We start from the raw sequence: 112,981 nt of genomic DNA, 5'->3' as shown, positions 1-112,981 counted from the left end.
GCCGTCGGCACCAATCTTTTCGTCGCCAACGGCGTCGGCGTCATTTACCTCGGCTATGTGACGGGGGAAACGTATCGCGGACGAAATCTCGGAATCAGCTACGTCCTGCCCCTTGGCGACAACTGGCGCCTGGAAGGCAACGCCCGCTATTACGGACAATCCGGCGACGACGGCAGCCGCCTGCAGCAGTATTCCCCCAGCCTCAAGCTGACCCGCCAACTCGGGGATTTCTCGATCGAAAGCGAATTGGGTTACAGCGATTCGCGCACGACCGGTCCGGCGCCCGGCAAGTATCGCCGTCAATATCTATATCTCGGCGTACGCTGGGATCTTCGCTGATTCCCGCTGATAGGTAAAAAAACGATGTCACAGGCCTACTATTTCGTTCTCGCTGCAACACTGCTTTCCCTGCTGTTCTGGGGAGGCTGGAAATATCTGTCGCGCCAGAAACCTCTGGCCGAATTGCGCGCCTTGCTGAACGCGAAGGCCGCCGGAACGATCGACGCCGACGAGTTCGCCCGCCGCCAGGAAGCCTTGCATGCGGCACTGATCGCCCAGGCCGCCCCGGCCTCGAAAGGCAGGCTGACCTGGTGGCTGCTGGCGGCTGGCGTCGTCGCGCTCGCCGTAACGTTCGGCATCCAGAAACTGGGCGAGAAACCCGTCAGCGAGGTCAAGGCTGCCCCCGAGTGGTGGGCCGATGTTGCCGCCAAGGTGGGAGAACCGCCAGTAAAGGCTGCTGCGATGCCCTCCATGGGACAGGCCAACTCGGGAGGCGACCTGGAAACGATGGCCAAGCGACTGGCCGACAAGCTGGCGGCGGACCCGGAGAATGGAGAAGGCTGGGCCTTGCTCGGCAAGACCTACAGCGAGTTGCGGCGATACCCCGAGGCGGCCGCCGCCTATGCCAAAGCCGACCGGCTGCTTTCGTCGGATGCGCAGTTGCTCGCCGACTGGGCCGATGCACAGGTGATGGCCAAGGCTGGCAAATGGGATGACGACGCACGCAACCTGGTGAAACGTGCCGTCGCCAAGGATGCGAAACACCTCAAGGCGCTCGCCTTGTCGGGCAGCGAAGCCTTCGATCGCAAGGATTACGGGGCGGCGATCGCCTTCTGGAAGCGTCTCAAGACAGCGGCCGAGGTCAACTCGATGGAGGCCCGACTCGCCGAAGCGAATATCGCCGAAGCGGAAGCCCTTCGCGCGGGCAAGAGCCCGATACCAGGCGCCGCGGCGGCGCCAAGCGCTCACGTGGCCGGCATCGTCAGTCTGGCACCGAAATTCGCCGCTCGTGTCGCGCCGGGAGATACCGTCTTCGTGGTTGCCAAGTCGCCGGAAGGTGGCGCTCCACTGGCCGTCTGGCGTTACCAGGGCAACGATTTCCCGATCGAATTCCGCCTCGACGACTCGCACGCCGTAGTCCCCGGCAAACGCATCTCCCAATACAGCGAAGTCACGATCAGTGCGCGAGTCTCGCGCAGCGGCAACGCCGAGCCGGCCAAGGGCGATCTGTTATCGCCGCCGGTCAAAGCCGCTTTGGGCAACACCACACTCGCCCTGAGCATCGACTCCGAACGCTAGGCAGGACCGCTTCTTGAAGAAGCGCCGTTTCGGACTTCGCCGGAATTGCGGTGACATATGACTAAGTCACTGTATCGCACCCCAAAATGAACTCGCGCACAGGCGAAGCATGATCGCCTGGAGAGCAACAAACGGGATTCACCAGAGCGCAAACAGCTTGTCATGCTCTGTGGTAACGGCTCAAACGAAAAAAGCCCTGAAATCAGGGCTTTTCGCAGATTTTTTGGTCGGAGTGACATGATTCGAACATGCGACCCCTGCGTCCCGAACGCAGTGCTCTACCAGGCTGAGCTACACTCCGATTGCCTTGCGAAACCTAGTGATTTCGCTCAACGGCTAAGAGCGTCAATTCTAGCAGAGCTTTTTTATAAAGAGAATCCCCCAGCAGCGAAATTGATGCTCTGGCTTGCTCCGCTTCCTTGGCCGCTCGCGCCCGGGTATGTTCCAGCGCGCCGCTTTGCTGGATGGCCAGCAGCACTTGCGGGAAGGCATCGCGTCCGCCTTCCTCGATCGCCTGCCGGACGCAGGCGGCGTGCTCGGGGGTGCCGTGCAGCATCGCGTGGATCAGAGGCAGGGTCGGCTTGCCTTCGGCGAGATCGTCGCCAAGATGCTTGCCGGTATCCGCTTCCTGGCCGGAATAGTCGAGCACGTCGTCGACCAGCTGAAAAGCGGTCCCCAGGTGCATGCCGTAGGAGGCCAGGGCGGCTTCGACAGCCGGCTCCGCGTCGCCGATGATGCCGCCGAGGCGGGCAGCAGCCTCGAACAGCTTGGCCGTCTTGTAGTGGATGACCTGCATGTAACGCTCTTCGTCGACGTCGGCGTCGTGGCAGTTCATCAACTGCAACACCTCGCCTTCGGCGATGATGTTGGTCGCGTCGGAAAGGACCTGCATGACACGCATGTTGTCGACCGCGACCATCATCTGGAAGGCGCGCGAGTAGAGGAAATCGCCGACCAGCACGCTGGCCGCGTTGCCGAAGGCGGCATTGGCGGTCTGCCGACCCCGCCGCAGCTCTGATTCGTCGACAACGTCGTCGTGCAACAGCGTCGCCGTATGGATGAACTCGACGACGGCGGCGAGCTCGTGATGGTGACTCCCCTGATACCCCATGGCGCCGGCGGCCAGCAACACCAGCGCCGGACGCATGCGTTTGCCGCCGCTGTTGATGATGTATTCGGCGACCTGGCGAACCAGCACGACGTCGGAGTAGAGGCGCTCTCGAATCACCGCGTCGACGGCTTTCATGTCGGGCCCGATCAGGGCATAAAGCTGTTCCAGGGTCACGATGCATTATCTCGAGGCGAAGCCCGAAATCTTAGGGGGCCGCCACCGGGCAGTCAAGGTCAATCGGCCGCGTCATCTCCCTATCCGGACGGGGGTTTGCTAAACTCGGCGGATCGTTTGGTGCTGGCACAGGGAGCCCGGAAATGGATATTCGCGCAATTATTTCGCCGACGGTTCACGACCGCGAAGCGCTGGAGGAATTTGCCGATGTGCTCACCGACCGGGCGCCCGAAGTCGAACGCGATGTGGCCCGCCTGAAGAAGTCACAGGGCGACCGCGAGATCACCGCCGACCTCTTTCGCGCCATCCATAACATCAAGGGCGACGCGGCCCTGTGCAAGTTCGATCTGGGCATCGCCATCGCCCATCCGATCGAGTCGATGATGTCGCGTTTCCGCGAGGGAGAAATCGGCTTCTCCGATTTGCTCGCCGAAACGATACTGCTGGCGATCGACCGCCTGGAACTGGCAACCGACGCGATCCTGAAGCGCAAGCCGCTGGAAAATCTGCGCCTGCTCGACCTCGTCCAGGGGCTGGAGAAAATCGCCCGCGCCACGGGCGAGCGGATTGAAGCGGATTGCGCCGAGCTGATCGAGGCGGTCACCGGTTTTCCGCCGGTCATCAGCAACATGACCGGCAAGGCCCCGAAGACCGCGATTCCGAAATCCGAACACGCCAACGTCAGCAGCGACCTGCATTTTTTCCGCTCGCTGGCGACCCAGTTCGAAAGTCGTTCCCCCCTGTTCAAGGGAAGAACGATGCGCGTGTTGCGCCTGGCACTGGAAACCAACAAGACCGCAGGCAATCTGATCGACCCGTTGCAACTCGAAGCGGCGGTCTACCTGCACGATATCGGCATGATGCTGCTGCCCGAGGAAACCTGGCTCAAGCTCGGCAAGCTGAGCGAAACGGACAAGGCGCAGTTGCGCAACCACCCTGGCTACGCTGCCGGCTTACTGCAGCGCATGGCGGGCTGGGAAACGGCGGCCGAGATCGTCGCCCAGCACCACGAAATGCCGGACGGTGCTGGCTATCCGCAAGGGCTGACCAGCGAAGCCATCTGCCCCGGCGCCAAGATCCTAGCGATCGTAAACGCGTTTGAAGCGGTGATGCTCAAGCACATCCACCGCGGCAAGAATCGATCGGTACTACGGGCGATTGCCGAAATCAACGCCTGCGACAGGCAGTTCGCACCGGAATGGATCGCGCCTTTCAATGCCGTGATCCGCAAGACCATCGAAAGCTGATGACTAACCCCGATATCGAACGTCGTTTCTCCGGCGTTGCCAGGCTCTATGGCGAGGCGGCCCACCGCCGTTTGCAACAGGCGCACGTCTGCGTCATCGGTATCGGCGGCGTCGGCTCGTGGTGCGCCGAAGCCCTGGCCAGAACGAGTATCGGGCGGCTGACGCTGATCGATCTCGACATGGTTGCCGAGTCGAACACCAATCGCCAGATACACGCGCTCGGCGACATCTACGGCAAAGCCAAGGTCGAGGCGATGGCCGAACGCATCGTCGCCATCAACCCCGTCTGCGATGTCCGCGTCGTCGAGGATTTCGTCACCGAGGAAAACGTCGCCCAGTTACTCGGCGGCGGCTTCGACGTCGTCATCGACGCCATCGACCAGGCCCGGGTGAAGATCGCCATCGCCAGCTTCTGCCGCCAGCAGGGGCAGGCGATGGTCATGGCCGGCGCGGCAGGCGGGCAAGTCAACCCGACCCGGGTGCGCATCGCCGATCTCGCGCAAACCATCCAGGACCCGCTGCTCGCCAAAGTCCGTTCCGCGCTTCGCCGCCATCACGGCTTCCCGCGCCAGGGCAAGCTCGGCATCACCGCAATCTATTCCGAGGAAGCGCTACGCTACCCCGAAGCGAACCTCAGTTGCGCGAGCCCGTCGCCCAGCGGCCTGAACTGCGCCGGTTTCGGCTCCAGCGTCTGCGTCACTTCCGTCTTCGGCATGGCGGCGGCAAGCCACGCCATCCGCCAGATCGGCGGCAACTGAATCCGCCTTTGGCGCCGATCGAGCCAGAAGCAGCCCCTCTGGGCATTCAGTTCAAGATTGCAATAGGCGCCCACCACTGCCTGCTTGAATTCCTCAGCTTGTGGATTTCCACCGAAAGTGTCCACCATCGCTTTTAAGGGGACACTATCTTCGCGGTCTATCGGAGCAATTTATAGGTGGGGTTGCCGGGGGCTTACAGGCCATTTCCACTAGAGCGGAATTTCTCTGTGCTGATGTGTTTGGAAGGTAGACGGCAAAAGGCCCCGGCTAGATGGCTAGCAGGGGTCTTTTGGAATGGGAGCCTGGCGGTGACCTACTTTCGCGAGCGAGATGCTCACTATCATCGGCGCGTTTCTGTTTCACGGTCCTGTTCGGGAAGGGAAGGGGTGGGTCCAGAAGGCTATTGCCGCCAAGCGAAACTTGTGTGCTTGATTTTGTGATCAAGCCAAGGAGGAAGGGGTTGTGTGTTGTGATTGCTTGTTTAGAGTTACTTGTATGAACAAGGTTATAGGATCAAGCCGCACGGGCAATTAGTATCAGTTAGCTTAACGCATTGCTGCGCTTCCACACCTGACCTATCAACGTCGTGGTCTTCGACGACCCTTAAGGGGGCTCAAGGCCCCGGGAAATCTTATCTTGAGGCGAGTTTCACGCTTAGATGCTTTCAGCGTTTATCTCTTCCATTCATAGCTACCCGGCGATACGACTGGCGTCATAACCGGTACACCAGAGGAATGTCCACTCCGGTCCTCTCGTACTAGGAGCAGGCCCTCTCAAATTTCCAGCGCCCACGGCAGATAGGGACCAAACTGTCTCACGACGTTTTAAACCCAGCTCACGTACCTCTTTAAATGGCGAACAGCCATACCCTTGGGACCGGCTACAGCCCCAGGATGAGATGAGCCGACATCGAGGTGCCAAACACCGCCGTCGATATGAACTCTTGGGCGGTATCAGCCTGTTATCCCCAGAGTACCTTTTATCCGTTGAGCGATGGCCCTTCCATACAGAACCACCGGATCACTATGACCTGCTTTCGCACCTGCTCGACTTGTGGGTCTCGCAGTCAAGCACGCTTTTGCCATTGCACTTTATGGGCGATGTCCGACCGCCCTAAGCGTACCTTCGTACTCCTCCGTTACCTTTTGGGAGGAGACCGCCCCAGTCAAACTGCCTACCATGCACGGTCCCCGGCCAGGATTCACTGGCCAAGGTTAGAACCTCAAACAAATCAGGGTGGTATTTCAAGGTTGGCTCCACCGAAACTAGCGTCCCGGTTTCACAGCCTCCCACCTATCCTACACAAACCGGTTCAAAGTCCAATGCAAAGCTGCAGTAAAGGTTCATGGGGTCTTTCCGTCTTGCCGCGGGGAGATTGCATCTTCACAAACATTTCAACTTCGCTGAGTCTCAGGAGGAGACAGTGTGGCCATCGTTACGCCATTCGTGCAGGTCGGAACTTACCCGACAAGGAATTTCGCTACCTTAGGACCGTTATAGTTACGGCCGCCGTTTACTGGGACTTCGATCAAGAGCTTGCACCCCATCAATTAATCTTCCAGCACCGGGCAGGCGTCACACCCTATACGTCCACTTTCGTGTTTGCAGAGTGCTGTGTTTTTATTAAACAGTCGCAGCCACCATTTCACTGCAACCCCATCGGCCTTCGAGCGCGAGGCTCTACAACCTACCGGGGCACACCTTCTCCCGAAGTTACGGTGTTAATTTGCCGAGTTCCTTCTCCTGAGTTCTCTCAAGCGCCTTAGAATTTTCATCCTGCCCACCTGTGTCGGTTTGCGGTACGGTCGTCTCTAGACTGAAGCTTAGTGGCTTTTCCTGGAAGCTTGGTATCAATCACTTCAGCACCGTAGTGCCTCGTCATCACGCCTCAGCTTAGCCCCCCGGATTTGCCTAAGGGGCACGCCTACACGCTTAAACCAACTATTCCAACAGTTGGCTGACCTAACCTTCTCCGTCCCCACATCGCATCTAGAGCCGGTACAGGAATATTGACCTGTTTCCCATCGACTACGCATTTCTGCCTCGCCTTAGGGGCCGACTCACCCTACGCCGATGAACGTTGCGTAGGAAACCTTGGGCTTTCGGCGAGGGAGCTTTTCACTCCCTTTATCGCTACTCATGTCAGCATTCGCACTTCTGATATCTCCAGCATCCTTTACAAGACACCTTCACAGACCTACAGAACGCTCCCCTACCATATCCTTACGGATATCCGCAGCTTCGGTGCATGGTTTGAGCCCCGTTACATCTTCCGCGCAGGACGACTCGACTAGTGAGCTATTACGCTTTCTTTAAAGGATGGCTGCTTCTAAGCCAACCTCCTAGCTGTCTATGCCTTCCCACTTCGTTTCCCACTTAACCATGTCTTTGGGACCTTAGCTGGCGGTCTGGGTTGTTTCCCTCTTGACAATGGACGTTAGCACCCACTGTCTGTCTGCCACACTCGCACTTTCCGGTATTCAGAGTTTGCCATGGTTTGGTAAGTCGCGATGACCCCCTAGCCATAACAGTGCTTTACCCCCGGAAGTGATATGTGACGCACTACCTAAATAGTTTTCGGGGAGAACCAGCTATTTCCGGATTTGTTTAGCCTTTCACCCCTATCCACAGCTCATCCCCTAACTTTTCAACGTTAGTGGGTTCGGACCTCCAGTACCTGTTACGGCACCTTCATCCTGGCCATGGATAGATCATCCGGTTTCGGGTCTACGCCGTGCTACTAAACGCCCTTATCAGACTCGCTTTCGCTACGCCTCCCCTATTCGGTTAAGCTCGCAACACAACGTAAGTCGCTGACCCATTATACAAAAGGTACGCAGTCACCCCTCAAGGAGGCTCCCACTGTTTGTATGCATGCGGTTTCAGGTTCTATTTCACTCCCCTCCCGGGGTTCTTTTCGCCTTTCCCTCACGGTACTAGTTCACTATCGGTCGATCACGAGTATTTAGCCTTGGAGGATGGTCCCCCCATGTTCAGACAAGGTTTCACGTGCCCCGCCCTACTTTTCGCTAACTTAGTACCACGGATCTGTTTTCGAATACGGGGCTATCACCCACTACGGCCGGACTTTCCATTCCGTTCTCCTAACAGTTCCGCTATCACTAGCAGGCTCTTCCGTGTTCGCTCGCCACTACTTACGGAATCTCGGTTGATTTCTTTTCCTCCGGCTACTTAGATGTTTCAGTTCACCGGGTTCGCCTCGCTTACCTATGTATTCAGTAAGCGATACCCTTGCGGGTGGGTTTCCCCATTCGGACATCTTCGGATCAAAGCTTTATTGCCAGCTCCCCGAAGCTTTTCGCAGGCTTACACGTCCTTCATCGCCTGTGATCGCCAAGGCATCCACCACATGCACTTAGTCGCTTGATCCTATAACCTTGTCCTCTCTTGCGAGAGCGGCTACAGGCAACTCATAAACTTTGTGCCGATCATCCATTAGCTGTAATGAACAATCAGATGCAATCACAACGTGTCATTCCTCTCATCAAGGAACAACACAACCTTCTTCCAACTTGTTAAAGAACAGTAGCTTTCTTTCAAAAGCCAGTGATAAGCACCTTTGCTTATCACTGGTCTCTGGTGGAGGATGACGGGATCGAACCGACGACCCCCTGCTTGCAAAGCAGGTGCTCTCCCAGCTGAGCTAATCCCCCGCTGAACTTCGCATTACGTCGTTGCTCGGTCGGTTGCATAGCGCTGCTATGCGGCCCTTCCTCGCGCCTAGTACTGCTCGTTCATCTGATAGACGTTCCACTGGCTTTTGGTAACCAAGCAATTCAAGGCGGAGCGTGGCGCCGCATACTCTCGTATGCAAGCCGCGCGACAACGCCGAAGTGCGCAGTGTTACCAAATGCCAGTTGGTGGGTCTGGTTGGAATCGAACCAACGACCCCCGCCTTATCAAGACGGTGCTCTAACCGACTGAGCTACAGACCCTCGTCTGTTTGCTACTTTCGAACAACCGATAGGTTGTGGGTGCCAGGATGCTTTCTCTAGAAAGGAGGTGATCCAGCCGCAGGTTCCCCTACGGCTACCTTGTTACGACTTCACCCCAGTCACGAACCCCGCCGTGGTAAGCGCCCTCCTTGCGGTTAGGCTACCCACTTCTGGCGGAACCCGCTCCCATGGTGTGACGGGCGGTGTGTACAAGACCCGGGAACGTATTCACCGCGACATGCTGATCCGCGATTACTAGCGATTCCGACTTCATGCAGGCGAGTTGCAGCCTACAATCCGGACTACGATCGGCTTTCTGGGATTGGCTCCACCTCGCGGCTTGGCAACCCTCTGTACCGACCATTGTATGACGTGTGAAGCCCTACCCATAAGGGCCATGAGGACTTGACGTCATCCCCACCTTCCTCCGGTTTGTCACCGGCAGTCTCGTTAAAGTGCCCAACTAAATGATGGCAATTAACGACAAGGGTTGCGCTCGTTGCGGGACTTAACCCAACATCTCACGACACGAGCTGACGACAGCCATGCAGCACCTGTGTCCAGGCTCCCTTTCGGGCACCAAGCCATCTCTGGCAAGTTCCTGGCATGTCAAGGGTAGGTAAGGTTTTTCGCGTTGCATCGAATTAATCCACATCATCCACCGCTTGTGCGGGTCCCCGTCAATTCCTTTGAGTTTTAACCTTGCGGCCGTACTCCCCAGGCGGTCAACTTCTCGCGTTAGCTACGTTACTAAATGGTTTTACCCACCCAACAACTAGTTGACATCGTTTAGGGCGTGGACTACCAGGGTATCTAATCCTGTTTGCTCCCCACGCTTTCGTGCATGAGCGTCAGTATTGGCCCAGGGGGCTGCCTTCGCCATCGGTGTTCCTCCACATCTCTACGCATTTCACTGCTACACGTGGAATTCCACCCCCCTCTGCCATACTCTAGCCTTCCAGTCACAAGCGCAGTTCCCAGGTTGAGCCCGGGGATTTCACGCCTGTCTTAAAAAACCGCCTGCGCACGCTTTACGCCCAGTAATTCCGATTAACGCTCGCACCCTACGTATTACCGCGGCTGCTGGCACGTAGTTAGCCGGTGCTTCTTATTCCGGTACCGTCATCCACACAGATTATTAGTCTGCGCGATTTCTTCCCGGCCGAAAGAGCTTTACAACCCGAAGGCCTTCTTCACTCACGCGGCATGGCTGGATCAGGGTTGCCCCCATTGTCCAAAATTCCCCACTGCTGCCTCCCGTAGGAGTCTGGGCCGTGTCTCAGTCCCAGTGTGGCGGATCATCCTCTCAGACCCGCTACAGATCGTCGCCTTGGTAGGCCTTTACCCCACCAACTAGCTAATCTGATATCGGCCGCTCCCAGAGCGCGAGGTCCGAAGATCCCCCGCTTTCCTACTCATAGAATATGCGGTATTAGCTATCCTTTCGGATAGTTATCCCCCACTCTAGGGTACGTTCCGATACTTTACTCACCCGTTCGCCACTCGCCACCAGGATTGCTCCCGTGCTGCCGTTCGACTTGCATGTGTAAGGCATGCCGCCAGCGTTCAATCTGAGCCAGGATCAAACTCTTCAGTTCAATCCAACTAACTCGCAAATTCACTGACGGTAGATTTCTCTACCTATTACTCGGTGTTTTTGCCTTAATACTTTTGCGACCTAAGTCGCTTCGCATCAAGACACCCACACCTATCGGTTGTCCTAACTTTTAAAGATCAATTCCACCGCGCCGTCGCTTTCACTTCGTCAGCAGCAGAGAAGCGAGATTATGAACCAACTCCTCACTTCCGTCAAGCACTTCAGCAAAATTTCTTTCACCTCACCGCCTGCCTCACACCGCCGAAAACCCCGGCACCGCAAGGAAGGTGCGCATTCTACACATCAAATTCCTCGCGTCAATACGTTTCGGGAAAATTATTGAAATAGACACGGGGTCAGGCTGAAAAGAGGTGCGCCACGCTTAATAAGGAAAGGGATCTGAGATTCCGGGGGAGATTAAGCTGAATCAAGATATCCGTAAGCAGTACGCTTGAAAACTTCAATTCCCGACTGGAGAAACCCGACGGATCGCAAAAGGGGTGGTGGCGATGCCAAGGTCCGGACAAGATGTCCACTTCAGGATGACCAGGCGGTCAGACCCGAGCAATCCTCGAGGCAGGAAAGCGGGCGGCAAAACGGCTCCCCTCGCCCGGCTTGCTGGTGATTTCCAGCGTCGCCTGGTGGCGGCTCAGCGAATGCTTGACGATTGCCAGGCCGAGGCCGGTACCGCCGGCATCGCGCGAACGGCCGCGGTCAACGCGGTAGAAACGCTCGGTCAGCCGCGGGATGTGCTTGGCGTCGATACCGATGCCGGTATCCCGGACGGCGAATTCGGCGCCGGCTGCCGACACTTTCCAGCTCAAGGTGATGGTCCCGCCGTTCGGCGTGTAGCGCACGGCATTGGCGACCAGGTTGGCGAAAGCGCTGATCAATTCCGATTCTGCACCAAGCAGGTCGCCCTGGCCTTCGCTTTCGAGTTGGATGTGGTGCCGGCCGGCGGACAACGCTTCGGCATCGCGGTAGAGCTTGTCGATCAGGGTCGCCATGTCGACCACTTCGTCGTGCGGCGGCGGCGCCGATTCGATCGATGACAGGGTCAGCAGGTCCTGGACGATGGACAGCATGCGTGCCGATTGCTGCCCCATCAATTGCAGGTAGTGCTTGCGCGAATCGGCATCGACGTCGATTTCCTGCAGTGTCTCGACAAAGCCGGAGAGCACGGTGAGCGGCGTGCGCAACTCGTGCGAGACGTTGGCGACGAAGTCGCGGCGCATGCTGTCGAGCCGGTCGGTCTGCGTGATGTCCTTGACCTGCAGTAGCCAGCAGTCCTCGGCGTAGAGGATCAGGTAGAGCGACAACACGCGTTCGAAGTAGCGGTCGAGGCGCAGGGTCAGCGGCCGCGAGAAATCGGCGGCGGCGAGGTAGGCGATGAACTCCGGCTGGCGGACGATGTTGGCGATCGAGGCCCCGCGATCGCGTTGCGAATCGAGCCCGAGTTGGCGCTCGGCCGTCTTGTTGCTGAACTGGATGACATGGTTGCCGTCGAGCAGGACGATGCCGTCGTTCATCGCATGCACGGCGGCGATCAGGCGGGCGATATCACGCTCGCGACGCTCGATCTTCTCGAGCAGTTCCTTCTCGTGACGATAAAGACGGCGGAAAATCCGGTCCCAGTCACCGTCGCCTTCCAGGCTGGCGTCAAGGACCGGTTTGCGCGACCAGCGTTCGAGACGCGAGAAATTGCGGTAGTGCATGGCCAGGTGCAGGCTGAGACCGGCATAAAACAACACCCAGCCCATCCACTGTTCGACGAAGTAACCGAGCGGGAAGGCGACCGCCGCCGTCAGCACGCCGTAGAACAAGGCTCGCTGCACGCCGCTCAGGCTCCCCGGAAACGGTAGCCGGTACCGCGCACCGTCTCGACCCGCTCGTGGTGACCGCTCGTCTCCAGCGCGGCGCGCAGGCGGCGGATATGCACATCGACCGTGCGTTCCTCGATGAAGACATGGTCGCCCCAGACTTCGTCGAGCAGTTGGGCGCGCGTGTAGACGCGCTCGGCGTGGGTCATGAAGAAGAACAACAGGCGGAACTCGGTGGGTCCGAGATCGATCGGCTGGCCGGCGGCCAGCACCCGGTGCGTCGCCGGGTTGATCTGCAGGCTGCCGACCTCGACCGCTTCGCCGGCCAGATGCGGCGCCCGCCGGCGCAGCACGGCACGGACGCGGGCGACCAGCTCCTTGGGCGAAAAGGGCTTGGTCACGTAATCGTCGGCCCCGGCATCGAGGCCCTGAACCTTGTCCTCTTCGTGGACGCGAGCGGTCAGCATGATGATCGGAATCTCGCGCGTCCGTTCGTCACCGCGCAGCTTCCTGGCCAGCGCCACACCGGACTGGCCGGGCAGCATCCAGTCGAGAACGATCAGGTCGGGCAGCGCGGCGCGGATCGCCGAATCGGCTTCTTCGGCGCTACCGGCGCGGACGACGAGAAAGCCCGCGTGCTTGAGGTTGATGACGACCAGTTCCTGGATCGCCGGTTCGTCCTCAACGACGAGTATCGTCGGTGTCACTTGATCGCCTCCTTGTCGTGCCGGATATCGCGGCCTTCGACCACGAAGATCACCTGCTCGGAAATGTTCTTGGCATGATCGCCGATGCGCTCGATCGCCCGCGAGATCGAGATGATTTCGATCGAGGTCGTAATGGTACGCGGGTCTTCCATCATGTGCGTGATCAATTGCCGGATGATCGACTTGAATTCGACATCGACGTCGGCATCGGCGCGGATAACGCTGACCGCCTGCGTGCCGTCGAGCCGGGCAAAAGCGTCGAGGGCCTGGCGGATCATCGCCAACGCGGCTTCCGCCAGGTGACGGATGCCAACGCCATACTGGCTAGGCATGTGGCCGGCTTCGTAGATGCGGCGCACGCCCTTGGCGATCTTCTTGGCTTCGTCGCCCGCCCGTTCGAGGTCGGTAACGATCTTGCTGATGCCGAGCACCAGGCGCAGATCAGAGGCGGTCGGCTGACGCATGGCGATGATGTGGGCGCAATCGTCGTCGATCGCCTTTTCCAGCTCATTGACCTTGCGGTCTGTCTCGACGATGGTCTTGACGCTCGCCACTTCGCCGGTGGTGTAGGCGTCGATGGCCGCCGAAATCTGCGTTTCAACCAGGCCGCCCATCTGCAGCACATGCGTGCGCAAACGGCTGAGGTCCTCGTCGAACTGGGTGGATACGTGTTGGGACTGATTCATTTTCCTGCTCCTTAACCCATGCGGCCGGTGATGTAATCTTCGGTGCGCTTGTCCTTCGGCTTGATGAAGATTTCGTCGGTCTTGCCGAACTCGATCATTTCACCCAGGTACATGTAGGCGGTGTAGTCGGAAACCCGTGCCGCCTGCTGCATGTTGTGGGTGACGATGAGGATGGTGACGCGCTGCTTCAATTCGTGCACCAGTTCCTCGATGGCGCCGGTGGCGATCGGGTCGAGCGCCGAAGTCGGCTCGTCGAACAGCAGCAGTTCGGGGTCGGTAGCCAGGGCGCGGGCAATGCATAGGCGCTGCTGCTGACCGCCGGATAGGTTGGGCGCCAGGTCCTGCAGGCGGTCCTTGACTTCTTCCCAGATGGCGGCGCCGCGCAGGGCGTTCTCGACCTTCTCGTCGAGAATGCGCTTGTTGCTTTCGCCGCGCACGCGCAGGCCGTAGGCGACGTTCTCGTAGATCGTCTTGGGGAAGGGGTTGGGCTTCTGGAAGACCATACCGACGCGCATCCGCACTTCGATCGGATCGACGTCCGGCGACAGCAGGTTGGTGTTGTCCGGGAAGAAGCGGATCTCGCCCTCGTAGCGGTTGCCCGGGTAGAGGTCGTGCATGCGGTTGAAGCTGCGCAGGTAGGTCAACTTGCCGCAGCCCGAGGGCCCGATCAGCGCGGTGACCTTCTTGTCGTAGATCGGCATGTTGATGTTCTTCAGGGCCTTGGCTTCGCCGTAGTAGAAGTTGAGGTTGCGGGCCTCGGCCTTGAGTTGGGGTTTGTCGTGAGTTTGCATTTGCAGTTCCATTTCGAAATTCGGTTTTCGGGCGTTTCCGACAGTCGACCTTGCACTTACCACTTGATGTTCTTGCGCATCCGGTAACGCAACCAGATGGCAACGGCGTTCATCGAGAGCACCATGCCCATCAGCACGAAGCCGGCGGCAGCGGCGTTGACCTCGAAGGCCGGATCGGGACGCGAGGTCCAGTTGAAGATCTGGATCGGCATCACCGTGAAGGGCGACATCACCCAGTCGAACAGGCCGGCCGAGACGCCATCCGCACCCGTCGCGGTGAAGGGCACCGGCGGCAGGAAGGCGATGAAGGTCAGCGCGCCGATGGTGATGATCGGGGCGGTTTCGCCGATCGCCCGGGCCAGGCCGATGATGACGCCGGTCAGGATGCCGGGCATGGCGTAGGGGATGATGTGGTAGCGGCAGGTCTGCCAGCGCGTCGCGCCGACCGCCATCGAGCCTTCGCGGATCATCGCCGGGATCGCCCGGATCGCTTCCCGGGTCAACACGATGACGATCGGCAGGATCAGGAGCGCCAGCGTCAGGCCGGCCGACAGGATGCTCTGCCCGAAACCGAAGGTATAGACGAAGATGCCGAGCGCCAGCAGGCCATAGACGATGGACGGGACGGCGGCCAGGTTGGTAATATTGATCTCGATGATGTCGGTCACCCAGTTGCGCTTGGCGTATTCCTCGAGATAGATGCCGGCGGCGACGCCGAGAGGCACAGCAGCCATGGCGGTGACCAGCATCACCAGGATGGTGCCGACCCAGGCCGACAAGATGCCGGACTGCGCGGCACGACGCGAAGCGAACTCGGTGAAGAACTCGAGGTTGAGGCGCTCCATGCCACGCATCAGCATGTCGCCGACCAGCAGGAAGATCACCAGCAGGCCGATGCCCAGGCACAGGATACCGATCGCCTGGAACAGCGTGTCCTTGAGTTTGCCGCGGGCGATCAGGGCGCGGATTTGTTCGGTGGTCATGGGTTGCATGTTAGTAAGCCTCACGGTAGCGACGGCGCAGCCACTGGCCGATGATGTTGAAGACAAGCGTGATCAGCAGCAGCGTCAGGCCGGCGGCGAAGATCGTCTGGTAGCCGATCGAGCCGTGCGGCAGGTCGCCCAGCGCCACCTGAACGATGTAGGAAGTGATGGTGGCAGCCGGTTCCATCGGGTTCCAGGTCAGGTTCGGCTGCATGCCGGCGGCGACCGCCAGGATCATGGTTTCACCGACCGCCCGCGAGATGCCGAGGATGTAGGAAGCGGCCAGACCGGAGACGGCGGCCGGAACGACAACGTGGATCGCGGTGTAGAGCTTGGTCGCGCCCATCGCGTAAGAACCTTCGCGCATGCTCATCGGCACCGCCCGCATCGCGTCCTCGGACAGCGAGGCGATGTAGGGAACGATCATGATGCCCATCACCAGGCCGGCGGAAAGCAGCGAGAATCCGGGCAGTTCCGGGAAGACCTTCTGCAGCAGCGGGGTGACGATCAACAACGCGAAATAGCCGAAGACGATGGTCGGAATGCCGCCGAGCAGTTCGAGTACGGGTTTGGCGACCTCTCGGACCTTGGGATTGGCGAACTCTGAGAGGTAGATCGCAATGATGGTACCCATCGGGATGGCGACGAGGAGTGCGACACCGGAGGAAACCAGGGTGCCCGAGATGAGCACCATGATGCCGTAGTGAGCATCGTCGAACAGCGGGGTCCACTGGGTGTCGGTCAGAAAGTCGACGATGCTGACGTTCTGGAAGAAATGGATGGACTCGGAAACGAGCACATAGACGATGCCGACCGTCGTCAGCACCGAGACTGCGGCCGCAGCGAAGAGGACGGCTTCGATCAGGCGCTCGTTGACGTTGCGCAAGGCGTTGTGGGCCAGACGGTCGCTGACCTGGTGCAGGTCGGAAGCGGAATTTGCGGACATGACGTGATTCACTGGAAGATTCCTTTCGGAAACAAGGCCGGCCCGTTCTCCGGACCGGCCTTTTGGCAGCAGGCGACAGGCGCCAGCCGGGCGAGGCTTTACATCTTGGCTTCGCGCTTCAGGATTTCCTCGACGGTGATGCCGACTTCATTATGGCCACCGAAGACAGTACCGAGCTTGCCGTCCTTGGCATGCTTGAGGTTGCCGTCGTAAGCCGCCTTCGGCAGCGGCACGTACTTGACTTCACGCACCAGCTTGTCGGCGTTCTTCATGTAGAACTCGACGAACTCCTTGACTTCCGGCTTCTGCAGGGACTTGGCCTTGACGTAGATGAAGATCGGGCGCGACAGCGGCACATAGGTGCCATTTTCGACGTTGGCGCCAGAGGGTTCGACGGCCTTGCCGGTCTTCGGATTGACGATCGGCAGCCCCTTCAGGCGAGCCATGTTCTCGGCGTAATAAGCGTAACCGAAGTAGCCGATCGCATTGACATCGCGCGAAACGCCCTGGACCAGCACGTTGTCGTCTTCGGAAGCGGTGTAGTCGCCGCGCGAGGACTTGGCCTTGCCGACGATGGCTTCGGTGAAGTATTCGAAGGTGCCCGAATCGGCACCGGCGCCGAACAGCTTGACCGGTGCATCCGGCCAGGCCGGATTAACCTGATTCCACTTCATGACGACGCCTTGAGCCGCCGGCTCCCAGAGCTTCTTCAGCTCTTCGACGGTAGCCTGCTTGAGGAAGCTGTTCTTCGGATGGATGACGACGGTCAGCGCGTCGTAGGCCACCGGCATTTCGACGTAATCGACACCGGCCGCCTTGCAGTCGGCCATTTCCTTGGCAGTGATCGGGCGCGAGGCATTGGAGATGTCGGTCTCGTCGCGGCAGAACTTCTTGAAGCCGCCACCGGTACCGGAAATACCGACCGTCACCTTGACGGCGTTCTTCTTGGCCTTCTGGAAGTCTTCGGCAACCGCTTCGGTAATCGGGTACACGGTGGAAGAACCGTCGATCTTGACGATCTGGGCGTGGGCAGCCTGAGCGAACAGGGCAACGCCGGCAACGGCCAGCGCGGAAATGAGCTTGGTTTGCTTGAACATCAGGTAACTCCTGCGTGAGTGAAAGACGACAGGAGGCAGGTTACGCAGGCTTTGTTACAGCTAGATGACAGCCTGTAACAATCCGCAGCGCCCACTCCATACTGCAAAAACCCTGAAATATTTGGCAATTAAATTATCACCTCCGTCATTTTCGGCAAATCCACCGTGAAACTCCTTGCCTCACTCTCCATTCGCAACAGCCTTCTCACCCTGGTCGGCGTCGGCAGCGTGCTCGGCATCGCGCTGCTGATCAGCGCCCTGGCCTCGCTGGCCGGTTTCCGCGACGATGTCCATGGGGTCGCGGCCGAAGTCGCCCGTGCCAGCCAGGCGCTGACCCGCGTCAGCAGCGCCCAGCACGCCTTCCAGACCCAGCAGCGAGGCCTCAACGCGATGCTCCTGCGCAATTTCATGGCCAGCGAATTCGACAAGGGGCGCGCCGAATTCGACGCCGGCCGCAAGGCCTTCTGGCAGGCCATCGCCGAACTCGAAACCCTGCAGCGCGCTGGCCTGCCGGCCGACGGCCGGATTGCCGAACTGCGCCCGCTGGCGCAAACACTGAACCAGCTCTACGACGACGTTCTTGCTGAAAACCAGCCGGGCGAGGCGAAATACCTGCTGATGGTCAACGCCGCGATCCGCGACGGCGACCGCCCCCTGGTCGGCGCCCTCGACGACACCTTCACCGCCATCGCCGCCGCCAGCAACGCCAGCGTCGCCAGCGCCTCGCAACTGGCCGACCGCCGTTTCGGCGCCGCCAGCCTGATCGTCCTCATCGTCGGCATTCCCGGAGCGCTCGCCTTCCTGGCGCTGGCGCTGCTCATCGGCCGCCACATCCTCGGTCGCCTCGGCGGCGAACTGGCGCCGATCGTCGCCGCCACCCGCCGGGTTGCCGACGGCGACCTCAGCCAGGCACCCGGCAGCGGCGGCGCCGCCGCCCACTCGCTGGTCGCCGCCATCGACGACATGCAGGCGCAACTGCGGCGACTGATCGGCGAAGTCAAGCAAGGCGCCGAAGCCACCGCCGGCAATGCCCTGGCGCTGCGCCGCTCGGCCCGGGAAGTCGCCGAAGCCAACGGCCAGCAGAGCGATTCGGCGGCGATGATCACCGCCGCCATCGAAGAACTGACCACCGCCATCGCCGTCATGGCAGAAAGCGCCGGCAGCGCCGCCGACGCCACCCAAGTTACCCGGGAAACCGCCAGCGAAAGCGGCCACATCATCCACGCGGCGATCCAGGAGATCGGCAACATCTCCGGCGAAGCGCGCAGCTCCGCCGCCTCGATGCAGGAACTGCAGCAGCACACCCGGCAGATTTCCGGCTTCGCCCGCGAAATCAAGGAAATCTCCGAACAGACCAACCTGCTGTCGCTCAACGCCGCAATCGAAGCCGCCCGCGCCGGCGAAAGCGGCCGCGGCTTCGCCGTCGTCGCCGACGAAGTGCGCAAGCTGGCCACCCGCACCGCCGACACGACACGCATGATCGAAAACCTGGTCGGCCAACTGGCTGACGCCGCCAGGCGCAGCAGCAACGCCGTCGCAGCCACCGCCGAACGCTCGCGACGCGGCACCGAACTCGCCTCGCAAGCGGAAAGCGCCATCGCCCGCATCGAAGACTTCTGCGAACGCTCGGCCGTCGCCGCCCGCGAAATCGTCAACGTCCTCGGCGAGCAACGCCTCGCCGCCGAGCAGATCGCCCAGAACACCGAGCGCATGGCGCAAACGATCGAACGCGGTGCCCGCGCCGCAGAAACCTCGTCGAGTAACGCCGACCAGGTCGCGGCAATGGCCGACCGACTGCGCGAATCGACCTTGCGCTTTTGCGTGTGAGGATTCGCGCCCTGGTACCAAGCGCGCACAAGCGACGACTTCAGCCCTCCCGGCGTCACTCAGAAAAGGCTTTGCCAGCCTCTTTATTTCGATTATTCTATAAATATGGATATCGAACTTGCCACCACTGCGCTCAAGGCGCTTGCCCATGAAACCCGGCTGCGGGTCTATCGTCGTCTGGTCCAGGCCGGGGCGGGCGGGCTTTGCGTGGCCGACCTGGCGGCCGAGCTTGGCGCCGAGGCCAACGGCAGTTTCAGCTTCCACCTCAAGGAACTGAGCAACGCCGGACTGATCCGCAGCCGCCAGGAAGGCCGTTTCATCTACTACAGCGCCGATTACCCGGCGATGAATCAACTGCTCGGCTACCTGACCGAACAGTGCTGCGCCGGCCAATCCTGCGGCGAGCAACAACATAGCTGCACCATCCGGGAGACTCCATGACAGCGAAAACCTTCAACGTACTGGTGCTGTGCACCGGCAATTCCGCTCGCTCCATTCTCGGCGAGGCGCTTTTCAACCATCTCGGCGAGGGGCGCATCCGCGCCTTTTCGGCGGGCAGCCAGCCGACCGGCAAGGTCAATCCGTTGGCGCTGGAAACCCTGGCAAGCCATGGTATTCCGCTGCCGGAAGCACGTAGCAAGTCGTGGCACGAGTTCGTCGGCGTCAACGCGCCGAAGATCGATTTCATCTTCACCGTCTGCGCCTCGGCGGCCGGCGAAGCCTGCCCGATCTGGCCGGGTCACCCGACCACCGCCCACTGGGGCATCGCCGACCCGGCCCATGTCGAACCCATGGCAGCGCGGCGCGCCGCTTTCGAGAAAGCCTACGAACTGCTGCGCCAACGCGTTGAGGCCTTCGTCAAATTGCCGCTGGAAACGCTGTCGACGGCGGAAATCAAGGCGGCGGCGCGCGACATCCACCAGGCGGCGGCGACATGAGCGCCCAGTGCGGCGTCGCCGCGAAACAGGCCGCCGGAGCGCCGATGAGCGTTTTCGAGCGCTATCTGACGGTCTGGGTCTTCCTCTGCATCGTCGCCGGCATCGCGCTCGGCCAGGCGATGCCCGGCGTTTTCCAGGCCATCGGCCGCCTGGAGGTGGCGCAGGTGAACCTGCCGGTCGGCCTGCTGATCTGGGTGATGATCATCCCGATGCTGGTCAAGGTCGATTTCGCCGCCTTGCACGAGGTACGCCAGCACGGGCGAGGCATCGGCGTCACGCTGTTCGTGAACTGGCTGGTCAAGCCTTTCTCGATGGCCTTCCTCGGCTGGCTGTTCATTCGCCATCTGTTCGCCCCGCTGCTGCCGGCGGAACAGATCGACAGCTACATCGCCGGCCTCATCCTGCTCGCCGCCGCGCCGTGCACGGCGATGGTCTTCGTCTGGAGCCGGCTGAGCGACGGCGACCCGCTGTTCACGCTGTCGCAGGTGGCGGTCAACGACAGCATCATGGTCTTCGCCTTCGCGCCGCTGGTCGCCTTCCTGCTCGGCATTTCGGCGATCACCGTGCCGTGGGCGACGCTGCTGACCTCGGTCGTCCTCTACATCGTCATCCCCGTGATCCTCGCGCAGTTCTGGCGCAAGGCCCTGCTGACCAAGGGCCAGGCGCACTTCGACGCGGCCATGGCGAAGATCGGCCCGTGGTCGATCGCCGCCCTGCTGGCGACGCTGGTGCTGCTGTTCGCTTTCCAGGGCGAGGCCATCCTGAAGCAGCCGCTGGTCATCGCCCTGCTGGCGGTGCCGATCCTGATCCAGGTCTTCTTCAACTCGGCGCTCGCCTACTGGCTCAACCGGGCGCTCGGCGAGAAGCACAACATCGCCTGCCCGTCGGCGCTGATCGGCGCCTCCAACTTCTTCGAACTGGCGGTTGCCGCCGCCATCAGCCTGTTCGGCTTCGAGTCCGGCGCCGCGCTGGCGACCGTGGTCGGCGTGCTGATCGAAGTCCCGGTAATGCTGCTCGTCGTCAAGGTCGTCAATGCCAGCAAGGGCTGGTACGAAAAAGGAGTCCACCATGAAAAAGCTTGAAGTCTACGATCCCGCCATGTGCTGCTCGACCGGCGTCTGCGGCGTCGATGTCGATCCGGTGCTGGTCCAGTTCGCCGCCGACCTCGCCTGGGTCGGCGAACAGGGCGTTGCCGTCCAGCGCTACAACCTCGGCCAGGAGCCGCAGGCCTTCGCCGACAATCCGGCGGTGGTCAAGGAAATGGAAGCCGGCATCGACCGCCTGCCGGTCATCGCCATCGACGGCCAGATCGTCACCACCGGCCTTTACCCCTCGCGCGCACAACTGGCGCAGAAGCTCGGCCTGACACTGACGGCTGGCGAGGCCGCGGCGAAGAAACCCTGCTGCTCGCCGAAATCCGGCTGCTGCTGAGAAAAGCCCATGCTCGATCTCGACCAGGCACCGCGCTACCTCTTCTTCACCGGCAAGGGCGGCGTCGGCAAGACCTCGCTCTCCTGCGCCAGCGGTCTGGCGCTGGCTGCAGCCAGCAAGCGTGTGCTGATCGTCAGTACCGACCCGGCCTCCAACCTCGATGAAGTCCTGGAAACACCGCTCGCCGGCACGCCGACGCCGATACGCGGCGTACCCGGTCTGGCGGCCCTCAACATCGACCCGGAAGCGGCGGCCGCCGCCTACCGCGAACGGATGGTCGCGCCCTACCGCAACATCCTGCCGGCGGCGGCGATCCGGAGCATGGAAGAACAGTTCTCCGGCGCCTGCACGGTCGAGATTGCCGCTTTCGACGAATTCGCCAAACTGCTCGGCGAGCCGGCGTTGACCGCCGACTTCGACCACGTGATCTTCGACACGGCGCCGACCGGCCACACGCTGCGCCTGCTGACGCTGCCTTCGGCCTGGAGCGGCTACATCGACAGCAGTCACGGCGGCGCCTCCTGTCTCGGACCGCTGGCCGGGCTGGAAAAGCAGAAGGCGCTGTACGCGGCGACCGTGGACCGTCTTTCCGACCCAAGCCAGACCCGCGTCGTCCTGGTCGCCCGCGCCGACAGCGCGGCGCTGCGCGAAGCCGAACGCACCCGCCATGAATTGGCCGAACTCGGCGTCGGCAACCTGCACCTGATCATCAACGGACTGTTTTCGGCCAGTTGCGACGATGCTATCGCGCTGGCCATGGCGCAACGCAGCCAGGACGCGCTGCGGGCGATGCCCGCCGGGCTCGCCGACCTGCCGCGCCAGGTCGTGCCCTTCCTGGCACGCGGCACGGTCGGGCTCGATGCGCTGCGCGCCATCGTCGATCCGGCCTCGGCAAGCGCCCCCGGCCAGATGGCGGCGAGCGGCACGTCGCTGCCCGCCGGTCTCGGCCAACTGATCGACGAACTCGCCGGCGCCGGCCACGGCGTCGTCATGACCATGGGCAAGGGCGGCGTCGGCAAGACCACCGTCGCCGCCGCGGTGGCCGTGGCGCTGGCGCGGCGCGGCCTGAAAGTGCATCTCTCCACCACCGACCCGGCGGCGCATGTCGCAGCCGCCATCGACGGCGAGATCGCCGGGCTTTCCGTCAGCCGCATCGACCCGGCCGCCGAAGTCGCCGCTTACACCGAAGAGGTGTTGGACAAGGCGCGCGGCACGCTCGACGCCAGTGCGCTGGCGCTGCTGGAAGAGGATTTGCGCTCGCCCTGCACCGAAGAGATCGCCGTCTTCCGCGCCTTCGCCCGCGAGGTGGATCGCGGCAACGACGGCTTCGTCGTCCTCGACACCGCGCCGACCGGCCACACCATCCTGCTGCTCGACGCCGCCGAGGCCTATCACCGCGAAGTGCTGCGCACGCGCGGCGAAATGCCGGCGGCGGTGACGCAGTTGCTGCCGCGCCTGCGCGACCCGGCCTTCACCCACGTGCTGATCGTCACCCTGCCGGAAGCGACGCCGGTACACGAAGCCGAGCGCCTGCAGGGCGACCTCGCCCGCGCCGGCATCCGGCCCTGGGCCTGGGTCATCGAGCAGAGCCTGCTCGGCAGCGGCAGCCACGACCCGCTGCTGGCGCTGCGCGGCACCTACGAAATCCCCTACATCCGCCGCGTCGCCGACACCCTGGCGCCGCGTTGCGCCCTGGTGCCCTGGCTGGCGGTGGCGCCGGTCGGCGGCGAAGGCTTGCGCCAGCTCGATGCCTGATGACCGCCCCTGCCTGACCCGCGCCTGGCGCGAGACGCGCGGCGAGCTGCACGGCTGGCTGCGCCACCGGCTCGACGGCGACGCCGACGCCGACGACCTGCTGCAGGAGGTCTTCCTGCGCGCGCTGCGCCAGGGCGACGCTTTCTGCGCCCTGGACAACCCGCGCGCCTGGCTGTTCCAGGTGGCGCGCAACGCGCTGACCGACCGCCTGCGCGCCCGCCGACCGCAAGTCGAACTGGGCGACGAGCTGGCCGCCGCCGAGAGCGAGCCGCTGGCGCCGGTCGACCAGTTGAGCCAGTGTCTGCCGCGCGTCCTCGCCGAACTGTCGGCCGCCGACCGCCTGGCGATCGAGTTGTGCGACATCGCCGGCCAACCGCAACAGGCGCTCGCCGAGCGTCTCGGCATCTCGCTGTCCGGTGCCAAGTCACGCCTGCAACGGGCCCGCTTGCGGCTGCGGGCGCGCCTGGTCGAAGGCTGCCAGGTCTGCTTCGACGACAACGGCCAGGTGGCCGGTTTCGTACCGCGCCCGCCGCCCCCAGGCTGAAATCCGGCTGGCGTTGCCCGGCGGCTTCGGCGTAGCATGAGCGCTCCCGCTTTTCCCGCGCCCGCCATGTCATCAGCCTGCCGCCAGGCCCCATCCGCCAGCCAGCGCCTTCGCCGCGACCGTCTCTGGGTTGTCGGCTGGCTGCTCTATTCGCTGCTGGCGCTGGGTTTCTTCGCCTGGCAGGACGCCTGGCTGGGCTTCATGTGCATCGGCCGCTGATGATCGGCCGCCCGTTCGCCGCCGAAGCGGCCTTCGACGAACTGCTGCTTCCGTTCCGGGTCCGCGCCGACCGCATCATGGTCGGCATGAATGTCTTCCTGCTGCTGGTCTGCACGGCGTTGGCGCCGCTGCGCTCGACCTGGGCGGAATGCCTGCTGATCGGCCTGCCGACCCTGCTCCTTTCCCTGGTCCTGCTGCGCCGGCAGCCGGGAGCGCTGCTGACGCGCCTGTTCATGGCCAGCGCCTTCATGGTGTTCACCGGCCTGATCATCCACCAGACCGGCGGCGACATCGAGGCCCATTTCTCGGCCTTCGGGCTGATCGGCGTCCTGCTCTATTACCGCGACTGGCGCACCATCCTCGCCGCTACCGTCGTCATCTACCTGCACCATCTGGTCCTCGGCTACGCGCAGGCGCTCGGCGCGCCGATCTTCGTTTTCGACAGCAAGCAGTTCTGGCTGCTGCTCGGCCTGCACGTCGCCTATTTCCTGCCCTTCGTCGGCATGATGGGCTACCTGGCAATCTGGCTGCGCCGCGAAGGCTACGAAGGCCAGCACGTGATTCACCTGGCGCAACAGATCGTGCAGGGCAATCTGGTTGAGGAGAAGCCGCCCGAAATCTCCGGCGAAACGCCACTGATCAACGCCGTCCGCCTGATGAAGAGCCGGCTGCTCGATCTGCTGCGGGTAATGCCGATCGCGGCGGCGGTGATCCGCATCGACACCGACCGCATCGTCAACGTCAATGCCGCCTGGATCCGCACCATCGGCCCGCTCGACGGCGAACACAGCCAGTTCGGCCAGTCGCCGATCTGGGCCGACCCGGACACCTGGTCGTCGCTGATGCAAGGCCTGCGCGAAGCGCGCGACAAGCTGATCGACAAGGTCGAAGTCGTGCTGCGCAAGAACGACGGCACGCCCATCCTGTGCGAACTGTCGATGATCCTGCACGAGGACATCGTGCCGGTGATGGCCATCCTGACCGTCGAGGACATCACGCTGCGGCGACGCACCGAGGAGACGATGCAGCGCCTGGCCTTCCGCGACATGCTCACCGACCTGCCCAACCGGGCCAGCCTGCTTCTGGCGATGGAAGCGGCCATCCTGGCCTGGCAGGAAGAGGGCCGACCCTTCGCCGTGGTGATGATGGACCTCGACGGCTTCAAGCCGGTCAACGACCGCTACGGCCACGATGCCGGCGACGAAGTCCTGCGCGTTATCGGCGCCCGACTGAACAACGTCAATCGCCAGGAAGACCTGGCGACCCGGCTGGGCGGCGACGAGTTCGCCGTCATCCTGCACGACTGCCCGGACGCCGCCGCCGCCCGCGAGATTGCCCGGCGCTTTCTCGCCGCCATCGCCAGCCCGATCCGCCTGAGTGGCGCCGACGAGACCGTCGCCATCAGTGCCAGCGCCGGCGTGGCCCATGTCCGCGCTGGCGGTGCAACGCCGACAGAGATCCTCAAACGCGCCGACCAGGCGCTTTACTCAGCCAAGCACGCCGGCAAGAACCAGGTCAATTAAGCCAGCCTCAGGCTTGGCAAGCGTCTCCGGGGCGCCGCCCAGAGCAGCGACGGACTTCGCAAAAGGGGGCGCCGAGTGCGTTTAGCCAAGTCGCTTGCTTGCTTCCCGATGCCGCAACCGGGTTTGCGACACGGTCGTTTGCCGCCCCCCAATCCCGGGATGCCAACAATTCCAAAAAGATATTTCCGGAATTGTTGCAACGAAAATTGCTCCTGCGTTAAGGTGATGACAATCGGATACCGCAGCGGATACTTTCAGCGGATTCTGCCTGATCCGCCCAGGCACCCGAGAGCGGTTCCGCCATGCTGCATCGGCTTGTTGTTGTGCGGCATGGCGAATATATAAATCCATCAGGAGAAGACAAATGTCGCATTTTTCGTCCTCAGCCAAGCAATATGCCGCTGCCAATTCGCTGGTCGGTTTCGGCTCGATCAGCGTGAACGTTGCCGTCGCCGGAACCACCCTCGACCAGACCGCCCCCCCCTTCCTGCTGGGGCCGGACAATCAGCAGCTGGCATTCCTGTTCTGGGATACCGGGCGGCGCATCACCAACAAGCGGACGGTACGCTGGACCTTCAATCATCCGGAAAACTGGACCGACTGGCATGCCGTGGCGTGGTACGGCGTGGTCGGTCCGGATGGCACGCCGCAACCGCTGGTTGGCACCGGCGCCTACTGGATCGGTCAATCGACCATGACGCCGACGCCGATCGACGGCCCGGGCAGCAGCTTCGTCAATGGCCCGGGCGCCGCCAACGTCGCCTGGCCCTGGCAGGGCGACGATCACGTCGCGCGCACCCAGTGGGGTGCCGCCACCCTGCATGCCGTGGCGCAGATGCAGCGCAGCAGCAGCGAGCCGCTGGTCCACTTTTCGTCGTGGGTGCAATTGATCTACGGCGGCGACGATAGCGGTTTCTTTGCCGAAAATGACGACACGGTTTCCGGGCTCAGTTCGGGGAGCGGCGTTTCCGGCCTGGAAAATGCCGGCTCGGGCGATTTCACGGTGGCCCAGGGCGGCGGCGCGACCTTGCTGGCCGGTTATGTCACACCGCCACCGCCGGACCATAGCGGCTTGCTCGGGCGCCTGCGCGAAGTGCTGGCCGGTGGCCTGCTCGGCAAATACATCGACAAGGGCGATCCTTCGCCGGAAGACGTGATCCGCCTGAAGCTGATCAGCGAAACGCTCGACATGGTGCGCGGTCAGCGTCCGACGTCGAGCGATGCCTTCGAGGGATTGCTGGAAGCGGCGCCCAAGATGTCGGCCCAGGAACTGAAACGGACCATCGTCAGCACCCAGACGACGCTCAAGCGCGGTCAGGCGGCGGTCAAGTTCCTTGAGTCGCTGGCGGCGAAGGCACCGGCCGCCAAGCAGACGCGGACCAAGAAGCCGGCCAAGTAGATGGCGCCACCGCGTCGGATTGTCCTGGTCGGCTACGAGGACCAGGACAATCTTGGCATCCGCTATCTCTCAAGCCGTTTGTTGCGCGATGGGCACCATACGCGGATCGTCGCTTTTGGCGACGATCCGGCCCGCCTGCTGCCGGTGATCGAAGCGGAAAAACCCGACCTGGTCGGGTTCTCGCTGATTTTCCAGTACATGGTTCCAGCCTTCGGGCGGCTCATGCAGGCGCTGCGCGAAATCGGGGTCAAGGCGCATTTCACCGTCGGCGGACACTATGCCTCGTTCGAGCCGGCGGCCCTGCTGCAGCAAATCCCGCAACTGGATTCGGTGGTCCGTTTCGAAGGCGAGGAAACGCTGGCGGAAATCGTTGCCAAGCTGGACGATCCGTCGCAATGGCGCGAAGTCGCCGGCATCGCCTGGCGCGACGGCGAGACGCCGCGCCTCACCACGCCGCGCGTTCCGACCGTAGGCCTCGACGACTACGAGATGCCGGATCGCCGCGACATCGACTATCGCGCGCAGGCCTTGCCCATGGCGTCGGTCCTGGCGTCGCGCGGCTGCCCATGGCAATGCTCGTTCTGCTCGATCATTTCCTTTTATGCGGCGAACGGCACCAAGGGGCGCCGCCGCCGCGATCCGGCCCGGGTCGCCGATGAAGTCGCGACGCTGGTCGAGCAGCGCGGCGTGCGCATCATCCTGTTCCAGGACGACGATTTCCTGGCCGGCGGGCCGGCGGCACGTCGCTGGGCAATGCAGCTCGCCGCCGAATTCCGCGCGCGGCGCTTGCACGAGCGCATGCGCTTCAAGATTGCCTGCCGTTCCGACGAGGTCCGGAGCGACGTCCTGACACCGCTGATCGATGCCGGGCTCTGTCACGTCTATCTCGGCGTCGAGTCCGGCGATCCGGACGACCTGGCGGCGCTCAACAAGCACCTGCAGCCCGAGGTCCATCTTGCGGCGGGCGACACTTTGCGTCGCCTCGATCTCAGTTTCGATTTCGGTTTCATGCTGCTCGAACCCTGGTCCACGCTGGCCACCGCGCGCAACAACCTGGCGTTCCTCCGCCGCTTTACCGAGGATGGCTGGGCGGTGGCCGGCTTCTGTCGCACCCTGCCCTACGTGGGAACGCCGATCGAGCGCCGCCTGCGCGAGGAAGGCAGGCTGAACGGCGCGGCGCTGGACGCCGAGTATCGCTTTCTCGATCCGGCGGTCGATCTGCTCTGGGATTTCTGCCTGCTCGCTTTCGAAGGCAGGAACTACGGCGCCAACCCGACCTGGAACGTGCTGCGCGGCTTGCTGTTCGACACCCACCTGGCGCTACCGGGGCAGGCGCCCGACATCTCCCGGCACGCGGCGGCGAGGGCGCTGGTGCAGGCCTCGAACGGGGTTCTGCTTGACGTGCTCGAGGCGGCGCTCGACCTGATCGAAAGCGGGGCCGCGCAATCGCTCGCCGATCCCGAATTGCTGGCGCTGGCGCGTCTGGCACGCGACGAGGATGGGCATGTCCGGCGCCAGATTTCGGCCATGGCTTGTGCCTGAAACAGGGCGCCGCTGGCGATCAGCCTGGCGTGCGCCGCTGTCGATTGCTGTCGTCGCCGGCAGCCATTTCCAGACCCCGGCAAGCAGCAAACGACATCGACGAACCGGAGGCGGAGCGACGACGGTGACATCTTCAGCGCAGCAGTCGCGACCATGAACTGCTGCAAACCCGGATGGCAAGCGCTTGCAGCGGGCAAGCGAGAACACTCCCGGAAAGGCTGCATCTTTCCAGGCGCACAATCGTCTCCATCGGTGAGACGATTGCGCGGACATCCGGGGAAAGGAAAACACCATGGAACTCCTGATTACCGCCTTGCAGGGCGGCTTGGCCAGCCTGGCCTCCTATCTGGCGGCGCATGTGCTGCTTTGCCTGGTGCCCGCCTTTTTCATCGCCGGCGCGCTGTCGGCGTTGGTGCCACAGCAATCGATCATCCGCTTTCTCGGGCCGGCAGCGCCGAAATGGATTTCCTACCCGGCGGCGGCCGGAGCCGGCAGCCTGCTGGCGGTCTGTTCGTGCACCATCCAGCCGCTGTTCGCCGGCATCTACAAGAAGGGCGCCGGACTCGGGCCGGCCATCACCTTTCTCTTCTTCGCGCCGGCTGCCAACATCCTCGCCCTGTCCTACACCGGCGTCGCCCTGGGCGCCGATTTCGCCATCGCCCGCATCGTCCTCGCACTCTCCTTCGGCATTGGCATCGGTCTGATCATGGCCGCCATATTCGCCGCCGACGACACCGCCCGCCCGATCGATCCGCGGACTTTCGCCGCCGGCGAAGGGATCACGCGCCAGACCTGGCTGTTCCTCGGCGCCCTGGTCGCTCTGCTGCTGGCCGGTACGCTGAAGCTTGATTTTCTCCAGACCGCCCTGCTCGAATTTCATCTGCCGGCCGGCGACGCCTCCGTCGTGCAAAGTCAGCTTGACCGCTGGGTGCCGGCCAATGCCGCCATCGGCGCCGAAGCCTTGAGCCTGCACGGCGGCGTTCTGATCGCCCTGCTCGTTGCCATCGGCGCGCTGGCCTGGCACGGCCTGGGCCGGGTCGAGGATGGCTTCAATCGGCTCACTGGGGCCTGCCTGCTGCTGATTGCCGGCACGCTGGCCTTCGCCGCCACCGGCATCAAGGCGAGTGCAGGCGAGCTGACATTCACCCTCAGCGGCCGCACCCTCGCCGTCGCCGCACTATGCGCCGTCCTGCTGCCGTTGGCCCGGCGCTTCGAGCGCTGGGAAATGCAACAGTGGCTTTGGGAAACCTGGCGTTTCGTCAAACAGATTTTCCCGCTGCTGATCGTCGGTGTCTTCCTGGTCGGCGTCATCCGCGTCTTCATCCAACCGGCCTGGATTCAGGCCGTGGCCGGCAGCAACACGCTGCTCGCCAATCTGGCCGGCGTCGCCTTCGGCGTCTTCATGTACTTCCCGACCCTGGTCGAAGTGCCGATCGCCAAGATGTTCCTGTCGCTCGGCATGCATCCGGGCCCGCTGATCGCCTACCTGATGGCCGACCCGGAACTGTCGCTGCAGAGTATCCTGATTACCGCCGCCATCATCGGCAAGCTGCGCGCCTGGACCTATGTCGGCCTCGTTGCCCTGTTCTCGACACTGGCCGGCCTGACTTACGGCGCCTGGATCGACGGCAGCTCGCCGCTGCTCCTGGCGGCCTTGATCGCCGCCCTGGTCGGCGGCATCGTCGGCGCCACCCACCTGCTGGCGCGCCTGCGTAATAGCTGAAGCGAAAGGAGTGCATCATGTTGATCAAGATTCTCGGCAGCGGCTGCGCCAAGTGCAACCGCCTCGAACAACTGACCCGCGAAGCCGTCGCCGAACTCGGCCTGACCGCGGATTTCGAACACGTCCGCGACCTGGAACAGATCATGGCCTACCCGGTGATGACCACGCCAGCCCTGGTGGTCGACGAGGAGGTCAAGGTCGCCGGACGCATGCCGGGCAAGGATGAGTTACTGGCCTGGCTGAAGCGCGGCTGAGGCGCCAGCGTTCGAGCCCGCGCGCTGGCCGGAAAAGCGAATGCCGGGCAAGCAGCCAGGCAGGAACCGGCGCCCTGCCTGGCTGCGAATCGCGCGCCCCGGATTCGCTCAGACAACCGCGCTTTCAACCGGCGTCTGGCCGATCTGGTCGAGGTGTTTCTGCAAGGCAATACGGTCCAGCTTGTCGAGCGGCAGATTGACCAGCAGTTCGATGCGGTTGCGCAACTGGCGGAAGGCTTCGACGAATGCCCGATGTTTCTCGAAGTCGCTTTCCTCGACAGCGGCGGGGTCGGGAATCCCCCAATGCGCGGTCATCGGCTGCCCCGGCCAGACCGGGCAGACTTCGCCGGCAGCGTTGTCGCAGACGGTAAAGACGAAATCCATCTGCGGCGCCCCCGGCACGGCAAACTCGTCCCAGGACTTGCTGCGCAAGCCGGTGGTCGACAGGTGCAGGTTCTGCAATTGTTCGATGGCCAGCGGGTTGACCGCGCCATTCGGGATGCTGCCGGCACTGAAACCGCGGAAGCGCCCCTTGTTGATGCTGATGTCGTTCATGATGGCCTCGGCCATGATCGAACGGGCGGAATTGCCGGTACACAGGAACAATACGTTTTTTACTTCACTCATCGCATTTCACCTCAGGCGGTTGTCACACGCCGCTGAGTGTAACGACGGCCGCTGCTGCCTTGTTTTCAGGAAAGTGACGGATTTGTTGCAGCAGTCAATACCGGCTAGCCCCCGGTCATCGACATGAAGCGCAGGGTCCGCTCCGGTTTCTCGATGAACTCGTGCCGCTCCGGTTTGCGTTGCAGGGCGTCGGTCAGCGCCGCATCAAGTTCGTCATCGCTGGCGCCGGCGCGCAGCAGGCCCCGCAGGTCGAGTCGGTCTTCCTGGCCCAGGCAGAGATGCAGGGCGCCGTCGACGGTCAGCCGGACCCGATTGCAGGTGGCGCAGAAATGCTGGGAGATCGGCGTGATGAAGCCCAGACTGAAACGCCCGTCGCCACTGACCAGATAGCGAGCCGGGCCGCCGCCGGGAATCAGTCCGTCGAGCAACTGGAAGCGTTGCTTGAGTTGCTCGATGAGCGGCGCCAGGCTGGTGAATTTCGCGGCCTGCCCGGTCTGCCCCATCGGCATCGTTTCGATCAGGCGCAGGATGAAGCCGCCTTCCCGGCAGAAGGCGATCATCCGCTCCAGCTCGTCGGTATTGGTTCCGGCGAGCCAGACCATGTTGATCTTGATCGGCGAAAAGCCTTGCTGGCGGGCCGCCTGCAGCCCCGCCAGCACGTCCGGCAGCACATCGCGCCGGGTGATCTGGGCGAAGCGCTCCGGGATCAGCGTATCCAGACTGACGTTGAGGCGATCGACTCCGGCCCGGCGCAAGGCGGCGGCATGTTTTTCCAGGTGGGTGCCATTGGTGCTCAGGGAAAGATCGTCGATCCCGGGAATCGCCTTGATACGTGCCGCCAGTTCGGCGACACGATTGCGCATCAGCGGCTCGCCCCCGGTCAGGCGCACCCGGCGCAAGCCACGCCGGGCAAACAGGCCGAGGATGCGTTCGATTTCGTCGAAACGCAGCCAATGCGCCGGTTCTTCGTAACCAGCAAAATCCTTGGGCATGCAATAGGAACAGCGCAGGTCGCAGCGATCCGTCACCGACAGGCGCAGGTACTCGACGCGGCGACCGTAGCGGTCGATCAAGGGCTGCTGGCTCGGCTTCATGTCTGCTCCGCGAAAATGTCGGCACCGCAGGTCGCGGCATGCATCGTCTCAGGCTTCCTGCAATACCGGCTGGCTGGCCTGCTCGGCATGCCAGGCGGCGGTGTCCGCCACTGCCTGTTCCAGCGGCATGCCGGCCTCGACGCGGTCCATGATCAGGCGCTGCAGGATGGCGCCCAGCATCGCCACGTTATCGGCCATCAGCGGCTGCAGCTCGCGCAGGAATTCCACGGTCGGCGGATCGTAGGCATAGGACTCAAGGAAGGCGTCGAGTTCCTTGCTGGTTGCCTGGGCGTAACACAAGTCGTAAAGCAGGTTGAAGCAGCGCCGTACCTGGGCTTCGCCGGCGCCCGGCATGTTCAGCCTGACTTCCTGGTCCAGTGCCGCGCGAAAGTCCGCCAGACCGTAGTCGACCCGGGCTTTGACGACGTCTTCAGGGGTAAATTCCCAGTTCATCTCCCTCTCCTCCATTCAGCCAAAGATGGCTGCGAAAGCGTCTTCGTCGTCGCTGCACACCGGACAGGTCTGTTGCGGCACGGCGGAGACAAAATGGCGATCGCAACGCTGGCAGCGCTGCTTGTTCAAGCGCAGAAGATCTTTCGGCGGGCGCCCGGGCGTCGCGTCGGCCACGGTCTCGGCGTCAAGGACGCGGGGTTGGCAAACTTCCAGGCAAACCTGACAACCGACGCAGCGATCCGCGCGAAACTGCAGGGCCCAGGCGTCCGGATTTTCCTCGACCTGGATGGCGGCCGTCGGACAGACGCGGAAGCAGGCCTCGCACGCGGTGCATCCCGGCTGCAGCGACAGCTCAAGGAAAGGCAGGGCCTCGTGAATGGGCAGCATGAAGGGCCGCTCCGGCTTTGCCTGGCAGACGATCTGGAGCAGTTCGCGCTGTTCGCTGACGGAATAGGCTGCCGCCCGGATCGCCCGCTCCGGAATCGGCGGCGCCTCGCCCGGGCTCGCCCCGAGGATGACCGTATCGACTCCCCGGCCAAACAGGCGGCGGAACAACTGCCGCCGCCCCGGCGCGAAAGCTTCGCCTTCACCGCCGTCTGCCAGATGCGCGGGAGCTGGCGCCAACACCGGCATGACCCAGTCCGCTGCCGGCGCGGCATCGTCCGCCGCCGCGGTGGCGAGCAGCGCGCAGGCCTCCAGGTTGGCCGCCAGTTGCGCAGCGCCTGCCGCGCCGTGCGGACAACGCGCGCAGGCCCAGCTCCCGTGCAGCGTGACGGGAATCCGGCGGCGCGCCAGGTAGGCCAGCGTCACCCCGTCGATCGCCCCCAGACAAGGCACGATGGCGTCGCCGGAAGCGGCGGAGGGAGCGCAGGCCACCTGCCACGCCGGCAAGCGGATCGCCTGGCGCAGCAGGTCGATGATCCGGAAGGCATCGCTCGACCAGGCGCCGGTGTGACAGGCACTGATGCACAGCGCGCAATTCTGGCAATTGCCCGCATCGACAGCCGCCCCACGGTCATCGAGCGTGATCGCCGCGTGCGGGCAGGCATCGGCGCAGCGGCTGCACTCGCTGTAGCGGTAGCGGTAGCGGGTGCAGTTGGTGGCCCGCAGGGTCGGTGTCGACAAGGTCATTTCGGCTTGCTTTGCAGGGTCTGCAAGGGATTGCCGGTTTCGCAGGTGTTGTGCGGAATGACGAACTGCACACTTTCGCCCTCGCTCAATTCGGCCAGCCGGGTCAATACCGCCTGCCAGGTCGGCGCACCGCCCTTGACCGCGACGACGGCTTTGCCCGGATGCTTCCTTTCCAGCGCGGCGACCACTTTCAGCGCCGCCCGATCGCTGTCGGCCACGACCAACACCGTTGAGCTGGGCTGGATGGCCAGGTCCGGATGATAGGCAATGGCCTCCTTGAGCGGCCTGCCCCCGCGTGCCGTCGCCGCCCGCGCATCGATGACGCAGCACGCCGGATTGAGACGTTGCATGAAGACCAGTTCGTCGCGCCCGAGCAGCTTGCCGCCAGCCAGCGCCAGCCCGGAGAGGACGAGCAGCAGGATGGCACACGAAACGCGACGGATCATGCGGCCTCCCCTGACAAGTCCTCGTGACAAATTTCCTCCCATTGGCCGCAGCGCTGGAAAAGCGCTGGCGGCAAGGCAAACTGGCGCAGCCCGGCCAAGGCGATTCCGTCGGCGATTGCCGAATCGGCTTCGTTCACCGGCGCCAGCCAGAGCCGGTCGCCGAATTCTTCCGCCAGGCCGGCGCAGATGTTCAGATCGTCATCGTCGCGGATGTCCGCGTTGAGCAGGAAGGTCGTCGCACCGCGCGCGCCCATTTCCCGCAGCCACCAGTCGGCATGGGCGCCCGTCCCCGAACCGTCGTCATCGACGACTTCCCAGGTCGGCGCGCCCAGCGAGGGCGCAACCACCTTGAAATCGGCATTGGATACCGTCTCGAAAGACCAGCTCACAACCATGGGCCGGGCGGCGACGCAAACCCCGACCCGCTCGGCGCCGAAGCGTTCGCTCAGTCGGGCGATGACTTCGCCATCGCCAATCGCCGCCAGACCGAGGAGCAGGCGCGGCGCCCCGGCCGCCAGCAAGCGCACCGCCTCGGCTTCCGTTCCGCTGGCGAGAATCACGCCGCCGACCTCGCCCAGTTGCGCGGGCGCCAAGGCGGCGGCGGGCAGGATTTGCCGGGCGCCGAGCAACTCGTCGAAAGCCGTGCCCAGGCAGCAGAATTCCGGACTCATGGGGTCGCGTTATGGTATTGAAAACGGGGATAGACGAAGGGATAAACCGGGCAGGGATCGTCAGCCGCCAGGCCACTCAGCAGCGGACGCAATTCCTGCAGGGCGCCGAATATCGGCTCGATCGCCACGCCCAGATAGCTGGGACGATAGCGATTCAGGGCCATCAGTGCGTCGTCGGCGAGCAGTTGCGCGCCCTCCTGATTCTGGTTCTGGGTGAAAAACAGCGCCAGGACGGCAAAGGCCAGCGCCTGCAGGAATTCCGCCTCGGGGTCCTGCTGACCGAGGATGCTGTTGCGAACCAGACGGGACCAGCGCTCGTTCAACCAGTCGTGCAGTTGCCCCAGTTGATTGTTGTCCCACATCGCCGCCACCTCGCGCCAGTCGAGTTCGGACAAGACCTGGCGATCAGGCGGAAGGATGGGCCGGGAATGCAGATCGAGCAGCATGCGACATCTCCTAAAAGCGCAGATCGTGCAGCTTGTGCACCGCGGCCGCCGCCCCTTGCGGCGCCGGCTGGCAGCCGCCGCACACCGGTTCGTCGGGGTTGAACTCGACCTTGACCTCGCTCTTGGGAACCACGGCGCGCCCCATGTCGAGATCTTCGAGATTCCTCAGTTTCATGGCGGCGATCTCTTCCTCGGCAAACCCACCGAGAAAACGCGCCATTGCGCGATAAAAGGAATGATTGGCGGCACGTTCGATCAAGCGGCAGTAACCGCGTACCCAACGCCCCAGATGGAGGGTCCAGAAACGCTTGATCTCCTTGTCGAGGCGCCGGTAGCCCTCCAGGTCGCCGCCTTCCAGGGCGCCGGCGCAGCGGATCAGGAGTTCGCCGACGAACGACAGTTCGACCCCCAGTTGATCCGGGAACACCTCGAAACGCCCCTTGTTCAACTGAAAACCGGCCTGGCGATAAATCTGCGCCACCTGGAAATGCGGCTCCTGCTTGAAACGCCCCATCAGACGCACCGATTCGACCGGCGGGAAGCCCCCGGACGATGCGAAAAGCGTCGCGTACTCACAGGCCAGGGTATCTTCGAGCAAGCCCGGATCGGCGACGAGGAAATCGTCGTCAAAATGGATGCCGGCTGCCGCCAGTTGCTCGATCAAGCCGGGGGCCCGCATGGCCCGGAGGAAGTCCGGACCGGCTTCCTCGATGAAGACGCCTGCCATCATCCGGTACACGCCGGCACGGGCCAGGCATTCTTCCGCCAGGGCAAAGGTATCGAGCTTCTCCACCGCGGCCGCCGGGGGGTGCCCCGGCTCAATGGCAAATACGCTATCCAGCATGTTCTCTCCCGAAAAACAGCCCGCCGCCCGGAAAGGAGAGGCGGGCTCAAGCTCGTCGCTACGGAAAAACCCTCAATGCCCGCCAGCCACCTTGTGCTTGACGCTATCCGGCCCGCCCCAGGACGCCATTTCCGGATGCATCTTGCGGTGCAGGTCGCCGGTGTAGGCATAACGCATGGTTTCCTTGAACGCCGCCATGTGCTTGTCCCAGTCGGCAGCGGTATCGCCATACTTGTCGCCGGGCCCCGCCTTGGTCACCTTGACCACCGTGTCGTACCAGCCCTGGGAGCCGCCGATCGGGTCGGCCACGACGGGAATGATGTTGTTCGGATGTACGCCCTTGTCGTCCCACCAGACGTTGTTGAGATCGGGATCATCCGCACCGTGGCTGGCCTCGCTCTTCTTGTCCTTGAGCTTGAGCGTGGCCAGACGGCCATATTCCCAATGGCCGAAACCGGTTGGAATGGACACCACCTTGGGGTGGATGCCTTCCGTCACGTAAGCCTTGGTCACCAGGTAACCGACCGGACTTTCGATGCGGACCAGGTCGCCGGTCCTGACGCCTAGCTTGGCGGCGGTTTCGGGATTCATCCAGGCCGGGTTGCTGTGGGCGATTTCCGCCAGCCACTTGACCGCCGCGGTCCGCGACTGTTTGTGGACGTTGAGCTTGAAGGTCGACAGGATCATCTGATCGTCGGCCATGTTCTCGTGCCAGGGGATGCGCTTGAAGGTCGGCATGGGGTTGAAACCGTATTCGGCCCACAGATCGACCCGCACGTTGATCAGGCGGTTTGGCGTCGGGAAACCCACGCAATTGCGGCCCTCCCGGCGAACGCCGATGGCCTTGCCGTTCTTCATGATGGTGCCGCGTGCATCGACGGTCGCCCCCGCCATGTCGGCCGCCGAGAGTTCCTTCCTGTGCAGCCCGTACTCGGCCTTGATCTCGCGTCCCGTCTTGTCGGTCACCTTGCCGGTGCGCGGATCGACCTTGCCGTAAATCGGCCAGACCCCGTGCTTCTTGAGGAAATCCAGCCCGCCGGCCTCCTTCAGCCCCGGCACGTTGTCGAAGTGATGGCGCATGTAGTCTTCGCCATCCTTGAAATCCCAATACTGCTTCATGCCGCGCTTGCCGTCCGGATCGAGCTTCCAGATGATGTCGCGCAACAGGACGCGGTTCTCGCGGGATTCGCCGAGCGACTTGTGTACCGGCTGCCGGATCCCCAGCCAGGGCCACAGCGAATTCGGCATCGACTCCGGCTCCCAGCGCTCCAGGTAGGGACAATCGGGCAGGATGAGATCGGCCAGCGCCGTCTCCTCGCCCATGTGGGAACTCATCGAAACGAAATAGGGAATCAGCTTTTCGTCCCGCAGCAACTTGCCCCAGACGGTCTGCGCACCCGGATTGGTGTACACCGGGTTGTCCTGATAGGTGAAATAGACATTGACCTTCTGCCGCCCCTCGGCAATCCAGAACGGCACCAGATGGCTGACCTTGTGGGAAGCCAGCGGATACTCCGGCGGATGGGCGAGCACCGAATCGTGCGCCGGCTTCGGCGGCAGCGGCATCGGCTGCGGCCAGCCCATGCCGCGCGGCAGGCAGTAGCCGCCCTTCTTCTCGACGTTGCCGGTGATGATCGGCAGCATCATGCACGCCTTCTCGTTGTACGAGCCATACAGGTGCTTGGCCGGTCCGCGATAGGTGAACAAGGTCGCCGGCTTGGTGGAGCCGAACTCGATCGCGATGCGCTCGATGGTTTCCGCCGGGACGCCGGAAATCTTGGCAGCCCACTCCGGCGTGTATTGCCGGTAGTGCGCCTTCAGTTCGTCGACCGTGACATTGGTCCAGTTGGTGATGAACTCGGAATCCTGCAAGTCTTCGCGCAGGATGACGTGACCGATGGCCAGGGCGACGGCGCCGTCGGTTGCCGGGAATACCGGAATCCATTCATCCGAGAAGCCGGCGGTATTCGACAGGCGGACGTCGAAGGTGACGATCTTCATGTGGTTGTCGACGCGCCCTTCGGTCACCCGCTGCGACAGCGGATTATGGAAGTAGGAAGCTTCCAGGACATTCGAGCCGAAGTTCAGGACATATTTCGTATTGGCGAAATCGGGCGTCTCGATATCCGGCCCCCAGGTCGGCTCCATGCCGCATTTCTTGGACGATTCGCACACCGAGGTGTGGTTCAGCAAGGTCGCCGAGCCCAGGGTTTCCATGAAGCGGTTGATGGTGCCGCCGGTACGGTTGCGACCGTACTTGAGCATGATGGTATTGGGGTCCTCGGCCAGCGCGGCGTCCAGCTTGGCGCTCAACTCCGCCAGGGCCTCGTCCCAGGTGATGCGTTTCCACTTGCCCTCGCCACGGGCACCCACCCGCTTCAGGGGATAAAGGATGCGGTCGGGATCGTAGCTGTACCACATCCCGGAGTTGCCCTTGGCACACAGGCGCCCGCGCGTCAACACATGCTCCGGATTACCTTCGAGCTTGACGACGCGGTCGTTCTCGACATAGGCGATGGCCCCGTCCTGAATGTTGCAAACGTGGCAGTTGACCGGGATGGCCTTGCGTTCGGCCCCCGACACCGGGCTGAAATCCTGCCCCCCGATTTCGTTTTCCATCGCGGTCAACAAGCGCGGGGTCGCTGCGGCGGCGGTCCCCGTCGCTGCGCTGACCTTGAGGAAGGTACGGCGCGTTACTTTCGGCATTTCCATGTTGTATCTCCTCGAACGAATCGGTCAGTACAGGGTCTGCAGTTGCTGCGGCGCGATCAGGATCACGTAGCGCAGGGCAGCGCTGCCGGCGAGGATGAGCAGCGCGGCAACGACGACAACGCTCTGACTCCGCCCCAGCGGCGCATAGAGCAGCGCTGCCGGCGCAACGCTGCCGGCGATGAAACCAACCCCGATGAACAGCAAGCCCATCGTCCCCGTCGTCATGATCATGAACGTCAGCTCGGAGGCCGAGCCGCCGTAGTTGGTCGTCCCCATGATCGAAACCAGGATCACCGCCACCGCCGCTGCCGACCACAGCATGTATTCGCGCAGGACCTTCTGCGCTTCGGCATTGCCCAGGGCGAGCAAGGCGCCGACGGCGGAACCGGAAGCCACCGCCAGGGCCACGAACAACACCGGCATGATCGGCGTGTTCCAGACCGGCCGCGATTGATGCACGGTCAGATCGAAGCCGGTATAAACGGGCAGGCCGAGCGCCAGCAGCGCAACGACTCCCGCCAGCCAGCGTCCGCGCGCCTCGTCGCCCTTGCGCAAGGCGAGCAGGTACAACACGGAACAGACGCCGAAGGCGACGATGTTCAGCGCCCCCCAGGCCAGCGGCGAAGTGAAGTTGAGATAGAAGGGATTGAGGATGTTGAGGAAGCGCAAGGGCTGCGACAGATCGCCGATCAGCAGGATGCCGCCGAGCGCCAGCAGCGCGAACGAGCCGTAAGCCTCCTTTTCGCGCAGCGGTCGCAGCGCCGGCGTTCGCCAGGAGCCATACGAGAGAAAGGAAAGGCCGGCCAGAATGCCGATCACGAAAAAATACACGGCATAGGCGGCATGCCACGATATGTCGTGGAACCAGACGTAATCACCCATGATGAGCTCCCTTAGATTTTGAAGTGGCGCTTGAAGGCGTCACGTTCCTGTTCCATGACTTCCGGCTTGCTGTAAGCGTCACGCCCGAATTCAGTGGCGTTTCGGTCGGCACCGATGTAGAAGACATGGGGCTTGGTACCCTCCTCGGGACGCAGGACCTGGGTCGCGTTCTTGGCCACCAGATAGGAAACCTCGCTGTTCGGATCGTTGAGGTCACCGAACACGCGGGAACGCCCGATGCAGGTCTGCACGCAGGCCGGCACCAGATTCTGGGTTACCCGGTGGAAGCAGAACGTGCACTTGTCCACGACGCTGGTGATCGGCGTGTAGGTCCGATGCGAGGGCAACATGAAACGCGCGTTGTAGGGACAGGCTGCCATGCAACTGCGACAGCCGATGCAGCGCTCGTAGCGCTGCAAAACGAAGCCACCATCCTCCACCTTGAAGGTCGCTTCGACCGGACAATTGCGGACGCAGGGAGGATCGTCGCAGTGGTTGCACAGGCGGGGCAGGAACTGCTTCTTGACATTCGGATACTTGCCGACGACCTTGTACGGTACCCAGGTTCGATTCACTCCCAGCGGCGTGTCGTACTCCGCCTTGCAGGCCACCTGACAGGCCATGCAACCGATACAGCGGCGAGTATCGACCACCATGGCATAGCGCTTCTTGCCCGCCACGCCCCTGGTCTCGATCGCCGAAACTCTCAGTTCTTCGCTCATCTGCGCCTCTCCTCTCTGGATGCAGGAAACTGTCCGCGGGAAACTCCCCCTGGCGAAACAGCCGTTGAATATTCGCAACATCCGGGCCAGAACCAGGCGAGCGGCGAAAGTTCTCCAATAAACAACGGCTTGCACCAGAAACGACAAACCGCTTTGTAAACCGTCCGTTACCAATCGGTAACAAGGGCGCGAATTGCTGCAACGCAAGGTGTTCCGCCGGGGTAACGGCGGGATTTTCGATGCTGGCAAGTCGTGCCAAGCCTGTCTTATCATCAAGCCCATGCCCTCCAATCTTCGGCCAGATTTTTCTGCTTCCCGCCGCCATTTGCTGCTCGCCCTGGCCGCCGCGATGACTGCGGCGCCGGCCGTGGGCGAGCCCGGCGGAGGCATCCGAATCGGCCTGACGCCGGTTTTCCTCGATGATCAGGTCAGCTTCCTGGAAAAATGGCGTAGCTGGCTGGAACTGGCGCTGGCAAAACCCGTTGCCTTCGTCCAGCGAGGCAGCTACCGGGAAATCGTCGAGCTGCTGCGCGCGGGGAAACTGGACTTTGCCTGGCTGTGCGGCTACCCCTACGTTCGTTTCAGCAGCGAACTGCAACTGGTGGCGGTTCCCTTGTGGCGGGGTCAGCCCTACTACCAGTCCTACCTGATCGTCCCCTCGGACGATGCACACACCCGGAACCTGTTCGATCTCAAGGGAAAGATTTTTGCCTTCTCGGACCCCGACTCGAACTCGGGCTACCTTTACCCCCAGTATCTCCTGGCCAGTCGGGGAGAAAATCCGGAGAACTTCTTCGCCCGGAGCTTCTTCACCTGGGCGCATCGCAAAGTCGTGGAAGCGGTTGGCATCGGCCTCGCCCAGGGCGGGGCAGTTGACGGATACGTCTGGGAAACCCTGGCCGAGTTCCGCCCCGATCTGACGAAGGCGACGCGCATCTGCGACCGCTCGCCCCTTCTCGGCCACCCGCCTTTCGTCGCCCGCGGCGACATCTCGCCGCGCGAACTTGAGCAATTGCGGGCGGTATTGCTGCACATGAGTGAGGATGTCGTCGGCGCCGAACTCCTGCACCGCCTGCGCCTGGACGGTTTCGCCCCGGCCAGGCCCGAGTTGTACGACGGCATCGCCGAGATGGCCAGGCAGGTGAAACGCAAGTGATTTCCCGCCGCACGCTCTCGCTCCGCTGGAAAATCCCGCTGCGCGTCATGGGCGCCGTTCTCGGCACCGCAATCGCCGTGACCGCCGCGCTGGTCACCTGGGAATACGAGGAGATTCGCCAGAATGTCGTCGGCCACGCCAAGAGCCTGGGCCGGGTGCTGGCCAATACCCTGGTCGCCCCGGTGCTGCATGACGACATCTGGCGTGCCTACGAAATCCTGCAGTCGGTCAGGGAAAACCATCCCGTCGCCCCGGAGCTGCAGGCCGAAATCGTCCTGGTGACGACAGCCGATTTCAAGGTCTTCGTGTCGACGAAACCGAAGGAATTCCCGATCGGCAGCAGCCCCGCGACCCAGGGCAGCGCCTATGCGCAATTGCGCCAGGCCCTCCTGGCCGGCGACAGCGCGCGCCAGAGTGTCGTCGAACCGAACGGCTCGCCGCTCTATTTCGTCATGACGCCACTGGTGGCGGACGGCGTAACCCTCGGCCATGTCATCCTGGGCTACTCCAAAGTCTCCTTCGTGCCCCGCTTCGCCGGACTCGTCACGCGTGCCGCCCTGGTCACCCTACTGGTGCTGTGCGTCATTGTGCCGGTATCGTGGATGTGGGCCGCCCGCACGGGAGAACCGCTGCTGCGGCTGGCCGAAGCCATGCGCCGGGTTCCTGAAGAGCTGGCGGAAACCCAGCTCGCCGACCTCCCCGCCAGTGGCGACGAAATCGGCCAGCTCGCCCAGTCGTTCCGGCGCATGGTGACCGAACTGAAAAAGAAGCAGGAACTGGAAAACCAGATGCTGGTATCGGAACGCCTCGCCGCGCTGGGCCGGCTGACGGCCGGCATTGCCCACGAAATCAACAACCCGCTGGCCGGCATGATCACCGCCATCAACACCTACCAGAAGCATGGCGCAAAGACCGACCCGATGGCGGTCAGCACCCTCTCCCTGCTGGCCCGGGGCCTGACCCAGATTCGCCATACGGTCTCGGCGCTGCTGGTCGAAACCAAACCCCAGGATCGGCCGTTCTCGCCGGAAGACATTCAGGACGTGGTGATTCTTGTCGAGGGACAAACCCATGGCAATGCGGTCCGCATCAGTGTCGCCGATGGCTTGCTCGGCATGGTCCCGCTACCTGCCACCTTGATCCGTCAGATATTGCTCAACCTGATGCTCAACGCGGTTTCGGCCGCCGGCAAGGACGGCCAGGTCGATCTTGCGCTGGCCGTTGCCGACAACAGCCTGCGGATCACCGTCAGCAACGATGGCGAATTCATCCCCCGGGAGAGGATGGATACCCTGTTCGAGCCTTTCGCAACCCACAATGACAAGGGAAATGGCCTTGGCTTGTGGATCGTCTACCAGATTGTTCAACAACTGGCGGGCAATATCGAAGTCGAGAGTTCCCCGGGAATCACTCGCTTCAAACTGGACATTCCCTATGCGCAATACCTCTGACAAGCACCCCATGCTCTGCCTCATCGAAGATGACGAAATCATGGGCGAATCGCTATCCCAACGCTTCGAACTGGAGGGCTTCGAGGTCGACTGGTGGAAGGATGCCGCAAGCGCCAGCAGCGCGCTGGAAACCCGGCGCTACAGCGTGGTCGTCAGCGACATCCGCCTCCCCGACCGCGATGGCGGCGATCTCTTCCTTGCCTTGTCCGAGCGCTTGCCGGCTTTGCCTCCGTACCTGTTCATGACCGCTTTCGGCGCCATCGAGCGCGCCGTGGAACTGCTCAAGGCCGGCGCCGCCGACTATGTCACCAAACCCTTCGACCCCGACGTCCTGGTCGCCAAGACCCTGGCCCTGGCCAGGGATTACGGCGAAAACAGCGATACCGGCGACTGTACCCTGGGCGTTTCGCCGGCCATGCAACGCATCGCCCGGGCGCTGCCACGCTTTGCCAATCACTCGGCATCGCTATTGATCAACGGCGAGTCCGGGGTCGGCAAAGAGCATGTCGCGCAGTTGTTCCACCGGCTTGCCGGTGAAGACAAACCCTTCGTACCGGTCAATTGCGCCGCCATTCCCGACCCCCTGCTGGAAGCCGAACTGTTTGGCTACGAAAAAGGCGCCTTCACCGGCGCCAACCGGGTCAAGCGTGGCTATTTCCAGCAAGCCGACGGTGGCACGCTGTTTCTCGACGAAATCGGCGACATGCCGCCAACCATGCAGGCCAAGCTGCTCCGGGTCCTGCAGGAAAACCAGATCCAGCGCCTGGGCGGGGAATCGCGGATCAACGTCAGTTTCCGCCTGGTCTGCGCCACCCATCGCGACCTCAAGGCGATGGTCGATAGCGGACAGTTCCGTGAAGACCTCTACTATCGGATCAACGTCATTCATGTCCGCATTCCGCCCCTCCGCGAACGACCGGAAGACATCCGCTGGTTTCTCCGGCATTTCGTCGACACCTTCAACCACAACCACCCCGAAGCGCGTCGCCGCATCGATCCGCGCACCGAACTGGCCTTGATTGCCTACCCTTGGCCGGGGAATGTTCGCGAACTCAAGCACGCCGTCGAACGGGCCTGCATCCTTTCCCCCAGCCCTTCGCTGGGTGCGGAAGCCTTCTTCGGAGACAGCCTCGACATTGCCGACGAAGCCCCCTCGCAGTCGCTCGCCGACTACCTGGCCGACTGCGAAAGGGACTATCTGCAGGCCATGCTCGACCAACACCAATGGCATATGACGAAGACCGCCGAAGCACTCGGCATTGCCAGAAAAACCCTCTGGGAAAAGATGCGCCGCCTGGGCATTCAGGAGAAGGAGGAAAACTGAATTGGCGGCGAACGGAAAAAAGAAGCCACCGGCCCGGCGTCTTTTTGCGCCTGCCTTCGTCTCCCCTGGTGCCCTTCCATTTTCCGATGATCATGAATCTGTCCGAATCTCAGCCTTCCGCCCAGACACCGCATACCGCCACCTGGTTGATCGGCATTGCCGTTGCCGCCATCGTCTGGTTCGCCGCCTACAGCCATCTGAATGAATTTGCCGAGTGGCTGATCGGCCTGTTCGGGCTGGACCGCAAGACCCACTTCGGCGAAGCATTGCATTTCTTTTTTTACGACACGCCGAAGGTTCTGTTGTTGCTGACCGGCATTGTCTTCCTCATGGGCGTGGTGCAGACCTTCTTCGCCCCGGAACGCACCCGCGCCCTGCTTTCCGGACGCCGTCAGGGGGTCGGCAACGTGCTCGCGGCCTTGCTCGGCATCGTCACGCCGTTCTGCTCGTGCTCGGCGGTGCCGCTGTTCATCGGTTTCCTGTCGGCCGGCGTGCCGCTCGGCGTGACTTTCTCCTTCCTGATCTCGGCGCCGATGGTCAATGAGGTGGCGCTGGCTTTGCTCTTCGGCCTCTTCGGCTGGCAGGTGGCGGCGCTTTACCTGGGCCTCGGGCTGCTGGTCGCCATCGTTGCCGGGCTGGTCATCGGCCATTTGAAAATGGAACGTCACCTGGAGGACTGGGTGCAGCAGATCCAGCGCGGCGAAGCCGGCTGGGTCGGCGCCCCGGTCGGCGACTGGCCGGCGCGCTTCGCCGCTGGCTGGCACCATGTGCGCGAAATCGTCGCCCGGGTGTGGCCTTACATCCTCGCCGGCATCGCGCTGGGCGCCGGTATCCACGGCTACGTGCCGGAAGACTTCATGGCCTCGTTCATGGGCAAGGATGCCTGGTGGGCGGTGCCGGCCGCCGTCCTGCTCGGCGTGCCGATGTACGCCAACGCCGCCGGCATCATCCCGATCGTCGAGGCGCTGATCGGCAAGGGCGCCGCGCTCGGTACCGTGCTCGCCTTCATGATGAGCGTCATCGCGCTCTCGGCGCCGGAGATGATCATCCTGCGCAAGGCGCTCAAACCCACCCTCATCGCCACTTTCGCTGGCGTCGTCGCCACCGGCATCCTGCTCGTCGGCTACGTGTTCAACCTCGTCCTCTAAGGAGACGGAAGCATGAAAGACATCAAAGTTCTCGGTACCGGCTGTGCCAACTGCCGCAACACCGTCAAGCTGATCGAGGAGGTTGCCGCCGAAAAGGGCGTCCCCATCGCCCTGAGCAAGGTCGAGAATTTGCCGGAAATCATGAAATACGGGGTGATGTCGACGCCGGGCGTCGTCGTCGACGGCAAGGTGGTGCACGCTGGCGGCATCCCCGATCGGGCCAAGATCAGCAGCTGGTTATAAACTGATCCCCCCACGAAGGAGGAGACAATGAAGAAAATATTGCTGGCGCTGACCGGCGCCTTGATGCTGTTCGCCCAGACGCTTCGTGCCGAGCCCGTATTCACCGTCGACGCCCTCGGCAACGGCGTTTTCGCACTGATCGGCCAGACCGCCGGCCGCCTCTACGAAAACCACGGCCTGAACGCCAATTATGGGGTGATCGACACGCCGGAGGGGGCGATCCTGATCGATTCCGGGGCATCGTCCATCGCCGCCAAGCTCCTTGAAACGGAGGCCAGAAAGCTGACCGGCAAGCCGGTCAAGTGGGTGATCAATACCGGTGTCCAGGATCACCGCTGGCTGGGCAATGGCTACTTCGCCGCCCAAGGCGCCAGGATCATCGCGCTGCAACGCACGGCAACGACGCAAGCCCGTCTCGGCAAGGGGCAGATCGAAGCACTGGCCCGCGAGTTGAAAGAACAGATGAACGGCACTTTCCCCGCGCCGACCGCCCAGCCGCTGGCCGGCGAGACGCAGACGCTGACCCTGGGTGGCCGGACGCTGCAACTACGGTATTTCGCCGATGCCCATTTCGCTGGCGATGCCGTGGTCTGGCTGCCCGAGGAGAAAATCCTGTTCTCGGGCGATCACATCTACGTCGACCGCCTGCTCGGCATCCTCCCCGAGAGCAATGCCGAAACCTGGCTACAGGCTTTCACGCAAGCGATCGCCCTGCAGCCGACGCGCATCGTTCCCGGTCACGGGCGGGTCTGCAACGTGGCACAGGCGCAACGCGAAACCGGCGACTACCTGGCTTTCGTCGTCGCCGGCACGAAGAAGTTCGCCGAGGACATGGCGGGGGTCGATGCCGCGGTCGGTGCACTGAGCGACGCCCCGGCCTTTCGTCATCTGAAGAATTTCGACGACCTACACCGGGGCAACGTCAATCGCGCCTACCTGCGTTTCGAGGCCGGCCAGTAGGCAACCGGCCGGCCTCGGGTTTCACTTCTTCGCCGGCCGCCCGGTCTTGATGCGTTCGATGCGCGCCATCACCGCCTTCAGTTCGGCGTCGTTGAGCGCGGCCAGGACGGCGATGCCGGCGCGCAGCAGTTCGCTCTTCTTGGCTTCACTGCCAAGCGTAAGCATCCGCTTCTTGAGTACGGCAATCTGCGCGTATTCGGTTTCCGGCATCGCGTAGCTGTCGCGGACCAGCCGCGGCTTCTTCGCCTTGGCCGGCTTCTCGGCCTTTTCCGGCTTCTCGGTCTTGTCGACCTTCTCCGCCTTGGCTTTCGCCGCCTTGGCGGGCTTCGGTGCCTGCGGCGGGTCGTAGCTGATCGCCTCGGCCTTTTCCAGTGCTTCGGCCAGCGCCTGCTGATGCTTGGCGACAGTCTGCTCGACCGACGGCGTCTTGCGCGGCGGGCGCGGTTTCCTGGCAACAGCCGGCGCTGCGGCAACGCTTACCGGCGCCGCAGCGGCATCGGCAGCGTCGGCGTCGGTAACGGAGCTCTTCGGGGTTGTCTTGGTATTGGTCACAGCGGGTTCTCCCTTGAAAAACGGTATATCCAGTTTAGGCGATTTCAAACTGTCACTGGATTAAACTTTTTTGACAGTAGAATTCGCGGCATTCCCCTTCAGGAGACGCTCCCCATGACCCAGGACGAACTCAAGCAGGCGGTCGCCCAGGCCGCTGCCGACCACGTTGCCGAATCCACGCCGGCCGGTTCCATCATCGGTGTCGGTACCGGTTCGACGGCCAACTTCTTCATCGACGCGCTGGCCGCGCTGAAGGGCCGCATCGCCGGCGCCGTCGCCAGTTCCGAAGCGACCCGCCAGCGCCTTGCCGGCCACGGCATCCCGGTACTCGACCTCAACGAGGTCAGCCGGATTCCGGTCTATGTGGACGGGGCGGACGAGATCGACGCCGGCCTCAACATGATCAAGGGCGGCGGCGGCGCGCTGACCCGCGAGAAGATCGTCGCCGCCGTCGCCGACCGCTTCGTCTGCATCGCCGACGGCTCCAAGCTGGTGAATACCCTGGGCAAGTTCCCGCTGCCGGTGGAAGTGATCCCGATGGCGCGCGCCCACGTTGCCCGCGAACTGGAAAAACTCGGCGGCCTGCCGGTGCTGCGCGAAGGTTTCGTCACCGACAACGGCAACCAGATCCTCGACGTGCGCGGCCTGACCATCGCCGACCCGAAAGGCCTGGAAGCGCAGATCAACCAGATCGTCGGCGTCGTCACCAACGGCCTGTTCGCGTTGCGCCCGGCCGATCTGCTGCTGCTCGGCACGGCCGACGGAGTACGCCGCATCGGCTGAGTCATCGGCCTGCAACATGGCGGCGCCAGACTCCCGGCATGCCACCGCCGGGAGCCTCCCATGTTCTTGTCCGCCCAGGAAATTGCCGCCAGCCGCGAGCAGGCGCTCAGCAACCTGCTCGCCCTTTCCTCACACTATCTGGCCGCCAGCCAGCGCGCCTGCGCAATCGCCACCGGCGCCAGCCGGGACGGCATCGAACATGCGAGCCGCCGCTGGCACCAGCTCGCCCACGGCCAGCTCGACCTGCTGACCCAGTTCCCCGCCACGCTCTGGCTCGACACCCTGCCCCGTACCGGCGAACTGCTCGACCAGTCGCTGCAACTGCTCGGCGAGGCCCACAAGGCGCTGCTGCGCAGCACCGAAGCGCAGGTCCGCGTCCTGGACGGCATCGTTTTCGCGTATCTGCGGCGGGTTGGACGCAGCAGCCCGTGGGAAACCGTGATCGTCCTCGACGCGCTGCGCACGACGCTGAACGGTGCCGAACAGACCCTGCATGAAATCAATGCGGCGGCCATCGAACAGGTGGACCGGGTCAGCGAGGAAATGCCGCAGGCCGTCGGCCCGGCCGCCAGCCGCCGCCTGCGCGCCAGGGCCAGACCGGAAGCGTAGTCCGCGTCAGCGCTTGAGCAGGCGGTCCTCGGCCGCCGCCACGGCACCTGGCGTGCCGAGCACGACGACGACGTCGCCCTCGTCGAGCCGGGTTTCCGGCGCCGGTTCGAGGGCGCGGATGCCGCGCCGGCGAATGGCGCTGACCTCGCAACCGAGGAGTTCCAGACCGAGGTCGCCGAGCGTCTGACCGATCGCCGCCGCCCCCGGCGTCAGCCAGATCGAATGCAGACGCGACTGGCTGCTGTCGTCGTCGTCGCGGTCGGTGAAGCCCCGGTAGAAGCCGCGCAGCAGCCGGTAGCGCTGGCCGCGCACCTGGCGGATGCGCTTGAGCACGCGGTTGATCGGCACGCCGACCAGGACCAGCGCGTGCGAGGCGAGCATCAGGCTGGCCTCCAGCGTTTCCGGCACGACTTCGGCGGCACCGGCGCTGGCCAGCCGGCTCATGTCCTTCTCGTCGGCGGTACGCACCACCACCGGCAGGTCGGGACGCATTTCCTGGACGTGATGCAGCACCTTCTCCGCCAGCGGCGTGTCGCTCATCGTCACGATGACGACGCTGGCGCGCATCAGGCCGGCCGCCATCAGCGCCTCCTTGCGCCCGGCGTCGCCGAAGACGACGCTTTCGCCGCCGCCGGCCGCCTCGCGCACGCGGTCCGGATCGAGGTCGAGGGCAATGCTCTGAATCCCCTCCTGAGCCAGGAAACGCGCCAGATACTGGCCGTTGCGCCCGAAACCGCAGAGGATCGCGTGCTTTTCCGAGGTCATCGACTGGGCGGCAATCTGCGTTACCTGCATCGAACGCAGCAGCCATTCGCTGGCGACGAAGCGCATCACCAGGCGCTCGCTGTACTGGACGATGAATGGGGCGATCAGCATCGACAACACCAGCGAAGTCAGCACCACCTGCTCGATCTCCTTGGGCAGGTGGGTGATGACGCCGAGCAGCACGAAGCCGAATTCGCCGCCGGCGCACAACCACAGCGCCGAGCGAATGGCGTTGCCGGACGAGACGCCGAGCTTCCACGACAGGAGCCCGACGATCAGCGCCTTCATCACCAGCAGCAGGACCAGCACCAGCATCACCTGCCACCACAGGCCGACCAGGATATGGAGGTCGAGCTTGACGCCGATGGTGACGAAGAACAGCCCCATCAGCACGTCGCGGAAAGGCTTGATGTCCTCTTCCACCTGCATGCGGAACTCGGTTTCGGCGATCAGCATGCCGGCGACGAAGGCGCCCAGCGCCAGCGACAGTCCGGCGTGCTCGGTGATCGTCGCCAGGCCGAGGGTGATGAGCAGGACGTTGAGGACGAAAACCTCGGCCGACTTGGCGCGGGCGACGAAATGAAACCACTTGCGCATGAGCTTCTGGCCGAACACCAGGATCAGCGCCAGCACCGCCGCCGCCTTGAGCATGGCGACGCCCATCAGCATCGCCAGCTTCTCCGGCGACTCGGTCAGCGACGGCAGCAGGACCAGCAGCGGCACCACGGCCAGGTCCTGGAACAGCAGCACGCCGACGATCTGCCGGCCATGCGGTGAATCGAGCTGCATCCGTTCCGCCAGCAACTTGCTCAGCACCGCCGTCGACGACATCGCGAACACCGCCCCCAGCGCGATGCCCAGTTGCCAGCCGATACCCAGCGCCAACACCAGGAGCAGCACGACCAGCATGGTCAGCAGCACCTGCAGCAGGCCCAGCCCGAAGACGATGCGTTTCATCGCGTAGAGCTTGGGCAGCGAGAATTCGAGGCCGATCGAGAACATCAGGAAGACGACGCCGAATTCGGCCAGGTATTCGGCACGATGGATGTCCGACATCAGGTTGAGCGCGTGCGGCCCGATGATGCTGCCGACCGCCAGGTAACCGAGCACCGGCGGCAAATTGAAACGGCGGCAGATGACCACGGCGAAAACCGAGGCACCGAGCAGCAAGAGGACGAGGGAAAGGGCGCTCAAATCGGGCTTGATGAAGTCAGGTATACTCCGGCCATCATAACCGCAGCCCGCCCATGAACCCAAATCCGTCGCCCGCCAGTTTTTCGCCGGAACGCGCCCTGCTGCTGGGCCGGCAGACGCTCGCCATCGAGGCGGCAGCGGTCGATGCACTGAGCATGCGGATCGACGACAGTTTTGCCGCCGCCGTCAAACTCATCCTCGACAGCAGTGGACGCCTGATCGTCAGCGGCATGGGCAAATCGGGGCACATCGCGCGCAAGATCGCCGCCACCATGGCCAGCACCGGCACCCCGGCCTACTTCGTCCATCCCGCCGAAGCCAGCCACGGCGACCTCGGCATGATCACCCGCCACGACATCCTGCTCGCCCTCTCCAATTCCGGCGAGTCGGAAGAATTGCTGCGCATCCTGCCGGCGCTCAAGCGCCAGGGCGCCCGGGTCATCGCGATGACCGGCAACCCGGCCTCGACACTGGCCCGCGAGGCCGACGTCCACCTCGACGCCGGCGTCGCCCAGGAAGCCTGTCCGCTCAACCTGGCGCCGACCGCCTCGACCACCGCCGCGCTGGCCCTCGGCGACGCGCTGGCGGTCGCCCTGCTCGACGCCCGCGGCTTCGGCCCGGAGGATTTCGCCCGCTCGCACCCCGGCGGCTCGCTGGGCCGCCGCCTGCTGACCCACGTCCGCGACGTCATGCGGCCACGCGACCGGGTGCCCGCAGTGGCGCCGGAAACACCGATCAGCGAGGCCATCGTCGCCATGTCGCGCGGCGGCCTCGGCCTGGTCGCCATCGTCAACGCAGCAGACCGGCCCGGCGGCATCTTCACCGACGGCGACCTGCGCCGCGCCTTCGAAAAGCGCATCGACCTCCAGGACGCCAGTATTGCCGAAGCGATGACCGCCGCCCCCCGCACCATCGGCGCCGACCGTCTGGCCGTCGAAGCCGTCGAGATGATGGAGCGCCTGCGCATCAACGCGCTGCTCGTCTGCGACGACCAAGGCAAACTGCAGGGCGCGCTGAACATGCACGACCTGTTCACCGCCAAGGTCATCTGATGGCCACCGCCGATTTCCTGCCATGAAGAACTGGTCCGGCCAACTCTTCCCGATCACCCTGCTGGCGCTGCTCGCCGGGCTCAGCTTCTGGCTGCAGGCCGCGCTGACGCCGGACGAAGCACGTCCGGGCAAGCGTGCGCTAACCCACGAAGCCGATGCCGTCGTCGAGAATTTCGAAATCCGCCGCCTCGACGAGCAGGGCAAACTGCAATACCGCCTGAGCGCACCGCAATTGCACCACTTCCCCGACGACAACAGCTCGCATATCACTTCGCCGCGCCTGCTCGCCTACCGCGACGATGCCCCGCCGCTCACCCTGACCGCCGGCCGGGCGACAGTCACCGCCCGTGGCGAAACGATCCGCCTCGAAGGCGACGTGGAAATCGTCCGCGCCTCCACCGACAAGCGCCCCGAACTGAATGCCCGAACCCCGGCACTCACCGTCGAGCCGGAAGCGGGCACCGCCCATACCGACCAGGCCATGACCATCACCCTGGGCGCCTCGCAAATCAGCGGCATCGGCGCCCGCATCGACAACAAGGCTTCGACCTTCGAACTGCGCTCGCAGGTCCGCGGTCGCTACCTATCAGCCAGAGCCAAGCCATGATCCTTCGCACCGCCCTGCTTGCCGCCATCTTCCTGGGCTGCCCGCCCGCCTTCGCCGAAAAGGCCGACCGCGACAAGCCGATGCTGCTCGAAGCCAGCCGGATTTCGATCGACGACGCCAAGAAGCAGCAGATCCTCGAAGGCGACGTCGTCATCAGCAAGGGCACGCTGATGATCAAGGCGGCACGCATCATCGTCAGCGAAGACCGTTACGGCTTCCAGAAGGGCATCGCCTTCGCGCCGCCGGGCGGCAAGGCCAGCTTCCGCCAGAAGCGCGACGGCCGCGAGGACTACGTCGAGGGCGAAGCCGAACGCATCGAGTACGACAGCAACAGCGAGATCGCCGAACTTTTCCATCGCGCCCACATCCGCGCCGGCGAGGACGAAGTCCGCGGCGACTACATCTGGTACGACGCGGTCAGCGAGAAGTTCCTCGCCAGCGCCGGCGAATCCCGCGACCCCAAGGGCGCCACACCCCGCGTGCGGGCGGTGATCCAACCGCGCAGCAAGGGTAGCGAACCGAGCCGGCCGAGTGCGCGCGGCGACAACCTGCAACTGCGCAGCGCCGGCAACATTGACCCGAAAGACCAATGACAATATTCTATTGTCATTTATCACATCGCTGATTCAAAAGGATTTACCCGGTTTGTGCAGTGCACAATAAAAGTATTGACAAGTTGACGCGCTCGTCTATAATCAAAGACATGGTGCGGTGCAGCAACGCGAAGCGAAGGGCACTGCCAAGGCCACCCAGTTCTGCCAGACCTTTCTTTCCGGAGATCCCCATGTTCAAGACGCCCGAGCAATTCGCCGCTGCCAACAAAGCCACCGTCGATTCCCTGCTTTCCCTCGCCAACACCGCGCTGGCTTCCGCCGAGCGCATCGCTGCCCTCAATCTGAACACCGCCCGTTCGCTGATGGAAGACTCCGTCTCCGGCGCCAAGGCCCTGATGGGTGCCAAGGACGTCCAGGAAGCCCTGTCGATCCAGGCCTCGCTGGCCCAGCCGAACGTCGAGAAGGCCGTCGCCTACTCGCGCAGCGTCTATGAAATTTCCGCCCAGACCCAGGAAGAACTGTCGAAGATGGTCGAAGGCCAGTTCGCCGACTTCCAGAAGACCGTCTCCGGTCTGCTCGATCAAGCCGCCAAGTCTGCCCCGGCCGGTTCCGACGTTGCCGTCGCCGCCGTCAAGAGCGCCATCGCTGCCGCCAACTCGGCCTTCGACAACATGAACAAGGCCGCCAAGCAGGTTGCCGAGATTGCCGAAGCCAACGTTGCCGCCGCCACCAACGCCACTGTCAAGGCGGTCAGCGCCACCGCCGCGCCCAAGAAGAAGTAAGTTGTTGCATCCAGGCCTCCGCCTCCGGGCGGAGGCTTTGTTTCATCCCAACCACCTATAACACGCACGCTGGAGATAACGATGAGCAACCCGAACCTTGAGCAACTGACCGCAGCACAGAAAGCCAACGCCGAAGTGATGACCGCCCTCATGCGCACCGCCTTCAACGGCCTCGAGCGCTTGACCGCCCTGAACATGGCAGCGACCCGCGAGTTCTTCAACACGACGGTTGCCAGCACCCAGCAACTGCTCGCCGCCAAGGACGCCAACGCCGTCGCCAAACTGGGCAGCGAACTGTCCCAGCCGAGCACCGAGAAGCTGATGGATTATTCCCGCAGCCTCTACGACCTGGTTACCGAAATGCAGAAGGAAGTCACCTCGGTGATGGAAGCCCAGTACAGCAACTTCCAGCAGACCGCTGCCAGCGCCGTGGAAAAGGCGAAGAGCGCGACGCCGGTCGGCGGCGATGTGTTCGCGGCGACCATGCAGACCATGCTCGACGCCTCGACCAAGGCTTTCGGCCAGATGAACTCGATGGCCAAGCAACTGTCCGACATCGCCGAAGCGAACATGCAGGCCGCCACCAAGGCAACCGCCCCGGCCAAGGCCAGCGCGACCGCCGCAGCACGCAAGAGCGCCACCAAATAAAACCGGCGCCACCCAACCCCAACCCCGAAAACCCGCGCCAGTCGCGGGTTTTTTATTGCCTGGATTCAATCCTGGCGAATGTCCCGCCAGTCAGCGGCGGTAATCGCGGCTAGCTCTGCCGGCGTCAGCGGAAAAACCGAATACGGTGTGCCGCCGGCCGCCCAGATCTGCGTGAAGCGCTGCAGGTCGCGGTCGAGCAGCAGGCGCAGCGGTTGCGCGTGACCGAGCGGGGCGACGCCGCCGATGGCATAGCCGGTTGCCGCACGGACAAAGTCGGCATCGGCGCGACCAAGCTTCTCGCCGACCAGCGCCGCCACCTTGCGCTCGCAGACGCGGTTGTCGCCGCTGGCGACGACCAGCACCGCCTGCCCGCTTTCCTTGCCGCGAAAGACGATGGACTTGGCGATCTCGGCCACCGAACAGCCAATTGCCGCTGCCGCTTCGGCGCTGGTCCGGGTCGGCTGCTCGAATTCGACCACGCTGCCGGCCAGCCCGGCGGCGGCGAGCAATTGCTGGGTGCGCTGGGCGGTGGGATGTTCAGCCGGCTTCATGCGGCCTCCCGCCAGCGCCAGGTGATGCCGCGCTTTTCGATCTCGATGCGGATTTCCTCCATCGCCCGCTCGACCAGCGCTGGCGCGCCTTCGACGCCCAGCTCCAGGTGCCGGCGTTCGTGGCCGACCAGCGAGGGCAGCGAGAACAGGCGCAGGCTCGGGTAGGCGGCTACGATGCGCTCCATCAGATCAAGCAGCGCGCTCTCGTAGGCGTTCGGCCCGGTCAGCAGGAAGGCTTTCTCGACCTTGTCGCCGACCGCCTTGAATTCGTCCCGGTAGAAGCTGTCGAGCGCCCACTCGATCATCGGGTGCGCCATCTGCGGGAAGCCGGGCACGAAATAGTGCTCGTTGGCCATGAACCCCGGGATGCGGTTGAACGGGTTGGGCACGATGCGCACGCCGCGCGGGAAGGTGACCAGCAGCTTGCGCTGTTCGGTGATTTCCTCGTTGGCGAAGCGCACTTTCAGTTCCTCGAAACCTGCCGGGTGCAGTTCAAGCTCGACGCCGAGCGCCGCCGCCACCGCCTGTCGGGTGTGGTCGTCGGGCGTGTTGCCGATGCCGCCGCAGGAAAAGACGACGTCGCCGGCAGCCATCGTGCGCTTGAAGGTGTCGGTCAGGCGCTGCCGGTCGTCGCCCAGGTATTCGACCCAGGACAGTTGCAGGCCGCGCGCGCCGAGCAGCTCGGCGATCTTCGCGAAGTGCTTGTCCTGGCGTTTGCCGGACAGGATTTCGTCGCCGATGATGACGGCGCCAAAAGTACGACTCATGGACGTTCTCCCCGAATGCTGACGATGGCGCCGCCGCGCGCGCGACGCAGGGCTTCCAGCCCGTAATGGACAAATGATAGCGCGGCCAGCGCCGGCACCAGCAGGCCGAGCACCGGCACATGGGCAAGCACTGCCATGACCAGGCCGAGCAGGAACAGCGGCAGCTTGTGCTGGTTCCGCAGGCTGGCCCATTCGGCGTCGCTCGCGTGCAGCGACAGCGCGTCGTAGGCGAAGGTGCGCCGGTTGAGCCAGGCCATCAGCAGCAGCGGAATGAGCAGCGACAGGCCGGGAATCAGCCACAGCGGAATGGTCGCCAGCCAGGCGACGACGAAGATCAGCGCCGCCCCCAGGCTGTTGACCGTGGCGGCGACGAAGCTGTCGCGCCCCATCGCGGCCAGGTCGCGGTACTCGGTTTCCGACAGATGCGTGAGCAACAGCGGCATGATGACGATCGCCGCGAGCAGCGAGGCACACAGGTAGGCGACGGCGAAGATCGCCAGCCAGCCGCCCAGCCAGGCCAGGAAGGTGGCCAGCCAGACCAGCCCCCAGGCGGCGAGCCAGGTCATCGGCGGCAGCACGAGCAGTTGCTCTGCCAACCAGCCCAGCCCCCATACCGCCAGCGCGATGGTGAGCAGCAGGGCGCACAGCGCCGGCGTCAGCACGTACAGCCAGACCCGGCCGCTCCTCAGGCTGGCGAAAGTTCTCGCCAGCGCCAGCATGATTTCAGCCATTGCGAATGCCCTCCCATTGCTTCTGCAAGCGTTTCACCGACACCGGCACCGGCGTGCGCAACTCCTGCGCGTAGAGGCCGACGCGCAGCTCTTCCAGCAGCCAGCGGAACTGTTCGACCTGCGGATCGACCGCGCCCATCTTCGCCAACTGGATCGCACGGCGTTCGTAGTTGGTCCACAACGGCGCGTACTCGGCCATCAACTGGGCGTCGCGCGCCGGGTTGGCCTTCAGTTTGTCGAGCCGCACGCCAACCGCCTTGAAATAGCGCGGATAGTGTTGCAAACGCTCGAACGGCGTGTCGACGACGAAGGTCTTGCCGATCAGCCGCTTCAGTTGCGCCTCGATGTCGGCGACAGCCGCCGCCTGCGCCTTGAACGCCGGCAGCTTCTTCGTCACCGCCTGCCATTCGCTGAGCACGGTGCCGACCAGGCGGCAGACTTCCTGCATGATCAGCCCGAGCCGCGCCTTGGCCTCGGCACAGCGCGCCTTGAACGCCTCCGGCGTGGTCGGCAGCGGTTCGGTCAGGCAGGCACGCTCGAAGGTCAGTTCGACGATCTGCCGCTTCAGGTCGTCGCTGCTGCCCAGCGCCATGAACTGCATCGCCATCTGGGTCAGTCCGGGGACGTTCTTGTCGAAGTACTTCACCTGCTCCTTGAACTGCAGCATGAACAGGCGCGACAGGCCCTTGCGGTGCGCGTCGGCGGCTTCCTCGGCGGAATCGAAGACTTTCAAACTGACCGTTTCGCCGTCGTCGATCAGCGCCGGATAGCCGATCACCGTCTGCTTGCCGACCGGGACTTCCATCAACTCTGGCAGTTCGCCGAAAGTCCAGTCGGTCAGTTGGGTGTATTCGGACGGCGTTTCGTGCAGTTCGGCGAATTCCTCCTTCGCTTCCTTGCCCCATTCACCGCGCAGCGCGACCAGGCTACGGTTCATGTCGAGCTGCCGGCCGTGTTCGTCGATCAGCTTGTAGTTCATCGAGAAGTGCGGCGGCAGCGCGTCAGGTCGGAAGGCGTCAGGCGTCACCGCCCAGCCGCGCGCGTTCAGTCCGCGCGCTTCGAGAATGAATTCGATCAGCGGGTTGATGATGCCCTGGTTGAGCTTGCGGTCGTTGCCTTCGACAGCGGCCAGGAATTCCTCGACGAATTCCGGCACCGGCACCAGCTTGGCGCGGATTTTCTGCGGCAGCGTCTTGATCAACTGCACCAGCTTTTCCTTGATCAGGCCCGGCACCAGCCATTCCATGCGCGCCGCCGGAATCTGGTTGAGTTGCGCCAGCGGCAGCGTCAGCGTGACACCGTCCCTCGGCGAGCCCGGCTCGAAGTGATAAGTGAGCGCATACTCCACGCCACCGGCCTTGAGCTTGTGCGGGAAGGCCTCGGTGGTGACGCCGGCCGCCGAGTGGCGCATCAGGTCGTCCTTGGCCAGGAACAGCAGCTTGGCGTTCTCCTGCTCGGCGGTCTTGCGCCAGTGGTCGAAGGTGGCGCCGTTGTGGATGTCTTCCGGGATCAGGTGATCGTAGAAGGCGAAGATCAGCTCGTCGTCGACCAGCACGTCCTGGCGGCGCTGCTTGTGCTCGATCTTCTCGATCTCGCGGATCTGCTTCTGGTTGTGCTGGAAGAAGGGCCAGCGCTTGGCAAAGCTTTCCTCGATTTCCTCAGCAACCAACCCCTGACGGATGAAGATCTCGCGCGCCTCGGCTGGCGCCAGCGGGCCGTAATGGATGCGCCGCTTGGGGTTGATGACGATCCCGTAGAGCGTCGTGCGCTCCCAGCCGGCGACCTGCATCGCCTTCTTTTCCCAGTGCGGATCGAAGTACTGGCGCTTGATGAGGTGAGCGCCCACTTTCTCGATCCAGGCATCCTCGATGCGCGCCACGCAGCGCCCGAACAGGCGGGTCGTCTCGGTGATCTCGGCGGCCATGATCCACTTGCCGGCCTTCTTCTGCAGCGGCGACGACGGGTGGATGAGGAAGCGGATGCCGCGCGCGCCGAGGTAGTAGCCGGACTCGTCCGACTTGCAGCCGATGTTGCCGAGCAGGCCGGACAGCAGCGCCATGTGGATGGCGTCGTAGGTGCCGGGGATGTCGTTTTCCTTCCAGCCCAGCTCGGTCACCATCGCGTGCAACTGGCCATGTACCTCGCGCCATTCGCGCAGGCGCAAGTAGGAGAGGAAGTGCGCGTGGCAGGTGTCGACCAGCGACTTGTTCGATTTCTTGTGCTCGACGGCGTTCTGGAACCACTGCCAGAGTTTGACCCAACTCAGGAATTCCGACTTCTCGTCGGCAAACAGCTTGTGCTTCTCGTCCGCCGCCTGCTGCCGCTCCTGCGGCCGTTCACGCGGGTCCTGCGTGGACAGCCCGGCGGCGATGACCAGCACTTCCTTGAGGCAGCCGAGGTCGCGGGCGGCGACCAGCATGCGGCCGATGCGCGGATCGAGCGGCAGTTTCGCCAGCGCCTCGCCGACCTTGGTCAGGCGGTTTTCATCGTCGAGCGCGCCGAGTTCCTGCAACAGCGCGTAGCCGTCGCTGATCGCCTTGGCCGGCGGCGGCTCGATGAAGGGGAAGCTCTCGACGTCGGTCAAGCGCAGCGACTTCATGCGCAGGATGACGCCGGCCAGCGACGAGCGCAGGATTTCCGGGTCGGTGAACGGCGGCCGCGCGTTGAAATCGGCCTCGTCGTACAAGCGGATGCACACGCCCGCTGCCACCCGGCCGCAGCGGCCAGCACGCTGGCGGGCCGCCGCCTGCGAAATCTTCTCGACCTGCAACTGCTCGACCTTGTTGCGGTAGGAGTAGCGTTTGACCCGCGCCAGGCCGGTGTCGATGACGTAGCGGATGCCCGGCACGGTGAGCGAGGTTTCGGCGACGTTGGTGGCCAGCACGATGCGCCGCTGGCCGCCCGAGGGCTTGAAGATGCGGTCCTGCTCGCCGGCCGACAGGCGCGAGAACAGCGGCAGGATTTCCGGCGCGTGCGCGGTACTCAAGCCCGGACGAGCCAGGGCATGCTTGCGCAAGGCCTCTGCCGCCTCTCGGATTTCGCGTTCGCCGGGCAGAAAGACGAGGATGTCGCCGGAGCCGACGCGGGCCAGTTCGTCGGCGGCATCGACAATGGCGTCGTAGAGATCGCGCTCGTCGTCCTTCTTGTCGATGTCTTCGACCGGGCGATGGCGCACTTCGACCGGGTAGAGGCGGCCGGACACTTCGATCACCGGCGCACCACTGAAATGCTGCGAGAAGCGCTCGGCGTCGATGGTCGCCGAGGTGATGATCACCTTGAGATCGGGCCGGCGCGGCAGCAACTGCTTCAGGTAGCCGAGCAGGAAGTCGATGTTCAGGCTGCGCTCGTGCGCCTCGTCGATGATGATCGCCTCGTAGGCGTTCAGGTAAGGATCACTTTGCGACTCGGCGAGCAGGATGCCGTCGGTCATCAGCTTGACCCAGCTATCGGCGGTCGACTTGTCGTGGAAGCGGATCTTCACGCCAACGCCGGCGCCGACCTGGGTCTTCAGTTCCTGCGCCAGGCGCGTCGCCACCGAACGGGCAGCCAGCCGGCGCGGCTGCGTGTGGCCGATCAGGCCACGGGCGCCGATGCCGAGGTCGAGGCAGATTTTCGGCAACTGCGTCGTCTTGCCCGAACCGGTTTCGCCGCAGACGATGACCACCTGGTTGTCGGCGATCAGCCTGGCGATTTCGTCGCGCCGCTCATTGACCGGCAGGTCGGGCTGGAATTCCGGTTGCGGCAGCTTGCCGCGCCGTTCGGCGACGGCAGCCTGCGAGGCGGCGAGCAGTTTTTCCAGGTCGGCCTGGAGTTTTTGCCGCTTGTCGCCGGTCGACCGTGGCAGGTCGCGCTGCAGCGCGCGCAGGCGGCGGGCATCGGCGGTCAGGGTGGTCAGGGCGACGTCGTCGCGCGACGCGGGCTTGCGGGTATGGGCAGACATGGAGCGGCATTATATTCGGCCATCGTCCGGGCGTTGAACCTCGCCCTCGCCCCATCTTCAATCATCAATGGACAAGCACGCTCCCCCTGCCATATTCTGGTCAGAAAAAAACACATAGATATCCGCTCACACCAAGGAGGAAAGCATGGGCATTTTCAGCTTTTCCAGCATGAAGGGACGACTCACCCTGTCCGTCCTGATCGCCCTGCTCGGCCTGCTCTTGCTCGGCACCTTCCAGGTCCTGCACCTGCGCGCACAACTGCTCGAAGACCGCAAGGCGACGCTGAACGCCGCCATCGACATCGCCACCAGTACGATCAAGGCTTTCCAGGAACAGGAGGCCAAGGGCGAACTCAGCCGCGAACAGGCGCAGAAGCACGCAACCGACGCATTGCGCGGCATGCGCTACCTCGGGCCCGAATATTTCTACGTCTATGACAGCAAGGGCATGAACGTCATGCACCCGGTCCGTCCCGAGTATGTCGGCAAGAGCCATTGGGACCGCCAGGACAAGCAAGGCAATTACACCGTCCGCGACCTGGTCAAGACCGCGCTCGACAAGACCGGCTTCACCGAAACGCAGACCGCCAGGCCGGGCAGCGAAGCGCTGGTGCCCAAGCTGCAACGCGTCGAGCACTTCGCCCCCTGGGATTGGGTGGTCGGCACCGGGCTGTACATCGACGATCTCGACGCGCTGTTCTACCAGCAATTGCGCAACGCCGGCATCGTCATCGGCCTGATCCTGCTGTTCGTCGGCGGCATCACCTGGTGGGTGGCGCGCTCGCTGCTCGCCCAGATCGGCGGTGAACCGGCGGTGGCGGTGGCGACGATGAGCAAGGTCGCGGCCGGCGACCTGACCGTGTCGATCGAACATACGCCGGCAGGCAGCCTGCTCGGCGAACTCAACCAACTGGTCGAGAGCCTGCGCCGGATGATGGCCAACATCTCGCGCAACGCCACCCAGGTGGCGAGCGCGGCGCAGGAGATTTCCGACACCTCGGCCCGCGTCGCCGATGCGGCCTCGGCGCAGACCGACGCGACGCAGACGATGGCGGCAGCGATGGAAGAGCTGACCGTCTCGATCACCCACGTTTCCAGCAATGCCGGCGAAACCGAAGAGCATGCCAGCAGCGCCGCCGAACTCGCGGTCCAGGGCGAGCGCAGCGTCGAGACCGTCGCCGCCAATATCGCGACGATGGCCGGAACCGTCGGCGAAGCCGCCGAGAAGGTGCGCACGCTGTCGGCCAACGCTCAGGAAGTCGCCCGCATCGCCTCGGTGATCAAGGACATCGCCGGCCAGACCAACCTGCTCGCCCTCAACGCCGCCATCGAAGCCGCCCGCGCCGGCGAACAGGGCCGCGGCTTCGCGGTCGTCGCCGACGAGGTGCGCGTCCTCGCCGAACGCACCGAGAAGGCAACCCTGGAAATCTCCGGCGTCGTGGACCGGATCCAGAGCGAAACGCTCAACGCCGCCCGGGTCATGGACGCCGCCCTGCCGGAAGCCGAGCAGGCACGCGCCACCGCCGGCGAGACGACCGAGCTGCTGCACCGCATCGCCGAAGGTTCGCGGGCAGCACAAGGCCTGGTCCGCGACGTCGCCGCCTCGACCCGCGAGCAGAGCGAGGCCAGCACCTCGCTGGCGCAGCAGGTCGAACGCATCGCCAACCAGGTCGAAGACACCGGTTCGAGCATGCGTACGACCGCGGTGGCCGCGCAATCGCTGCTCGACACCGCGCGCAACCTGAGCGCCGAAACGGCCAGGTTCCGGGTCTGACGGACGGCCGCCGGCATTACTCGCCCGTTATAATCCGCGGACTCGAATCCGCGGATTATTGTCATGGCCATCATCCGGTGCAACAAATGCGCACAGCTCGCCGAGCATCCTGACGAATTTGTCGGCAAGAACGTCGCCTGCCCGAAATGCGGTGCGCCAACACCGGTCTATCCGACACTTTTCTTCATCGAAAAACTGCTCGACAAGTACTTTGCCGCACAGCGCGAAGTGATCCGCCTGACCCCGGGCGCCGCCACGACACCACCGCCCCCCGCGCCGGCCAGCGAGATCGCCGGTATCGACCTCGCCAATACCGACTTCCTGGCCAGCGAGTTGCAGCACGGCCCGATCTACGACTGGTTCCGCAAGAAGCAGATCAAGGTCCAGGCCAACACGCGCGGCGTCGACACCAGTGGCTTCTTCGACGAAGTGGCCGAAGCCATCGGCGCCAACCTGCCGGTACTCAAGGAAGTGCTGGAGCGCATCCGCTGGTCGCAGCAGAAGGAACACGCCAGCGCGACGATCAACCTGGACAGGAAGTCGCCGGAAGAGGCCAAGGCCATCTCCACCTTCTGCCAGCAGCTCTACGATTTCTCCTTCGTCGCCAAGTGCTTCCACAACAAGCCGGAAAACAACGTCCGGCTGATCCTGCAGACGGCACCGACCATCCGCAATTTCTTCAACGGCGAGTGGCTGGAATGGCATGCGCTGATGAGTTGCCTGCGCTACGCCAAGGAGCGCCAGCGCCGCTTTTCCTGCACGCGCGGCCTCGAACTGACGCTGACCAACGGCGACCCGTACGAAATCGACGTTTTCATGCTGATCGACGGTGACACGCCAATCTGCATCGAATGCAAGAGCGGCGAATTCCGCCAGAACATCGACCGCTACCTGGCGCTGAAAAAACGCCTGGGCCTGGCGGGAAAACAATTCGTGATGTGCATCGCCGGACTCAGCGACGAAAACGCCAAAGCCTTCTCGGCCATGTACGACCTGAGTTTCGTCAACGAACGGGGACTCGCCGGACATCTGAGCCGCCTTTTCTGAGCGGGAGACTCCGGAAAAAAATGCGCCGCCCAGCGGGCGGCGTCGGCAGCAGGCATCCCGGACCGGCCGGGGCCATGGCACAGGCAGCAAGAAACTGCCTTGCCGGGTGAGCTTGTTTTTGTTGCCGGCGATTATCGGCTTGCGATGTTTCATTTTCGTTGCCGGGAGCCTTCTGGCCAACAACCGGTCTACACCGGCACAGCCCTTGCTCCCCTACAACGAAAACCAGGAAAGACCGCTCGCCGTGTCGGATAGCCCACAAAACCCGCTACAGCTTTACCACGCCCGCACCAAGCACCGCTTCGACGCCTACGCCGAAGGCCCCGGCCAGCTCGACTGGGACGCCCAGCCGGCGCCGTTTCGCCATTACCCTGGCGCACCGCTGCTCGAACTGCCGCTGGCCGCCGACCGCTACGAGCGCGCTTACGGACAACTCGGCGAAATGCCCGCAACCCCGGTGCCGGCGACGCTGGACGGCCTCGGCGCGCTGTGCGAACTGTCGTTCGCCATCTCGGCCTGGAAAAGCTGGGGGCCGAACCGCTGGGCGCTGCGCTGCAATCCGTCGTCCGGCAACCTCCACCCGGTCGAAGCCTGGGCGCTGTGCGGCGGCCTGCCCGGCGTGCCGGACGGCCTGCACCACTACGATCCCGAGCGGCACGCACTGGAACATCGCGTCCTCGTCCCGCCGGGCGACGCCGCCCCCTGGCTGGCCATCGCGCTGTCGTCGGCGATGTGGCGCGAGGCCTGGAAGTACGGCGAACGCGCCTTCCGCTATTGCCAGCTCGACGTCGGCCATGCCCTCGGCGCCCTCGCCTATGCCGCCGAGCTGCTCGGCTGGCGGCTGCGCCCGCTCGCCATCGGCGGCGACGCCCTCGCCGGCCTGCTCGGGCTCGACCGCGAAACCGACTTCCCGGCCGGCCGCTACGCCTACACGGAACGCGAAGAACCGGAAATCCTGCTCGCCATCGACGCCCCCGGCCTTGCCCCGCCGCCCGCCAGCGCCAGCTTGCAAACGCGCCACAACGGCGCCGGCTGGCTCGGCCGGCCAAGCCGGATCGACCCGGCACCAGGCTACCGCTGGCCGCTGGTCGACCAGGCGGCGGCAGCCAGCCGCCCCCCGGAAAGCGCCCCACTTTCACGGCCGAGCGTCGAACTCGACGAATTTCCGCCGCTGCCGCCGCACCCGACCACCGCCGGCGCCGCGCAACTGATCCGCCAGCGACGCAGCGGCCAGCGCTTCGACCCGCGCCGGACGCTGCCGCGCGCCGACTTCCTGCGCCTGCTCGACGCCACGCTGCCGCGCCGGCGCGCCCCGTTCACCGGCCAGACGGCGCCGGCGCAGGTCCATCTGCTGCTCTTCGTGCTGCGCGTGGACGGCCTCGACAGCGGCCTCTACCTGCTGCCGCGCGGCGCTGCCGGCGATCAACTGGCGGCGACGCTGGCCAGCCGCTTCCCAGATGCCGGCGCAGTCGACGACTGTCCGCCGCACCTCGGCCTGCGCCGCCTGACCCGGGCCAGCCTGCCGGAACTGCAACGCCTGGCGCGCGCCCTCAACTGCCACCAGGACATCGCCGCGACCAGCGCCTTCTCGCTCGGCATGCTCGCCGATTTCGCCAGCGCCGACGGCGCCGGCTACCGCGAGTTGCTGCGCGAGGCCGGGCGCATCGGCCAGGCGCTCTACCTCGAAGCCGAGGCCGCCGGCGTGCGCGGCACCGGCATCGGCTGCTTCTTCGACGACCCGGTGCACGACGCCGCCGGGCTGAGCGACGAGCGCTGGCAGAGCGTCTATCACTTCACCGTCGGCACGCCCATCGTCGACGAGCGCATCGAAACCTCGCCGCCCTACCCGCAACGACAACAGGAAGGATCATGAACCCAAGCCTCGCCCAATTCCTCGACCACCATGGTTTTCCCCGCGACCGCTTATCGGCGCCGCAGGCCGACGGCCGCTTCACGCCACTGATGCGCGCCTGCAAGGAAGGCCGTCTCGACATCGTCGACGAACTGCTGACGCTCGGCGCCGACCTGGCGACGACCAACATCGACGGCTGCAACGCGCTCTGGCTCGCCTGCTACAACGGCAACCCGGGACTGGTCCAGCGCCTGATCGACGCCGGCATCGAGATCGACCGCCAGAACGGCAACGGCGCCAGCTGCCTGATGTACGTCGCCTCGAACGGCAAGGCCGAACTGGTCGGCCTGCTGCTGCGCAACGGCGCCAATCCGGCGCTGCGCAACTTCGACGATTTCAGCGCGCTCGACCTGGCATCCACGATCGACTGCCTGCGGCTACTGAAAAAAGCCGCCTGATCAGCCCCAGATCCGCGTCGCGCCGACGCTGAGCAGGCCGAGCCAGGTCGCCGTCAGCGAGCCGGTCAGGTGGATCGCGGCCAGCCCGATGGCCAGCGCCGGCTGGCCGGCGAGCAGACGCTCGACGACTTCGGCGGAAAAGGTCGAGAAGGTGGTCAGGCCGCCAAGGAAGCCGGTGATCACGAACAACTTGAGCGCCAGCGGCAGGCCGGAATTGAGATGGAAGACGCCGACGGCGACACCGATCAGGTAGCCGCCGATCAGGTTGGCGGCGAGCGTGCCCAAGGGCAGCGCGACGAACAGCGGGTTGAGCGCCAGGCCGAGCAGCCAGCGCACCCAGGCGCCGAAAGCGGCGCCCAGTCCGACGGCGATGAATCCGATTGCGTTCATACCCCCTCCTTTCGGCGGATTCTACCGCGAGTCATCCGGCATGCCGCAACGGAAGTCCGCAACAAAACCGCCGCCTCAATGTCACAATAGCGCCTTTCGAACGGGGAGCGCCGACAAGAGCAAGAAGCGGCGCCAGCAGCATTGCTCTGAAAAGGCACGGGAGAAGGCATGGAATTTCAGGATTTTGCCGACATCGAGAAGGCGACCAAGCGCGGCCGCCGGGAATTCGCTCGGCTCGGCATGGGCTTGCTGTTCGTCGTCTGCATCATGATCTATACCGCGCTCGGCATCGGCATCACCGGCCCCCAGGGCATCATGCTGGTGGTCGCCTCGATGATCGGCGGCTACATGGCGATGAACATCGGCGCCAACGACGTCGCCAACAACGTCGGTCCGGCGGTCGGCTCGCACGCCATCACCATGACCGGCGCCATCGTCATCGCCGCCATCTTCGAAATGGCCGGCGCCCTGATCGCCGGCGGTGACGTCGTGGCGACGATCCGCGGCGGCATCATCAAGCCGGACGTCATCCTCGACAACAACCGTTTCATCTGGCTGATGACGGCGTCGCTGCTCGCCGGCGCGCTGTGGCTGAATTTCGCCACCGCCATCGGCGCCCCGGTGTCGACCACCCACTCCATCGTCGGCGCCGTCCTCGGCGCGGGCGTTGCCGCCGGCGGCATGGGCGCCGCCAACTGGGGAACGATGAGCGGCATCGCCGCCAGCTGGGTGATCTCCCCGGTGCTCGGCGGCATCGTCGCCGCCGCCTTCCTGTTCTGGATCAAGCGGGCAATCACCTATCAGTCCGACATGGTCGCTGCAGCACAACGCACGGTGCCCATCCTGATCGGCCTGATGGCCTTCTCCTTCTCGACCTACCTGATCCTCAAGGGCCTCAACAAGATCTGGAAAGTCGACACCCTGACCGCCAGCCTGATCGGCACCGCCATCGGCATCCTCACCTGGTGGCTGATGACCGGCTCGCTGCGCCGCCGCGCCGGCCGGATGGACAACACCAAGGCCAGCATCAACGCGCTGTTCACCGTCCCGCTGATCTTCGCCGCCGCGCTGCTCAGCTTTGCCCACGGCGCCAACGACGTCGCCAATGCCGTCGGCCCGCTGGCCGCCATCGCCGATACCGTGATCCACGGCAAGCTGTCGAGCAAGGCCGGCATTCCGCTCTGGGTCATGCTGGTCGGCGCCATCGGCATCTCGCTCGGCCTCTCGCTGTACGGCCCGAAACTGATCCGCACCGTCGGCAGCGAAATCACCGAACTCGACCAGATGCGCGCCTTCTGCATCGCCATGTCGGCGGCCGTCACCGTCATCGTCGCCTCGCAACTCGGGCTGCCGGTCAGCTCGACGCACATCGCGCTGGGCGGCGTCTTCGGCGTCGGTTTCCTGCGCGAATTCCTGAAGACCAATTACTCGCAGATGCTCGAGGAAATCAAGGAACATCACCACGGCGCGGACAAGGAAGTGGTCGAGGCCTACCTCAACCGTTTCACCAAGGCCGGCGTCAAGGAAAAGCGGGAGATGCTCGACCAGTTGAAGGCGCGTACCGCCCAGGCCGAACTGTCGAAGTACGAGCGCAAGCAGATGCGCCGCGTCTATCGCCACGAACTGGTCAAGCGCTCGGCGGTGTTCAAGATCGCCGCCGCCTGGATCATCACCGTGCCGGCCTCGGCACTGATGGCGGCGATGATCTACTACATGATCTTCGGCATCGTGCATGCCTGAGCACCGGGCGGGAAATTTCGCGTCGCCTTGATCCAGCGCAACCCGCCTCCAGCCCGGGTGCTAAAATGGCGTTTTGTCACATAAAGTTAAACAAATCGTCATGTTCGGCGCCTTGATGCCCAAAGAGGGCAAATATTTCGACTATTTCAACGCCCACGGCGCCCTCATCGCGCAGGGCGGCACCACGCTCCGTCAATTGATCGACGCCCTCTCCAATGGCGCAGAAGAAGGCAAGGCGCAGTCCCTGGCCGACGAGATCGACCGCCTGGAAAGCGAAGCCGACACGATCACCCACGAGGTACTGGCGCAACTGCACAGCGCCTTCATCACGCCCTTCGATCGCGACGAAATCCACGAACTGATCAACGGCATGGACAACATCCTCGACATGACCCAGGACGTTGCCGAAGCGATGGCGCTCTACGACATCCACCGCATTCCCGCCGAAGCCCGCGCCATGGCCGAGATCACCGAGCGCAGCTGCCAGAAGGTCACCGAGTTGGTGAAGCTGCTGCACAACATGGACAACGCCCCGAGCATCCTCAAGCTCTGCCACGAGATCGACGAACTCGAATCCGAGGTCGACCGCATGCTGCGCGTCTCGATGTCGCGCATCTTCCGCGAGGAGCCGGATGTCCGCGAAGTGATCAAGCTCAAGGAAATCTACCAGTTGCTGGAATCGGTCACCGACCGCTGCAAGGATGTCGCCGGCACGGTCGAGGCCATCGTCCTCGAGAACTCCTGAGTCCAGGCATGGAAGCCATCCACATGAGCCTCGGGGTCGTCGTCACCCTGGTGGTAGTGGCGTTGCTGTTCGATTTCATGAACGGCTTTCACGACGCCGCCAACTCGATCGCCACCATCGTCTCGACCCGCGTCCTGAAGCCCCACCACGCGGTGATCTGGGCCGCCTCGTTCAATTTCCTGGCCTACTTCCTGTTCCACCTGAAAGTCGCCGCCACCATCGGCAAGGGCACCATCGACCCGAGCATCGTCGACCACTACGTGATCTTCGGCGCGCTGATCGGCGCCATCGCCTGGAACATCATCACCTGGTACTACGGCATCCCCTCGTCATCGTCGCACGCGCTGGTCGGCGGCCTGGTCGGTGCCGCCGTCGCCAAGGCCGGTTTCGGCAGCCTGATCGCCTCCGGCGTGCTGAAGATCATCGCCTTCATCTTCGTCGCCCCGCTGCTCGGCTTCTTCATCGGCGGCCTGCTGATGGTGGCCGTCTCGTGGATCTGCCGCAACATGGCGCCACGCAAGGTGGACAAGCACTTCCGCCGCTTCCAGCTGCTCTCCGCCGCCGCCTACAGCCTCGGCCACGGCGGTAACGACGCGCAGAAGACGGTCGGCATCATCTGGTTGATCCTGATCGCCGCCGGCATGTTGACCACGGAATCGGAAATCCCCGGCTGGGTCGTTTTCGCCTGCTACACGGCGATGGGCCTGGGCACGATGTTCGGCGGCTGGCGCATCGTCAAGACCATGGGCAACCGCATCACCAAGCTGAACCAGGCGCGCGGCTTCTGCGCCAACAGCGGCGGCGCCGTCACCCTGTTCCTGGCTTCCGCCTTCGGCATCCCGGTGTCGACCACGCACACCATCACCGGCGCCATTGCCGGCGTCGGCACCACGCGCGGCACCCGTCACGTGCGCTGGGGCGTCGCCGGCGGCATCGTCTGGGCGTGGATCCTGACCATCCCGTGCAGCGCGCTGATGGCCGCCCTCGCCTGGTACGCCGGCCGCCTGATCCTCTGATCGGCGCCGCCGCACGAACGGGCCGGCCAAGCGCCGGCCCGTTTCGTTTTCCGGGAGCGCGGCGCTGTTAGAATGTCGCTTTACCGAATCGCCCACGCCGGCCACCCATGTCCTCAGACCACAAGACTCCCGCCCTCGCCGCCAATTTCATCAAGAACATCGTCGACGCCGACCTCGCCGCCGGCAAGCACGCCCAGCGCCGCTGGGCCGGCAAGCCCGGTCTCGCCGCCGACCACGCGGCGGCGCCGCTCGATGCGGCGAAGATCCGCACCCGCTTCCCGCCCGAGCCGAACGGTTACCTGCACTTCGGCCACGCCAAATCGATCCTGCTCAACTTCGGCCTCGCCCAGGAATTCGGCGGCCGCTGCCACCTGCGCTTCGACGACACCAACCCGGAAAAGGAAGAGCAGGAATACGTCGACTCCATCGTCGACGCCGTCAAATGGCTGGGTTGCGCCTGGGCCGACGAGCGCGAGAACAACCTCTACTACGCGTCGAACTACTTCGACTGGATGGTCCAGTTCGCCGAATACCTGATCTCCGCCGGCCACGCCTACGTCGACAGCCAGAGCGCCGAGGAAATGCGCGCCAACCGCGGCACCCTGACCGAAGCCGGCAAACCCTCGCCGTTCCGCGAGCGCAGCGTCGCCGAGAACATGGACCTGTTCAAGCGCATGCAGGCCGGCGAATTCGCCGACGGCCAGCACATCCTGCGCGCCAAGATCGACATGGCCTCGCCCAACATCAACCTGCGCGACCCGGCGATCTACCGCATCCGCCACGCCACCCACCACAACACCGGCGACAAGTGGTGCATCTACCCGATGTACACCTTCGCCCACCCGATCGAGGACGCGCTGGAGTGCATCACCCACTCCATCTGCACGCTCGAATTCGAGGATCAGCGCCCGTTCTACGACTGGCTGCTCGAACGCCTCGCCGAAGGCGGCCTGCTGCAGCGCCCGCTGCCGCAACAGATCGAATTCTCGCGTCTCAACCTGACCTACATCGTCCTCTCCAAGCGCAAGCTGATCCAGCTGGTCGACGAGAAACACGTCAGCGGCTGGGACGACCCGCGCCTGCCGACCCTGGTCGGCGCCCGCCGCCGCGGCTACTCGCCGGAAGGCTTCCGTCTGTTCGCCGAACGCATCGGCGTCTCGAAGAACGATTCGCTGATCGACTACGTCCTGTTCGAAGACGCCCAGCGCGAAGTGATGAACGAATCCGACCAGCGCCGCGTCGCCGTCCTCGACCCGCTCAAGCTGATCATCGACAACTATCCCGCAGGCCAGTTCGAGGACTGCGCGGTCACCAACCACCCGCTGCATCCTGAATTGGGCACCCGCGTCATGCCCTTCGGCCGCGAGCTGTGGATCGAAGCCGAAGACTTCCAGGAAGTCCCGGAAAAGGGCTTCCGCCGCCTCTTCCCCGGCAACAAGGCGCGCCTGAAGTACGGCTACATCGTCGAATGCACCGGCTGCGACAAGGATGAAAACGGCAAGGTCATCGCCGTGCACTGCACCTACCTACCCGACACCAAGTCCGGCACGCCGGGCGCCGACAGCGTCAAGGTCAAGGGCAACCTGCACTGGGTTTCCGCCGCCCACGCCTGCCCGACCGAAATCCGCCTCTACGACCGCCTGTTCCGCGTCCCGGCGCCGGGCGCCCGGCGCGAGGGCGACGCCCCCGAGCTCGAACGCAACTTCCTCGACGACCTCAATCCGGACTCGGTGCGGGTCATCACCGCCATGCTCGAACCCTCGCTCAAGGACGCCCAGCCCGAACAGCGCTTCCAGTTCGAACGCCACGGCTACTTCGTCGCCGACCGCATCGACTCGAAGCCCGGCGCCCCGGTCTTCAACCGCGCCGTGACGCTCAAGGATTCGTGGGGCAAGGGGCACTGAGATGGCCGGCAGCTGGGGTTGTCCGCACGAAGTCAATGACCGCTGCACGAAGATCAACAAGCTGCCGTGCAACCCGGGCATGAAGGGCTGCGAGCTGGCCGGCCGCTACCGCTTCGTCGACGAGAGCAAGAACGAGCGCTACTGGGAAAAGAAGGCGCGCGAGCAGGCTGCCGCCGCCAAACCGCCCAGCCACAACGACTGATGCCGCTCGACGTCGCCCGCCTCGGTCAGGTGTTCACGCCGCCCAAGGTGGTGGATTTCATGCTCGACCTGTGTGCCAACGCGGGCAATGTGCTTGAGCCGTCGGCCGGCGACGGCGCCTTCTTCAACGAACTGCGCCGGCGTGGCCGCGCCGTCACCGGCGTCGAACTCGACCCCGGGGTCGCCCCGGACGGCGCGCGGGTCATGGATTTCTTCGACCTGCCGGAGAGCGAACGCTTTGCCACCATCGTCGGCAATCCGCCCTATGTGCGCTACCAGGATATCGCCGCACCTACCCGCAAGAAACTGAAATCGCCGCTGTTCGACAAGCGCAGCAACCTGTTCCTGTTCTTCATCGAGAAATGCATCCGCCACCTCGAACCGGGCGGTGAGCTGGTCTTCATCGTGCCGCGCGAGTTCATCAAGCTGACCTCGGCCAGGAAGCTCAACGCCTGGCTGTTCGACCAGGGCAGCATCACGCATTTCTTCGAGACTGGCGACGTCCGCGTCTTCGCCGGCGCCAACCCCAACTGCTGCATCTTCCGCTTCGAGAAGGGCCGTTTCGACCGCCGCATGGCCGACGGCCGCGTCTTCACCGAAGTCGATGGGCAGCTGATGTTCCTGCGCGACGACCACGGCGTGCGCCTCTCCGACATCTTCGAGGTGCGCGTCGGCGGCGTTTCCGGCGCCGACCCGGTGTTCCGCCACGCCGAGGGCAACCTCGATTTCGTCTGCTCGAAGACCGCCGACACCGGCGAGACGCGGCGCATGATCTACGGCATCGAACACCCTGCCCTGCTCCCGCACAAGCAGCGCCTGCTCGCCCGCCGCGTGCGCAAGTTCGACGAAAGCAACTGGTGGCACTGGGGCCGCCATTTCCCGATCAACGACGACCCACGCATCTACGTCAATGGCCGCACGCGCAAGAGCGAGCCTTTCTTCCTGCACGACTGCCCGAACTTCGACGGTTCGGTGCTGGCGCTGTTCCCGAAGAACCGCCGGATGCGCCGGCGCGACCTGATCGAATGCACGATGATGCTCAACCACGAAGTCGACTGGCAGCAGCTCGGCTTCGTCTGCGACGGCCGTTTCCTGTTCACCCAGCGCAGCCTGCAGACCTGCCTGCTGCCCGCCAAGTTTTCCCGTTATCTGCCGAAGGAAGAAACATGACCTTTACCGAACAACTCGCCGCCGCCTGGCAGCAGAACGACTCGCTGCTCTGCGTCGGCCTCGACCCCGATCCGGCCAAGTTCCCGGCCCACCTGAAGGGGCGCGATGACGCCATCTTCGAATTCTGCAAAAGCATCGTTGACGCCACCGCCGACCTCGTCTGTGCCTTCAAGCCGCAGATCGCCTACTTCGCAGCGCGCCGTGCCGAGGACCAGCTGGAAGCGCTGATCGCCCACATCCACGAGCAACACCCCGGCGTGCCGGTGATCCTCGACGCCAAGCGCGGCGACATCGGCTCGACCGCCGAACAGTACGCGATCGAAGCCTTCGCGCGTTTCCGCGCCGACGCCGTCACGGTCAATCCCTACATGGGCCGCGATTCGGTCGAGCCCTACCTGGCCTTCCCCGACAAGGGCGTGATCCTGCTCTGCCGCACCTCCAACCCAGGCGGCTCGGACCTGCAGTTCCTGGAAACCAACGGCGAGAAGCTGTACGAGCACGTCGCCCGCCTGGCCGCCGAAAAGTGGAACAGCACCGGCCAGATCGGCCTCGTCGTCGGCGCCACCTTCCCGGCCGAGATCGCCCGCGTGCGCCAGATCGTCGGCGACATGCCGCTGCTGGTGCCGGGCATCGGCGCCCAGGGCGGCGATGTCGAGGCCACCGTCAAGGCCGGCCGTACCTTGGCCGGCAGCGGCCTGATGATCAATTCCTCGCGTGCCATCCTCTACGCCGGCCACGCTGAGGACTACGCCGAAGCCGCCCGCCGGGCGGCGCTCGCCACCCGCGCCGAGATCAACCAGTACCGCTGAGGAGACGCCAGATGCGCATGGACGACTACCGGGAAAGCGACAACGTCGAGGACCGCCGCGGCGGCGGCGGTGGCGGCATCTCTTTCGGCGGCGGCCGGCTGGGGATCGGCAGCATCGTCATCGCGCTGGTCGCCAGCTACTTCCTCGGCGTCAATCCGATGACCGTGCTCAACCTGCTCTCCGGCGGCGGCATGCCGGTCGTCCAGCAGCAGGCGCCGGCGCAGCGCCCGCCGGCCAACGACGAGACGGCGGTGTTCGTCTCCAAGGTGCTGGCGTTGACCGAGGACACCTGGATTCCCGCCTTCCGCGAGATGGGCAAGCAGTACCGAGAGCCGCGCCTGGTGCTGTACACCGGCGTCACGCCGACCGCCTGCGGCACCGGCCAGGCGGCGATGGGACCGTTCTACTGCCCGGGCGACCAGAAGGTGTACATCGACCTCGCCTTCTTCCGCGAACTGCGCGAGCGCTTCCACGCCCCCGGCGAATTCGCCCAGGCCTACGTCGTCGCCCACGAAGTCGGCCACCATGTGCAACACCTGCTCGGCATTTCCGACCAGGTGCATCAGGCGCAGCAGCGGGCTAGCCAGGCGCAGGCCAACGCGCTGTCGGTGCGCCTCGAACTGCAGGCCGACTGCCTGGCCGGCGTCTGGGGCAAGCGCACCGACAGCATGGCGCAGGTACTCGAAGCGGGCGACGTCGAGGCCGCGCTGACCGCCGCCTCGGCGATCGGCGACGACCGCCTGCAGCAGCAGGCGCAGGGTCGCATCGTCCCGGACAGCTTCACGCACGGCAGCTCGGCGCAGCGCATGCGCTGGTTCCAGCGCGGTTTCGACAGCGGCGATTTCAAGCAGTGCAACACCTTCGACAAGAGCGCGCGGCTCTGAGATGAGCGCCGACGCAAGCCGCAAGCCACCGCGCTGGCGCCGCTGGGCGCTGGAGATCGCCATCTTCGTCGCCGCCTTCCTCGCCTTCCAGGCCTGGCAGTTGCGCGACACGGCACGCGGGCCGGCGCCGCAATTCATCGGCGTGCACACCGACGGCCAGGCCTTCGACCTCGCCGTCTGGCGCGCCGCCCACCCCGGCCAGCCGCTGCTGATCTATTTCTGGGCCGAATGGTGCCCGATCTGCAAGACCACCGCCGGCAGTGTCGGGAACATCGCTAACGACCACCCGACGATCACCGTCGCCACGCAGAGCGGCGATGCTGCGGCAGTCGCCCGCTTCATGGCGGACCAGGGCTACCGCTTCCCGACCCTGGCTGACCCCGACGGCCGCATCATGCAGGCCTATCGCCTGCCCGGCACGCCGGGCTTCGTCGTGCTGGCGCCGGACGGCCACATCCGCTTCGTCTCGGTCGGCTACACCAGCGAGCTCGGCCTGCGCCTGCGCCTGTGGTGGGCCGGCCTATAACAGCTGAACAGGTTCAGGAAGCACTTCCCAAAGCTTCCCCCCAGGCCCTTGCAATAAAATGTAACTACGCAGGTGCATCGATTCGGCGTGGAAAATGCGCGCATCCATCAGGCGCGGCGCGGTCGGCAGCAGCGGCGCGAAGTCCATGCGCTCGAGGATGTCATGTTGCAGGTCGACGCCAGGGGCGATTTCGGTCAGCACCAGGCCGGCGGCGCTCAGTTCGAAGACGCAGCGTTCGGTGACGTAGAGCACCGGCGTGCCGCGGCGGACCGCCTGCGGACCTGAGAAGGTGCGGTGCTCTACCTCATCGACGAACTTGACCGCCGAACCGTCCTGCAGAATGCGCAGGCAGCCGCCGTCGACCGCGACTTCCAGTTGGCCGGCGCTGAAGGTGCCGACGAAGACGACCTTGCGCGCCGCCTGCGAGATGTTGATGAAGCCGCCGGCCCCAGCCAGCCGCGGGCCGAAGCGCGAGACGTTGAGATTGCCCTGACGGTCGGCCTGGGCCAGGCCGAGGAAGGCGATGTCGAGGCCGCCGCCGTCGTAGAAGTCGAACTGGCTGGGCTGGTCGATCACCGCCTGGGTGTTGGTGGCGGCGCCGAAGTTGAGGCCGCCGGCCGGCACGCCGCCGATCACGCCAGGTTCGGCGGTCAGCGTCAGCAGGTTGACGATGCCTTCCTCGGCGGCGACGGCGGCGACGCCTTCCGGCATGCCGATGCCGAGATTGACCACGGCGCCCGGCGTCAGCTCCATCGCCGCCCGGCGGGCGATGATCTTGCGTTCGCTCATCGGCATCGGCGCCAGGGCCGACATCGGCACCCGGATTTCGCCGGAGAAGGCAGGACTGTACGGTTCGGCGAAGGTCTGCATGTGGTATTCGGGCTTTTCGGCGACCACCACGCAGTTGACCAGGACACCGGGAATCTTCACCTGGCGCGGGTTGAGCGAGCCGCGCTCGGCGATCCGTTCGACCTGGACGATGACGATGCCGCCCGAGTTGCGCGCCGCCATCGCGATCGCCAGCGCTTCCAGCGTCAGCGCCTCCTTCTCCATGGTGACGTTGCCGTCCGGATCGGCGGTGGTGCCGCGGATGATCCCGACGTGGATCGGGAAGGCCTTGTAGAACAGGTATTCCTCGCCGTCGATTTCCATCAGGCGGACGATCTCGGTCGTCGTCCGCGGATTCAACCTGCCGCCGCCGAAACGCGGATCGACGAAGGTGCCGAGGCCGATGCGGGTGATCGTCCCCGGCTTGCCGGCGGCGATGTCGCGGAACAGGTGGGTGATGACGCCCTGCGGCAGGTTGTAGGCCTCGACCCGGTTGGCCACCGCCAGTTCCTGCAAGCGCGGCGCCAGTCCCCAGTGACCGCCGATCACGCGGTTGACCAGGCCGTCGTGGCCGAGATGGTTGAGGCCGCGTTCCTTGCCGTCGCCCTGCCCGGCCGCATAGACCAGGGTCAGGCCGCGCGGGCTGCCGAGACCATGGACATCGCTCTCGCGTGCTTCGAGGAAGCGCTGTTCGAGGGCGACGGCGATGTTCTCGGCGAAGCCGATGCCGACGAAGCCGCCAGTGGCGACGGTGTCGCCGTCGCGGATGCGGGCAACGGCGGCGCGCGCCGACATCACCTTGCCCGCCGGATTGCTGGAAAAACTGCCCGCCATCGTTTCCTCCGCCCGCAGAAAACGTTCATGTTGGGTCAGAGCGTGGCGTCGCGCCACGCTCGTTTACCCTGAGTTGTGCCGGCTCAGTTGACCAGCGCCGCCTCGATCTCGGCAAAGGTGCGCGGCAGGTCGAAACCGAGCACCGGCACGCCCAGCGCACGACCGATCTGGGTCGCCGAGAAGAGTCCGCGGACGCGCGGCAGGCCGGTCACCGGATCGTTGTCCTCGACCAGGATGTGCTGGCGGCCAAGCTGTTTCAGCGCATCGAGGATTTCGCCGACGCGGGCGCGCAACACGTCATCGAGGGTCAGCGTGTCGATGCTGCCGATCGGCGTCATCAAGTCGGCAACGCGCAGTTCGTCGCGCTTGCAGGCGCGCGCCAGGGCAACCTGCAAGGGCTTTTCGCCGAGGATGTCGCGGGCGGTGATCAGGCCGACCACCTCGTCGTCCTTGCCGAGCACCATCAACAGGCGGACGCCGCGCGAGATCATGCGGGCGTTGGCGTCGTCGATCAGCGCGTCGGGAGCGATGCTGACCGCGGCGACGCGGGAGAAATCGGTCATCGCCTCGATCGCCGGCGAATCGGCGGCGAGCAGGTTGAAACCGGTGACGCACAGGGTGGCGCTGGCCGACAGTTTGTGGGCACGCAGGTGAACGGGTTGGTTCATGGTTGTCTTCCTCCATCAGGATTATTGTCTTGCGGCTGGCGCCGCTTTTGTCCGAAAGTTCGCCTTGTCGCCGCGACTTTCTGCCGCACAGTATTGAGCCAAGCCGGCCGCGTTGCAAGTAGCGCAAAAACGGCGTCCGGCGCCGCCCCGAAGCGCTGCCGGCGGCCCCTGCCGGAACGCCGGGACGGTATGATTTGCCGCCCCCGACCCCGCCCCATGAAACGCCGCCCCTTGCCATGAAACAACTCGTCAGCCGCCTGCGCGCCCTCGTCCCGACCCGGGAGCAGATCATGACGAACCGCTGGCTGCGCTGGCTTCATCCCTTCCTCGCCAATCCCCGGCTGTGGCACTGGTCGCGGCGCGGCGTCGCGCTGGGCGTGGCGCTCGGCATCTTCTTCGGCCTGCTCATTCCGATCGCCCAGATTCCCTTCTCGGCCGCCGCCGCCATCCTGCTGCGCGCCAACGTACCGGCCGCCGCGGCGAGCACGCTGGTGACCAACCCGGTCACCTTCGGCCCCGTCTATTACGCCGCCTACAAGCTCGGCGTCTGGCTGCACGGCGACGCACCGAGCGCCGCTTCGCCACCGGCCAGCACGACGCCGCCCGCCGACGAAGGCATCGTCGAGCGCATCCGCCACCTCGGCCTGCCGCTGCTCACCGGGCTGGCGGTAATGGCCTCGCTGTTCGGCCTGCTCAGCTACGTCGTGATCAGCGCCGTCTGGTACTGGCGGGTCAAAGCGAAGCGACGCCGCCTGCTGCGCGACTACCAGACGCGGGCGCGCGGCCGGACGCACGGCCCCGGCTGAGCGTCGCCCGGCCCGGCCGGCGGCCGGTGCGACAATCGGTCACTCCACGCCGAACCATCCGAAGGGTATCTTTGCCGCCAGTGTTTGCTGGCAAACACCTCTCGATCCCTTCAGCCCCGACCCCGGGGCTTCTTTTTTTCCCGTGCCGACGACCCCCACCCAGTTCACCCGGATACGCCTGATCGACCTGCGCTGGTTCTCGATCGGCGGCATGCTGCTCGCGGCCGCAGTCAGCACCACCGTGCTCGGCAGTGCCGACATCCTGCCCCGGCTGCTCGCCTTCACCCTCGTCGTCGCCTGCCTCAACGGCTGCCTGTGGCTGGCCTCGCGCCTGCACACCGGCGACGACGTGGCGCTGATTTCGCCGTGGACGCAATTGCAGTTCGACGTGCTCAGTTGGTCGATCTTCATCTATTTCTCGGGCGGCGCCACCAACCCGCTGATCTCCGTCCTGCTGCCGCTGGTCGCCTTCGGCGCCATCGTCCTCGACCGGCGCCGGGCCTGGCTGCTCGGGCTGATCTCGGTCCTCCTCTACTCCTTCCTCTGGCGCTATTACCTGCCGCTCCCCATCCTCGACGCGCAACGCGCCACTTACCTGCACCTGCTCGGCATGTGGCTGGTCTTCGTCGTGTCCACGGTGGTCTCGATCTGGTTCATCCAGACCATGAGCGCCGCCCTGCGCGAGCGCGACGCAGCGCTGGCGCAGGCCCGGGAGAAGACGCTCAAGGACGAATGGCTGACCTCGATCGGCACGCTGGCGGCAAGCGCCGCCCACGAAATGGCGACGCCGCTGTCCACCCTCAACCTGCTGCTCGAGGAATGGGCCGAGGACGGCGCCTTTCCGAGCGCCTACCGGGACGATCTGGCCTTGATGCGCCGGCAGATCGACAACTGCCGCCAGACGCTCAACCACCTCTCCGGCCGCGCCAGCCAGCCGGCCAGCGCCGCCCGGCCGTCGATCGCCCGCTGGCTGGACGCCTTCCTGCAAGCCTGGCAGGCCACCCACCCGGCAAGCAGCCTGCAATACACGCTGGCGCCGACGCTGGAACGCCATCCCCCGGATTTCGACATCGCCGTCGACAGCGCACTCGCCCACCTGCTCGACCACGCCGCGCAAGGCAGCGGCCCCTTGCGGCTGCGCGCCGGCTGCCCCGACGGGCAGTTGACGATCGCCATCGACGACGCGCCGGACGCCACCGGCCACAGCCTGGCCCTCGCCCGAGCCGCGCTCGAACGCGCCGGCGGCACGCTGCACCGGCAAGGCCAGGGCGACAGCGGCCCCTACCTCGAACTCCATCTGCCCCTGCCAGGAATACCCGCGCCATGACCCCACCCTGCCGCCCCCTGCTCGTCGTCGAAGACGACGAGAGCTACCGTTCGCTGCTCGCCCGCTCGCTGCAGCGGCGCGGCTTCGAAGTGCGCGCTGCGAGCAGCGCCGACCAGGCCCTGGCCGCCTGCGCCGAGCTGGCGCCGGCCTATGTCGTGCTCGATCTCAACCTGCACGGCGAATCCGGCCTCAACCTGATCCGCCCGCTACTCGCCTACGCGCCGGCCGCCCGCATCGTCGTCCTCACCGGCTACGCCAGCATTCAGACGACGGTCGCCGCGATGCGCCTGGGCGCCTGCCACTACCTGCCGAAACCGGCCAATACCGGCGACCTCGTGCGCGCCCTGCTCGACGACAACATGGCGCTCGACACGCGGATCGACGAGGAGCCGCTCAGCGTCCAGCACCTGCAGTGGGAATACATCCAGCGCAAGCTGGCGGAAAACGACGGCAACATCTCGGCCACCGCCCGCGCCCTCAAGATGCACCGGCGCACCCTGCAGCGCAAGCTGGCCAAGCGGCGGCCGCCGGATCTCGCTTTCGCCGTCGAGTAGCCGCCTGGCGGACTGCCAGCGCCGTCGGCTCCGCGGATTTGCCGGCCTGCCATGGCACGGACCGGCCTGGCTGCCGGCGCGCAGCGCTCAAGCGCGACCGGGAAAAACACGTCGGCCGCCGCGCCGCCCGCCCTCAGCCGGCGGCGCGCAGACGGTCGATATCGATCGTCCGCCCGAAGCGGCCGTCGGCCACCGCCCGGTGGCTGATCCAGAGCAGCGTCCGGCCGCGCAGGTAGCTCGTCACCCGTTCGATCAGCGCCGCTTCCGCCGCCGCGTCGAGCCCTTCGCTCGGCTCGTCGAGAATGGTCACCGGCGCTTCGCGCAGCAGGGCCTGGGCAATGCCCAGGCGCTTGCGCTGGCCGCCGGACAGGCTGGCGCCGCCCTCGTCGATCCAGGTCGCGAGGCCGTCGCGCCAGCCCTGTCCGGCCGGGTCGAGCCCGACCAGTTCGAGCACCGCCGCCAGCTCGGCCGGGTCGGCCGCGGGCTTCGCCAGGCGCAGGTTGTCGGCCAGCGTCGCCGTCTTGGCCCAGGAGAACTGCCCGGCGCAGGCCACCTGCGCGCGCAGCGTACTTTCGTCGAGCTCGCTCAGCGCCACGCCGCCGACCCGGATCACCCCCGCCGCGGGTTCCTCGAGGCGGGTGAGCAACTGGCTCAGCGTCGATTTGCCGCTGCCGCTGGCGCCGATGACCAGCACGTGCTGACCGTCGGCGATCGCCAGGTCGAGGCCGGCGAAAACCGGGGTGTGCGCGTCCCAGGCAAATGCCAGGCCGCTGATCGCGATGCTGCCGTCAACCGGCGCCGGACCGTGCGCCGGGAAAACCGGCGCCGGCGTCTGGCTGGCCAGCGCCTCGACACGGGCCGCCGCCGTCGCCGTGCCGGGCAGTTCGATGGCGACGCCGGCGAGCGGCAGCAAGGCTTCGGCGCAGCCCAGCACGAGCAGCACCAGGGCGGCCAGCCACGGCCCTTCGCCGCGCGCGGCGGGGGGTTGACCGGCGAGAACGCCGATGGCGGCCCAGGCCACCACGCCGACCAGCAGCGAAACGCCGGCGCGCAGGGTGGCGGCGCGGCGCGCGCTGCGTGCCTGGTCTTCCAGCCAACCGGCAGCGGCGGCCAGGGTGCGCTGCCGTTGCGCCGCCCAGGCCGGAGCGTGCAGGGAAAAGTCTTCGAGTCCTTCGCTGCAGTCGATCAGCCGGACCCGCAGGAGAGCGCGGCCGCGCGTCAGCGCCGGCAGCAGCGTCTGCCCGAGAAACCAGCCGGTGAGCGGCAGAGCGAGCGCCGCGACGAGCATGAAGAACAGCGGCAGCCAGAGCAGCGCCGGCGCCACCACGGCAAACAGCGCCAGCGTGCCGGCAAACGCCAGCAGCGCGGCGAGCGTCGGCAGGAGGAGGCGCGGATACAGGGCATCGAGCGCGTCGATGTCGCGCAGCAGGCGGTTCAGCGTCTCGCCGCCGTGCAGGCCGCCGAGCTGGCGCGGGGAGAGGCGCGCCAGGCAGTGATAGAGCCAGACGCGCAAGCCGGCGAGCAGGCGGAAGGTGCCCTCGTGCGTGACGACGCGGTCGCCCCAGCGGCTGACCGTACGCAGCACGGCAAAGAAGCGCACGCCGGCCCCCGGCCAGAAGAAGTTGAAAAAAATCGCGGTGGCCGGCGTCAGGCCGGCGATCGCGGCACCGGCGAGGAAGGCGCCGGAAAGCGAGAGCAGGCCCAGGCTGCCGATCAGGGTCAGGGTGGCGAGCAGCGCGCCGAGCGCCAGCCAGCCGCCGGCACCGGAAAGGCGGCCGAGAAAGGGGATCAGGGCGCGGAGGCCGTCGCGCAGCTTCATGCTGCGACACCGGCGGCAAGGTCGGCGGCGGCGAGACGACCGTCGGCCAGTTCGAGGACGCGCTCCGCCAGACGCAGCGGCGCCGGACGATGGGTGAGCAGGATCAGCGTCCGGCCGGCGCGCAGTTCGCCGATCCGGTTGACGACCCAGGCCTCGGTCTCGGCGTCGAGGCTGGCGGTCGGCTCGTCGAGCAGCAACACGTCGGCCCGGCGCAGGAAGACACGGGCCAGGGCAAGACGGCGGAGCTGGCCGCCGGAAAGCGGCCGCCCGCCCTCGCCCAACCGTGTCGCCAGACCGTCGGGCAGCGCGGCGAACCAGGGATCGAGCCCGGCAAAGCGCAATGCCTCGCGCAACGCGTCGTCCCCGGCATCGCCGCGGGCGACCCGCAGATTGCCGGCCAGGGTGTCGGCGAGCAGGCGTGGGTGCTGGTTCATCCAGCCGATCCGTTCGCGCCAGACAGCCAGGTCGAGCGTCTCGAGCGGCCGGCCATCGACCAGGACGCGCCCTTCCTGTGCCCGCAACTGGCCGAGCAGCAGGCGCAGCAGCGTGGTCTTGCCGCCGCCGCTCGCTCCGCGGATGGCCAGCGCCTCGCCGGCCGCGACGCGCAGGCTGCAATCGCGCAGGACCGGCTCGCCGGGACGATGGCAGAAGCCGACGCCGTCCAGCGCCAGGGCCGGCGCCGTCGTCCCGCCCCGTTCCTTGCCGCCGGCCGGCTGCAGGCTTTCGGCAGCGAGCACTTCGGCCAGCGTCTGCGCGGCGGCCAGGGCTTCGGCGCGGGCGTGGTAATGGATGCCGAGATCGCGCAGCGGCTGGTAGAACTCGGGCGCCAGCAGCAGCGCGAACATCGCCACTTGCAGCGTCAGCGTCTCGCCGTAGAGACCGAAATCGAGGTAGCCGAGGAAGCTCATGCCGAAATAGACCGCCGACAGCGCGATCGCCACCGAGGCAAAGAACTCCAGCACGGCGCCGCTCAGGAAGGCCAGGCGCAGGACGTGCATCGTCCGCCGGCGGAACTCGTCGGCCACCACCGCCACTTCGTCGCCCATGCGCCGGTGGGCATCGAGCAGGCGCAGGGTGGGCAGCCCGCGGATCAGCTCCAGAAAGTGCCCGCCCATCCGCTGCAGGGCCTGCAACTGCTCGCTCTGCCGCTGGCGGGCGCTCCAGCCGACGAGGACCATGAACAGCGGGATCAGCGGCGCGGTCAGCGCCAGGATCAGCGCCGCCGCCCAGCTGAGCGGCGCGATGGCGGCCAGGATCAGCAGCGGCGTCAGGACGGCGAACCATTGCTGCGGCCGGTAACGGGCGAAATAGCCGTCGAGCGCCTCGACCTGTTCGAGCAGGCAGGTGCTCAGACTGCCGGCCTGGCGTTGCTGCAACCACGCCGGACCCAGATCGTGCAGCTTGTCGAGCAGCGCTGCGCGCAGCCTGCGGCGAACCGCCAGCGAGACGCGCATGCCGGCTTCCTCGCGCCCGATGCCGGCCAGCGCACGCAGGATGAAGGCGGGCAGCAGCCACCACCAGTCGCTCGCGACTGCGGCGAGACCGTGCCCGAGGATGATCGTGACCTGGAAAATCCTGGCCAGCAGGGCCGCGATGACCAGCGTCATCGCCGTCTGCAGGACGCCGGCCGCAACGGCCAGCAAGGTAAGGCCGGGCTGCCGGCCAAAGCGCGCGCTGAGCGCGCGCAGCGCGGCGACATGCGCCTCGGTTGCGGGTACGGACAAGCCTGACTCCGGAATGAGCGGCGCCGGGACTGACCCGGCGCCGGAAAGTGAGGGAAGGATGCGGCTCAGCGCCGCCTCACTCCGCGTTTCTGTCTTGCTGCGCCTCGAACCACAAGGCATTGACGACGGCGAACAGGATGGCCATGGCAAGGCCCAGTACCCAGCTGAAATACCACATGATGCTTTCCCCTTTCAGTAAGCGGACTTGTTGTTGGCTTCGATGTAATCGGCGGTGACCTTGCCGGACATCACGCGGTAGGCCCAGCCGGTGTAGGCGATGACGATCGGCGTGAAGATCAGCGCCGCCCAGAACATCACCGACAGCGTCAGGTGGCTCGATACGCTGTCCCAGACCGTCAGGCTGGAGCGCAGGTCGGTAGACGACGGCATGACGAAGGGGAACATGGCGACGCCGGCCGTGCCGATCACGCCGAGTTCGGCGACCGCGCTGGCGATGAAGGCGAGCAGCGGCTTGTCGGCGCGAGCGCAAACGATGCCGAGCAGGCCGCCGACCAAACCGGCCCCGGGAATCGCCCACAGCAGCGGCTGCGCCTTGAAGTTGGCGAGCCACGCCCCGGCCTGCAGCGCCACCGTCTTGGCCAGCGGATCGGGCAGCGCGCCGGGATCGACCGGCGAGGTGATGACGTAACCGGCAATCCCCATCGCCACCCAGACGCCGGCACCGGCGAAGGCGACCAGCATGACGCTGCCGAACAGCGTCGAGGCGAGCTTCGCCCGCTGGTAGATGGCGCCTTCGGTGCGGATCATCAGGTAGTTGGCGCCGTGGAAGGTCAGCATCGCGAAACTGACGACGCCGGCCAACAGCGCGAAGGGATTGAGCAGGCCCCAGAAGCTACCGGTATAGACCGGCATCAGGTTGCTCTCGAAGTGGAAGGGAACGCCCTGCAGCAGGTTGCCGAAAGCGACGCCGAAGATCAGCGAGGGTACGGCGCCGCCGACGAACAAGCCCCAGTCCCAGGTCTTGCGCCAGAGCGGGTTGTCGATCTTGCTCCGGTAGTCGAAGCCGACCGGGCGGAAGAATAACGCCCAGAGCACGGCTAGCATCGCCCAGTAGAAGCCCGAGAAGGCGGTCGCGTAGACCAGCGGCCAGGCGGCGAAGATGGCGCCGCCGCCGGTGATGAACCAGACCTGGTTGCCGTCCCAGTGCGGACCGACGGTGTTGATGATGATGCGGCGTTCGACGTCGTTCTTGCCGATGAAGGGCAGCAGCGTGCCGACCCCCATGTCGTGGCCGTCCATGACGGCGAAGCCGAGCAGCAGGACGCCGACCAGCAGCCACCAGACGAGTTTCAGGGTTTCGTAATCGAGCATGACGGTTTCCTCACTTGGCGGGATTGAGCAGGGCGCTTTCGCCTTCGTAGCGGCCGGTGCCGAGGCTGGCCGGACCGAGGCGGGCGAACTTGACCATCAGGTACATCTCGGCGACCAGCAGCAGGGTGTAGAAGCCGACGAAGCCGGCGAGCGAGCCGTACAGGCTGGCGCTGGACAGCGCCGAGATAGACAGGTTGGTCGGCAGGATGCCGTAGATGGTCCACGGCTGGCGGCCGTACTCGGCGACGAACCAGCCCATTTCACAAGCCAGCCAGGGCAGCGGGATCGACCACAGCGCCCAGCGCAGCAGCCAGCGCTTCTCGCCGATCCGGTTCTTCGCCGATTCCCAGAAGGCGATCAGCATCAGCGCCAGCATCAGGAAACCGAGGACGACCATGATGCGGAAGGTCCAGAACATCGGCGCCACGTCGGGGATGGTGTCGCGCGCAGCGCGGGCGATCATCTCCGGCGTCGCCTGGGCGACATCGGCGGTGTATTTCTTGAGCAGCAGACCGTAGCCGAGATCGTCCTTGATCGCCGCGAAGCGGGTTTTCTCCGCCTCGCTGGCGCTGCCGGCGCGCAGTTTCTCGAGCAGCTTGACCGCCTCGATGCCGGTGACGATGCGTTCGGCGGCGCGCGCTTCGAGCTGGTCGATGCCGGGCAGCACGGTATCGGTCGAGCGCGTGGCGATCAGGCCGAGCGCGTAGGGAATCTGCACTTCGGCATGGTTGGTGCGCTGCTGGTCATCGGGCAGCGCGAACAAGGTGAACGGTGCCGGCGCCGGCTCGGTCTTCCACATCGCTTCGAGCGCCGCCAGCTTGGTCTGCTGGTGCTCGGTCACCGCGTAGCCCGACTCGTCGCCGAGGACGATCACCGAACACGCCGCGGCCAGCCCGAAGGAAGCGGCGATGCGGAAGGAGCGGCGGGCGAACTCGACATGCACGCCGCGCAGCAGGTACCAGGAACTAATGCCGAGGACGAAGATCGAGCCGGTGACGTAACCGGCCGACACGGTATGGACGAACTTCGCCTGCGCCGCCGGGTTGAGCAGCAGATCGGCGAACGAGGTCATCTCCATGCGCATGGTGACGAAACTGAACTCGGAACCGACCGGGTTCTGCATCCAGCCGTTGGCGATCAGGATCCACAGCGCCGAGAAGTTCGAGGCGATGCCGGTCAGGTAGTTGATCACCAGGTGGCCGCGCTTCGACAGGCGGTCCCAGCCGAAGAAGAAGAGACCGATGAAGGTCGATTCGAGGAAGAAGGCCATCAGCCCCTCGATCGCCAGCGGCGCGCCGAAGATGTCGCCGACGTAGTGCGAGTAATAAGCCCAGTTGGTGCCGAACTGGAACTCCATCGTGATGCCGGTGGTGACGCCGAGCGCGAAGTTGATGCCGAACAGCTTGCCCCAGAACTTGGTCATGTCCCGGTAAATCTCCTTGCCGGTCATCACATAGACGGTTTCCATGATGGCCAGCAGGATCGACAGACCCAGCGTCAAGGGAACGAAGAGGAAATGGTAAAAAGCGGTGGCCGCGAACTGCAGCCGTGACAGGTCGACGACTGTCGAGTCGATCATGACGATACTCCCTGGTTGATGAGCAGACAGGAGTCGCCGATGCCCGATCCGGCCTGCCGGCGCCACGGCAATGAATGCCGCGCAGCGCCCGCGATCGCCACGGTTCCGTTCGTTTGCATCTACCCTCCGGCCTGTTTCCGGTTATGTGACTGGCGTCCCCCGCTGCCGCCCCGCGTGCCTTGCTGGCTTGTCTGTGATGGCGGACAGCAGACCGGCGGATTCTCGACGGGCACCGGGCGCTGCAGAAGTGACCGAATGTCGCAGCGGGCATGCGGCCGCCGGCAAGGCCTCGCCGCCTGCTGCGGCAATATGCCGCACGGGACCTGCGCTAGCGCCCACTATCATTCGCGGGCTATCGAAAACGCAGGATCTCGCTTCCATGAACCGCTTCGTGACGGCGCTCTACCTCGACCACATCGGCGAAATCCGCCGTTACATCGGGCGCCGGATCGCTTGCCGGGACACCGTCGCGGACCTCGCCCAGGAAACCTTTGTCCGCCTGCTCAGCGTCAACCAGGCACCGGCCCCGGACAAAAGTCGCGCCTACCTGTTCCGGATTGCCGAACACCTGACGATCGACCATTACCGGCGGCAAACACCGCTGACGGAAAAGCAGGTCAGTCTCGACGAGTGCGCCGACCTGCCGTGCCCCGCCCCGCCGCCGGAGCGCCATGCCATCGCCCGCCAGGAACTGCGCCGCCTGCAAGCGGCGATCGATGCCCTGCCCCCGCGCTGCAAGGAGGTCTTTCTGCGCCACAAGTTCGACGGCTTGCCGCAGAAAACCCTGGCCGCCGAATACGGAGTCACGCTGAACGCCATCGAAAAACTGCTGATCCGCGCCCTGCTCCAGTTGCGGAGCGCGCTCCAATGAGCGCGCAGGCCGACGACCCGGTTGCCGAAGAAGCCGCCCGCTGGTTCCTGCGCCTCAACGAGAGCAAGGCCGACCCCCGGCAACAGGCCGAATTCGCCGCCTGGCTGGGACGTTCGCCACGTCATCGCGAGGAATACGCCCAGTTCCAGCGCCTGTGGGGCGCGCTCGAACAAGTCAAGCCGCGGCGCGGGAAGCGCCGGCAAACCATGGCGGCACTATTGCTCCTCGGCCTGGCGACGCTGACCGGACTGCAGCAGCGCTTCGCCAGCGAAACCGTGCAACTGACCCAAACCGGCGAACAGGCGGAGCTCGTCCTGACCGACGGCAGTTCGCTCCACCTTGACGGAAACACCCGCATCCGCATCGAACATTCGCTGCTGCAACGACGACTGATCCTCGAACAGGGCCAGGTCTTCGTCGAGGTCGCCCCTGGCCTGCGCCCCTTCGTCGTCGTCGCCGGCGATGGCGAGACGCGTGACATCGGCACCCGTTTCAACGTTCGCCGCGATGACGACCGCGTCACCGTCAGCGTCGCCGAAGGGCGGGTCGAGGTCCGACTGACGAGCACCGAGGCCGCCCGGGAAATCGGCCGCGGCGAGCAGCTTTCGTACCGCTTCGGGCAACTTTCGCCCGCCCGCCGGCTGGCAGCCGACAGTCCCGAGTCCTGGACCAGCGGCCGCTGGCAGTTCGACGACGCCGACCTGGCCGAGGTCGTCGCCCAGATCAACCGGCAGCACGCGCGCCCGGTGCGCATCGACGACCCGCGCCTGGCCGCCTACCGGATCAGCGGCGTCTTCTCGGCCACCGACCGCGCCGGCCTGCTGGCTGCGCTGACCCGCCTCTATCCCCTGCGCCTGATCGAACGCGACGGCCAAACCGTGATCGTCGCCCGCTGATTTTTTGGTGCGGCGATGTCAGGTTGTGCGCAAGGCTTGCGTCTACCACCCCAGCACGCCACTGATCGTGCCCACGAAAATCAAGATCACCGGGGTTATTCCATGCACAAGCCGTTACGTCTCGCTCTCCTGCTAGCCGCCATCTGCGGCAGCAGCGCCGCCCAGGCTGCCACCTTCGACATTCCCGCCCAGCCGCTGGCCAGCGCATTGACCGCCTTCGCCAGGCAGAGCGGTTGCCAGCTGCTGTTCAATCCGGAAGAGCTGAAAACCCTGACCGCCTCATCGCTACGCGGCGAACTCCCGGCGGAGGCAGCACTGGAACGCCTGCTCGCCGGCAGCGGATTATCGGCACAAAGCAGCGGCAAGGACAGCTACGTGATCCGCCGCAACACAAGCGCACAGATCCTGCCGGAAGTGCTGGTCAGGGCAACGCAGGAAGCGTCCTATCGAGCGGAGAGCGTCGCGCTGGCCGGCAAACTGCCGTTGAAGCCGCGCGAAATCCCGAACTCCGTTTCAGTGCTTACCCGCCGTCAACTGGATGACCAGGAGCTGACTGCGATGCCGGAAGCCATGCAGCAAGTCACCGGTCTCAACGTCATCGCCAACGACACACTCAGTCACCAGTATCTCGCGCGCGGCTACCAGGTCGGGGTGATGTACGACGGCATTCCTTCCTACAACGGACTCACGCCGTCGAACCAGTTCGACCTGGCGCTCTACGAGCAACTTGAAGTGTTACGCGGTCCGGCGGGTCTGTTGCGTGGCGTCGGGGAGCCGGGCGGCGTACTCAATCTGGTCAAGAAGAAACCGGGAAAGGACTTTGCGGCATCCGCAACGCTCAGCGCCGGTTCCTGGGACAGCTACCGCGAGATGGGCGACATTACCGGCGCACTGAACGCGGACCAGACGCTGCGCGGTCGATTCGTCGCGGTCAGCGAACAACGCGGCTACTTCCACGACCATTCGCGGGGGAAGAAATGGGCGGTGCTGGGCGCCGTGCAGTATCTTTTCAGCCCGCAAACCGTGTTCGATGTCTCGTTCTCGGCGCAGCGACACGATGTCGACAATCCCTATTACGGTCTGCCCGCGTCTTCAATCACCGACGCCAGCGGGCGCTACCAGATGCTCAAGGTGTCGCCGTCAACCTACCACGGCGCGGACTGGAACCGGATGCTTTACGACACGCGCGAGGCGAGTGCCAGCCTTGAACACCGCTTCGCCAACGAATGGGTGGTCAAAGCCAGCTATAACGCCCGGCAAGTCAAAGCCTATGCCAAGGAAATCTATACCGGCAGCACGGTGGACAGCGTCACCCGGCGGGTAACCTACTGGAGCGATCGCTGGGCCGACGACGATCTCCGCACCGGCCTGGACATCTATGCCGGCGGGCCATTCACCTTGTTCGGGCGCAAGCACAATTTCCTGCTGGGCTACAACAGCGAGCACTACAACCACGTGGGACGCTACGGTGACGGCCCGACCTACAGCGATGTCGTCTGGGGTGATGAATCGGCCTTGCCCGAACCCGTCATTGCCTATGCTTCCGGTTCGGAAAAGGACTACCGCCAGTCCGGCTGGTATTCGCAACTGCGGCTGAACCCCGTGGAGCGCCTCACCGCCGTTCTCGGCGGTCGCACGACGAGCTTCGACAGCAAGAACCGCAACGTGGCCCCGTCGCCAACCGATGACTGGAAACCTGGCGCCAAAGCCGACAACGAATTCACCCCCTACGCCGGACTGCTTTTCGACCTGAGCCAGGAAATCACCCTTTACGCCAGCTATGCCGACATCTTCATCCCGCAAACCCAGAAGAAAGAGGATGGATCGACGCTGGACCCGCGCGTTGGCCGCCAGAACGAAATCGGCGCCAAGGGCGAGTTCTTCGACGCCAAGCTCGGCGTCAGCCTCGCCGCATTCAAGATGCGCGACAAGAACCGCGCCTTCCGCGACCCGGCTTACCCGACAAAATTCTTCTACCTGAACGCGGGCGAAGTCGAAAGTCGGGGCACGGAATTCGAGGTCACCGGAAAACCGCTGCCGGGCATGGACATTTCGCTGGGCTACACCCACCTGAAAACACGCTATGTGCGTGACCGGACCAATCAGGGGAAATCGTATTCCATCGAGACACCCGCGCAGCAATTCAAGTTCTGGGGCAACTACCGTTTCGGCAACGACAGCGCGCTGGCTGGCTGGAGCACCGGACTCGGCATCCAGCACATGGGCAAGGCACAAAGCTCGCGCGGTCGCCGCGACCAGGTGGTCAACGACGCCTACACCGTGGTGAACGCCCGCGTCGCCTACCAGATCGACAAAAACTATTCGCTCAGCCTGATGGTCAACAACCTGTTGGACAAGAAATACTACGCGTCGGTCGGGCAACCCCACATCTACAATTTCTATGGCGAGCCGCGCAACTTCATGCTGACCCTGCATGCCAGCTACTGACATGGCGCCAGCACCAGGAGACACCCCGATGCATCGACGAACCCTCATCAAGGCGGCTCTTGCCGTTCTGGCCGGCAACGCCGGAACGGCCGAGGCCACGGCAGAGGCCGACCCCGCCCCGCTCGACAACGAACTCGAAAAACACCCGCGCTGCGTCGTCTGCAACATGGACCGCCGCCAGTACCACTATGCCCGCCACCTGCTGCATTACGGCGACGGGCATGCCGAGGGGACCTGTTCGATCAATTGCGCGGCGGAGTGCATGCTGCGCGAGCGGCGGCGCGGCTTCACGGCGATCTACGCACCGGACTACGGCGTCGCCGGCGAGCCGAAGCCGTTGATCGAGGTCGCGGCGGCGACCTACCTGATCGGCTCCGACCTGCGCGGGGTGATGAGCCCGGTCAGCAAGTACGCCTTTTCCGAACGCGCCCGCGCCGAGGCGGTGCAGGCGGTTGCCGGCGGCCGTCTCGGCACCTTTGCCGAGGCGCTGGCGGCGGCGCTGGAGGACTATGCGCGCAGCCTGAACCGGCGCTACGACGGCGACCGGGAAAAGCTCAAGCGCCAGGGCAAGCTCTCGTAAGGCAGCGGGCCGGGCTCAGACGATCAGCCGGTACATCACCAGGTAGTAGCGCAGCCCCTGCCACAGCGTCGAGGCGCCCAGCGCGATGACGAACAGCGCCGCGCCCTTGAGCAGCCAGCCGCGCAGGCGCGGGCCGAGGCGGCCGAAGAGGAACGAGGCGGTGAGCATCGCCGGCAGGGTGCCGGCGCCGAAGGCGAGCATGAGCAGCGCGCCGCCGCCGAGCGAGGCGGCGGTGGTCGCCTTGACCGCCATCGCCATGGTCATCGAGCACGGCATCAGGCCGTTGATCGCGCCACCGATCAGCGCGCCGCGCACCGGGCCTTTCTGCACTGCCAGCGTGAACTGCCGGCGCAGCCAGGCGACCGGCGCGAAGCCGAGGCTGTTGCGCCACGGCGAGACGCCAAGCAGGTCGAGGCCGAGCAGGATCACGACGACCCCGGCGCCGATCTGCAGCACGCCCTGCCAGAGACCGATCCAGCCGGTGGACACGAGCACCTGACCAAGCCCGGCGGCGATCACGCCGACCACGGCATAGATGCCGATGCGCGCGCCGTGGTAGGCGAGATAAGGAGCGGGGCCGCGCGCGCCGAGCTTGATGAAGAAGGCGGACACCAGCCCGCCGCACATGCCCAGGCAGTGGCCGCTACCGAGCAAGCCGGTCATGAAGGCGAGGAACAGCGGCAGTTCGCCGGCCGCCGGAGAAAAATCCATCAAGCTTGCAACCTCGGTTGGACGCGGCCGCTGGCGCGTTGGGACGGGATGGCCGGCGCACAGCGACGACGCGGCAGGCTCATGCCGGCAAGGCGGCGCGAAAACGCGCCGGCGAAAATTTCGGCAGACGGCGAGTTTCGGCACAGCCACCAAGCCGGGCGCCCGTCCGGGCCTGCCAGCGGCCGCGTAGCGCCATCAGCCAAAGCGTGACTCGTAGCGCAGGCTTGGAGGTCAGCATGCATGCGCCGGCACGAGGAGAGATCAGCGGTCAACTGAGGTTTCAAGGTTCACCGTTGCAAGCGCAGCGAGTTGCCGACCACCGACAGCGAACTCATCGCCATCGCGGCGGCGGCGATCATCGGCGTCAGCCGGCCGGCGGCGGCGAAGGGAATGGCGACGACGTTGTAGCCGAGGGCCCAGAACAGGTTCTGGCGGATGATCGCCATCGTCCGCCGCGACAGCTCGATGCCGGCGGCGACGCGGGCGATGTCGCCGCCGACCAGCGTCACCGCCGCCGCCTCGACAGCGATGCCGGCGCCGCCGCCGATGGCGAAGCCGACGTCGGCGGCGGTCAGCGCCGGGGCGTCGTTGATGCCGTCGCCGACCATGCCGACCTTGCCGCCGGCGGCCTGCAGTTCGCGCACCAGCGCCAGCTTGTCAGCCGGCGTCAGGCGGGCGAGCACGCGCTCGATGCCGACTTCGGCGGCGACATGGCGGGCGACCGCGTCGACATCGCCGGTCGCCATCACGGTTTGCAGGCCGAGCCGGTGCAGCAGCGCGATCGCCTCGCGGGCGCCCGGACGGGCCTGGTCGGCAATCGCGAAAATCGCCGCCGGCACGCCGTCGAGCGCCACATACACCGGCGTCTTGCCTTGCGCCGCGAAGCGCTCGGCGGTTTCCTGCCAGGGCGCCGGATCGACGCCCTGCTCGCGCAGCAGGTCGGCGTTGCCGATCACCAGCCGCTGCCCGTCCACCAAGGCGACGATGCCGCGCCCGGGCAGCGCGGCGAAGCTTTCGGCGCTCAGCGCGCCGGCCTGCCGCCCATGGCACCAGTCGCCGAGCGCGCGCGCCAGGAAATGCTCGGAACCGCTTTCGGCGGCGCCGACCAGCGCCGCCAGCCGGGCCTCGTCGTGGCCGGCGGCGAGGACGGCATCGCTGACCGTCGGCCGCCCCGCGGTGATGGTGCCGGTCTTGTCGAAAACCAGCGTCGTCAGTTGCGCCGCCGTTTCCAGCGCCTCGCCGTGACGGATGTAGATGCCACGGCGCGCCGCCTGGCCGGTGCCGACCATGATCGCCGTCGGCGTCGCCAGGCCGAGCGCGCAGGGACAGGCGATGAGCAGCACGGCGACGGCATGCGACAACGCCGTCGCCGCCGGCGCGCCGGCCAGCGCCCAGCCGCCGAAGGTGAGCCCGGCGACGCCGGCCACCGCCGGCACGAAACGCGCCGAAATGCGGTCGGCCAGTTTCTGCACCGGCAGCTTGCTGCCCTGCGCCTGGTCGACCAGGCGGACGATGCCGGAGAGCACGGTGTCGGCGCCGACCGCCGTGACGCGCAGCACGAAACTGCCGTTGCCGTTGATGCAGCCGCCGACGACGCGGTCGCCGGGGGCCTTGGCGACCGGCAAGGATTCGCCGCTGAGCATCGCTTCGTCGACGCTGCTCGCGCCCTCGACGACGATGCCGTCGCTCGGCACGCGGGCGCCGGCGCGCACGCGCAGGCGATCGCCAAGGCGCACGTCGTCGATCGGAACTTCGCTTTCCGCGCCGTCGGCCGCAATGCGCAGCGCGGTTTCCGGCTGCAGTTCGATCAACTGGCGGATCGCCTCGCCGGCCTTGCCCTTGGCGCGCTCTTCCAGGTAGCGGCCGAACAGCACGAAGGCGCAGATCGCCGCCGCCGATTCGAAATAGACGTGATGGCGACGCCCGAACAGGCCGGGCAGGCTGTAGCCCCAGGCGGCGCCGGCGCCAATGGCGATCAGCGTGTCCATGTTGGCCTCGCCCTGGCGGGCGAGCTGCCAGGCCTTGCGGAAGATCTCGCCGCCACTGCCGAAGAGCACCGCCGACGACAGCGCGAACTCGACCAGGCGCAGCGCCGGCGAGCGGTGCATCAACATCCCGGACAGCACCACCGGCGCACTGAGCAGCGCCGAGCGGACGCTGCGCCGCCGCGCCTCGGCGATGCGCGCCTGCTCGCGGGCGATCACCTGGCGGCGCTGCGCCAGCGTGTCCATCGGCTGCGCCGCGTAGCCGAGGCGGCGGATCACTTCGGCGACGCCAGCGCGGTCGATCGCGCCGCGCACATTGACGCTGGCGGCGGCGAAATTGACGTTGGCCTCGCGCACCCGCGGGTCGCGCCGCAGCTTCATCTCGATCAGCAGCGCGCACGAGGCGCAGGTCATCCCCTCCACCGACAGCGAGCACTCGCTGAGCGGCGCATCGGCCGGCGGCGGTGCCACCGGCGCGGGCGGCGGCGCCGCTTGCAGGTGACCGAGAATGGCGTCGAGCGTCGCCAGCAGGCGCGCCTCGGGCAGCGCGTCGGGGTCGAAGCGGACGGTCAGCGAGCCGATGTCGACGACGACGCTGACCTCGCGCACCGCCGGCTGCTTGCGCAGCAGGATTTCCAGCAGGTAGCAGCGCTCCGCGTGCCTCACCAGCACCGGCGAAACGATGCGCAGGCGGCGGCGCAGGCGGTGGGCGACGCGGAAATGCTTCATGTCTTGCGGTAGCGGACCAGCAGGAAGACCAGATAGAACACGGTCAGCCAGGCGTTGCTGTGGGCCAGCGGGTTCTGCAGCCAGCGTTTGGTGATCAGGTCCCAGTGCGTCTTGATCAGGTAGAAGGCGACGATGTCATTGAAGAAATTGGTCAGCGCCTTTTCCGTCAGCGCGCTTTCCAGCACCGGCTGCACGCGGGCGCGCAGCGAACCGGGCAGCGCCTCGCCGGGCGGGATCAGGATCGTCTTCAGGCGGTCGAGGGCCGGCTGCAGGCCAAGCGCCGGCGCGGCGGCTTCATCCGGCGGCAGGCGTTCGAGCAGGGAAAACAGGTAACGGGCGACGCTCGCCGTCGATAGCTGCGCCGCGTCGAAACCCAGCGTCAGCGACTGTCCGGCCGCATCGACATGGGCACGGCGGACGCCGGCCAGCCCGGCCATGCCGGTTTCGATGCCGGCGGCGAGCGACGCCGCGCAGAGTTCGCCGGGCAGCGCCAGGCACAGGTAACCGCTGCCGCGTTCGCGGACGACGATGCGTTCCGCCAGTTGCCGCGCGTTTGCCATCGCCGCCTCCTCAGGTCCGTTCCGCGTCGCCGGTCGCGGCGGCGGGCGGCTGGACGCCGGACAGCTTTTCCTCGGCCTCGGCCATCAGGTCGTTGAGGTTTTCCTTGCGCTGCAGCGCGAAGTCCTTGCCCATGCCGCCCAGTTTGCCCAACCCCTCGGTGATTTCCTTCTGGTACTTGAAGAGCAGGAAACCGGCGGCGATGCCGCCGACCGCGCCGAGCGCCAGCAGCGCCAGCGGGTTGGGCAGCACCGCCCGGCCGAGCAGGCCACGGCCGAGCGCCAAGCCGCCGGCAGCCATCATCGCCCCATTGCTCGCCGGCTTGCTGGCAAGCTGGCCGGCCTGCTGCATCAGGTGCGGCATCTGCTTCATCATGGTTTCGTTGATCATTTTTCGTCCTTTCGCGGATTGTCTGGATTCTGGTCGGCGCCGCCCGGCGCCGCCTGGATGTCGTGCAGCATTTCATAGATGCCGCGGCAGCCCTCGCAGCAGAAACGATACGCCTGATCGCCGACCTGCAGCCGGAAGGGCTTGGCGCCGATGTCCAGGCCGCATAGCGTGCACCGCGTCTGGTCCTGGCTCATTGCAGCAAGGCCGCCGCTTCGCGCTCGAAGGTCGCGGCGTCGGCTTCGCCGACGATCTTGCCGCGCACCGTGCCCTGGCCGTCGATGAAGAAGGTGGTGGGCAGGCCGACCACGCCGTAACGCTTGGCGATCGCCGAATCGCCGTCGAGCAGCGCCGGGTAGCTGACGCCGATCTTGCCCATGAAGGCATCGACGGTCGCCTTGTCCTGGCCGGCATTCATCGCCAGCACGACCAGGCCGCGCGGCTGCAGGCGGCCGTAGACGGTTTCGATCGCCTTCATCTCGCCTTCGCAGTAGCGGCACCAGTCGGCCCAGAAACGCAGCACCACCGGCCGCCCGGCGAGATCGCCGGGAAAATTCACCGGCGTGCCGTCGGCCCGTTGCGTGCTGAAGGCGGGCGCCGCCAGGCCGACATTGACCTTGGCCGGTTCGCCGCCACCGCAGGCGGCGAGCAGCAGGAGGGCTAGGGAGAGGATGAGGGGACGCACGTTCGATCCGGTTCGCTGGGCAATGACAGGACAATAGCCTTGCCCTGCCTGTCTGATCAAGCCCGCATCACGGCGTCCGGCTCGGCGTGCGCCGCCCGCCACACCGGCAGCAGCACGGTCAGCGCGTAAGGCAGGACGGTGAGCAGGAAGAGGATCGCCAGTTGCCGGAGATCGACCGCCGGCGACAGGTGGAAGCTGGGATAGAGCACCGACCAGCCGCGCAAGGCCGGCGCGAAGAGCGCCGCGTCGTAGCGGAAGACGTGCAGCCAGGCGGCGATGAAGCCGATCAGGAAGGCTGCCAGCGCAATCAGCAGCCCCTCCCAGAGCTTCATCCGGATGACGTCGCCGCCTTCCCAGCCGATTGCCTTGAGGATGCCGATCTCGCGCCTTTCCTCGGCGGGCAGGCCGGACGCCTTTTCCCAGGCGAGGATGGCAAAGGCCAGGACCACCCCGGCGAGCACGGCAAAACCGATGCCGTCGCCCCAGCCGAACAGGTTCCGGTAGAGCGTCAGCACGTCGGCGCGCGGGATCGGCCGCAACTCCGGCTGCGCCGCCCGGATTGCCGCCGCCAGCGCTTCAGCGGACTGCGCCCCGGCGCTGCGCAGCAGGGCATCGGTGTACTGGCCGGCCGGGTATTCGAAGAAGCGGCGGAAATCGTCCGCCGCCAGCAGCACCAGGTCGCCGCTCAGGAGTTCGCTGTCCTCGGGCAGCACCGCCGCCACCTTGAAACTGAACAGCTTGCCGGAATAGCTGCGAAAGGAAATGGTGTTGCCCGGCACCAGGCCGCGTTCGCGCGCCACCGCGTTGCCGATGCTCAGCGTACCCGCGGCGACTTCGGCGTCCGGGCGCGCCATCAGCGTGTAGTTGGCCTTGACCACGCTGTCGTAGTAATAGCCCCACAGCCGCCCTTGCACCTCAGCCACCCCGGGCAGGCCGGCCAGACGGTCGACGTCGGACTGCGCCAGCAGGTCGTGGCGCCCCGCCACTTGGCGCTGGACGACCATTTCCGGCGCCCCGGCCAGCACCGTCAGCGCCTCGCTGCGCAAGGCGTGACCGAACAGCATCAGCGACGCCAGCACGAAGACCAGCGCCGAGAAGACCGCGAGCAGACCGAGGCTGCGTGCCTTGCGGCGGGCCAGCGCGGCGATCGTGAAGTCAATCAGGTGCAGTTGTTTTTCCAGCCAGACTGGCATCGGGATCACGCTTGACAGGGGGTGGCGGCAACAACGCCGCGCTCGGGAAATGGTCGAAGGCCGCCGGATGGTCCTGGAAGGCGGCATGCTGGTCGGCCTGACTGGGATGGCGGGTGTAACGCGCCTCGCAGAACAAGGCCAGGTCGGTCAGCCCGTACTGTGCCGTCATCGCCCGCAAGCGCCCGAGCCGCGCCGCCGCCCCGGCATCGTCAACGGCAACGAGGCCGGCCGCGACAACGGCCAACGCCGACAACAAGCCAAGGACAACGAGGGAAGGACGCAAGGCTAAACGCTCCGGGAATCGGCAGGAATCATACGACAACCCGGCGCGCCCGGGCGCAGCCGCGTCAGAAACGGTTGGCCGCCCGCATCAAGGCCCCGCGCAGGGCGATGGTCACGCTCGAACCCAGCCCGACCCGCTGCGCCACCGCCGGCAGGATGATCAGCGAAGCCAGCGCAAAACCCGCCCCCAGCAACAAGGAGGTCATTTCCGGCTGCTTCTGGACTGGCGCGTTCTGCATGATGTTCATCCCCCGATAACGATGGCGGAGATGTTAGCGCCGGAGCGCCGCGGGTGGACTGCGGCAAATTGTCGCAAGGGTGCGCAAAGGAGATGCTCCGGCGTTTCGGCAATGGCTTGCATGGCCCCGCAGCCAATCCAATGGATTAGTTCAACCAAGCCGCGACATTTCAATGACCTGCGGCGGGCCGTGCCACGGGGAGGAAAGAGGGGGACGGCAACGATCCAGTTTCCCTCACGCGCACACACGCGTTCGCTTACAACATGCGCTCCAGCGGCAACAGGCGGCATCTCGGCCTTATGTAGAACTCTACATAAGGCCGATTATGCAGAGCCCCCGATTATGTGGACTTGCCAGAGAGTGAAGCCGCGAAAGCGGCGCCATTTGGGGCTTGGCGGCGACTGATATCGCTGAGAGGTCAACATAATTTTCGCGGTCGTCTGAAGTGGTAATTCCACTTCAGGAGGCCGTTATGAACCAAGTCACTCTGTCACCAGCGGCGCCAAGCGCCCGCCAATCCGCTGCGCAGTCGGAACAAATTTCCGAGGAGTTGCGCCGCTACGACGAACACCTACGCAATGTACGAGGGCTGGCGGCGGCAACGCGTGTCGATTTGATTCGCGTCGCAGGCTGGCTGCTGCGGCAACAGTTCGAGGAAGGTGCCGTCGATATGGCCAAGCTACAGCCCGACGATGTTCGCCGATTCCTCGCCAGCCAACTCGACGCCCATCGAACTGCCTCCAACGCATCGCGGTTGGCGGCGGCGCTTCGAAGTTACTTCCGATATCGGACCACCTGCGGCGACCCGGTCGGCAGACTGACAGCTGTCATCACGAACCCGGTTCACTGGAAGCTGGCGTCCTTGCCACGCGCCCTCAAGCCGGACGAAGTCGAGCGCCTGCTGAACTCGTTCACCGCCGATCGTCGTTGGCCGAAGCGGGGCTATGCCATCGTCCGTTGCGCCCTGGACATGGGGCTGCGCTCCTGCGAAATCGCGCATCTCATGTTGGCCGACATTGACTGGCATGCCGGCACGGTGACGCTGCGCGGCACGAAGTCGCTGCGGCAGGACATCCTGCCCTTGCCGATGGAGACCGGCCAAGCCTTGGTCGACTACCTGCAACACGAGCGACCCACCGCAGTCAATCCGGCCGTCTTCGTCCGGCACGGGGCGCCGTACGATCAACCCATCACTCCGAATGCCATTCGGAACGTAATTCGCCGTGCCTACCACCGCATCGGCCTTACCCATTCCCGCTCGCATGCCCTGCGCCATACCCTGGCATGTCGCCTGGTGGAGAGCGGCAGCTCGCTCAAGGAAGTGGCCGATGTCCTGCGCCACCGTTCACTGAGCACGACGCTGATCTACGCCAAGCTCGACACGCCGAAGCTGTCCGCCGTGCCGCTGCCCTGGCCGGGGAGCGGATCATGAGCCGGCGCATCAGCCTGCAGGCGAGAATCAACGACTACCTTGCCGAGCGCCGTCGCCTGGGCTTCGAGTTGCACTCGCGGGACACGCTCCTGGCAAGTTTCGCCCGCTACGTCGCCGGTCGACATCACCGAGGGCCACTGACCGTCGATCTCATGGCGGATTGGGCACGGCGCGACAAAGGAAACCGGGGAACACCAGGCACCTGGGCGCATCGCTTGGCGTTGCTGCGGCCCTTTGCCCGCTACCTGAAACAGTTCGAGCCCGATACCGAGGTGCCGGATGAGTTGATCTTCGGTCCGGAGCCGGGACGGGTTGCGCCCCACATTTACCGCGAGGACGAGATCGTCGAATTGCTGGCGGCGGCTCGCCAGCTCGGGCCTCGCGGCAGTTTGCGCCCGATGGCCTTCGAGACGTTGTTCGGACTGATGGCTTCGACCGGACTGCGGGTCTCCGAGGCCCTTCACCTGCGCGACGCCGATGTCGATCTCAAACGCGGGATGCTGACCATCCGGCAAACCAAGTTCGCAAAGTCCCGGCAATTGCCGCTGCACCCGAGCACGGTCGAGGCATTGGCGCACTACCGGTGGCAACGCACCCGGCATGTTCCGAGCACCGGCGACACCCCGTTCCTGATCAGCAGCCGTGGCCGGCGGCTGGGGCAGCCGCTCGGCGACCGGCAGGCCCACCGGGTCTTCAATGCCTTGCGGGACAGCCTCGGCTGGGTCAATCGCGGGGCGCATGAAGCGCCACGGCTTCATGACCTGCGCCACACCTTTGCCGTCCGGCGCCTGATGCGCTGGCATGCCGAGGGAACCGATATCGATCAGATGATGCTGGCGCTGTCGACCTACCTGGGCCACGCCGAGATCTTCTACACCTACTGGTATCTGACGGCCGTTCCCGAATTGATGGCGCTGGCCGGCGGCAAGTTCGAGCACTTCGTCGATTTCCCGGGAGACGGCGATGAGTAAGGCCAAGCCCCAAAAATCGCCGCCGTCATTTGCCGCGCTCGTCCAAACCTACTTCACCGAGCATCTGACGCAGCACCGGGCGTTGAGCCCGCAAACGATCGCTGCCTACCGCGATGCCTTCATGCTGTTTCTTGGGTTTGCCGAGTCCCGTCTCGGCAAGACGCCGACCACGATGGCGCTGGCCGACATCACGCCGGATCTGATCATGGCCTTCCTCGATCATCTGGAATGCCAACGACACAATTCCGTGCGTAGCCGCAATGCCCGTCTGGCGGCGCTGCGGTCGTTTCTGAAATTCGCCGCCCACCGGGACGTGTCGTCGTTGCAAGTGATTGAACGCGCCCTCGGCGTTCCCGTGAAACGCTTCGAGCGACCGATGTTCGGCTACCTGTCTCGCGAGGAAATGCTGGCGGTGATCGGCACGTCGGACGGAACCTGGACCGGCCAACGCGATCAGCTGCTGTTCCTGCTGCTCTACAACGTCGGCGCACGCGTTTCGGAAATCACCGCGGTCAAGGTCGGCGATGTGGTGCTCGAGGCGGGCGCGGCTTGCGTTCATCTGCATGGCAAGGGCCGCAAGCAGCGCAGCGTTCCACTGTGGCGCTCGACCATCAAATCAATCCGGGCCTGGCTGAAAGTGAATCCGCAGTTCGATGCAGCGTCAGCGCTGCTGCCCAATCGCGATGGCCAAGCGATGTCACGATCCAACGTAGCGAAGCGTTTGGCGCTGGCGGTACAAGCCACCGCTGAAACTCTCCCCAACTTGGCAAAGCGGCACATCTCGCCTCATTCCATTCGCCACACGACGGCCATGCATCTATTGCAGGCCGGCGTCGACATGAGTGTGATCGCACTTTGGCTCGGCCATGAAAGCCCGGAAACAACCCACCAATACGTCGAGGCTGATCTGGCGATGAAGGAACGCGCTCTGGCTCGGCTGCAGGAACCCAAAGCAAAAATCTGCCGCTACCGTGCACCTGACTCGTTGACCGACTTCCTGAAAACGCTTTGATTATGTGGAGATCGGAATTCGCGCCTGCCGCTGCCATCCAGCGGTTGGCGAGTGATCCAACTCGAAGCTCCACATAATCGGGGGCTCTGCATAATCGGCCTTTTCGGACATTCGACTTGCTCGAAACCCCCGACCGCTTTGGCGCGGAAATCAGCCCTCCGATTTGTCCACTAAAACCGGGCAATTCAGTTCTGATCACTTTCCCCTCTTAGTGTCGTTAGGGCGCCTTTGGTATCTTGTCTCAAGCGCTGCAATGGAAGCCCGATTATTCATGAGGAATGAGTTTTGCAGTCGATTCAATAAGCTCACAGAGTGTTTTGGCGTCGCATTCTGTCCTGGTAATTTTCTTGTCGAATGGGCTTTGACCTCGATGTCGCGCTGAGTACGCACATCGATCTTGACAGCCTCCGCCAATTGCATTTTATCGGCATGAGGCACATAGAACATGTACAGGTGTCGGGCGACCAATCCTTGTAATAACTTCCACCCAAAGTAATTGCTGTCCAAATCCTTGGCCAAAACCCGTATCTCATCAATAGGCGGAGCCCCAGGGAAACTGAGTTTGGCTGCCGTCGCCACAACCCGATAAGACAGCCCTCCATTTTTTTCAACCGTTTGGTCGATGATGGACGCGAGCTTAGGCGAGCCAATAATTTCTCCCTGTCGGCTCACGAATGCATCAGCAACCGCACCAAGCGTCGAGAACAAAAATCGTTTTGCTACGCGATCGATCTTTTGTTTGCTGATCGATGGGAAATTCCGGTGCAGCCGTGCAGTAACCTCCAGGAGGACTGCTTCTGGCTCAGAATTAATGATCGAACTGAAAAAATTCACCCCGCGCAGAGGTGCGTCAAATAGCCGAGTCAGCAAATCACTTTTGAGTTCGTTGCCAATGGAACCGTAGCGACCTTTGAGGACCTGCCCAATAATTTCACTAGTTTTGAAAAGCAGATTAAGTTGCGTAAAACTGTCCAGCTCATAAATCGAGGCGACCTCTTTATCCGGTACCGCTTCCGGCAATTTGGCAGCCTTATCGTCAGTTTTCCGGCTTTCCCGGTTATTTTCGTCAAGATTGCTGGTATCGACGATCAGTTTCGCCTTTTCGGTAACCCATATATTCAATACTTCGGCATCGGTTTCCAGCTTCAAGGCAGGAACACTATTGAGAATGGCAGATAACAAATCCGCAATCTCTCGAATAAACCAATTGCCGTTGAGATGATGCGTCAAAAACAGAACTATATTGGCATTCTCTTTAATGTAGATATGTTTACACAGGTGCGTAATTTTCTCCCGTAGCTCTGGCTGCTCTTCGAGATTGTCGGCCAGGTACTTGGCGACAAAAAAGAACTCCAGATAGGGAAAAGCAAATGCGTATTCACCATTGCGACGGACAAGAATCTTGCTCTCTTCCAAGAGGCCAAGCCGTTCCACCAGATCAGTAGGGTGAACTTTCTTTGAGAACCATAAGTTGAACTCTTGTATGGCTTGGCTGGAGAGCGATTTGGTCTTTTGACAGAACATAGTCCACGCCATGTGGACCAAGTAGCTCTGTATTTCGTCAAACTCGTCAGATTTTACCTTGGCGAGCGATAGCGAATGACGGAACATGTATTCGTAGTATTGAGCGGTCCCGGCATTGGCGAGCGATCCTTTCTCATTAACCTCCATGCTCTGCAGGAGAACTAAGGCATTGAACGCTGTCATGGCCACCAGGCCCTTGCTAAATACGCTGTTGATGGCCCGATCAGCCGCATGCACCTTGGCTTGAAACTCATCTTGATCGAGTTGATGGCCAATTGCATACCAGCGCCGAATAAGGTCATGGCGTAATTTGTATCCAAACCCTTGCATTCTGAGCTGCTTATACTCCCGCAAAGCAGAGACGGCGTCTGTCGAGGAGATGGTCATGACCTCGTAACGCTCATTGGCCAAGATGACGACACGTCCAAACTGACCTTCGATATTTTTTACGACTCGACTGATAACATCCCCACGCGAACCCAAGGCTTCTAAGTTATCAACCAGGGCAACTTTTTCCGCCTTAGCCAACTGCAAATATTTCGTTTCAGCCTCAGCCCCATAGGTTTCGACAACCTGCCGAGAAATAACCCTTAGAAAGTTATCCGAGTTCCCATTGGCATCTTTGGCGTCAAACATGAGCGGTTTCAGCCCTTGACGCAGGTATTCGTGATGCCAATGTTTGAGCAAACTGGTTTTCCCGTACTGCTCATCACCGTAGATCAGGATAAAATTATATTCTGCATCGGGTCGCAATAACGTCTCGGCAGGAATAGAGTCCTGGTCATCGCCATCACCATCCATAGATTGCAGATCTGGAGAGACAAAGACATCCGATAGCTGAATAACTTCCTGCATGGGGTGTGAAAAAGCCGCATTCATGGACTCCAGGCCGGATTTTGCTCGCTCGGTGAGATGAAAGCCATTTTTGGGTCGATGCTTGGGAATGCTAAGGTGATTGCTCCAAGTGGCTTTGCCCGATACCGATTGATAGATATCTTCAGACCATTCGAAGGTCTCCTGCGCTATCGTGTTGGACGAAGTATCGAGCCATAAAACTGAGAAAGAAGATTGCTCGCCCTTTTCCAGTGCGGGTGCTTCAAAAAAAATCGTCGAATGTTTTTCAACATCGGTAATGATGCTGGTAGCCGTCGTATGCTCGTGGCCAGACATTACAATTTGATAATTTGTTTTAACCAACTCACGAAGCGGATGATATGCATTTTGGGCATACCAATTCAGTGGGTGATGCATCAACAAGATATTGATCGTTCCAGGCTCTTCCTGCAGTGCTTGATAACGATCCACCGGAAAAACCAGCGATCCTTTTGACTCCGGAACGGTAGAAATCCAGCTTGCATTCATGGCACTAAACCGCAGGATGCAGTCATCTGTTCGATAGCGATAGTCACACCAAAGCTTGTCTGAATAACTTAGGTTCGGGTTCTCTAGCTTTTCAAGGAAGGTGTAGTAGGCCTGCAGAGGCTCAGTGCAGTCCTCAATGAGATCATCATCGAGTTCCGGGTTCGCTTCACTTGCCAGGCTCTTGATCAGTCGATTGCGTGTTGTTTTGGATTCTTTGAAAGCTCCATCATGGTTACCAGGCACCGTAATAAAGGTGACCTCACCACTGAAATCCTTGCGGATCGTATCTCTCAAAGTGAACAGAAATTTCAGTGCAATCTCGAATTCATCTACTGAACCCGCGTTGACAATATCACCAGTAAATACAACGAAAACCTGCTTAGCTTCTGCCAAGAGTGGGCGCATCGTTGCTGCAATCGCTTGCGCCCTACTGGTGATTTTGCATTGTTTTGAATTGATGTGACCGTCACTCAAATGCAGAAGAATTGCTTTCATTTTTGTCATTAGAAACAGAGATGGACAACCATACACTGAAAATGACAGATTGATCAATTCAATTGACCCACAGCCAGGGATCGGTCGAATGAGAAAATATCTATCGAACAACACACACCCTATGATCAAGACCAAACATGGGCGAGTGCGTTGTTAGGCATGAAGCTGCTGCTCTTGTGTCACGCCAGCGAATGGCCGGTGGCTACACCTTAACGGTCGTTACCGGTCTTAGCCCCAACGACCGTTATGGCCGACGAGCACGTATTGGCAATCCGGCAGCAGTCAGAGTCACCCAGACCTGTGAGTAGCAGCTTCGGACAGCCGATGACAGGCCGGTCAGCCGACATCAGAAACAAAAAAGCCGAGACCATCTGTGGTCTCGGCTTTTTCTATGCTGCAAGCCCCAGAAGCCTATCGCTGTCAAACGGCAAGGTTTTCCTTCCCGGGACAACTATGGACTTACTTGGAACTGAAACTGGTGGACCGAATGAGGATCGAACTCACGACCTCCGCATTGCGAACGCGGCGCTCTCCCAGCTGAGCTATCGGCCCGTAAGGCGCGCATTATAGCCTAGGCAGGGGCGGTTTCTGCAAGCGGCTTGGCGATGCCGGCAACGCTGCGCTCATTTCTGCCCGGCGCCGGCCGCGGCGCGGCGCAGGCGGTCGGCGACGGCGGCCCAGTCGGCGCCGGCTGGCAGGGCTTCGACGACGATCAGGTCGACACCGGCGTGGTCCATGTCGCGCAGCGCGGCGTAGAGGTCGTGGGCGTAGCCGACCGGGTCGGCCGGCAGCATCCGCCAGGCGTGCGGCATGCCGGCCTGCGGCGGCTGGTTGGGGCTGAGCACTGCACACTTGCCGCCGCGATGGCGCTGGGCGTTGAGGAAGTCGAGCAGGCGCTCGCCAGCGACCACACGCAGCGGCGTGGTCGGCGCGTAGTGCGCTTCCAGCGAGCCGGAGACGCGCGGCGCGCCGCTACTGGTTTCGATGGTCGGGGCGCGGCCGAGCACCGCTTCCAGATGCAGCGGCGAGATGTGGCCGGGGCGCAGCACCACCGGTTCGCCGCGCGAGCAGTCGATGATCGTCGATTCGATGCCGACGGCGCAGGAACCGCCGTCGAGGATCAGCGGCACGGCTTCGCCCAGCTCCTCGGCGACGTGGGCGGCGGTGGTCGGGCTGATGCGGCCGAAGCGGTTGGCCGACGGCGCGGCGATGCCGGCGTGCTCACCTTTGGCGACGGCAAAACGGCGTAGCAGTTCGAGCGCCACCGGATGGCCGGGAACGCGCAGGCCGACGGTGTCCTGGCCGCCGGTGACGGCGTCGGGCACCCAGGCCTGCTTCTTCAGGATCAGCGTCAACGGGCCGGGCCAGAAGGTTTCCATCAGTTCCCAGGCCACCGTCGGCACTTGCTCGGCCCAGGCCTCGACGGCATCGTGGCCGGCGAGGTGGACGATCAGCGGATGGTCAGCCGGGCGGCCCTTGGCGGCGAAAATCTTGGCCACCGCCGCCGGGTTGGCGGCGTCGGCGCCGAGGCCGTAGACGGTCTCGGTCGGCAGCGCGACCAGTTCGCCGGCGCAGAGCAGGTTGACGGCGCGGGCGTAATCGGCGTCGGAAGGCGTCATCAGTCCTTGATGCCGATGGCGGCGCGGGCGGCCAGCGCGGTCTTCTGCACGGCTTCGGCGTTGTCGCCGATCACCGTGAAGTGGCCCATCTTGCGGCCCGGCCGCGCGTGGTGCTTGCCGTAGAGGTGCAGCTTCAGGTTGGGGATGGCGTAGAGCACCGACCAGTCGGGTTCGCGGTAGGTATCGCCGTCGTACCAGAGGTCGCCGAGCAGGTTGACCATCACCGACGCCGAATGCGCGCGCGGCTCGCCCAGCGGCAGGCCGCACAGCGCGCGCACCTGTTGCTCGAACTGGTTGGTGACGCAGGCATCGATGGTGTAGTGGCCGCTGTTGTGCGGGCGCGGCGCCATTTCGTTGACCAACAACTGGCCGCGGCTGACGAAGAACTCGACGCCCATGGTGCCGATGTAGCCGAGCTTTTCGGCGATGCGCGCGGCCACATCCTCGGCGTCGCTCTGCATGCAGCCGGTGGTGCGCGCCGGCACGATGGAGACATCGAGGATGCCGCGCGTGTGCTGGTTCTCGCCGGTCGGGAAGCAGGCAACCTTGCCCTGCTCGTCGCGCGCCAGCACGACGGAAACTTCGTAGTCCAGCGGCAGACGCTGTTCGAGCACGCATTGCTCGCCCTTGAACTGGGCGAAGGCGAGCAGCGCCTCCGCGACGTTGTGCACCGTCGCCTGGCCCTTGCCGTCGTAGCCGAAGCGGGCGACCTTGAGGATGGCCGGGAAGAGGCTGGCCGGCGCGGCCTTCAGGTCGGCTTCGCTGTTGACCTCGACGAACGGACCGTGCGGGAAACCGTTGTCGCGCAGGAAGGTTTTCTCGCTGACGCGGTGCTGGCAGATGGCCACCGCCGCCGCGTGCGGACGCACCGGCACGAACTTGGCGAGGTAGTCGAGCGTCGCCGCCGGCACGTTCTCGAATTCGGTGGTGATCGCGGCGCAGCCGGCGGCGAATTCGTCGAGCGCGGCGTAGTCGTCGTAGGCGACGCAGAAGTGGCGTTCGGCGATCTGCGCGGCGGGGGAATTCTTGTCCGGATCGAGCACCCAGACCCGGTAACCCAGTTCGTGGGCGGCAGCAACGAAGAAGCGGCCGAGCTGGCCGCCACCAAGCATGCCCAGCGTGGCGGGCGGAAGTATCGTCGTGGTGCTCAAGGCAGAAACCTCAGGACAAGTTTTTGGCCGAAATCCGGAGTTGACCGCAGGATTTTCAGACAGCCGGCAACTGCATGGCCAGCACCTTCTCGGTCTGGGCCTTGCGGAAGGCCTGCAGCTTCTCGTTCAGCGCCGCATCGCCGTTGGCCAGCATGGCGACGGCGAACAGCGCGGCATTGGCAGCACCGGCCTCGCCGATGGCGAAGGTGGCGACCGGGATGCCCTTGGGCATCTGGACGATGGAGTGCAACGAATCGACACCGGACAGCGCGCGCGACTGCACCGGCACGCCGAGCACCGGCACCGTCGTCTTGGCGGCGAGCATGCCGGGCAGGTGGGCAGCGCCGCCGGCGCCGGCGATGATTGCCTGCAGGCCGCGCGGCGCGGCGGTTTCGGCGTATTCAAAGAGCAGGTCGGGCGTGCGGTGGGCGGAAACGACGCGGGCCTCGAAAGCGACGCCGAAGTCCTTGAGGATGACGGCGGCGGCCTGCATGGTCGGCCAGTCGGAGTCGGAACCCATGACGATGCCGACGGAAATCTTCTTTTCAGACATTAACGAATCCCCGCTTTACGTTCGGCGGCCTCGATGGTGTTGGCCAGCAGCATGGTGATGGTCATCGGCCCGACACCGCCCGGCACCGGGGTGATCTGGCCGGCGACTTCGAGACAGTCGGCGAAATCGACGTCGCCGCACAATTTCCCGTCCGGGAGGCGGTTGATGCCGACGTCGATGACGACGGCGCCCGGCTTGATCATGTCGCCGGTGACGAATTTCGGCTTGCCGACGGCGGCGACGACGATGTCGGCGCGGCTGGTGTGGAATTTCAGGTCGCGGGTGCGCGAGTTGCAAACGGTGACGGTGGCGCCGGCGTTGATCAGCAGCAGTGCCATCGGCTTGCCGACGATGTTGGAACGGCCGATGACGACGGCTTCCTTGCCGGTGAGATCAACGTTACCCTGCTCGAACATCTTCATCACGCCGTAGGGCGTGCACGGGATGAAGCGCGGATTACCCTGGGCCAGCGCGCCGACGTTCTCGGCGTGGAAACCATCGACGTCCTTCTCGGCGGAAATGGCTTCGAGCACCTTTTCCTCGTCGAAGAGCTTGGGCAACGGCAGTTGCACCAGGATGCCGTGGATCGCCGGGTCGGCGTTCAGCTCAGCGATCTTGTCGAGAACGACCTGCTGATCGACGTCCTTGTCGTAGACGATCTTCTCGGAATGCATGCCGATGGCCAGGCAGCCATTGACCTTGTTCTTCACGTAGACCTGGGAAGCCGGGTCCTCGCCGACCAGAATGACCACCAGGCCGGGCTTGTGTCCTTGGGCAGCGAGCGCTTCCACGCGCGCCTTGAAGCCCTGGCGCAGTTCCTCGGCCAGCGCCTTGCCATCGATTATTTGTGCCGTCATCGTCGTATCCGGAAAACAAAAGGGGAAAGGCAGGCCGCCTTTCCCTCGAAGTTTCAGGATTTTACCAGAAGCCGGGGCCGGCTTCCTCATTCCGCGGCCGGTCGCAGCAGATTCAAACGTCATCGCCCATGCTATGCTTGCCGGGCCTCCAGCCGCCCTCGCCCCCGCCATGAACGCGCAATCCCGGCCGCGCCACCGCGAACCCGAAAACCCGACTCCGTTCTGGGAGCGCATTCCGCGCTTCTTCCTGTTTCCGCTGCAGCCGGCAATCCTCGGCCGGCTCGGCCTGGGCGCGGCACTGCCGGCGCTCTGCTTCCTCGCCCCCGGCGCCATCAGCGGCTTGCTGCTGTTCTTCGGCGGCTCGCTGTGGGCCTGGTTCTCGGTACTCCGCCTGGGCAGCCGGATTGCGATCGAGACCAGTCGCGGCCGCCTGCAGCCGGGCGACTACGACGACAGCACGCGCGAGGGACTGGGCCTGCTGCCCTTCGCCATCTTCGCGCTGTTCTTCGTCAGCGGCCTGGTCGTCGGGCTGGTTCAGGGCATGTTCGGCAACCTGCCGGCGATGGCGATGAACTTCGTCGTCTCGCTGCTGCTGCCGGCGTCGCTGATGGTGCTGGTCCATTCGCGCAGCCTCCTCGCCGGGCTCAATCCGTGGCGCGCCGCAACGCTGATCGGCAGCGTCGGCAAACCCTACCTGCTGCTTTGCGTCTTTCTCTTCTGCCTGTCCAGCGCGCAGATGTTCCTCACCTGGCAGTTGTATGCCTTCGGCCTGAAGCCCATCCTCGCCAACCTGATGGCCGGCAACTTCACCCCGGAAAATGGACAGACGCCAATCGACCTGATTGGCGAACTGTTCGCCCAGCAACGCGTGCGCATGGCCTCGGCGCTGTTCTGCGCCAATCTGGCGGCGATGTTCTTCACCATGATCGCGTTCAACATGCTGGGTTACGTGCTTTACCAGTACCACCGGATTCTCGGCATCCCGCTCGCCCCGGCGGCGCGCGGCGGCAATCCGGCAACGGCGGCGGAAGACGGTCCGGCGGCGCAGATTGCCGAACTGATCGCCGCCGGCGAACTGAACCGCGCCATCGACATCGCCTACGAGGAACAGCGGGTGCATCACGAGGATGTGACGGCGCACGAGCGTTATCACAAGCTGCTGCACCTGGCCGGCCGCAAGGACCGCCTGCTGCCCCACGCCAATCGGCTGATCCCCCTGTTGCTGCAGCGGCAGATGGCCGGCCGGGCGGTCGACGCCTGGCGCCGCTGCCGCGAACTCGACGCCGATTTCCGGCCGCAGGAGCCGGCCATTGAACTGGCGCTCGCCGAAGCCGCGCACAAGCTGCGCGAAAACCGGCTGGCGCTCGACCTGATGCGTGCCTTCGACAAGCGCCACCCGCGCCACCCGCTGATCCCCGACATCTATTTCCTCAGCGCCCGCATCCTGTGCGAGGAATTTCGCCAGGACGCGATGGCCGAAAAGATCTTCACCGCCATCGCCACCCGCTATCCACAACACCCCTGCGCCGAGAAAGCCGCCGAATACCGGCGCACCCTGGCCCGCCTGCGCGGCGCCGCCAGCCCGGCCTGAGCCAAGCGCAATTCGGGCGGCTCGCCGCAGGAACCCCGGCCTCAGCCGGCTAGTCGGCTCAGGGCGGCGGCGGCCGTCGCATCGCCGGCATTCCGGCGAACCCCGGCGGCGGCCAGCAACAGCCGACGGCAACGCGGATCAGCCGGCGCCAGCGCGTGCAACAGCCGCGCCGCCCGCTCCAGTTCGAGCCCCCGCCCCTGACCGAGGAAGACCTCGGCCAGTGCCGCCAGCCGGTCGGCGTCGAGGCGCGGCCGCGGCTGTGCCAGTTGCAGGTAGTCCATGAACACCGTCGGCAGCATCGCCTGCATCGCCGCGTTCCGGGAAGCTTGCCCCAGGAAGCGACGGCAGGCCTGGTGAAACTCCGCGCTGGCCGGTGCCAGCTTGAGGACGTTCAGGCACTCCTGCCACACCGCCGAATCGCTCCCGGCATGCGCAGCCGCCCGGCCGTAGGCCTGCCGCGCCAGTTCGAAATCGGCCTCGCGCATCGCCTTGCGCGCCTGCGCCAGGTGACGATCCCGGCGCTCCGTCGCGGCCGGCACCGCCTGCCGCGCCACCCCTTCGTCCGGCAACAGGCGTTGTTGCGCCTGTTGCAGCAACGGCAGGGCAAGCAGGCCGCCAGTCAGCAGACCGCCGATGTGGGCTTCGTAGGCGACCCGTCCGCCCCCCAGCCAGAGCAGTTGCACGGCCTCGTTGAGCAGCCAGATCGGCAGGGCGAGCAGCGCCGGGGCGCGGACGATGTCGAAATAGACGACGATGAAATAGAAGAAGGGAATCCGCCGCCAACGCAGCAAAACCGAGAACGCCCCCATCACCGCGGCGATCGCACCGGAAGCGCCGATCAGCCCGCTGCCGTTGGCGGCGAACAGCCACATGCCGGCACCGGCCAGTCCGCCAAGGAGGTAGATGGCGAGGAAGGCGGCGCTGCCGACCAGGCCTTCCACCGCCGGCCCGATCAGTACCAGGACCAGCATGTTGCCGAGCAGATGGGAAACGTCGCCGTGCAGGAACTGACTGGAAAAGGCGGTGAGCAGGGTCGGCTGATCGCTGCGGAAGGCATAGCGCTCGCCGACCACGCCCGCCATCAAGCCGTCGAAACTCTGCCGCGCCTGCCGCCAGCGGCCGTGCATCTCGTCTGTCGGCGGCACCACCGTGCCTTGCCGGAGCTCGCCCATGAACGCCCGGTCATCCGCCATCTGCTCCAACAGCGGCGCCAGATCGCGCCGGTTCTTGAGCAGGCGATCGAACTTTGCCACCGCCTCGTGATCGCCGCGGCCGAGCAGGTGAGCCCGGTAGCGATCAGGCTCGATCTCGGCCAGCACGCTGCCCGAGTAGTAATCGACGGCGCGCCGGAAACGCGCCTCGTCACCCTGCTGCAGACCGAAGAAGACGAACAGGTTGACGACGACCAGCAACACCACGCCGACCGGCAGGTAGGGCGGGATGATGCGGGAGAGATAGGGCATCAACAGCATGCCGCCGATTCTTGCAGAAAGGCGTCAGGCTGTCGATGTCGCCGGCATTGCCGGCGACGCCGCTTCAGGCGGCTTGCGCCGCGCCGACCGCTGCCCGGCCGGCGGCGAAAGCCCGCCGGTTCAGGTTGACCAGCTTTTCGCCCTTGCGCTGGAAGCGCTTGAGCACGCAGTCGAGCAGGGTTTCCGCCGGGAACGGCAAATGATCGGCGATGGCGCCGAGCATCACGGTGTTGCCGAGACGGATGTCGCCCAGTTCGAGGGCGATGCTGGTCGCGTCGAACGCCACCACCGGGCCACCGTTGTCGCGCATGGCGGCGATCGGGTTGTCCGGGTAGTCGAACAGGCCGAGCTCGACGACCGGCGGCACCAGCCGCGCCGTGTTCATCAGCGCGATCCCGCTCGGGCGCAGCATGTGCCGCCAGCGCATGCCCTCGGCCGCCTCGAAACCGAGCAGCACGTCGGCGGTGCCCGGCGTGATCTGCGGCGACAGCACGCGGGGGCCGAAGCGCAGGTGCGAGGAAACCACCCCGCCGCGCTGCGCCATGCCGGCGACTTCGGTCTTCTTGGCATCGTTGCCGAGGGCGATCGCCGCTTCGGCGAGGATTTCGGTGGCGGTCATGACGCCCTGACCGCCGATGCCGACAACGAGAATGTTGGTCGTCTCGCTCATGCCTGACAGCCTCCCTTGGCAAACTGGATCGGTGCGCTCGGCACATAGTGCTCGATCGCCTTCGGCGCGCAGGGCTGCAGGCAGAGGCCGCAGCCGGTGCACACCGACGATTCGATGCGCACGAAGGCCAGGTTGACTTCGCGGCCGCTCGCCTTGACCTCCTTGCCGCGGCGGGTGACGTGGATCGCCGGGCAGCCGACGTCGATGCAGTTGCCGCAGCCGGTGCATTTGTCCTCATCGACCGCGTAGGGCTTGAGCTTGTGGTAATCC

104 protein-coding genes, 4 tRNA genes and 3 rRNA genes (2 of these 111 running past the window's edge) are annotated in these 112,981 nt (G+C 64.6%); 54 read left to right on the top strand and 57 right to left on the bottom strand.

Features of this window, described 5'->3' with window-relative positions; translation table 11 throughout:
* On the top strand, positions 1-339 hold the 3' end of the coding sequence (locus AC0KWY_RS17495; protein ID WP_474026748.1) for a tetratricopeptide repeat protein. It extends 1,974 nt beyond the left edge of the window; 339 of the gene's 2,313 nt are visible here — the last part of the coding sequence; its start codon lies beyond the left edge, outside the window; its stop codon occupies positions 337-339.
* Between the two features lie 24 nt (positions 340-363).
* Complete coding sequence (locus tag AC0KWY_RS17490; protein WP_474026747.1) at positions 364-1,578, top strand: tetratricopeptide repeat protein; 1,215 nt, start codon at positions 364-366, stop codon at positions 1,576-1,578.
* 224 nt (positions 1,579-1,802) lie between these two features.
* Here AC0KWY_RS17490 and AC0KWY_RS17485 read toward each other — a convergent pair.
* Both AC0KWY_RS17485 and ispB read right to left on the bottom strand, forming a co-directional pair.
* Positions 1,803-1,879 (bottom strand) — tRNA-Pro (locus AC0KWY_RS17485).
* A gap of 15 nt (positions 1,880-1,894) precedes the next feature.
* The gene (ispB, locus tag AC0KWY_RS17480; protein WP_474026746.1) at positions 1,895-2,863 is read right to left on the bottom strand and encodes an octaprenyl diphosphate synthase; all 969 of its coding nucleotides are present in this window, start codon (positions 2,861-2,863) and stop codon (positions 1,895-1,897) included.
* Positions 2,864-3,006: 143 nt separating this feature from the next.
* On the opposite strand from ispB, the gene AC0KWY_RS17475 reads away from it, so the two are divergent.
* Positions 3,007-4,110 (top strand): HD-GYP domain-containing protein, encoded by a 1,104-nt coding sequence (locus AC0KWY_RS17475; RefSeq protein WP_474026744.1) that lies wholly within the window; start codon positions 3,007-3,009, stop codon positions 4,108-4,110.
* On the top strand, positions 4,110-4,868 hold the full coding sequence (locus AC0KWY_RS17470) for a tRNA threonylcarbamoyladenosine dehydratase (RefSeq protein WP_474026743.1): 759 nt from the start codon (positions 4,110-4,112) through the stop codon (positions 4,866-4,868). The genes AC0KWY_RS17475 and AC0KWY_RS17470 overlap by 1 nt, the downstream gene beginning before the upstream one ends.
* A gap of 300 nt (positions 4,869-5,168) precedes the next feature.
* On the opposite strand, the gene rrf is transcribed toward AC0KWY_RS17470, so the two are convergent.
* The 12 genes from rrf to AC0KWY_RS17410 form a co-directional block, all read right to left on the bottom strand.
* Positions 5,169-5,282, bottom strand: a 5S ribosomal RNA gene (gene rrf / locus AC0KWY_RS17465).
* 95 nt (positions 5,283-5,377) lie between these two features.
* Positions 5,378-8,258: ribosomal RNA gene (locus AC0KWY_RS17460) — 23S ribosomal RNA — on the bottom strand.
* A 208-nt stretch (positions 8,259-8,466) separates the two neighbouring features.
* A tRNA-Ala gene (locus AC0KWY_RS17455) sits at positions 8,467-8,542 on the bottom strand.
* 205 nt (positions 8,543-8,747) lie between these two features.
* Positions 8,748-8,824: transfer RNA gene (locus AC0KWY_RS17450), tRNA-Ile, on the bottom strand.
* 60 nt (positions 8,825-8,884) lie between these two features.
* Positions 8,885-10,422, bottom strand: a 16S ribosomal RNA gene (locus tag AC0KWY_RS17445).
* The 16S, 23S and 5S rRNA genes sit together here with 2 tRNA genes alongside, the layout of an rRNA operon.
* Before the next feature lie 553 nt (positions 10,423-10,975).
* Positions 10,976-12,256, bottom strand: coding sequence for a phosphate regulon sensor histidine kinase PhoR (gene phoR / locus AC0KWY_RS17440; RefSeq protein WP_474026742.1), 1,281 nt, complete (start codon positions 12,254-12,256; stop codon positions 10,976-10,978).
* A gap of 5 nt (positions 12,257-12,261) precedes the next feature.
* The gene (gene phoB, locus AC0KWY_RS17435; RefSeq protein ID WP_474026740.1) at positions 12,262-12,948 is read right to left on the bottom strand and encodes a phosphate regulon transcriptional regulator PhoB; all 687 of its coding nucleotides are present in this window, start codon (positions 12,946-12,948) and stop codon (positions 12,262-12,264) included.
* The gene (gene phoU, locus AC0KWY_RS17430) at positions 12,945-13,634 is read right to left on the bottom strand and encodes a phosphate signaling complex protein PhoU (RefSeq protein ID WP_474026738.1); all 690 of its coding nucleotides are present in this window, start codon (positions 13,632-13,634) and stop codon (positions 12,945-12,947) included. Before phoU ends, phoB begins: the two co-directional genes overlap by 4 nt.
* Positions 13,635-13,645: 11 nt before the next feature.
* Positions 13,646-14,425 carry a phosphate ABC transporter ATP-binding protein PstB gene (gene pstB, locus AC0KWY_RS17425; protein ID WP_474026737.1) on the bottom strand — a complete coding sequence of 260 codons (780 nt, stop codon included), beginning with the start codon at positions 14,423-14,425 and terminating at the stop codon, positions 13,646-13,648.
* Between the two features lie 56 nt (positions 14,426-14,481).
* Positions 14,482-15,408, bottom strand: a complete 927-nt coding sequence (pstA, locus tag AC0KWY_RS17420) for a phosphate ABC transporter permease PstA (RefSeq protein ID WP_474026735.1) — start codon at positions 15,406-15,408, stop codon at positions 14,482-14,484.
* A 10-nt stretch (positions 15,409-15,418) separates the two neighbouring features.
* Positions 15,419-16,354: a phosphate ABC transporter permease subunit PstC gene (gene pstC, locus AC0KWY_RS17415; RefSeq protein ID WP_474026733.1), complete on the bottom strand. Its 936-nt coding sequence runs from the start codon at positions 16,352-16,354 to the stop codon at positions 15,419-15,421.
* A gap of 98 nt (positions 16,355-16,452) precedes the next feature.
* On the bottom strand, positions 16,453-17,451 hold the full coding sequence (locus AC0KWY_RS17410; protein ID WP_474026732.1) for a PstS family phosphate ABC transporter substrate-binding protein: 999 nt from the start codon (positions 17,449-17,451) through the stop codon (positions 16,453-16,455).
* Between the two features lie 165 nt (positions 17,452-17,616).
* Here AC0KWY_RS17410 and AC0KWY_RS17405 point away from each other — a divergent pair, with 165 nt between their 5' ends.
* The 13 genes from AC0KWY_RS17405 (at position 17,617) to AC0KWY_RS17345 (ending at position 30,606) form a co-directional block, all read left to right on the top strand.
* Positions 17,617-19,278, top strand: a complete 1,662-nt coding sequence (locus AC0KWY_RS17405) for a methyl-accepting chemotaxis protein (RefSeq protein WP_474026731.1) — start codon at positions 17,617-17,619, stop codon at positions 19,276-19,278.
* Positions 19,279-19,383: 105 nt separating this feature from the next.
* Positions 19,384-19,719, top strand: a complete 336-nt coding sequence (locus AC0KWY_RS17400; protein ID WP_474026730.1) for an ArsR/SmtB family transcription factor — start codon at positions 19,384-19,386, stop codon at positions 19,717-19,719.
* Positions 19,716-20,216 carry an arsenate reductase ArsC gene (locus AC0KWY_RS17395; RefSeq protein WP_474026729.1) on the top strand — a complete coding sequence of 167 codons (501 nt, stop codon included), beginning with the start codon at positions 19,716-19,718 and terminating at the stop codon, positions 20,214-20,216. The genes AC0KWY_RS17400 and AC0KWY_RS17395 overlap by 4 nt, the downstream gene beginning before the upstream one ends.
* Positions 20,213-21,298: an ACR3 family arsenite efflux transporter gene (gene arsB, locus AC0KWY_RS17390; protein ID WP_026686188.1), complete on the top strand. Its 1,086-nt coding sequence runs from the start codon at positions 20,213-20,215 to the stop codon at positions 21,296-21,298. Before AC0KWY_RS17395 ends, arsB begins: the two co-directional genes overlap by 4 nt.
* Positions 21,285-21,647 (top strand): arsenite efflux transporter metallochaperone ArsD, encoded by a 363-nt coding sequence (arsD, locus tag AC0KWY_RS17385; RefSeq protein WP_474026728.1) that lies wholly within the window; start codon positions 21,285-21,287, stop codon positions 21,645-21,647. Before arsB ends, arsD begins: the two co-directional genes overlap by 14 nt.
* Before the next feature lie 9 nt (positions 21,648-21,656).
* The gene (gene arsA, locus AC0KWY_RS17380; RefSeq protein WP_474026727.1) at positions 21,657-23,402 is read left to right on the top strand and encodes an arsenical pump-driving ATPase; all 1,746 of its coding nucleotides are present in this window, start codon (positions 21,657-21,659) and stop codon (positions 23,400-23,402) included.
* Complete coding sequence (locus AC0KWY_RS17375) at positions 23,395-23,946, top strand: sigma-70 family RNA polymerase sigma factor (RefSeq protein WP_474026726.1); 552 nt, start codon at positions 23,395-23,397, stop codon at positions 23,944-23,946. Before arsA ends, AC0KWY_RS17375 begins: the two co-directional genes overlap by 8 nt.
* 66 nt (positions 23,947-24,012) lie before the next feature.
* Positions 24,013-24,165 (top strand): hypothetical protein, encoded by a 153-nt coding sequence (locus AC0KWY_RS17370; protein ID WP_474026725.1) that lies wholly within the window; start codon positions 24,013-24,015, stop codon positions 24,163-24,165.
* Positions 24,165-25,688: a diguanylate cyclase domain-containing protein gene (locus tag AC0KWY_RS17365; protein ID WP_474026724.1), complete on the top strand. Its 1,524-nt coding sequence runs from the start codon at positions 24,165-24,167 to the stop codon at positions 25,686-25,688. The genes AC0KWY_RS17370 and AC0KWY_RS17365 overlap by 1 nt, the downstream gene beginning before the upstream one ends.
* A 364-nt stretch (positions 25,689-26,052) precedes the next feature.
* Positions 26,053-27,087 (top strand): hypothetical protein, encoded by a 1,035-nt coding sequence (locus AC0KWY_RS17360; RefSeq protein ID WP_474026723.1) that lies wholly within the window; start codon positions 26,053-26,055, stop codon positions 27,085-27,087.
* Positions 27,088-28,629: a B12-binding domain-containing radical SAM protein gene (locus AC0KWY_RS17355; protein WP_474026722.1), complete on the top strand. Its 1,542-nt coding sequence runs from the start codon at positions 27,088-27,090 to the stop codon at positions 28,627-28,629. It begins immediately after the preceding gene.
* A 292-nt stretch (positions 28,630-28,921) separates the two neighbouring features.
* Positions 28,922-30,352, top strand: a complete 1,431-nt coding sequence (locus AC0KWY_RS17350) for a permease (RefSeq protein WP_474026721.1) — start codon at positions 28,922-28,924, stop codon at positions 30,350-30,352.
* Positions 30,353-30,369: 17 nt separating this feature from the next.
* On the top strand, positions 30,370-30,606 hold the full coding sequence (locus AC0KWY_RS17345; protein WP_474026720.1) for a thioredoxin family protein: 237 nt from the start codon (positions 30,370-30,372) through the stop codon (positions 30,604-30,606).
* Between the two features lie 108 nt (positions 30,607-30,714).
* Here the strand turns inward: AC0KWY_RS17345 and AC0KWY_RS17340 are convergent, their stop codons facing one another.
* The 11 genes from AC0KWY_RS17340 to AC0KWY_RS17290 all read right to left on the bottom strand — a co-directional run bounded on the left by AC0KWY_RS17340 (position 30,715) and on the right by AC0KWY_RS17290 (position 40,634).
* On the bottom strand, positions 30,715-31,233 hold the full coding sequence (locus AC0KWY_RS17340) for an arsenate reductase ArsC (RefSeq protein ID WP_474026719.1): 519 nt from the start codon (positions 31,231-31,233) through the stop codon (positions 30,715-30,717).
* Between the two features lie 104 nt (positions 31,234-31,337).
* Positions 31,338-32,327, bottom strand: a complete 990-nt coding sequence (moaA, locus tag AC0KWY_RS17335) for a GTP 3',8-cyclase MoaA (RefSeq protein ID WP_474026718.1) — start codon at positions 32,325-32,327, stop codon at positions 31,338-31,340.
* A gap of 48 nt (positions 32,328-32,375) precedes the next feature.
* Positions 32,376-32,780, bottom strand: a complete 405-nt coding sequence (locus tag AC0KWY_RS17330) for a hypothetical protein (RefSeq protein WP_474026717.1) — start codon at positions 32,778-32,780, stop codon at positions 32,376-32,378.
* 15 nt (positions 32,781-32,795) lie between these two features.
* The gene (locus AC0KWY_RS17325) at positions 32,796-33,911 is read right to left on the bottom strand and encodes a 4Fe-4S dicluster domain-containing protein (RefSeq protein ID WP_474026716.1); all 1,116 of its coding nucleotides are present in this window, start codon (positions 33,909-33,911) and stop codon (positions 32,796-32,798) included.
* Positions 33,908-34,357, bottom strand: a complete 450-nt coding sequence (locus AC0KWY_RS17320) for a hypothetical protein (protein ID WP_474026715.1) — start codon at positions 34,355-34,357, stop codon at positions 33,908-33,910. The genes AC0KWY_RS17325 and AC0KWY_RS17320 overlap by 4 nt, the downstream gene beginning before the upstream one ends.
* Positions 34,354-35,028, bottom strand: coding sequence for a hypothetical protein (locus AC0KWY_RS17315; protein ID WP_474026714.1), 675 nt, complete (start codon positions 35,026-35,028; stop codon positions 34,354-34,356). Before AC0KWY_RS17315 ends, AC0KWY_RS17320 begins: the two co-directional genes overlap by 4 nt.
* The gene (locus AC0KWY_RS17310) at positions 35,025-35,474 is read right to left on the bottom strand and encodes a DUF309 domain-containing protein (RefSeq protein WP_474026713.1); all 450 of its coding nucleotides are present in this window, start codon (positions 35,472-35,474) and stop codon (positions 35,025-35,027) included. The genes AC0KWY_RS17315 and AC0KWY_RS17310 overlap by 4 nt, the downstream gene beginning before the upstream one ends.
* Before the next feature lie 10 nt (positions 35,475-35,484).
* Positions 35,485-36,318 (bottom strand): TorD/DmsD family molecular chaperone, encoded by an 834-nt coding sequence (locus AC0KWY_RS17305; protein ID WP_474026712.1) that lies wholly within the window; start codon positions 36,316-36,318, stop codon positions 35,485-35,487.
* A 72-nt stretch (positions 36,319-36,390) separates the two neighbouring features.
* Entirely contained in the window at positions 36,391-39,030 is a 2,640-nt protein-coding gene (locus tag AC0KWY_RS17300) for a molybdopterin-dependent oxidoreductase (protein ID WP_474026711.1), read from the bottom strand.
* Between the two features lie 24 nt (positions 39,031-39,054).
* The gene (gene nrfD, locus AC0KWY_RS17295) at positions 39,055-39,912 is read right to left on the bottom strand and encodes an NrfD/PsrC family molybdoenzyme membrane anchor subunit (protein ID WP_474026710.1); all 858 of its coding nucleotides are present in this window, start codon (positions 39,910-39,912) and stop codon (positions 39,055-39,057) included.
* Positions 39,913-39,923: 11 nt separating this feature from the next.
* A complete protein-coding gene (locus AC0KWY_RS17290) occupies positions 39,924-40,634 on the bottom strand; it encodes a 4Fe-4S dicluster domain-containing protein (RefSeq protein WP_474026709.1) in 711 nt (236 codons plus the stop codon).
* 280 nt (positions 40,635-40,914) lie between these two features.
* Between AC0KWY_RS17290 and AC0KWY_RS17285 the strand changes: the two genes are divergently transcribed.
* From AC0KWY_RS17285 to AC0KWY_RS17260, 6 genes are all read left to right on the top strand, one after another.
* Positions 40,915-41,790 (top strand): substrate-binding domain-containing protein, encoded by an 876-nt coding sequence (locus AC0KWY_RS17285; RefSeq protein ID WP_474026708.1) that lies wholly within the window; start codon positions 40,915-40,917, stop codon positions 41,788-41,790.
* Entirely contained in the window at positions 41,787-43,241 is a 1,455-nt protein-coding gene (locus AC0KWY_RS17280; RefSeq protein ID WP_474026707.1) for a sensor histidine kinase, read from the top strand. The genes AC0KWY_RS17285 and AC0KWY_RS17280 overlap by 4 nt, the downstream gene beginning before the upstream one ends.
* Positions 43,225-44,565: a sigma-54-dependent transcriptional regulator gene (locus tag AC0KWY_RS17275; protein WP_474026706.1), complete on the top strand. Its 1,341-nt coding sequence runs from the start codon at positions 43,225-43,227 to the stop codon at positions 44,563-44,565. Before AC0KWY_RS17280 ends, AC0KWY_RS17275 begins: the two co-directional genes overlap by 17 nt.
* Positions 44,566-44,657: 92 nt before the next feature.
* Complete coding sequence (locus AC0KWY_RS17270; RefSeq protein WP_474026705.1) at positions 44,658-45,713, top strand: permease; 1,056 nt, start codon at positions 44,658-44,660, stop codon at positions 45,711-45,713.
* A gap of 12 nt (positions 45,714-45,725) precedes the next feature.
* Positions 45,726-45,956, top strand: coding sequence for a thioredoxin family protein (locus AC0KWY_RS17265; RefSeq protein WP_474026704.1), 231 nt, complete (start codon positions 45,726-45,728; stop codon positions 45,954-45,956).
* Positions 45,957-45,983: 27 nt separating this feature from the next.
* Positions 45,984-46,916: an MBL fold metallo-hydrolase gene (locus AC0KWY_RS17260; RefSeq protein WP_474026703.1), complete on the top strand. Its 933-nt coding sequence runs from the start codon at positions 45,984-45,986 to the stop codon at positions 46,914-46,916.
* A 21-nt stretch (positions 46,917-46,937) separates the two neighbouring features.
* Here the strand turns inward: AC0KWY_RS17260 and AC0KWY_RS17255 are convergent, their stop codons facing one another.
* On the bottom strand, positions 46,938-47,468 hold the full coding sequence (locus AC0KWY_RS17255) for a hypothetical protein (RefSeq protein WP_474026702.1): 531 nt from the start codon (positions 47,466-47,468) through the stop codon (positions 46,938-46,940).
* A gap of 114 nt (positions 47,469-47,582) precedes the next feature.
* Here AC0KWY_RS17255 and rpiA point away from each other — a divergent pair, with 114 nt between their 5' ends.
* Together rpiA and AC0KWY_RS17245 are read left to right on the top strand one after the other, a co-directional pair.
* The gene (gene rpiA, locus AC0KWY_RS17250; RefSeq protein ID WP_474026701.1) at positions 47,583-48,251 is read left to right on the top strand and encodes a ribose-5-phosphate isomerase RpiA; all 669 of its coding nucleotides are present in this window, start codon (positions 47,583-47,585) and stop codon (positions 48,249-48,251) included.
* A 60-nt stretch (positions 48,252-48,311) separates the two neighbouring features.
* Entirely contained in the window at positions 48,312-48,860 is a 549-nt protein-coding gene (locus AC0KWY_RS17245) for a hypothetical protein (RefSeq protein ID WP_474026700.1), read from the top strand.
* A 6-nt stretch (positions 48,861-48,866) separates the two neighbouring features.
* Here the strand turns inward: AC0KWY_RS17245 and AC0KWY_RS17240 are convergent, their stop codons facing one another.
* A complete protein-coding gene (locus AC0KWY_RS17240) occupies positions 48,867-50,819 on the bottom strand; it encodes a monovalent cation:proton antiporter family protein (protein ID WP_474026699.1) in 1,953 nt (650 codons plus the stop codon).
* A 53-nt stretch (positions 50,820-50,872) separates the two neighbouring features.
* Here AC0KWY_RS17240 and AC0KWY_RS17235 point away from each other — a divergent pair, with 53 nt between their 5' ends.
* The 5 genes from AC0KWY_RS17235 to AC0KWY_RS17215 all read left to right on the top strand — a co-directional run bounded on the left by AC0KWY_RS17235 (position 50,873) and on the right by AC0KWY_RS17215 (position 54,462).
* Positions 50,873-51,871: a KpsF/GutQ family sugar-phosphate isomerase gene (locus AC0KWY_RS17235; protein ID WP_474026698.1), complete on the top strand. Its 999-nt coding sequence runs from the start codon at positions 50,873-50,875 to the stop codon at positions 51,869-51,871.
* A gap of 22 nt (positions 51,872-51,893) precedes the next feature.
* Positions 51,894-52,478, top strand: a complete 585-nt coding sequence (gene lptC, locus AC0KWY_RS17230; RefSeq protein ID WP_474026697.1) for an LPS export ABC transporter periplasmic protein LptC — start codon at positions 51,894-51,896, stop codon at positions 52,476-52,478.
* Positions 52,475-53,071: a lipopolysaccharide transport periplasmic protein LptA gene (gene lptA, locus AC0KWY_RS17225; RefSeq protein ID WP_474026696.1), complete on the top strand. Its 597-nt coding sequence runs from the start codon at positions 52,475-52,477 to the stop codon at positions 53,069-53,071. The genes lptC and lptA overlap by 4 nt, the downstream gene beginning before the upstream one ends.
* 191 nt (positions 53,072-53,262) lie before the next feature.
* A complete protein-coding gene (locus AC0KWY_RS17220; RefSeq protein ID WP_474026695.1) occupies positions 53,263-53,814 on the top strand; it encodes a phasin family protein in 552 nt (183 codons plus the stop codon).
* Positions 53,815-53,895: 81 nt separating this feature from the next.
* Positions 53,896-54,462, top strand: coding sequence for a phasin family protein (locus tag AC0KWY_RS17215; RefSeq protein ID WP_474026694.1), 567 nt, complete (start codon positions 53,896-53,898; stop codon positions 54,460-54,462).
* Positions 54,463-54,527: 65 nt separating this feature from the next.
* Here the strand turns inward: AC0KWY_RS17215 and AC0KWY_RS17210 are convergent, their stop codons facing one another.
* Genes AC0KWY_RS17210 through hrpA form a run of 4 tightly spaced genes read right to left on the bottom strand, consistent with a single transcriptional unit; the run spans position 54,528 to position 60,451 of the window.
* Entirely contained in the window at positions 54,528-55,013 is a 486-nt protein-coding gene (locus AC0KWY_RS17210; protein WP_474026693.1) for a YbaK/EbsC family protein, read from the bottom strand.
* Positions 55,010-55,780, bottom strand: coding sequence for a competence/damage-inducible protein A (locus AC0KWY_RS17205; protein ID WP_474026692.1), 771 nt, complete (start codon positions 55,778-55,780; stop codon positions 55,010-55,012). Before AC0KWY_RS17205 ends, AC0KWY_RS17210 begins: the two co-directional genes overlap by 4 nt.
* Positions 55,777-56,511, bottom strand: coding sequence for an EI24 domain-containing protein (locus AC0KWY_RS17200; RefSeq protein WP_474026691.1), 735 nt, complete (start codon positions 56,509-56,511; stop codon positions 55,777-55,779). Before AC0KWY_RS17200 ends, AC0KWY_RS17205 begins: the two co-directional genes overlap by 4 nt.
* Entirely contained in the window at positions 56,504-60,451 is a 3,948-nt protein-coding gene (hrpA, locus tag AC0KWY_RS17195) for an ATP-dependent RNA helicase HrpA (RefSeq protein ID WP_474026690.1), read from the bottom strand. Before hrpA ends, AC0KWY_RS17200 begins: the two co-directional genes overlap by 8 nt.
* A 145-nt stretch (positions 60,452-60,596) precedes the next feature.
* On the opposite strand from hrpA, the gene AC0KWY_RS17190 reads away from it, so the two are divergent.
* The 4 genes from AC0KWY_RS17190 to AC0KWY_RS17175 all read left to right on the top strand — a co-directional run bounded on the left by AC0KWY_RS17190 (position 60,597) and on the right by AC0KWY_RS17175 (position 65,582).
* On the top strand, positions 60,597-62,225 hold the full coding sequence (locus tag AC0KWY_RS17190) for a methyl-accepting chemotaxis protein (RefSeq protein ID WP_474026689.1): 1,629 nt from the start codon (positions 60,597-60,599) through the stop codon (positions 62,223-62,225).
* 63 nt (positions 62,226-62,288) lie between these two features.
* Positions 62,289-63,272, top strand: coding sequence for a hypothetical protein (locus AC0KWY_RS17185; RefSeq protein WP_474026688.1), 984 nt, complete (start codon positions 62,289-62,291; stop codon positions 63,270-63,272).
* A 205-nt stretch (positions 63,273-63,477) separates the two neighbouring features.
* Positions 63,478-65,145, top strand: coding sequence for a SagB/ThcOx family dehydrogenase (locus AC0KWY_RS17180; protein WP_474026687.1), 1,668 nt, complete (start codon positions 63,478-63,480; stop codon positions 65,143-65,145).
* Positions 65,142-65,582, top strand: a complete 441-nt coding sequence (locus AC0KWY_RS17175) for an ankyrin repeat domain-containing protein (protein WP_474026686.1) — start codon at positions 65,142-65,144, stop codon at positions 65,580-65,582. Before AC0KWY_RS17180 ends, AC0KWY_RS17175 begins: the two co-directional genes overlap by 4 nt.
* On the opposite strand, the gene crcB is transcribed toward AC0KWY_RS17175, so the two are convergent.
* The gene (crcB, locus tag AC0KWY_RS17170) at positions 65,583-65,972 is read right to left on the bottom strand and encodes a fluoride efflux transporter CrcB (protein ID WP_474026685.1); all 390 of its coding nucleotides are present in this window, start codon (positions 65,970-65,972) and stop codon (positions 65,583-65,585) included.
* Positions 65,973-66,140: 168 nt separating this feature from the next.
* Between crcB and AC0KWY_RS17165 the strand changes: the two genes are divergently transcribed.
* The 9 genes from AC0KWY_RS17165 to AC0KWY_RS17125 all read left to right on the top strand — a co-directional run bounded on the left by AC0KWY_RS17165 (position 66,141) and on the right by AC0KWY_RS17125 (position 74,967).
* Positions 66,141-67,712, top strand: a complete 1,572-nt coding sequence (locus AC0KWY_RS17165; protein ID WP_474026684.1) for an inorganic phosphate transporter — start codon at positions 66,141-66,143, stop codon at positions 67,710-67,712.
* A 100-nt stretch (positions 67,713-67,812) separates the two neighbouring features.
* Positions 67,813-68,457, top strand: a complete 645-nt coding sequence (locus tag AC0KWY_RS17160) for a DUF47 domain-containing protein (protein WP_474026683.1) — start codon at positions 67,813-67,815, stop codon at positions 68,455-68,457.
* An 8-nt stretch (positions 68,458-68,465) separates the two neighbouring features.
* Positions 68,466-69,473, top strand: coding sequence for an anion permease (locus AC0KWY_RS17155; protein ID WP_474026682.1), 1,008 nt, complete (start codon positions 68,466-68,468; stop codon positions 69,471-69,473).
* A 107-nt stretch (positions 69,474-69,580) separates the two neighbouring features.
* The gene (locus AC0KWY_RS17150) at positions 69,581-71,377 is read left to right on the top strand and encodes a glutamine--tRNA ligase/YqeY domain fusion protein (RefSeq protein ID WP_474026681.1); all 1,797 of its coding nucleotides are present in this window, start codon (positions 69,581-69,583) and stop codon (positions 71,375-71,377) included.
* A gap of 1 nt (position 71,378) precedes the next feature.
* Positions 71,379-71,579, top strand: coding sequence for a hypothetical protein (locus AC0KWY_RS17145; protein ID WP_474026680.1), 201 nt, complete (start codon positions 71,379-71,381; stop codon positions 71,577-71,579).
* Positions 71,579-72,748 (top strand): Eco57I restriction-modification methylase domain-containing protein, encoded by a 1,170-nt coding sequence (locus AC0KWY_RS17140; protein WP_474026678.1) that lies wholly within the window; start codon positions 71,579-71,581, stop codon positions 72,746-72,748. Before AC0KWY_RS17145 ends, AC0KWY_RS17140 begins: the two co-directional genes overlap by 1 nt.
* Positions 72,745-73,557 (top strand): orotidine-5'-phosphate decarboxylase, encoded by an 813-nt coding sequence (gene pyrF / locus AC0KWY_RS17135; protein WP_474026677.1) that lies wholly within the window; start codon positions 72,745-72,747, stop codon positions 73,555-73,557. The genes AC0KWY_RS17140 and pyrF overlap by 4 nt, the downstream gene beginning before the upstream one ends.
* An 11-nt stretch (positions 73,558-73,568) precedes the next feature.
* Positions 73,569-74,441 carry a KPN_02809 family neutral zinc metallopeptidase gene (gene ypfJ, locus AC0KWY_RS17130; protein WP_474026676.1) on the top strand — a complete coding sequence of 291 codons (873 nt, stop codon included), beginning with the start codon at positions 73,569-73,571 and terminating at the stop codon, positions 74,439-74,441.
* 1 nt (position 74,442) lies between these two features.
* The gene (locus AC0KWY_RS17125; protein WP_474026675.1) at positions 74,443-74,967 is read left to right on the top strand and encodes a protein disulfide oxidoreductase; all 525 of its coding nucleotides are present in this window, start codon (positions 74,443-74,445) and stop codon (positions 74,965-74,967) included.
* Here the strand turns inward: AC0KWY_RS17125 and AC0KWY_RS17120 are convergent.
* Entirely contained in the window at positions 74,962-76,629 is a 1,668-nt protein-coding gene (locus AC0KWY_RS17120; protein WP_474026674.1) for an acyl CoA:acetate/3-ketoacid CoA transferase, read from the bottom strand. The genes AC0KWY_RS17125 and AC0KWY_RS17120 overlap by 6 nt on opposite strands.
* 83 nt (positions 76,630-76,712) lie before the next feature.
* Complete coding sequence (locus tag AC0KWY_RS17115; RefSeq protein ID WP_474026673.1) at positions 76,713-77,297, bottom strand: CBS domain-containing protein; 585 nt, start codon at positions 77,295-77,297, stop codon at positions 76,713-76,715.
* Between the two features lie 236 nt (positions 77,298-77,533).
* Here AC0KWY_RS17115 and AC0KWY_RS17110 point away from each other — a divergent pair, with 236 nt between their 5' ends.
* The 3 genes from AC0KWY_RS17110 to AC0KWY_RS17100 all read left to right on the top strand — a co-directional run bounded on the left by AC0KWY_RS17110 (position 77,534) and on the right by AC0KWY_RS17100 (position 79,984).
* Positions 77,534-78,103 carry a DUF2062 domain-containing protein gene (locus tag AC0KWY_RS17110; RefSeq protein ID WP_474026672.1) on the top strand — a complete coding sequence of 190 codons (570 nt, stop codon included), beginning with the start codon at positions 77,534-77,536 and terminating at the stop codon, positions 78,101-78,103.
* Between the two features lie 142 nt (positions 78,104-78,245).
* Positions 78,246-79,430 (top strand): hypothetical protein, encoded by a 1,185-nt coding sequence (locus tag AC0KWY_RS17105; RefSeq protein ID WP_474026671.1) that lies wholly within the window; start codon positions 78,246-78,248, stop codon positions 79,428-79,430.
* A complete protein-coding gene (locus AC0KWY_RS17100; protein ID WP_474026670.1) occupies positions 79,427-79,984 on the top strand; it encodes a response regulator transcription factor in 558 nt (185 codons plus the stop codon). The genes AC0KWY_RS17105 and AC0KWY_RS17100 overlap by 4 nt, the downstream gene beginning before the upstream one ends.
* A gap of 133 nt (positions 79,985-80,117) precedes the next feature.
* Here AC0KWY_RS17100 and cydC read toward each other — a convergent pair whose 3' ends face one another.
* From cydC to AC0KWY_RS17075, 5 genes are all read right to left on the bottom strand, one after another.
* Entirely contained in the window at positions 80,118-81,803 is a 1,686-nt protein-coding gene (gene cydC / locus AC0KWY_RS17095) for a thiol reductant ABC exporter subunit CydC (protein WP_474026669.1), read from the bottom strand.
* On the bottom strand, positions 81,800-83,527 hold the full coding sequence (gene cydD / locus AC0KWY_RS17090; protein ID WP_474026668.1) for a thiol reductant ABC exporter subunit CydD: 1,728 nt from the start codon (positions 83,525-83,527) through the stop codon (positions 81,800-81,802). Before cydD ends, cydC begins: the two co-directional genes overlap by 4 nt.
* Before the next feature lie 76 nt (positions 83,528-83,603).
* Positions 83,604-83,705 (bottom strand): cytochrome bd-I oxidase subunit CydX, encoded by a 102-nt coding sequence (gene cydX, locus AC0KWY_RS17085; RefSeq protein WP_474026667.1) that lies wholly within the window; start codon positions 83,703-83,705, stop codon positions 83,604-83,606.
* A 14-nt stretch (positions 83,706-83,719) separates the two neighbouring features.
* Positions 83,720-84,859, bottom strand: a complete 1,140-nt coding sequence (gene cydB / locus AC0KWY_RS17080; protein WP_474026666.1) for a cytochrome d ubiquinol oxidase subunit II — start codon at positions 84,857-84,859, stop codon at positions 83,720-83,722.
* A 10-nt stretch (positions 84,860-84,869) separates the two neighbouring features.
* Positions 84,870-86,438: a cytochrome ubiquinol oxidase subunit I gene (locus tag AC0KWY_RS17075; protein ID WP_474026665.1), complete on the bottom strand. Its 1,569-nt coding sequence runs from the start codon at positions 86,436-86,438 to the stop codon at positions 84,870-84,872.
* Positions 86,439-86,817: 379 nt separating this feature from the next.
* On the opposite strand from AC0KWY_RS17075, the gene AC0KWY_RS17070 reads away from it, so the two are divergent.
* The 4 genes from AC0KWY_RS17070 (at position 86,818) to AC0KWY_RS17055 (ending at position 91,233) form a co-directional block, all read left to right on the top strand.
* Positions 86,818-87,309 (top strand): RNA polymerase sigma factor, encoded by a 492-nt coding sequence (locus tag AC0KWY_RS17070; protein WP_474026664.1) that lies wholly within the window; start codon positions 86,818-86,820, stop codon positions 87,307-87,309.
* The gene (locus AC0KWY_RS17065; protein WP_474026663.1) at positions 87,306-88,205 is read left to right on the top strand and encodes a FecR family protein; all 900 of its coding nucleotides are present in this window, start codon (positions 87,306-87,308) and stop codon (positions 88,203-88,205) included. Before AC0KWY_RS17070 ends, AC0KWY_RS17065 begins: the two co-directional genes overlap by 4 nt.
* A 102-nt stretch (positions 88,206-88,307) precedes the next feature.
* Positions 88,308-90,653: a TonB-dependent siderophore receptor gene (locus tag AC0KWY_RS17060; protein ID WP_474026662.1), complete on the top strand. Its 2,346-nt coding sequence runs from the start codon at positions 88,308-88,310 to the stop codon at positions 90,651-90,653.
* Positions 90,654-90,681: 28 nt separating this feature from the next.
* Positions 90,682-91,233 carry a nitrous oxide reductase accessory protein NosL gene (locus AC0KWY_RS17055; RefSeq protein ID WP_474026661.1) on the top strand — a complete coding sequence of 184 codons (552 nt, stop codon included), beginning with the start codon at positions 90,682-90,684 and terminating at the stop codon, positions 91,231-91,233.
* Positions 91,234-91,248: 15 nt separating this feature from the next.
* Here AC0KWY_RS17055 and AC0KWY_RS17050 read toward each other — a convergent pair whose 3' ends face one another.
* The 9 genes from AC0KWY_RS17050 to AC0KWY_RS17010 all read right to left on the bottom strand — a co-directional run bounded on the left by AC0KWY_RS17050 (position 91,249) and on the right by AC0KWY_RS17010 (position 98,002).
* Complete coding sequence (locus AC0KWY_RS17050; RefSeq protein ID WP_474026660.1) at positions 91,249-91,944, bottom strand: sulfite exporter TauE/SafE family protein; 696 nt, start codon at positions 91,942-91,944, stop codon at positions 91,249-91,251.
* Between the two features lie 287 nt (positions 91,945-92,231).
* Entirely contained in the window at positions 92,232-94,658 is a 2,427-nt protein-coding gene (locus AC0KWY_RS17045) for a heavy metal translocating P-type ATPase (protein WP_474026659.1), read from the bottom strand.
* Positions 94,655-95,218, bottom strand: coding sequence for a hypothetical protein (locus AC0KWY_RS17040; protein WP_474026658.1), 564 nt, complete (start codon positions 95,216-95,218; stop codon positions 94,655-94,657). The genes AC0KWY_RS17045 and AC0KWY_RS17040 overlap by 4 nt, the downstream gene beginning before the upstream one ends.
* A 10-nt stretch (positions 95,219-95,228) precedes the next feature.
* Entirely contained in the window at positions 95,229-95,606 is a 378-nt protein-coding gene (locus AC0KWY_RS17035; protein ID WP_474026657.1) for a hypothetical protein, read from the bottom strand.
* Positions 95,603-95,800: a heavy metal translocating P-type ATPase metal-binding domain-containing protein gene (locus tag AC0KWY_RS17030; RefSeq protein ID WP_474026656.1), complete on the bottom strand. Its 198-nt coding sequence runs from the start codon at positions 95,798-95,800 to the stop codon at positions 95,603-95,605. The genes AC0KWY_RS17035 and AC0KWY_RS17030 overlap by 4 nt, the downstream gene beginning before the upstream one ends.
* Positions 95,797-96,288, bottom strand: a complete 492-nt coding sequence (locus AC0KWY_RS17025; protein WP_474026655.1) for a TlpA family protein disulfide reductase — start codon at positions 96,286-96,288, stop codon at positions 95,797-95,799. Before AC0KWY_RS17025 ends, AC0KWY_RS17030 begins: the two co-directional genes overlap by 4 nt.
* Positions 96,289-96,344: 56 nt before the next feature.
* Positions 96,345-97,481 (bottom strand): ABC transporter permease, encoded by a 1,137-nt coding sequence (locus AC0KWY_RS17020; RefSeq protein WP_474026654.1) that lies wholly within the window; start codon positions 97,479-97,481, stop codon positions 96,345-96,347.
* Positions 97,444-97,764: a hypothetical protein gene (locus AC0KWY_RS17015; protein ID WP_474026653.1), complete on the bottom strand. Its 321-nt coding sequence runs from the start codon at positions 97,762-97,764 to the stop codon at positions 97,444-97,446. The genes AC0KWY_RS17020 and AC0KWY_RS17015 overlap by 38 nt, the downstream gene beginning before the upstream one ends.
* A gap of 64 nt (positions 97,765-97,828) precedes the next feature.
* On the bottom strand, positions 97,829-98,002 hold the full coding sequence (locus AC0KWY_RS17010) for a hypothetical protein (RefSeq protein WP_374326971.1): 174 nt from the start codon (positions 98,000-98,002) through the stop codon (positions 97,829-97,831).
* 472 nt (positions 98,003-98,474) lie between these two features.
* On the opposite strand from AC0KWY_RS17010, the gene AC0KWY_RS17005 reads away from it, so the two are divergent.
* The 3 genes from AC0KWY_RS17005 to AC0KWY_RS16995 are packed head-to-tail and all read left to right on the top strand — an operon-like array spanning position 98,475 to position 101,417.
* Complete coding sequence (locus AC0KWY_RS17005) at positions 98,475-99,434, top strand: site-specific integrase (protein ID WP_474026342.1); 960 nt, start codon at positions 98,475-98,477, stop codon at positions 99,432-99,434.
* Positions 99,431-100,405, top strand: coding sequence for a tyrosine-type recombinase/integrase (locus tag AC0KWY_RS17000; protein ID WP_474026341.1), 975 nt, complete (start codon positions 99,431-99,433; stop codon positions 100,403-100,405). Before AC0KWY_RS17005 ends, AC0KWY_RS17000 begins: the two co-directional genes overlap by 4 nt.
* Positions 100,398-101,417: a tyrosine-type recombinase/integrase gene (locus AC0KWY_RS16995; RefSeq protein ID WP_474026340.1), complete on the top strand. Its 1,020-nt coding sequence runs from the start codon at positions 100,398-100,400 to the stop codon at positions 101,415-101,417. The genes AC0KWY_RS17000 and AC0KWY_RS16995 overlap by 8 nt, the downstream gene beginning before the upstream one ends.
* A 195-nt stretch (positions 101,418-101,612) precedes the next feature.
* Here the strand turns inward: AC0KWY_RS16995 and AC0KWY_RS16990 are convergent, their stop codons facing one another.
* The 6 genes from AC0KWY_RS16990 to folD all read right to left on the bottom strand — a co-directional run bounded on the left by AC0KWY_RS16990 (position 101,613) and on the right by folD (position 108,978).
* Positions 101,613-104,798 (bottom strand): metallophosphoesterase, encoded by a 3,186-nt coding sequence (locus AC0KWY_RS16990; protein ID WP_474026652.1) that lies wholly within the window; start codon positions 104,796-104,798, stop codon positions 101,613-101,615.
* Positions 104,799-105,274: 476 nt separating this feature from the next.
* A tRNA-Ala gene (locus AC0KWY_RS16985) sits at positions 105,275-105,350 on the bottom strand.
* Positions 105,351-105,421: 71 nt separating this feature from the next.
* Positions 105,422-106,417: an L-threonylcarbamoyladenylate synthase gene (locus tag AC0KWY_RS16980; protein ID WP_474026651.1), complete on the bottom strand. Its 996-nt coding sequence runs from the start codon at positions 106,415-106,417 to the stop codon at positions 105,422-105,424.
* The gene (locus AC0KWY_RS16975) at positions 106,417-107,529 is read right to left on the bottom strand and encodes a 5-(carboxyamino)imidazole ribonucleotide synthase (RefSeq protein ID WP_474029749.1); all 1,113 of its coding nucleotides are present in this window, start codon (positions 107,527-107,529) and stop codon (positions 106,417-106,419) included. Before AC0KWY_RS16975 ends, AC0KWY_RS16980 begins: the two co-directional genes overlap by 1 nt.
* 94 nt (positions 107,530-107,623) lie before the next feature.
* Positions 107,624-108,121 (bottom strand): 5-(carboxyamino)imidazole ribonucleotide mutase, encoded by a 498-nt coding sequence (gene purE, locus AC0KWY_RS16970; RefSeq protein ID WP_474026650.1) that lies wholly within the window; start codon positions 108,119-108,121, stop codon positions 107,624-107,626.
* A complete protein-coding gene (folD, locus tag AC0KWY_RS16965; RefSeq protein ID WP_474026649.1) occupies positions 108,121-108,978 on the bottom strand; it encodes a bifunctional methylenetetrahydrofolate dehydrogenase/methenyltetrahydrofolate cyclohydrolase FolD in 858 nt (285 codons plus the stop codon). Before folD ends, purE begins: the two co-directional genes overlap by 1 nt.
* Positions 108,979-109,147: 169 nt before the next feature.
* Between folD and AC0KWY_RS16960 the strand changes: the two genes are divergently transcribed.
* Positions 109,148-110,569 (top strand): tetratricopeptide repeat protein, encoded by a 1,422-nt coding sequence (locus AC0KWY_RS16960; RefSeq protein ID WP_474026648.1) that lies wholly within the window; start codon positions 109,148-109,150, stop codon positions 110,567-110,569.
* Between the two features lie 41 nt (positions 110,570-110,610).
* Here the strand turns inward: AC0KWY_RS16960 and AC0KWY_RS16955 are convergent, their stop codons facing one another.
* From AC0KWY_RS16955 to AC0KWY_RS16945, 3 genes are all read right to left on the bottom strand, one after another.
* Positions 110,611-112,041, bottom strand: a complete 1,431-nt coding sequence (locus tag AC0KWY_RS16955) for a rhomboid family intramembrane serine protease (protein WP_474026647.1) — start codon at positions 112,039-112,041, stop codon at positions 110,611-110,613.
* Between the two features lie 64 nt (positions 112,042-112,105).
* The gene (locus AC0KWY_RS16950; protein WP_474026646.1) at positions 112,106-112,711 is read right to left on the bottom strand and encodes an indolepyruvate oxidoreductase subunit beta; all 606 of its coding nucleotides are present in this window, start codon (positions 112,709-112,711) and stop codon (positions 112,106-112,108) included.
* A protein-coding gene (locus AC0KWY_RS16945; protein ID WP_474026645.1) for a thiamine pyrophosphate-dependent enzyme crosses the window boundary here: on the bottom strand, positions 112,708-112,981 show its 3' portion. 1,601 nt of this gene lie beyond the right edge of the window; only the last 274 of its 1,875 coding nucleotides appear in the window; its start codon lies off the right edge, out of view; the stop codon is at positions 112,708-112,710. The genes AC0KWY_RS16950 and AC0KWY_RS16945 overlap by 4 nt, the downstream gene beginning before the upstream one ends.

The organism is Azonexus sp. MM2026_4 (assembly GCF_055901855.1).
The sequence above is the reverse complement of the archived record's forward strand: the minus strand, read 5'-3'. Positions and strand labels throughout refer to the sequence as shown.

Bases quoted from the DNA above. Each gene is read 5' to 3' on its own strand.
- AC0KWY_RS16950 (WP_474026646.1), bottom strand. From the start codon at position 112,711: ATGAGCGAGACGACCAACATTCTCGTTGTCGGCATCGGCGGTCAGGGC.
- AC0KWY_RS17360 (WP_474026723.1), top strand. From the start codon at position 26,053: ATGTCGCATTTTTCGTCCTCAGCCAAGCAATATGCCGCTGCCAATTCG.
- arsB (WP_026686188.1), top strand. From the start codon at position 20,213: ATGAGCGCCCAGTGCGGCGTCGCCGCGAAACAGGCCGCCGGAGCGCCG.
- AC0KWY_RS17370 (WP_474026725.1), top strand. From the start codon at position 24,013: ATGTCATCAGCCTGCCGCCAGGCCCCATCCGCCAGCCAGCGCCTTCGC.
- pstB (WP_474026737.1), bottom strand. From the start codon at position 14,425: ATGCAAACTCACGACAAACCCCAACTCAAGGCCGAGGCCCGCAACCTC.
- AC0KWY_RS17365 (WP_474026724.1), top strand. From the start codon at position 24,165: ATGATCGGCCGCCCGTTCGCCGCCGAAGCGGCCTTCGACGAACTGCTG.
- AC0KWY_RS17245 (WP_474026700.1), top strand. From the start codon at position 48,312: ATGTTCTTGTCCGCCCAGGAAATTGCCGCCAGCCGCGAGCAGGCGCTC.
- nrfD (WP_474026710.1), bottom strand. From the start codon at position 39,912: ATGGGTGATTACGTCTGGTTCCACGACATATCGTGGCATGCCGCCTAT.
- AC0KWY_RS17175 (WP_474026686.1), top strand. From the start codon at position 65,142: ATGAACCCAAGCCTCGCCCAATTCCTCGACCACCATGGTTTTCCCCGC.
- hrpA (WP_474026690.1), bottom strand. From the start codon at position 60,451: ATGTCTGCCCATACCCGCAAGCCCGCGTCGCGCGACGACGTCGCCCTG.
- pstC (WP_474026733.1), bottom strand. From the start codon at position 16,354: ATGTCCGCAAATTCCGCTTCCGACCTGCACCAGGTCAGCGACCGTCTG.
- AC0KWY_RS17000 (WP_474026341.1), top strand. From the start codon at position 99,431: ATGAGCCGGCGCATCAGCCTGCAGGCGAGAATCAACGACTACCTTGCC.
- AC0KWY_RS17395 (WP_474026729.1), top strand. From the start codon at position 19,716: ATGACAGCGAAAACCTTCAACGTACTGGTGCTGTGCACCGGCAATTCC.
- AC0KWY_RS17270 (WP_474026705.1), top strand. From the start codon at position 44,658: ATGAATCTGTCCGAATCTCAGCCTTCCGCCCAGACACCGCATACCGCC.
- AC0KWY_RS17375 (WP_474026726.1), top strand. From the start codon at position 23,395: ATGCCTGATGACCGCCCCTGCCTGACCCGCGCCTGGCGCGAGACGCGC.
- cydB (WP_474026666.1), bottom strand. From the start codon at position 84,859: ATGCTCGATTACGAAACCCTGAAACTCGTCTGGTGGCTGCTGGTCGGC.
- AC0KWY_RS17075 (WP_474026665.1), bottom strand. From the start codon at position 86,438: ATGATCGACTCGACAGTCGTCGACCTGTCACGGCTGCAGTTCGCGGCC.
- AC0KWY_RS17110 (WP_474026672.1), top strand. From the start codon at position 77,534: ATGAAACAACTCGTCAGCCGCCTGCGCGCCCTCGTCCCGACCCGGGAG.
- AC0KWY_RS17160 (WP_474026683.1), top strand. From the start codon at position 67,813: ATGTTCGGCGCCTTGATGCCCAAAGAGGGCAAATATTTCGACTATTTC.
- AC0KWY_RS17410 (WP_474026732.1), bottom strand. From the start codon at position 17,451: ATGTTCAAGCAAACCAAGCTCATTTCCGCGCTGGCCGTTGCCGGCGTT.
- AC0KWY_RS17260 (WP_474026703.1), top strand. From the start codon at position 45,984: ATGAAGAAAATATTGCTGGCGCTGACCGGCGCCTTGATGCTGTTCGCC.
- AC0KWY_RS17235 (WP_474026698.1), top strand. From the start codon at position 50,873: ATGAACCCAAATCCGTCGCCCGCCAGTTTTTCGCCGGAACGCGCCCTG.
- AC0KWY_RS17205 (WP_474026692.1), bottom strand. From the start codon at position 55,780: ATGAGTCGTACTTTTGGCGCCGTCATCATCGGCGACGAAATCCTGTCC.
- AC0KWY_RS17210 (WP_474026693.1), bottom strand. From the start codon at position 55,013: ATGAAGCCGGCTGAACATCCCACCGCCCAGCGCACCCAGCAATTGCTC.
- AC0KWY_RS16955 (WP_474026647.1), bottom strand. From the start codon at position 112,041: ATGCTGTTGATGCCCTATCTCTCCCGCATCATCCCGCCCTACCTGCCG.
- AC0KWY_RS17345 (WP_474026720.1), top strand. From the start codon at position 30,370: ATGTTGATCAAGATTCTCGGCAGCGGCTGCGCCAAGTGCAACCGCCTC.
- AC0KWY_RS17140 (WP_474026678.1), top strand. From the start codon at position 71,579: ATGCCGCTCGACGTCGCCCGCCTCGGTCAGGTGTTCACGCCGCCCAAG.
- AC0KWY_RS17300 (WP_474026711.1), bottom strand. From the start codon at position 39,030: ATGGAAATGCCGAAAGTAACGCGCCGTACCTTCCTCAAGGTCAGCGCA.
- purE (WP_474026650.1), bottom strand. From the start codon at position 108,121: ATGTCTGAAAAGAAGATTTCCGTCGGCATCGTCATGGGTTCCGACTCC.
- lptA (WP_474026696.1), top strand. From the start codon at position 52,475: ATGATCCTTCGCACCGCCCTGCTTGCCGCCATCTTCCTGGGCTGCCCG.
- arsA (WP_474026727.1), top strand. From the start codon at position 21,657: ATGCTCGATCTCGACCAGGCACCGCGCTACCTCTTCTTCACCGGCAAG.
- AC0KWY_RS17330 (WP_474026717.1), bottom strand. From the start codon at position 32,780: ATGAACTGGGAATTTACCCCTGAAGACGTCGTCAAAGCCCGGGTCGAC.
- AC0KWY_RS17190 (WP_474026689.1), top strand. From the start codon at position 60,597: ATGGGCATTTTCAGCTTTTCCAGCATGAAGGGACGACTCACCCTGTCC.
- moaA (WP_474026718.1), bottom strand. From the start codon at position 32,327: ATGAAGCCGAGCCAGCAGCCCTTGATCGACCGCTACGGTCGCCGCGTC.
- AC0KWY_RS17065 (WP_474026663.1), top strand. From the start codon at position 87,306: ATGAGCGCGCAGGCCGACGACCCGGTTGCCGAAGAAGCCGCCCGCTGG.
- AC0KWY_RS17115 (WP_474026673.1), bottom strand. From the start codon at position 77,297: ATGAACCAACCCGTTCACCTGCGTGCCCACAAACTGTCGGCCAGCGCC.
- AC0KWY_RS17220 (WP_474026695.1), top strand. From the start codon at position 53,263: ATGTTCAAGACGCCCGAGCAATTCGCCGCTGCCAACAAAGCCACCGTC.
- AC0KWY_RS17305 (WP_474026712.1), bottom strand. From the start codon at position 36,318: ATGCTGGATAGCGTATTTGCCATTGAGCCGGGGCACCCCCCGGCGGCC.
- AC0KWY_RS17355 (WP_474026722.1), top strand. From the start codon at position 27,088: ATGGCGCCACCGCGTCGGATTGTCCTGGTCGGCTACGAGGACCAGGAC.
- AC0KWY_RS17310 (WP_474026713.1), bottom strand. From the start codon at position 35,474: ATGCTGCTCGATCTGCATTCCCGGCCCATCCTTCCGCCTGATCGCCAG.
- AC0KWY_RS16975 (WP_474029749.1), bottom strand. From the start codon at position 107,529: ATGCTTGGTGGCGGCCAGCTCGGCCGCTTCTTCGTTGCTGCCGCCCAC.
- AC0KWY_RS16995 (WP_474026340.1), top strand. From the start codon at position 100,398: ATGAGTAAGGCCAAGCCCCAAAAATCGCCGCCGTCATTTGCCGCGCTC.
- AC0KWY_RS17350 (WP_474026721.1), top strand. From the start codon at position 28,922: ATGGAACTCCTGATTACCGCCTTGCAGGGCGGCTTGGCCAGCCTGGCC.
- AC0KWY_RS17030 (WP_474026656.1), bottom strand. From the start codon at position 95,800: ATGAGCCAGGACCAGACGCGGTGCACGCTATGCGGCCTGGACATCGGC.
- AC0KWY_RS17055 (WP_474026661.1), top strand. From the start codon at position 90,682: ATGCATCGACGAACCCTCATCAAGGCGGCTCTTGCCGTTCTGGCCGGC.
- lptC (WP_474026697.1), top strand. From the start codon at position 51,894: ATGAAGAACTGGTCCGGCCAACTCTTCCCGATCACCCTGCTGGCGCTG.
- AC0KWY_RS17060 (WP_474026662.1), top strand. From the start codon at position 88,308: ATGCACAAGCCGTTACGTCTCGCTCTCCTGCTAGCCGCCATCTGCGGC.
- AC0KWY_RS17475 (WP_474026744.1), top strand. From the start codon at position 3,007: ATGGATATTCGCGCAATTATTTCGCCGACGGTTCACGACCGCGAAGCG.
- AC0KWY_RS17100 (WP_474026670.1), top strand. From the start codon at position 79,427: ATGACCCCACCCTGCCGCCCCCTGCTCGTCGTCGAAGACGACGAGAGC.
- AC0KWY_RS17400 (WP_474026730.1), top strand. From the start codon at position 19,384: ATGGATATCGAACTTGCCACCACTGCGCTCAAGGCGCTTGCCCATGAA.
- AC0KWY_RS17200 (WP_474026691.1), bottom strand. From the start codon at position 56,511: ATGGCTGAAATCATGCTGGCGCTGGCGAGAACTTTCGCCAGCCTGAGG.
- AC0KWY_RS17010 (WP_374326971.1), bottom strand. From the start codon at position 98,002: ATGCAGAACGCGCCAGTCCAGAAGCAGCCGGAAATGACCTCCTTGTTG.
- AC0KWY_RS17470 (WP_474026743.1), top strand. From the start codon at position 4,110: ATGACTAACCCCGATATCGAACGTCGTTTCTCCGGCGTTGCCAGGCTC.
- AC0KWY_RS17045 (WP_474026659.1), bottom strand. From the start codon at position 94,658: ATGAAGCATTTCCGCGTCGCCCACCGCCTGCGCCGCCGCCTGCGCATC.
- crcB (WP_474026685.1), bottom strand. From the start codon at position 65,972: ATGAACGCAATCGGATTCATCGCCGTCGGACTGGGCGCCGCTTTCGGC.
- AC0KWY_RS17185 (WP_474026688.1), top strand. From the start codon at position 62,289: ATGGCCATCATCCGGTGCAACAAATGCGCACAGCTCGCCGAGCATCCT.
- AC0KWY_RS17265 (WP_474026704.1), top strand. From the start codon at position 45,726: ATGAAAGACATCAAAGTTCTCGGTACCGGCTGTGCCAACTGCCGCAAC.
- AC0KWY_RS17050 (WP_474026660.1), bottom strand. From the start codon at position 91,944: ATGGATTTTTCTCCGGCGGCCGGCGAACTGCCGCTGTTCCTCGCCTTC.
- rpiA (WP_474026701.1), top strand. From the start codon at position 47,583: ATGACCCAGGACGAACTCAAGCAGGCGGTCGCCCAGGCCGCTGCCGAC.
- cydX (WP_474026667.1), bottom strand. From the start codon at position 83,705: ATGTGGTATTTCAGCTGGGTACTGGGCCTTGCCATGGCCATCCTGTTC.
- AC0KWY_RS17005 (WP_474026342.1), top strand. From the start codon at position 98,475: ATGAACCAAGTCACTCTGTCACCAGCGGCGCCAAGCGCCCGCCAATCC.
- AC0KWY_RS17035 (WP_474026657.1), bottom strand. From the start codon at position 95,606: ATGATCAACGAAACCATGATGAAGCAGATGCCGCACCTGATGCAGCAG.
- AC0KWY_RS17315 (WP_474026714.1), bottom strand. From the start codon at position 35,028: ATGAGTCCGGAATTCTGCTGCCTGGGCACGGCTTTCGACGAGTTGCTC.
- AC0KWY_RS16960 (WP_474026648.1), top strand. From the start codon at position 109,148: ATGAACGCGCAATCCCGGCCGCGCCACCGCGAACCCGAAAACCCGACT.
- AC0KWY_RS17325 (WP_474026716.1), bottom strand. From the start codon at position 33,911: ATGACCTTGTCGACACCGACCCTGCGGGCCACCAACTGCACCCGCTAC.
- AC0KWY_RS17120 (WP_474026674.1), bottom strand. From the start codon at position 76,629: ATGGCGGGCAGTTTTTCCAGCAATCCGGCGGGCAAGGTGATGTCGGCG.
- AC0KWY_RS16990 (WP_474026652.1), bottom strand. From the start codon at position 104,798: ATGAAAGCAATTCTTCTGCATTTGAGTGACGGTCACATCAATTCAAAA.
- AC0KWY_RS17020 (WP_474026654.1), bottom strand. From the start codon at position 97,481: ATGCCAGTCTGGCTGGAAAAACAACTGCACCTGATTGACTTCACGATC.
- phoU (WP_474026738.1), bottom strand. From the start codon at position 13,634: ATGAATCAGTCCCAACACGTATCCACCCAGTTCGACGAGGACCTCAGC.
- AC0KWY_RS17320 (WP_474026715.1), bottom strand. From the start codon at position 34,357: ATGATCCGTCGCGTTTCGTGTGCCATCCTGCTGCTCGTCCTCTCCGGG.
- AC0KWY_RS17165 (WP_474026684.1), top strand. From the start codon at position 66,141: ATGGAATTTCAGGATTTTGCCGACATCGAGAAGGCGACCAAGCGCGGC.
- AC0KWY_RS17215 (WP_474026694.1), top strand. From the start codon at position 53,896: ATGAGCAACCCGAACCTTGAGCAACTGACCGCAGCACAGAAAGCCAAC.
- AC0KWY_RS17285 (WP_474026708.1), top strand. From the start codon at position 40,915: ATGCCCTCCAATCTTCGGCCAGATTTTTCTGCTTCCCGCCGCCATTTG.
- AC0KWY_RS17155 (WP_474026682.1), top strand. From the start codon at position 68,466: ATGGAAGCCATCCACATGAGCCTCGGGGTCGTCGTCACCCTGGTGGTA.
- AC0KWY_RS17340 (WP_474026719.1), bottom strand. From the start codon at position 31,233: ATGAGTGAAGTAAAAAACGTATTGTTCCTGTGTACCGGCAATTCCGCC.
- AC0KWY_RS17290 (WP_474026709.1), bottom strand. From the start codon at position 40,634: ATGAGCGAAGAACTGAGAGTTTCGGCGATCGAGACCAGGGGCGTGGCG.
- AC0KWY_RS17070 (WP_474026664.1), top strand. From the start codon at position 86,818: ATGAACCGCTTCGTGACGGCGCTCTACCTCGACCACATCGGCGAAATC.
- AC0KWY_RS17125 (WP_474026675.1), top strand. From the start codon at position 74,443: ATGAGCGCCGACGCAAGCCGCAAGCCACCGCGCTGGCGCCGCTGGGCG.
- cydC (WP_474026669.1), bottom strand. From the start codon at position 81,803: ATGAAGCTGCGCGACGGCCTCCGCGCCCTGATCCCCTTTCTCGGCCGC.
- arsD (WP_474026728.1), top strand. From the start codon at position 21,285: ATGAAAAAGCTTGAAGTCTACGATCCCGCCATGTGCTGCTCGACCGGC.
- AC0KWY_RS17490 (WP_474026747.1), top strand. From the start codon at position 364: ATGTCACAGGCCTACTATTTCGTTCTCGCTGCAACACTGCTTTCCCTG.
- pstA (WP_474026735.1), bottom strand. From the start codon at position 15,408: ATGACCACCGAACAAATCCGCGCCCTGATCGCCCGCGGCAAACTCAAG.
- AC0KWY_RS17150 (WP_474026681.1), top strand. From the start codon at position 69,581: ATGTCCTCAGACCACAAGACTCCCGCCCTCGCCGCCAATTTCATCAAG.
- folD (WP_474026649.1), bottom strand. From the start codon at position 108,978: ATGACGGCACAAATAATCGATGGCAAGGCGCTGGCCGAGGAACTGCGC.
- AC0KWY_RS17275 (WP_474026706.1), top strand. From the start codon at position 43,225: ATGCGCAATACCTCTGACAAGCACCCCATGCTCTGCCTCATCGAAGAT.
- AC0KWY_RS17145 (WP_474026680.1), top strand. From the start codon at position 71,379: ATGGCCGGCAGCTGGGGTTGTCCGCACGAAGTCAATGACCGCTGCACG.
- AC0KWY_RS16980 (WP_474026651.1), bottom strand. From the start codon at position 106,417: ATGACGCCTTCCGACGCCGATTACGCCCGCGCCGTCAACCTGCTCTGC.
- AC0KWY_RS17040 (WP_474026658.1), bottom strand. From the start codon at position 95,218: ATGGCAAACGCGCGGCAACTGGCGGAACGCATCGTCGTCCGCGAACGC.
- pyrF (WP_474026677.1), top strand. From the start codon at position 72,745: ATGACCTTTACCGAACAACTCGCCGCCGCCTGGCAGCAGAACGACTCG.
- ypfJ (WP_474026676.1), top strand. From the start codon at position 73,569: ATGCGCATGGACGACTACCGGGAAAGCGACAACGTCGAGGACCGCCGC.